102 protein-coding genes and 3 tRNA genes (2 of these 105 only partly in view) are annotated in these 115,343 nt (G+C 32.3%); 61 read left to right on the top strand and 44 right to left on the bottom strand.

Features of this window, described 5'->3' with window-relative positions; translation table 11 throughout:
• The 3 genes from ATE84_RS22305 to ATE84_RS22315 all read right to left on the bottom strand — a co-directional run.
• On the bottom strand, positions 1-712 hold the 5' portion of the coding sequence (locus tag ATE84_RS22305) for a radical SAM protein (RefSeq protein ID WP_101450047.1). Its footprint begins 683 nt before the window's first position; the window shows 712 of its 1,395 coding nt (coding positions 1-712); the start codon lies at positions 710-712; its stop codon lies off the left edge, out of view.
• Positions 702-1,442, bottom strand: a complete 741-nt coding sequence (locus ATE84_RS22310; RefSeq protein ID WP_101450048.1) for a prolipoprotein diacylglyceryl transferase — start codon at positions 1,440-1,442, stop codon at positions 702-704. The genes ATE84_RS22305 and ATE84_RS22310 overlap by 11 nt, the downstream gene beginning before the upstream one ends.
• 77 nt (positions 1,443-1,519) lie before the next feature.
• Positions 1,520-3,361, bottom strand: a complete 1,842-nt coding sequence (locus tag ATE84_RS22315) for a SulP family inorganic anion transporter (RefSeq protein WP_101450049.1) — start codon at positions 3,359-3,361, stop codon at positions 1,520-1,522.
• Between the two features lie 159 nt (positions 3,362-3,520).
• Between ATE84_RS22315 and ATE84_RS22320 the strand changes: the two genes are divergently transcribed.
• Complete coding sequence (locus ATE84_RS22320) at positions 3,521-5,266, top strand: M14 family metallopeptidase (protein WP_101451191.1); 1,746 nt, start codon at positions 3,521-3,523, stop codon at positions 5,264-5,266.
• A 13-nt stretch (positions 5,267-5,279) separates the two neighbouring features.
• On the opposite strand, the gene ATE84_RS22325 is transcribed toward ATE84_RS22320, so the two are convergent.
• The gene (locus ATE84_RS22325; protein ID WP_101450050.1) at positions 5,280-6,521 is read right to left on the bottom strand and encodes a glycosyl hydrolase family 18 protein; all 1,242 of its coding nucleotides are present in this window, start codon (positions 6,519-6,521) and stop codon (positions 5,280-5,282) included.
• 172 nt (positions 6,522-6,693) lie between these two features.
• Positions 6,694-7,302, bottom strand: coding sequence for an NUDIX hydrolase (locus ATE84_RS22330; RefSeq protein WP_101450051.1), 609 nt, complete (start codon positions 7,300-7,302; stop codon positions 6,694-6,696).
• Between the two features lie 8 nt (positions 7,303-7,310).
• On the opposite strand from ATE84_RS22330, the gene pyrE reads away from it, so the two are divergent.
• Both pyrE and ATE84_RS22340 read left to right on the top strand, forming a co-directional pair.
• A complete protein-coding gene (gene pyrE / locus ATE84_RS22335; protein ID WP_101450052.1) occupies positions 7,311-7,952 on the top strand; it encodes an orotate phosphoribosyltransferase in 642 nt (213 codons plus the stop codon).
• Positions 7,953-7,967: 15 nt separating this feature from the next.
• Entirely contained in the window at positions 7,968-8,360 is a 393-nt protein-coding gene (locus ATE84_RS22340) for an orotate phosphoribosyltransferase (protein ID WP_101450053.1), read from the top strand.
• On the opposite strand, the gene ATE84_RS22345 is transcribed toward ATE84_RS22340, so the two are convergent.
• Complete coding sequence (locus ATE84_RS22345) at positions 8,361-9,092, bottom strand: biotin--[acetyl-CoA-carboxylase] ligase (protein ID WP_101450054.1); 732 nt, start codon at positions 9,090-9,092, stop codon at positions 8,361-8,363.
• Between the two features lie 89 nt (positions 9,093-9,181).
• On the opposite strand from ATE84_RS22345, the gene rsfS reads away from it, so the two are divergent.
• The 6 genes from rsfS (at position 9,182) to ATE84_RS22375 (ending at position 13,963) form a co-directional block, all read left to right on the top strand.
• The gene (gene rsfS / locus ATE84_RS22350; RefSeq protein WP_024770761.1) at positions 9,182-9,553 is read left to right on the top strand and encodes a ribosome silencing factor; all 372 of its coding nucleotides are present in this window, start codon (positions 9,182-9,184) and stop codon (positions 9,551-9,553) included.
• Between the two features lie 13 nt (positions 9,554-9,566).
• Positions 9,567-11,519, top strand: coding sequence for an ATP-dependent zinc metalloprotease FtsH (ftsH, locus tag ATE84_RS22355; RefSeq protein WP_101450055.1), 1,953 nt, complete (start codon positions 9,567-9,569; stop codon positions 11,517-11,519).
• 115 nt (positions 11,520-11,634) lie between these two features.
• On the top strand, positions 11,635-12,246 hold the full coding sequence (locus ATE84_RS22360) for an LUD domain-containing protein (protein ID WP_101450056.1): 612 nt from the start codon (positions 11,635-11,637) through the stop codon (positions 12,244-12,246).
• A 1-nt stretch (position 12,247) separates the two neighbouring features.
• Positions 12,248-13,057: a phosphatidate cytidylyltransferase gene (locus ATE84_RS22365; RefSeq protein ID WP_101450057.1), complete on the top strand. Its 810-nt coding sequence runs from the start codon at positions 12,248-12,250 to the stop codon at positions 13,055-13,057.
• Positions 13,047-13,694 carry a phosphatidylserine decarboxylase family protein gene (locus ATE84_RS22370; RefSeq protein WP_101450058.1) on the top strand — a complete coding sequence of 216 codons (648 nt, stop codon included), beginning with the start codon at positions 13,047-13,049 and terminating at the stop codon, positions 13,692-13,694. Before ATE84_RS22365 ends, ATE84_RS22370 begins: the two co-directional genes overlap by 11 nt.
• 2 nt (positions 13,695-13,696) lie before the next feature.
• Complete coding sequence (locus ATE84_RS22375; protein ID WP_101450059.1) at positions 13,697-13,963, top strand: acyl-CoA-binding protein; 267 nt, start codon at positions 13,697-13,699, stop codon at positions 13,961-13,963.
• Positions 13,964-14,027: 64 nt separating this feature from the next.
• Here ATE84_RS22375 and ATE84_RS22380 read toward each other — a convergent pair whose 3' ends face one another.
• The gene (locus ATE84_RS22380; RefSeq protein WP_101450060.1) at positions 14,028-16,661 is read right to left on the bottom strand and encodes a valine--tRNA ligase; all 2,634 of its coding nucleotides are present in this window, start codon (positions 16,659-16,661) and stop codon (positions 14,028-14,030) included.
• Between the two features lie 256 nt (positions 16,662-16,917).
• Here ATE84_RS22380 and ATE84_RS22385 point away from each other — a divergent pair, with 256 nt between their 5' ends.
• Positions 16,918-17,322 (top strand): DUF1573 domain-containing protein, encoded by a 405-nt coding sequence (locus ATE84_RS22385; RefSeq protein WP_101450061.1) that lies wholly within the window; start codon positions 16,918-16,920, stop codon positions 17,320-17,322.
• Between the two features lie 57 nt (positions 17,323-17,379).
• Here ATE84_RS22385 and ATE84_RS22390 read toward each other — a convergent pair whose 3' ends face one another.
• Entirely contained in the window at positions 17,380-18,729 is a 1,350-nt protein-coding gene (locus ATE84_RS22390; RefSeq protein ID WP_101450062.1) for an aspartyl protease family protein, read from the bottom strand.
• Positions 18,730-18,834: 105 nt separating this feature from the next.
• On the opposite strand from ATE84_RS22390, the gene ATE84_RS22395 reads away from it, so the two are divergent.
• The 4 genes from ATE84_RS22395 (at position 18,835) to ATE84_RS22410 (ending at position 22,044) form a co-directional block, all read left to right on the top strand.
• Positions 18,835-20,028, top strand: a complete 1,194-nt coding sequence (locus ATE84_RS22395; RefSeq protein WP_101450063.1) for a pyridoxal phosphate-dependent aminotransferase — start codon at positions 18,835-18,837, stop codon at positions 20,026-20,028.
• Complete coding sequence (gene murB / locus ATE84_RS22400; protein WP_101450064.1) at positions 20,025-21,038, top strand: UDP-N-acetylmuramate dehydrogenase; 1,014 nt, start codon at positions 20,025-20,027, stop codon at positions 21,036-21,038. Before ATE84_RS22395 ends, murB begins: the two co-directional genes overlap by 4 nt.
• Before the next feature lie 188 nt (positions 21,039-21,226).
• Positions 21,227-21,433 carry a membrane or secreted protein gene (locus ATE84_RS22405; protein WP_101450065.1) on the top strand — a complete coding sequence of 69 codons (207 nt, stop codon included), beginning with the start codon at positions 21,227-21,229 and terminating at the stop codon, positions 21,431-21,433.
• Between the two features lie 38 nt (positions 21,434-21,471).
• The gene (locus tag ATE84_RS22410; protein ID WP_233195875.1) at positions 21,472-22,044 is read left to right on the top strand and encodes an RNA polymerase sigma factor; all 573 of its coding nucleotides are present in this window, start codon (positions 21,472-21,474) and stop codon (positions 22,042-22,044) included.
• Between the two features lie 14 nt (positions 22,045-22,058).
• Here ATE84_RS22410 and ATE84_RS22415 read toward each other — a convergent pair whose 3' ends face one another.
• Positions 22,059-22,340 carry a hypothetical protein gene (locus tag ATE84_RS22415; protein ID WP_101450066.1) on the bottom strand — a complete coding sequence of 94 codons (282 nt, stop codon included), beginning with the start codon at positions 22,338-22,340 and terminating at the stop codon, positions 22,059-22,061.
• A gap of 224 nt (positions 22,341-22,564) precedes the next feature.
• Here ATE84_RS22415 and lipA point away from each other — a divergent pair, with 224 nt between their 5' ends.
• The 3 genes from lipA (at position 22,565) to ATE84_RS22430 (ending at position 26,717) form a co-directional block, all read left to right on the top strand.
• The gene (gene lipA / locus ATE84_RS22420; RefSeq protein ID WP_101450067.1) at positions 22,565-23,437 is read left to right on the top strand and encodes a lipoyl synthase; all 873 of its coding nucleotides are present in this window, start codon (positions 22,565-22,567) and stop codon (positions 23,435-23,437) included.
• A gap of 22 nt (positions 23,438-23,459) precedes the next feature.
• The gene (gene gap / locus ATE84_RS22425; protein WP_101450068.1) at positions 23,460-24,464 is read left to right on the top strand and encodes a type I glyceraldehyde-3-phosphate dehydrogenase; all 1,005 of its coding nucleotides are present in this window, start codon (positions 23,460-23,462) and stop codon (positions 24,462-24,464) included.
• Between the two features lie 126 nt (positions 24,465-24,590).
• The gene (locus tag ATE84_RS22430) at positions 24,591-26,717 is read left to right on the top strand and encodes a response regulator (RefSeq protein WP_101451195.1); all 2,127 of its coding nucleotides are present in this window, start codon (positions 24,591-24,593) and stop codon (positions 26,715-26,717) included.
• A gap of 91 nt (positions 26,718-26,808) precedes the next feature.
• Here ATE84_RS22430 and lpxK read toward each other — a convergent pair whose 3' ends face one another.
• The gene (gene lpxK / locus ATE84_RS22435; protein ID WP_101450069.1) at positions 26,809-27,819 is read right to left on the bottom strand and encodes a tetraacyldisaccharide 4'-kinase; all 1,011 of its coding nucleotides are present in this window, start codon (positions 27,817-27,819) and stop codon (positions 26,809-26,811) included.
• Between the two features lie 105 nt (positions 27,820-27,924).
• Here lpxK and ATE84_RS22440 point away from each other — a divergent pair, with 105 nt between their 5' ends.
• The 3 genes from ATE84_RS22440 to ATE84_RS22450 all read left to right on the top strand — a co-directional run bounded on the left by ATE84_RS22440 (position 27,925) and on the right by ATE84_RS22450 (position 31,104).
• Positions 27,925-29,019 (top strand): Nif3-like dinuclear metal center hexameric protein, encoded by a 1,095-nt coding sequence (locus ATE84_RS22440; protein WP_101450070.1) that lies wholly within the window; start codon positions 27,925-27,927, stop codon positions 29,017-29,019.
• 3 nt (positions 29,020-29,022) lie between these two features.
• Positions 29,023-29,799, top strand: a complete 777-nt coding sequence (locus tag ATE84_RS22445) for a zinc ribbon domain-containing protein (RefSeq protein WP_101450071.1) — start codon at positions 29,023-29,025, stop codon at positions 29,797-29,799.
• 63 nt (positions 29,800-29,862) lie between these two features.
• Positions 29,863-31,104: a glycosyltransferase family 4 protein gene (locus tag ATE84_RS22450; RefSeq protein ID WP_101450072.1), complete on the top strand. Its 1,242-nt coding sequence runs from the start codon at positions 29,863-29,865 to the stop codon at positions 31,102-31,104.
• A 126-nt stretch (positions 31,105-31,230) separates the two neighbouring features.
• Here ATE84_RS22450 and rpsT read toward each other — a convergent pair whose 3' ends face one another.
• The 4 genes from rpsT to proS all read right to left on the bottom strand — a co-directional run bounded on the left by rpsT (position 31,231) and on the right by proS (position 33,278).
• Positions 31,231-31,479 (bottom strand): 30S ribosomal protein S20, encoded by a 249-nt coding sequence (rpsT, locus tag ATE84_RS22455; protein WP_101450073.1) that lies wholly within the window; start codon positions 31,477-31,479, stop codon positions 31,231-31,233.
• Positions 31,480-31,513: 34 nt separating this feature from the next.
• Positions 31,514-31,585 (bottom strand) — tRNA-Glu (locus tag ATE84_RS22460).
• A gap of 67 nt (positions 31,586-31,652) precedes the next feature.
• A tRNA-Glu gene (locus ATE84_RS22465) sits at positions 31,653-31,724 on the bottom strand.
• 75 nt (positions 31,725-31,799) lie between these two features.
• A complete protein-coding gene (proS, locus tag ATE84_RS22470) occupies positions 31,800-33,278 on the bottom strand; it encodes a proline--tRNA ligase (protein ID WP_101450074.1) in 1,479 nt (492 codons plus the stop codon).
• A 99-nt stretch (positions 33,279-33,377) separates the two neighbouring features.
• Between proS and ATE84_RS22475 the strand changes: the two genes are divergently transcribed.
• Positions 33,378-34,466, top strand: coding sequence for a hypothetical protein (locus ATE84_RS22475; protein WP_101450075.1), 1,089 nt, complete (start codon positions 33,378-33,380; stop codon positions 34,464-34,466).
• 95 nt (positions 34,467-34,561) lie between these two features.
• A complete protein-coding gene (locus ATE84_RS22480) occupies positions 34,562-36,073 on the top strand; it encodes an OmpP1/FadL family transporter (RefSeq protein ID WP_101450076.1) in 1,512 nt (503 codons plus the stop codon).
• A 77-nt stretch (positions 36,074-36,150) separates the two neighbouring features.
• Here the strand turns inward: ATE84_RS22480 and ATE84_RS22485 are convergent, their stop codons facing one another.
• Both ATE84_RS22485 and ATE84_RS22490 read right to left on the bottom strand, forming a co-directional pair.
• Positions 36,151-38,160, bottom strand: coding sequence for a T9SS type B sorting domain-containing protein (locus ATE84_RS22485; RefSeq protein WP_101450077.1), 2,010 nt, complete (start codon positions 38,158-38,160; stop codon positions 36,151-36,153).
• 91 nt (positions 38,161-38,251) lie between these two features.
• On the bottom strand, positions 38,252-39,739 hold the full coding sequence (locus ATE84_RS22490) for a T9SS type B sorting domain-containing protein (RefSeq protein WP_233195876.1): 1,488 nt from the start codon (positions 39,737-39,739) through the stop codon (positions 38,252-38,254).
• A 298-nt stretch (positions 39,740-40,037) separates the two neighbouring features.
• Between ATE84_RS22490 and folE the strand changes: the two genes are divergently transcribed.
• From folE to lgt, 4 genes are all read left to right on the top strand, one after another.
• Positions 40,038-40,715, top strand: coding sequence for a GTP cyclohydrolase I FolE (gene folE, locus ATE84_RS22495; protein WP_024770787.1), 678 nt, complete (start codon positions 40,038-40,040; stop codon positions 40,713-40,715).
• 38 nt (positions 40,716-40,753) lie between these two features.
• Positions 40,754-42,250 (top strand): cysteine--tRNA ligase, encoded by a 1,497-nt coding sequence (gene cysS, locus ATE84_RS22500; protein WP_101450079.1) that lies wholly within the window; start codon positions 40,754-40,756, stop codon positions 42,248-42,250.
• A 24-nt stretch (positions 42,251-42,274) separates the two neighbouring features.
• Complete coding sequence (gene yidD / locus ATE84_RS22505; RefSeq protein WP_101451197.1) at positions 42,275-42,526, top strand: membrane protein insertion efficiency factor YidD; 252 nt, start codon at positions 42,275-42,277, stop codon at positions 42,524-42,526.
• Positions 42,527-42,645: 119 nt separating this feature from the next.
• The gene (gene lgt / locus ATE84_RS22510; RefSeq protein ID WP_101450080.1) at positions 42,646-43,575 is read left to right on the top strand and encodes a prolipoprotein diacylglyceryl transferase; all 930 of its coding nucleotides are present in this window, start codon (positions 42,646-42,648) and stop codon (positions 43,573-43,575) included.
• 71 nt (positions 43,576-43,646) lie between these two features.
• Here the strand turns inward: lgt and prfA are convergent, their stop codons facing one another.
• Entirely contained in the window at positions 43,647-44,723 is a 1,077-nt protein-coding gene (prfA, locus tag ATE84_RS22515; protein WP_101450081.1) for a peptide chain release factor 1, read from the bottom strand.
• 117 nt (positions 44,724-44,840) lie between these two features.
• On the opposite strand from prfA, the gene ATE84_RS22520 reads away from it, so the two are divergent.
• Together ATE84_RS22520 and ATE84_RS25920 are read left to right on the top strand one after the other, a co-directional pair.
• Positions 44,841-45,239, top strand: a complete 399-nt coding sequence (locus tag ATE84_RS22520) for a hypothetical protein (RefSeq protein ID WP_101450082.1) — start codon at positions 44,841-44,843, stop codon at positions 45,237-45,239.
• A 92-nt stretch (positions 45,240-45,331) separates the two neighbouring features.
• Complete coding sequence (locus ATE84_RS25920; RefSeq protein WP_143273687.1) at positions 45,332-45,526, top strand: hypothetical protein; 195 nt, start codon at positions 45,332-45,334, stop codon at positions 45,524-45,526.
• 122 nt (positions 45,527-45,648) lie between these two features.
• On the opposite strand, the gene ATE84_RS22525 is transcribed toward ATE84_RS25920, so the two are convergent.
• Together ATE84_RS22525 and ATE84_RS22530 are read right to left on the bottom strand one after the other, a co-directional pair.
• Positions 45,649-47,208 (bottom strand): peptide MFS transporter, encoded by a 1,560-nt coding sequence (locus ATE84_RS22525; protein ID WP_101450083.1) that lies wholly within the window; start codon positions 47,206-47,208, stop codon positions 45,649-45,651.
• Positions 47,209-47,344: 136 nt separating this feature from the next.
• Entirely contained in the window at positions 47,345-48,454 is a 1,110-nt protein-coding gene (locus ATE84_RS22530) for a hypothetical protein (protein WP_101450084.1), read from the bottom strand.
• Positions 48,455-48,640: 186 nt separating this feature from the next.
• Between ATE84_RS22530 and ATE84_RS22535 the strand changes: the two genes are divergently transcribed.
• The gene (locus ATE84_RS22535; RefSeq protein ID WP_101450085.1) at positions 48,641-49,138 is read left to right on the top strand and encodes a peptide-methionine (S)-S-oxide reductase; all 498 of its coding nucleotides are present in this window, start codon (positions 48,641-48,643) and stop codon (positions 49,136-49,138) included.
• A 95-nt stretch (positions 49,139-49,233) separates the two neighbouring features.
• Here ATE84_RS22535 and ATE84_RS22540 read toward each other — a convergent pair whose 3' ends face one another.
• From ATE84_RS22540 to ATE84_RS22585, 10 genes are all read right to left on the bottom strand, one after another.
• Positions 49,234-49,557 carry a cupin domain-containing protein gene (locus ATE84_RS22540; protein ID WP_101450086.1) on the bottom strand — a complete coding sequence of 108 codons (324 nt, stop codon included), beginning with the start codon at positions 49,555-49,557 and terminating at the stop codon, positions 49,234-49,236.
• Between the two features lie 79 nt (positions 49,558-49,636).
• Complete coding sequence (locus tag ATE84_RS22545) at positions 49,637-49,969, bottom strand: hypothetical protein (protein ID WP_233195878.1); 333 nt, start codon at positions 49,967-49,969, stop codon at positions 49,637-49,639.
• A gap of 211 nt (positions 49,970-50,180) precedes the next feature.
• Positions 50,181-51,359 carry an AIR synthase related protein gene (locus ATE84_RS22550; protein ID WP_101450087.1) on the bottom strand — a complete coding sequence of 393 codons (1,179 nt, stop codon included), beginning with the start codon at positions 51,357-51,359 and terminating at the stop codon, positions 50,181-50,183.
• Between the two features lie 137 nt (positions 51,360-51,496).
• Complete coding sequence (locus ATE84_RS22555; RefSeq protein ID WP_233195879.1) at positions 51,497-52,984, bottom strand: carboxypeptidase-like regulatory domain-containing protein; 1,488 nt, start codon at positions 52,982-52,984, stop codon at positions 51,497-51,499.
• A gap of 3 nt (positions 52,985-52,987) precedes the next feature.
• Positions 52,988-54,472 (bottom strand): CsgG/HfaB family protein, encoded by a 1,485-nt coding sequence (locus ATE84_RS22560; protein WP_101450088.1) that lies wholly within the window; start codon positions 54,470-54,472, stop codon positions 52,988-52,990.
• Between the two features lie 6 nt (positions 54,473-54,478).
• Positions 54,479-54,883 carry a curli production assembly/transport component CsgF gene (locus tag ATE84_RS22565; RefSeq protein WP_101450089.1) on the bottom strand — a complete coding sequence of 135 codons (405 nt, stop codon included), beginning with the start codon at positions 54,881-54,883 and terminating at the stop codon, positions 54,479-54,481.
• A gap of 10 nt (positions 54,884-54,893) precedes the next feature.
• Positions 54,894-55,622, bottom strand: coding sequence for a CsgE family curli-type amyloid fiber assembly protein (locus ATE84_RS22570; protein WP_101450090.1), 729 nt, complete (start codon positions 55,620-55,622; stop codon positions 54,894-54,896).
• Positions 55,623-55,640: 18 nt separating this feature from the next.
• Positions 55,641-56,162 (bottom strand): hypothetical protein, encoded by a 522-nt coding sequence (locus tag ATE84_RS22575; RefSeq protein ID WP_101450091.1) that lies wholly within the window; start codon positions 56,160-56,162, stop codon positions 55,641-55,643.
• An 89-nt stretch (positions 56,163-56,251) separates the two neighbouring features.
• Positions 56,252-57,775: a hypothetical protein gene (locus tag ATE84_RS22580; RefSeq protein ID WP_101451201.1), complete on the bottom strand. Its 1,524-nt coding sequence runs from the start codon at positions 57,773-57,775 to the stop codon at positions 56,252-56,254.
• Positions 57,776-58,108: 333 nt separating this feature from the next.
• On the bottom strand, positions 58,109-60,295 hold the full coding sequence (locus ATE84_RS22585; RefSeq protein WP_101450092.1) for a glutamine synthetase III: 2,187 nt from the start codon (positions 60,293-60,295) through the stop codon (positions 58,109-58,111).
• Between the two features lie 218 nt (positions 60,296-60,513).
• On the opposite strand from ATE84_RS22585, the gene ATE84_RS22590 reads away from it, so the two are divergent.
• Complete coding sequence (locus ATE84_RS22590; protein WP_101451203.1) at positions 60,514-61,539, top strand: glutamine synthetase beta-grasp domain-containing protein; 1,026 nt, start codon at positions 60,514-60,516, stop codon at positions 61,537-61,539.
• Positions 61,540-61,747: 208 nt separating this feature from the next.
• Here the strand turns inward: ATE84_RS22590 and ATE84_RS22595 are convergent, their stop codons facing one another.
• Both ATE84_RS22595 and ATE84_RS22600 read right to left on the bottom strand, forming a co-directional pair.
• On the bottom strand, positions 61,748-62,701 hold the full coding sequence (locus ATE84_RS22595; protein ID WP_101451205.1) for a calcium/sodium antiporter: 954 nt from the start codon (positions 62,699-62,701) through the stop codon (positions 61,748-61,750).
• A gap of 132 nt (positions 62,702-62,833) precedes the next feature.
• A complete protein-coding gene (locus tag ATE84_RS22600; protein WP_101450093.1) occupies positions 62,834-63,691 on the bottom strand; it encodes a M57 family metalloprotease in 858 nt (285 codons plus the stop codon).
• A gap of 330 nt (positions 63,692-64,021) precedes the next feature.
• Here ATE84_RS22600 and ATE84_RS22605 point away from each other — a divergent pair, with 330 nt between their 5' ends.
• Together ATE84_RS22605 and ATE84_RS22610 are read left to right on the top strand one after the other, a co-directional pair.
• The gene (locus ATE84_RS22605) at positions 64,022-65,896 is read left to right on the top strand and encodes a histidine kinase (RefSeq protein WP_101450094.1); all 1,875 of its coding nucleotides are present in this window, start codon (positions 64,022-64,024) and stop codon (positions 65,894-65,896) included.
• 6 nt (positions 65,897-65,902) lie between these two features.
• Positions 65,903-66,652 (top strand): LytTR family DNA-binding domain-containing protein, encoded by a 750-nt coding sequence (locus tag ATE84_RS22610; RefSeq protein WP_101450095.1) that lies wholly within the window; start codon positions 65,903-65,905, stop codon positions 66,650-66,652.
• 113 nt (positions 66,653-66,765) lie between these two features.
• On the opposite strand, the gene ATE84_RS22615 is transcribed toward ATE84_RS22610, so the two are convergent.
• Positions 66,766-67,626, bottom strand: coding sequence for a M57 family metalloprotease (locus ATE84_RS22615; protein WP_101450096.1), 861 nt, complete (start codon positions 67,624-67,626; stop codon positions 66,766-66,768).
• Positions 67,627-67,876: 250 nt separating this feature from the next.
• Between ATE84_RS22615 and ATE84_RS22620 the strand changes: the two genes are divergently transcribed.
• From ATE84_RS22620 to ATE84_RS22635, 4 genes are all read left to right on the top strand, one after another.
• Positions 67,877-68,233, top strand: coding sequence for a BlaI/MecI/CopY family transcriptional regulator (locus ATE84_RS22620; protein WP_101450097.1), 357 nt, complete (start codon positions 67,877-67,879; stop codon positions 68,231-68,233).
• Positions 68,234-68,236: 3 nt separating this feature from the next.
• Positions 68,237-69,775 carry a M56 family metallopeptidase gene (locus ATE84_RS22625; protein WP_101450098.1) on the top strand — a complete coding sequence of 513 codons (1,539 nt, stop codon included), beginning with the start codon at positions 68,237-68,239 and terminating at the stop codon, positions 69,773-69,775.
• Positions 69,776-69,842: 67 nt separating this feature from the next.
• Positions 69,843-69,995: an SsrA-binding protein gene (locus ATE84_RS22630; RefSeq protein WP_101450099.1), complete on the top strand. Its 153-nt coding sequence runs from the start codon at positions 69,843-69,845 to the stop codon at positions 69,993-69,995.
• Positions 69,996-70,107: 112 nt separating this feature from the next.
• Positions 70,108-70,920 carry a hypothetical protein gene (locus ATE84_RS22635; RefSeq protein WP_101450100.1) on the top strand — a complete coding sequence of 271 codons (813 nt, stop codon included), beginning with the start codon at positions 70,108-70,110 and terminating at the stop codon, positions 70,918-70,920.
• Between the two features lie 72 nt (positions 70,921-70,992).
• Here ATE84_RS22635 and ATE84_RS22640 read toward each other — a convergent pair whose 3' ends face one another.
• A complete protein-coding gene (locus tag ATE84_RS22640) occupies positions 70,993-71,505 on the bottom strand; it encodes an adenine phosphoribosyltransferase (protein WP_101450101.1) in 513 nt (170 codons plus the stop codon).
• Between the two features lie 113 nt (positions 71,506-71,618).
• Here ATE84_RS22640 and ATE84_RS22645 point away from each other — a divergent pair.
• The 10 genes from ATE84_RS22645 to ATE84_RS22685 all read left to right on the top strand — a co-directional run bounded on the left by ATE84_RS22645 (position 71,619) and on the right by ATE84_RS22685 (position 80,537).
• Positions 71,619-71,692, top strand: a tRNA-Arg gene (locus ATE84_RS22645).
• A gap of 19 nt (positions 71,693-71,711) precedes the next feature.
• The gene (locus tag ATE84_RS26365; protein ID WP_158237319.1) at positions 71,712-71,858 is read left to right on the top strand and encodes a hypothetical protein; all 147 of its coding nucleotides are present in this window, start codon (positions 71,712-71,714) and stop codon (positions 71,856-71,858) included.
• Between the two features lie 431 nt (positions 71,859-72,289).
• A complete protein-coding gene (locus ATE84_RS22650; RefSeq protein ID WP_101450102.1) occupies positions 72,290-73,264 on the top strand; it encodes a hypothetical protein in 975 nt (324 codons plus the stop codon).
• Between the two features lie 476 nt (positions 73,265-73,740).
• Positions 73,741-74,922 carry an AAA family ATPase gene (locus ATE84_RS22660; RefSeq protein ID WP_143273688.1) on the top strand — a complete coding sequence of 394 codons (1,182 nt, stop codon included), beginning with the start codon at positions 73,741-73,743 and terminating at the stop codon, positions 74,920-74,922.
• Positions 74,923-74,924: 2 nt separating this feature from the next.
• Entirely contained in the window at positions 74,925-75,914 is a 990-nt protein-coding gene (locus ATE84_RS22665; protein WP_101450105.1) for a hypothetical protein, read from the top strand.
• A 1-nt stretch (position 75,915) separates the two neighbouring features.
• Positions 75,916-77,529 carry a DUF262 domain-containing protein gene (locus ATE84_RS22670; protein WP_101450106.1) on the top strand — a complete coding sequence of 538 codons (1,614 nt, stop codon included), beginning with the start codon at positions 75,916-75,918 and terminating at the stop codon, positions 77,527-77,529.
• 183 nt (positions 77,530-77,712) lie between these two features.
• The gene (locus ATE84_RS22675) at positions 77,713-78,606 is read left to right on the top strand and encodes an HNH endonuclease (RefSeq protein ID WP_101450107.1); all 894 of its coding nucleotides are present in this window, start codon (positions 77,713-77,715) and stop codon (positions 78,604-78,606) included.
• 49 nt (positions 78,607-78,655) lie between these two features.
• Positions 78,656-79,549 (top strand): IS1595 family transposase, encoded by an 894-nt coding sequence (locus tag ATE84_RS22680; protein ID WP_101447696.1) that lies wholly within the window; start codon positions 78,656-78,658, stop codon positions 79,547-79,549.
• 66 nt (positions 79,550-79,615) lie between these two features.
• Positions 79,616-79,792 carry a hypothetical protein gene (locus ATE84_RS26370; RefSeq protein ID WP_158237320.1) on the top strand — a complete coding sequence of 59 codons (177 nt, stop codon included), beginning with the start codon at positions 79,616-79,618 and terminating at the stop codon, positions 79,790-79,792.
• Between the two features lie 229 nt (positions 79,793-80,021).
• A complete protein-coding gene (locus tag ATE84_RS22685) occupies positions 80,022-80,537 on the top strand; it encodes a hypothetical protein (RefSeq protein ID WP_101450108.1) in 516 nt (171 codons plus the stop codon).
• 241 nt (positions 80,538-80,778) lie between these two features.
• Here ATE84_RS22685 and ATE84_RS22690 read toward each other — a convergent pair whose 3' ends face one another.
• Together ATE84_RS22690 and ATE84_RS22695 are read right to left on the bottom strand one after the other, a co-directional pair.
• Positions 80,779-81,540, bottom strand: a complete 762-nt coding sequence (locus ATE84_RS22690; protein WP_101450109.1) for a LytTR family DNA-binding domain-containing protein — start codon at positions 81,538-81,540, stop codon at positions 80,779-80,781.
• Positions 81,541-81,545: 5 nt separating this feature from the next.
• A complete protein-coding gene (locus ATE84_RS22695) occupies positions 81,546-82,463 on the bottom strand; it encodes a sensor histidine kinase (protein WP_158237321.1) in 918 nt (305 codons plus the stop codon).
• 290 nt (positions 82,464-82,753) lie between these two features.
• Between ATE84_RS22695 and ATE84_RS22700 the strand changes: the two genes are divergently transcribed.
• The 14 genes from ATE84_RS22700 to ATE84_RS22770 all read left to right on the top strand — a co-directional run bounded on the left by ATE84_RS22700 (position 82,754) and on the right by ATE84_RS22770 (position 95,525).
• Positions 82,754-83,227 (top strand): hypothetical protein, encoded by a 474-nt coding sequence (locus ATE84_RS22700; RefSeq protein WP_101450111.1) that lies wholly within the window; start codon positions 82,754-82,756, stop codon positions 83,225-83,227.
• Between the two features lie 223 nt (positions 83,228-83,450).
• Complete coding sequence (locus tag ATE84_RS22705) at positions 83,451-84,497, top strand: DUF2911 domain-containing protein (RefSeq protein ID WP_101450112.1); 1,047 nt, start codon at positions 83,451-83,453, stop codon at positions 84,495-84,497.
• A gap of 8 nt (positions 84,498-84,505) precedes the next feature.
• Positions 84,506-85,183, top strand: coding sequence for a hypothetical protein (locus tag ATE84_RS22710; protein WP_143273689.1), 678 nt, complete (start codon positions 84,506-84,508; stop codon positions 85,181-85,183).
• A 39-nt stretch (positions 85,184-85,222) separates the two neighbouring features.
• Positions 85,223-86,116: a DUF5050 domain-containing protein gene (locus ATE84_RS22715; protein ID WP_101450114.1), complete on the top strand. Its 894-nt coding sequence runs from the start codon at positions 85,223-85,225 to the stop codon at positions 86,114-86,116.
• A 22-nt stretch (positions 86,117-86,138) separates the two neighbouring features.
• The gene (locus ATE84_RS22720; RefSeq protein ID WP_101450115.1) at positions 86,139-86,999 is read left to right on the top strand and encodes a DUF5050 domain-containing protein; all 861 of its coding nucleotides are present in this window, start codon (positions 86,139-86,141) and stop codon (positions 86,997-86,999) included.
• Between the two features lie 17 nt (positions 87,000-87,016).
• Positions 87,017-87,463, top strand: coding sequence for a GNAT family N-acetyltransferase (locus ATE84_RS22725; RefSeq protein WP_101450116.1), 447 nt, complete (start codon positions 87,017-87,019; stop codon positions 87,461-87,463).
• Positions 87,464-87,796: 333 nt separating this feature from the next.
• The gene (locus ATE84_RS22735; protein WP_101450117.1) at positions 87,797-88,135 is read left to right on the top strand and encodes a DUF2834 domain-containing protein; all 339 of its coding nucleotides are present in this window, start codon (positions 87,797-87,799) and stop codon (positions 88,133-88,135) included.
• Positions 88,132-89,013, top strand: coding sequence for a DUF5050 domain-containing protein (locus ATE84_RS22740; RefSeq protein WP_101450118.1), 882 nt, complete (start codon positions 88,132-88,134; stop codon positions 89,011-89,013). Before ATE84_RS22735 ends, ATE84_RS22740 begins: the two co-directional genes overlap by 4 nt.
• Positions 89,014-89,300: 287 nt before the next feature.
• Entirely contained in the window at positions 89,301-89,537 is a 237-nt protein-coding gene (locus ATE84_RS22745) for a hypothetical protein (RefSeq protein ID WP_101450119.1), read from the top strand.
• 226 nt (positions 89,538-89,763) lie between these two features.
• Entirely contained in the window at positions 89,764-91,185 is a 1,422-nt protein-coding gene (locus ATE84_RS22750) for a PLP-dependent aminotransferase family protein (protein ID WP_101450120.1), read from the top strand.
• A gap of 243 nt (positions 91,186-91,428) precedes the next feature.
• On the top strand, positions 91,429-92,382 hold the full coding sequence (locus tag ATE84_RS22755) for a hypothetical protein (protein ID WP_143273691.1): 954 nt from the start codon (positions 91,429-91,431) through the stop codon (positions 92,380-92,382).
• A 562-nt stretch (positions 92,383-92,944) separates the two neighbouring features.
• The gene (locus ATE84_RS22760; protein ID WP_101445330.1) at positions 92,945-93,928 is read left to right on the top strand and encodes an IS110 family transposase; all 984 of its coding nucleotides are present in this window, start codon (positions 92,945-92,947) and stop codon (positions 93,926-93,928) included.
• A gap of 102 nt (positions 93,929-94,030) precedes the next feature.
• Positions 94,031-94,741: an AAA family ATPase gene (locus ATE84_RS22765; protein ID WP_101450122.1), complete on the top strand. Its 711-nt coding sequence runs from the start codon at positions 94,031-94,033 to the stop codon at positions 94,739-94,741.
• Between the two features lie 49 nt (positions 94,742-94,790).
• Positions 94,791-95,525 carry a YggS family pyridoxal phosphate-dependent enzyme gene (locus tag ATE84_RS22770; protein ID WP_101450123.1) on the top strand — a complete coding sequence of 245 codons (735 nt, stop codon included), beginning with the start codon at positions 94,791-94,793 and terminating at the stop codon, positions 95,523-95,525.
• A 203-nt stretch (positions 95,526-95,728) separates the two neighbouring features.
• Here the strand turns inward: ATE84_RS22770 and nagB are convergent, their stop codons facing one another.
• From nagB to ATE84_RS22815, 9 genes are all read right to left on the bottom strand, one after another.
• Positions 95,729-97,633 carry a glucosamine-6-phosphate deaminase gene (gene nagB / locus ATE84_RS22775; protein ID WP_101450124.1) on the bottom strand — a complete coding sequence of 635 codons (1,905 nt, stop codon included), beginning with the start codon at positions 97,631-97,633 and terminating at the stop codon, positions 95,729-95,731.
• Positions 97,634-97,674: 41 nt separating this feature from the next.
• The gene (locus tag ATE84_RS22780; RefSeq protein ID WP_101450125.1) at positions 97,675-99,489 is read right to left on the bottom strand and encodes a sodium:solute symporter family protein; all 1,815 of its coding nucleotides are present in this window, start codon (positions 99,487-99,489) and stop codon (positions 97,675-97,677) included.
• Positions 99,490-99,823: 334 nt separating this feature from the next.
• The gene (locus tag ATE84_RS22785) at positions 99,824-100,696 is read right to left on the bottom strand and encodes a sugar phosphate nucleotidyltransferase (protein ID WP_101450126.1); all 873 of its coding nucleotides are present in this window, start codon (positions 100,694-100,696) and stop codon (positions 99,824-99,826) included.
• Positions 100,697-100,724: 28 nt separating this feature from the next.
• The gene (locus ATE84_RS22790) at positions 100,725-101,840 is read right to left on the bottom strand and encodes a mevalonate kinase (protein ID WP_233195880.1); all 1,116 of its coding nucleotides are present in this window, start codon (positions 101,838-101,840) and stop codon (positions 100,725-100,727) included.
• A 185-nt stretch (positions 101,841-102,025) separates the two neighbouring features.
• Positions 102,026-103,381 carry a DUF3472 domain-containing protein gene (locus ATE84_RS22795; protein WP_101450127.1) on the bottom strand — a complete coding sequence of 452 codons (1,356 nt, stop codon included), beginning with the start codon at positions 103,379-103,381 and terminating at the stop codon, positions 102,026-102,028.
• 23 nt (positions 103,382-103,404) lie between these two features.
• Entirely contained in the window at positions 103,405-106,725 is a 3,321-nt protein-coding gene (locus ATE84_RS22800; protein ID WP_101450128.1) for a VCBS repeat-containing protein, read from the bottom strand.
• Positions 106,726-106,798: 73 nt separating this feature from the next.
• On the bottom strand, positions 106,799-108,454 hold the full coding sequence (locus tag ATE84_RS22805) for a RagB/SusD family nutrient uptake outer membrane protein (RefSeq protein WP_101450129.1): 1,656 nt from the start codon (positions 108,452-108,454) through the stop codon (positions 106,799-106,801).
• 23 nt (positions 108,455-108,477) lie between these two features.
• On the bottom strand, positions 108,478-111,426 hold the full coding sequence (locus ATE84_RS22810; protein WP_101450130.1) for a TonB-dependent receptor: 2,949 nt from the start codon (positions 111,424-111,426) through the stop codon (positions 108,478-108,480).
• Positions 111,427-111,444: 18 nt separating this feature from the next.
• The gene (locus ATE84_RS22815; protein WP_101450131.1) at positions 111,445-112,803 is read right to left on the bottom strand and encodes a Gfo/Idh/MocA family protein; all 1,359 of its coding nucleotides are present in this window, start codon (positions 112,801-112,803) and stop codon (positions 111,445-111,447) included.
• Between the two features lie 388 nt (positions 112,804-113,191).
• On the opposite strand from ATE84_RS22815, the gene ATE84_RS22820 reads away from it, so the two are divergent.
• Positions 113,192-115,343: the 5' portion of an ATP-binding protein gene (locus ATE84_RS22820; protein ID WP_158237322.1), read on the top strand. 1,943 nt of this gene lie beyond the right edge of the window; 2,152 of the gene's 4,095 nt are visible here — the first part of the coding sequence; its start codon is at positions 113,192-113,194; its stop codon lies beyond the right edge, outside the window.

Below are 115,343 nucleotides of genomic sequence, written 5' to 3' on the forward strand. Positions count from 1 at the left end.
TTACACTATTAAGGTTCTCGATCGCTTGTTTTCTAATTTTGGTAAGATCCTCTCCTCTTAATTTTTGTAGTACTTCGGCATCCAACGCATCAAACTGAAGATAAATTTCAAAATCGGGCATATAACCAGCCAGTTTTTTGGTAAATTTAATATCCTTAGCAATACGAATTCCATTTGTATTTACCATTAAATGTCGAATAGGTAATTGTTTGGCATAGTCCAGAATTTCAAAAAATTGAGGATGTATCGTGGGCTCTCCTCCACTTATTTGCACCACATCTGGTTCTTTTTCATTTTTGACTATGGTATCCAGCATCTTCTTTATTTCGTCTAATGATCGATGTCTACCGTAATGCGGAGACGAGGAAGCATAACAGGTAGGACAAGTTAAATTACATCGATCTGTTACCTCGATAATCGACAAACATGAATGCTGTTCATGATCAGGGCATAATCCACAATCATAAGGGCATCCATAATCTGTAGCTGTATTAAATTTATAAGGAAACTCAGAAGGCTTATTATAATTTCTAATATTCTTATAATAGGCTATATCATCTGCTATTAAAACTTTAGATCTACCATGCTCCGGACATCGCTTGAGCATAAATACTTTATCTTCTTCAAAAACAATCTTGGCATCAATCCTTTTTAGACAAGTAGGACATAAACTTAGTGTAAAATCGTAATACGTGTAATTTCTAGTGAGCATGAAAAAAATTTCGAATGGTTTTTTGATAATAAATCATGCATAAGATACATAAATACTGAATACTACTAAGGCCTAGTACAAAAAAAGTATTCGGCTTCAAGAATTCTATACAAAATCTAAATAGGAAATAAGAAATCATAAAGTACTTGAACAGCAAACCGCTTTCCTTTTTAATTTCTGTTTGAAAATATCTTAAAACACCCCATAAAACCAATAGAAAAACAACTTCAAATAATGCTATTGGATATCTATACAGACCATCTCCTAAATCCATTCCTAAAAATGAAGTGGTTTGTTTACCGTAAGTAAATTCCTTAACCCCTGCCAAAAAACAACCTGTTCTTCCTATGATAATCCCTAATATTATAGGAAATGTAAATAAATCACCCGAAGAATGCTTTTCTCTGATTATCTTTTTAGCCAACTCTACTCCGAGCAAACCTCCAAAAAGTCCTCCCATAATAGTTTTTGCACTTAATAACTGAACTACATATTCTGGACTAAAAGAAAAGATCGGATTCTCTAAAAAACCAAAAAAACGAGAACCAAGAAAAGCTCCAAATACCGCACCGATGATTATAGATAACCTATTTGATGATGAAATAGAGTCTTGTGAACGTTTTTTAAGATATATATAATACCGAAACCCAATAAAGAAAGCTGCATATTCTAAAATCAAATGGATATTTACTTTATAGCCAAAGACAATAGGTTCAAAAGGGATATCCATGCAGTATTTAATTCAGTTTTACAACGGGAATATACGTTTTTAATTAACCAGTTATTTATTATTTTCAGAAATATGATTTATTCCATCGCTTCTGCCATTACATGATATCTCGGGTCATCAATATCATGCTCTATAACACTGGCTAATCTAGGAGAGGCTTTAATCATAAGAGCTTGACACTCCTCACTAAGGTGTTTAATTTTTACTTTTTTTCCCGCGTCTTCATACTTTCCGACAAGATTAAAAACAGCCTCTAATGCCGAGTGATCACTAACACGTGACTCTATAAAATCAATCTCTACATTTTCGGGATCATTTGCGACATCAAATTTATTATTGAATGCCTGAATACTTCCAAAGAAAAGTGGGCCCCATATTTCATAAACTTTGGTGCCATTTTCGAGAACATGTTTTCTTGCTCGAATACGTCTTGCATTTTCCCAGGCAAATACCAAGGCAGACATAATAACCCCAGCTATTACAGCTATTGCCAAATCAAAGAACACTGTTAATGAAGACACCGCTATCAATACAATAGCATCTGCCAAAGGAATTTTATTAAGGATTCTAAAACTAGACCACGCAAAGGTTCCTATGACTACCATAAACATCACGCCAACCAGTGCTGCGATAGGAACTTGTTCAATTAACCCCGAAGCAAATAAAATAAATAACAGTAATGTTACTGCAGCAACAATACCAGAAAGTCGGGTTCGTCCACCTCCTTTAATATTAATAATCGATTGACCGATCATCGCGCAACCACCCATTCCGCCAAAAAGTCCAGTAATGATATTAGCACCTCCCTGGGCCATACATTCTCTATTTGAACTACCTCTGGTTTCGGTTAATTCATCAATCAGATTTAAAGTCATTAACGATTCTATCAATCCTATTGCTGCAAGAATTACCGAATACGGTGCTATAAAGCGAAATGTCTCCCAGGTAAATGGTATTTTCCTAAAAATATCAATCTGAAACTGTGGCAAACCTCCTTTAAGGCCTTCTCCTCCTCCATCTCTAATAAAACTCCCCACGGTAGCTACATCCAGATTTCCTAAAATCACTATAGCAGAAACTACAATAATAGCTAACAGTGCTTCTGGAAGTTTATTTGTTAATTTGGGTAATCCCCACATGATTAATATCGTAAGCATTACCAGTCCTAACATGAGTAATAATTGATTTGTAGGTAACCAGGATTTTACTTTTCCCTTTTTGGCAATACTATAAATCATATTATCTTCATAATTAAAGACTACTTCTTTGGTATCCAGATCAAAAATCTGCCCCTCATATATTATATATTTTCCTTCTTTAGTATCTATGTCTATCAATCGATTATTATCAAAAGAAAACAGAGCTTTATTTGTTAATACATCATATGCTATGTTATCTTTTCTGATTTCAAATTTTTTATCGAGAGATTCTGTAACATATTTATTATTATTAAATACATCTTTCTCGGCTTCTTTAAACATTCCTAATTGCGAAAGAAAGATCACAATTGCCAAACCATTTACAAACCCCATCATCACAGGATGAGGGATCAAACGTACAAATTTACCAAGCTTAAAAGCTCCTGCCAACATTTGTATAACTCCCATGAGAATAACGGTCGCAAAAAGATAATATAGTCCTAATTCTTCTCCTGGGGCTCCCATTTCATTTCCTTCTGCAACAAGACTAACCATAACAACCGCTAATGCTCCTGTGGCACCAGAGATCATACCTGGTCGACCTCCAAAAACAGAAGTGATCAATCCGATCATAAACGCGGCATATAATCCTACTAATGGATCTACTCCAGCAACAAAGGCAAAAGCAACTGCCTCAGGAACCAAAGCTAATGCTACTGTTAATCCTGATAAAATATCATTTTTAGCATTCGCTACTCTTTTTCTTACAAACTCAGTCATGGTTGTGATATTTTGAAGCTGCAAAAATACAGTTATTTTATAGCCCTACAAGTAAAACAAGCCTCTTATCTTATATCTCATAAAATTGTACTAAATCTTTACATAAAATTTTAAAGCTTGAAATCTTTAGTATATTTAGCCTTCTTATATATAGTACAGATGCGAAAAATCACTCTCATTGTTAGCTTTCTAAGCATTATTTCTTGTAATACCTCTAAAAAACAAAATTCTCAAAATCTTGATTTCACTACTGCTTTTGAAAAAAGTAACGGAACCGAAACTCCTACCTACCCAGAAGTTATTACATATTATAAAAATTTGGCCGAAACCTATCCTTCAATTGATATACAGGAAATTGGAATGACCGATAGCGGAAACCCACTACATATCGTGACATTAAACCCTGATGCCATTTTTGATTTTGAAAAAATAAGACAAACAAAACGCGTGCTTTTAATTAATAATGGGATTCATCCTGGCGAGAGTGATGGTATTGACGCCACAATGCTGTTGTTTAGAGATATTGCTCAAGGTAAAATTAACGCTCCTTCGGCTACAGTTTTGGCAACCATTCCCATATATAATATTGGTGGAGCCTTAAACCGAAATTCAGGAACAAGAACCAACCAGAATGGTCCTAAAGCATACGGTTTTAGAGGCAATGCACGTAATTATGATTTGAATCGGGATTTTATAAAAAATGATACCAAAAATGCGCAGGCCTTTGCTAAAGTATTTCACTTAGCAAAACCTGATGTTTTTATTGATAATCATGTAAGTAATGGCGCAGATTACCAATATACACTTACGCATTTATTTACTCAACATAATAAATTAGGTGGTGAATTAGGTAGTTATTTGCATGAAGAAATGCATCCACAACTAGAGGCATCACTCGAAACCAAAAAATGGGATATCACCCCCTATGTGAATGTATGGGGTACTACTCCCGAAAAAGGCTGGACTCAATTTATGGACTCTCCCCGGTATTCAACAGGATACACAACGCTTTGGAACACTCTGGGGATGATGGTAGAAACACATATGCTAAAACCTTACAAACAAAGAGTTGAAGGTACTTATGAGCTTATGAAATCTATGATTGATATTACGGAAAAAGATGGTGTCAAAATTCGTTCATTACGAGAAAAAACCTTTACCAGACAAGCTAAACAAAAAACATATTCAACTCAATGGAAAGTAGATACTACTAAGGTTACTACTTTTAATTTTAAAGGGTATGAAGGAGAATTTATTGATAGTGAGATCACTGGAGCAAAACGATTAAAATATCACCAGGACAAACCCTATACAAAAGAAGTAACCTATAAAAACTATTTTGCTCCTACTACCAAAATCAGTATTCCAAAAGCGTATGTTATTCCTCAGGGGCAGTGGAGAGTAATTGAATTATTAACGCTTAATCAAGTCGAATTTAAGCACCTGGAAAAAGATTCTATAATTACTGCCGAAGTGTATCATATTAAAGATTATAAAACAAGAACATCACCTTATGAGGGACATTATCTACACTACCGGGTTTCAATTGAAAAGAATACTGAGGAAATCACTTTAAAAAAAGGGGGTATCATTGTTAAAACGGATCAAAAAGCATTTAGGTACCTTATGGAAACTTTGGAACCAGAAGCTCCGGATTCTTTCTTTAATTGGAACTTTTTTGATACTATTTTACAACAGAAAGAAGGGTTTTCTCCTTATGTATGGGAAGACAAAGCTGTAGAATTGCTAAGAAATAATAACGAGTTGCGAGTACAGTTTCAGAATAAGAAAAAAGATACCGCTTTTGCTAATAATTGGTATGCACAACTAGATTGGATACATAAACAATCTAACAATTATGAAAAAGCGCATATGAGATATCCGATATATCGAATTTTGAAATAAGATAAGGGTATAACTATTGTTTTTGTCCAAACTTATCAGCCATAAGCTCCCATAATTCGGTATAACCATGATCATAGCCTAAAGCCCATATTCCTACTCCTGCTAACTTTTTATGTTTAATCCAATCATATTTATAGGATAACGAAAGACTATCATCAAACCAAAGTTGTTTTGTCACTCCTTTTTCTTCATATATACCATACTGTGTAGAACTAATGGTATCAAAATTTATTCTATATTTTTTTGCATCAAGCAATTCTCGTGTTGTATTATACATATCGTGAGAAAGAAATTTTTCTGCTTTGCTTGGTATAGAGGTATTTTCAGTTTTCCATTTATCACCATAATACGGTAACCCCACTATTAGTTTATTTGGTTTAACACTTTCATTTAAATAATAATCTACAGAAGATTCAACACTATGTATCCCCCATATTTTACTGCTTTTTAAAGGAGAAACCGGCCCTGCATGTTTACTAAACCCTCCATAATAATCATACCCCATGAGTGTATAAAAATCGACTGAAGAATCAATAGTTTTTATGTCAAATACTTTATGATAATCAACCGCATATAATGCCACTGAAATCATATAATCAGGATTTATCTTGTGCAATCGATCTGATAGTGTAACAATAAATTGATTAAATTCTCTTTTGTTTTTTGATGAGACTCCTTCAAAATCTATATTTATACCATTTGCTTTTCTTAGATCTAGCAACACACTTAAACTATCTGCAAGAGTTTTCTGAGCTTTTGGATTCTTTAAAAATTGAGCATTTCTTTTTTTACCAAAATTAGATACAGTAAGAAACACCTTACAGTTTTTTACTTTTGCACTATCCACCAAAGCGGTTGTTTTCCATTGATGAATGTTATCATAGCTTCCTGTCTCGGCATTAACCATATACGAAAAATAGGATACTCCCCATAATAACGAGAAATTATAGCTCTTATAAGCAGACCCCTTAGAAAATATATGCCACCCAAAAGTTTTATAGTCTTTATGAATTTTGTATCCAGGCGCAGATTTAAAATGACGAGTTATATCATTTAGACTATCCCATTGTCGCTCTGTTGTAAAATTATAATCAGAAAATTTTGTGTAATGTGAATGATTAGGGCCAATATATACGTTGGTAGAATCAAGATCACTTGATATCTCCTTTTTTCTACTTTTTTTAGTATTACATGCCGTAATAAGAAAAAGAAATAGAAGTACTAATGTATTAATCTTCATTTTGTTATCGATCATCAAATTTTAAAACTAATTACTTCTTATGATAAAAAAAGAGAGATAAACACCTCTCTCTTATATTTTATACTCTATCTGCTTTATATTAAATCACTTCGGGAATTCGTGATGTTTGGCTAAGGTAAATTTTATTAAGGTGTTTGATCATGTTTTTTTTGCTCTAAAAATAACACTATGATAAATAATCATGTGAAAACAAAAGTTTAATATTTGCATATGAATCTTGCAAAGCTTTTTTAGATTTTTTAGTATTCTTCCACTTTACCTTGGTAATTCCTTCATTTTTTTGCGGCACTAACTCCCCCTCATAATTGGTTTTCATCTCGAACCAGTACGTAACTTTTAACCGAAACTCTCCATTTCTTTTAAAGATATGATAGCTTCGATACAAGAATTTAGTAATCTCTAATCCCGAAACTCCTGTCTCTTCTTCTACTTCTCTCATTGCAGCAGTTTCCATATCTTCTTTTTTTTCAACTTTACCCTTTGGAAGATCCCATTTCCCATTCCGACGAATAAACAAGATTTCTTTATCCTTATTATACACCTTTCCTCCTCCGGCAACTACTACTGGCAATTTCGAATATAAATGTTCTATTAGCTTATCTTCTTTTTTATGATAGAGATGGTATTTTGCTTCTTCATGTATTGCTTCCTTATTCAGAATATCTCTTATAATTGTAGGGAAGCTAGCTTCTTTTATTGGGATCATTTCATAATCCTCAATCGACTTTTTTGTAGATAGAATAATAGGAGTATTATTCACAAAAACTTTATACATTTGCAACTATGATTTTTGATAAAGATACAGCAAAAAAAACTGCTGAACTACTACTGCAAATTAATGCAATTAAATTAAAACCACAAGAACCTTTTACTTGGGCATCTGGATGGAAATCTCCTATCTATTGTGATAACCGGATTACGCTTTCTTATCCAGAAATAAGAAACTTCCTAAGTAAACATCTTGCTGAGTTTATAGAAAAAGAATACGGTAAACCCGATGTAATTGCTGGAGTTGCTACAGGTGCTATTGGTATAGGGATTCTCGTTGCAGAACAATTAGACCTTCCATTTATCTATGTACGCCCTGAGGCAAAGAAACATGGCCGAAAAAACCAAATCGAAGGTATCGTTCCAACCCAAAAAAATGTTGTGGTTGTAGAAGATCTAATTAGCACAGGAAAAAGTAGCCTTAATGCTGTAAAAGCATTAAAAGAAGCTGACGCTAACGTAAAAGGTATGGTTGCTATATTTAACTACGGTTTTGATATCGCAGTGCAGAATTTTAAAGAAGCGGCATTGTCTTTGCATACACTGAGCAATTATGAAAATCTTTTAGAACAGGCAGTTGACACTGAATACATTACCAAAGAACAACAACAAACACTACAAAGCTGGAAAACAAACCCTGCTGAGTGGAACATATAATAATTTAATAACATTATGAACTTAGAAAGCCCTACTGTTACTGTAAATAAGACAGCAGAACATGTATTCAAGTTTTTGACTAAAGTTGAAAATTTTGAGCAACTTATGCCAGAAAGTAAGCAAAAATTTGAAAAAATAAATGACTCCAGATTTCTTTTCCAATTAAAAGGAATGCCAGAATTAGTATTAGATCAAAAAGAAAGTACAAGCCCTAGTCAAGTAGTTCTTGGAGCTGCAAGCGACAAGCTTCCTTTTACATTAACTGCTGATATTGTTGATTCTGGGGATGGAAAAAGCACAGCAAAACTCACTTTCGATGGTCAGTTCAATGCTATGATGTCGATGATGATCAAAAGCCCTATCCAGAATTTTATCAATACCCTAATTGAAAATATAAGTAAGCTTTAATTAATAAAGTAGTTTAATTTCTTTGAGATCAAAATCCGAGATAATTTCGTCCTCTATTAAAATTTGAAGTTTACCTTCGTTGGTAATAGTTTGAATAATCCCAACAAAAGATTCGCCCTCTGCATCTAAAAATGTAGAGGGTTTGTTTTTCCTAAATAGTACTGCTTCGTACTCTTTTTTAAGTCTTACAAAATTAGAAATACATAACTCAGAAAATCGTTTTTCTAACTGAACTAATAAGGATTGCAAAATTTCTTCAATATTTAAGTTCTTACCTAAAACCTGTTTTAAAGACCCAGCTTGTGGTAAATTATTAAACTCTGTTTGATTGATATTAATTCCAATCCCGATAATAGCTCCAATCATACTGCCATTCTTAACCACATTTTCTATCAAAATACCACACAATTTCTGTTTATCTGACAGAATGTCGTTAGGCCATTTTATAGATAATTTAGGGACTATAAGATGTTTTAAAGTATCATAAACGGCTAGTGATGTAGCTATGGAAACATAAAACTGGTCCATTAGCGGTAACCCTTCAACAGGCATAAACACACTACATGTAAGGTTTTCTCCTGGATTGCTTTGCCAAGTTGTACCCATCTGTCCCTTACCTGACAGTTGCTTTCTTGCTATTACACAAACTGGAGTTGTAAAATGCTTTTCGCGATTCAGGTCTCTTAGAAAAGTATTTGTAGAGTCAATGGCATCAACTTTGATTATATGCATGTATAAGGTGTAAAAGTTTTACAAATGTCCGACTAATACAGACATTAAAATCATAAAAAGTAATAACTTTACACAAATTAAAAAAATGCATGACTAAAAAAGAAATCGGTAACGATCAATTAATTACTCAAATATTAAAAGGTATTGAAGAAGTAAAAGGTAAGGATATCAATATTTTAGACCTTAGAGATATCGAAAATACAGTATGTAACTACTTTGTAATCTGCAACGGAACTTCTAATACGCAAGTAAATGCAATTGTAAGCTCTATCCAAAAAACGGTAAGTAAAGAACTCAAAGACAAACCATGGCATATAGAAGGTAGTGAAAATGCAGAATGGGTGTTAATTGATTATGTTAATGTTGTTGTGCATGTTTTTCAAAAACACATCAGAGAATTCTATGATATAGAAGGACTTTGGGGAGATGCAAAAACTACAGTTATCGAAACAAATTATTAAAAGAAAACCGTAAATGGCGAAAGAAAATAAAAAAACAGAACCGAATAAAAAACCAAAGTTTAGCGCATATTGGATTTATGCAATTATTATTATTGGTTTTTTAGTATTGAATTTTATGGGTGGAAGCGGATTAGGATCTGCCCCCACTACTTCTCCTTCTGAATTTCAGGATTTTTTAAGTAACGGAGAAGTAGAAAAAGTAGTGATTGTAAATCGCCGAAATGCTAAGGTATTTCTTACCGGCGAAGCTAAATCATTAGATAAGCACCAAAAAAACAAGAGCAAATCTCTATTGCCAGCAAGTCCAAATGATCCTGACTATCAATTTGAATTTGGTGACTTACAGAATTTTGAAAATAAAATTGCCACAATAAAAAAGGAGAATGGTTTAACAACTCAAGTAAATTATGACACCGAAAGTAATGTATGGGGAGAAATTTTTATTACTCTCTTACCATTTGCACTAATAATCGGAGTATGGATATTCATCATGCGAAGAATGAGCGGTGGTTCTGGCGGTGGTGCCGGAGGACAAATATTTAATATTGGAAAATCTAAAGCTAAGCTTTTTGACCAAAATACCGAAGTTAAAGTTTCTTTTGAAAATGTGGCAGGATTAGAAGGCGCCAAAGAAGAAGTGCAAGAAATTGTTGATTTTCTTAAAAATCCAGAAAAATACACCTCATTAGGTGGTAAAATACCTAAAGGAGCTCTACTAGTTGGCCCTCCTGGAACAGGTAAAACCTTATTAGCAAAAGCTGTAGCTGGTGAAGCAAAAGTGCCATTCTTTTCTTTATCAGGATCAGATTTTGTAGAAATGTTTGTGGGTGTTGGAGCTTCTCGTGTTCGGGATTTATTTAAACAAGCAAAAGAAAAATCTCCTGCTATTATTTTTATTGATGAAATTGATGCTGTAGGTAGAGCCAGAGGTAAAAGTAATTTCTCAGGATCTAATGACGAAAGAGAAAACACTCTAAATCAATTACTAACAGAAATGGATGGTTTTGGCACAAACACCAATGTAATTGTCATAGCAGCTACCAACCGTGCAGATGTACTTGATAAAGCATTGTTACGTGCCGGTCGTTTTGATCGTCAGATATATGTAGATCTTCCAGACATTCGTGAACGTAAAGAAATATTTGATGTTCATTTAAAGCCATTAAAGAAAGTTGAAAATGAATTAGATACCGAATTCATGGCAAAACAAACTCCGGGATTCTCTGGTGCTGATATTGCAAATGTATGTAACGAAGCTGCTTTGATTGCTGCAAGAAAAGGAAACAAAGCAGTAGGGAAACAAGATTTTCTTGATGCAGTAGATAGAATTGTTGGAGGGTTAGAGAAAAAGAATAAAATTATTACCCCTGATGAAAAACGAGCTATCGCTTTTCATGAAGCAGGTCATGCAACTGTAAGTTGGATGTTAGAACATGCTGCTCCACTGGTAAAAGTTACTATTGTACCCAGAGGACAATCTTTAGGTGCTGCCTGGTATTTACCAGAAGAAAGGCTAATTGTACGACCAAATCAAATGCTTGATGAAATGTGTGCTGCTTTAGGAGGTCGTGCTGCAGAAAAGGTTATATTTAATGAAATTTCTACAGGCGCTCTAAGTGACTTAGAAAAAGTAACTAAGCAAGCAAGAGCTATGGTTACAGTATATGGATTAAATGAGAAAGTAGGAAACCTTACCTACTATGATTCTTCGGGACAAAGTGAGTATAATTTCACAAAACCATATAGTGAACAAACTAGTGAGCTTATTGATAAAGAAATTTCGAATATAATTGAAGAGCAGTATCAACGTGCAATTAAATTATTAGAAAAGAATAAAGACAAACTAACAGAATTAGCTGAAGTCTTATTAGAAAAAGAAGTGATTTTTAAAGATAACTTAGAGAAAATTTTTGGCGAAAGACCATTCGGCAAAAAAGAAGAAGAAATCATCAAAGAACCTTCTTAAAGATATTATTTTTACTTGTAAATTGAAAAATCTTAACCTAACGGAATATTAGGTTAAGATTTTTTTTATCTTTGGAGGTAATGTAAAACCGTAATTTCCCAATCCTAATCTAAAAATGAGTCTATTTAGAAGAATATTTTCCTCAAAATCTAAATCAGACCAGAAGAGTAAGGAACGTCACTTAGATGATCGCAGTAAATATATGCCAGAAATCGATTTACCGATTGATGAAAGCTTTATGATAAATTTCAAAAGAAACGGTGGTAAGTTTCTTTATTGTGATGATGAAAATGAAGTTTCTGATTCTTTTGACAAGATTCTTTTGGAAAATGATTGGTATGAGAAAGATGTGTGCTGTTTTGATATTGCTTTGGAACATAAATTTTCTGGTTTCAATCTAAATTATGTCAAAAACTTTTCTGCTTCTTTCTTTTTTGCTACTTGTGAATATTTAATTGCAGATAGCGGCTCTATATTAGTATCTTCAAACCAGCTTAGAGAGAAAAAACTCACCGAACTCCCTGACAACTTTGTGATTTTAGCGTCTACAAGTCAACTAGTTAAAAACATTGGTGAAGGATTAAAAGGTATAAAAAATAAAAATAAAAATTCTATCCCCTCTAACATCACTACAATTAAAGATTTTGAACCGCAAAAAGAAAAGGATTTCTTAAGCTATGGAAATAGTTCAAAAAATTTATATTTGCTGCTGCTGGAAGATTTATAATATGAAGGAATTGCTTACAAGATCTTTATCGGGACTTTTATATGTCTCTATTTTACTACTATCCATATGTATCAATAGATACACCTTTATTGGGGTATTTTTGGTTTTTGGAATGATTACTATATATGAATTTCAAAAACTAATTCATCTCAGAAACAAAAGGTTGTATGTAATATTTATTACTCTCTTGGTGGTACTAAACATATTTCAGGATAAGCTTTATTTTTATCTTATTCTTCCTGTTTTGACTCTTACTATTATTACAGAATTATTTTTGGTAAAAGATTTGGTTACGATTCGTATTATTCCAATGTTCGAAAAACGAAAATATCGTACCAGTATTTTTTATCTAATCACATCTATTGTATTTCTAACTCTTGTTCCATATTATACAGAAGAATACCAACCATCCATTATCGCAGGAGCATTTTTAATCACTTGGGTCAATGACACTTTTGCATATTTGGTTGGGAAAAATTTTGGCAAAAACAAACTATTAGAACGAATTTCTCCAAAAAAGACTATAGAAGGATTTATTGGAGGGTTTATGTTCTCATTATTAGCTGGATATTTGATTGCAACATTTTCTGATACTTTATCAATCGGAATTTGGTTGATTATAAGCATAATTATGAGTATTTTTGGAACTTTGGGAGATTTAATACAATCCAAGTTCAAAAGGCAGGCTGGAGTTAAAGACAGCGGCACTATAATGCCTGGTCATGGTGGTATATATGATCGACTAGATAGTATTATATTTGCCAGCCCATTTTTATATGCATTTTTACAAATACTAAATCATGTTTCATAAAGAAGGATATAAAATAATATCAGTAGCACTTGTATTATTTCTAGGCATCAATTTAGCCTCTTACGTAGCTATTCAGATAGATGAATGGCAGATCGCCATATTTTCGGTTACATTAGTGTTTCTGATCTTGATTTTACAATTTTTCAGAAACCCTAAGAGAAACACAACAGTTAATGACAGTACTGTAGTGGCACCCGTTGATGGAAAAGTAGTAGTTATCGAAGAAGTATTCGAAAAAGAGCATTTTAAAGATAAACGTTTACAGGTATCAATTTTCATGTCTCCAGTAAATGTTCATGTAACAAGACACCCTATAAACGGAGAAGTTATTTTTAGCAAGTATCATCCTGGTAAATATCTTGTAGCCTGGCATCCAAAAGCTTCTGAAGAAAATGAAAGAACTACCGTTGTTGTAAAAAACAATAGCATAGAAATATTATATCGACAAATAGCAGGAGCACTTGCAAAAAGAATCGTAAATTATGCTAAAGAAGGAGAAAAGGTAATTCAGGGCTCTGATAGTGGTTTTATTAAATTTGGGTCCAGAGTAGATGTATATTTACCTATAGGAACCGATGTAAGTGTTACTTTAAATCAAAAAGTAAAAGGAGGAGAAAGTGTTATTGCCAATCTTTAATCATGACGGAAGAAGAATTAAATATTGCCTTCGATAATGCATATGAGCGTGCCTGTAATACCAAAATACAATTGCCGCCAGATGTTATGCTTCATTTCTATGCATATTACAAAAGAGCAACGCATACTGAAGGTTTTTTTACCCCATCAGGAGATAGCGAACTTAGAAATGCATTTAAGCTAAATGCCTTTTTTCAAGCAAAAAATCTTACTCCAAAACAAGCCAAAGAAAAATATATAGAATTGGTAAATGAACATATAACCGATTAATTAAAAAAGGCCTTGATTTATATAAATCAAGGCCTTTTTTAATTATTATACTACCTAATTACATCTAATTGCTTAAACTCTTAAGGCTTGACTTTATAGTAGCAATTTTAGCTTCGGCATCAGCTTGTTTCTTCTTTTCGTTAGCAATAACCTGATCTGGTGCATTATTCACAAAACGTTCATTTTGTAATTTTTTCTGAACAGATTTCAAGAAACCTTCTGTATACGATAACTCATCAGTTAATTTCTTAATTTCTTCTTCTACATTGATCGCTCCAGAAATCGGAATAAAATATTCATTAGATTTCACTCTAAAAGAAAGTGCTCCTTCAACCTTAGCATCTACATAATTTAATGTCGACAAGTTTCCGAGCTTGCTAATTACCGTATCAAAAGAGGTACTACTGTTTCCACTGTTTAACACAGATAATTCGATAGTTTCTTTAAACGCTATATTTTTCTCTTTTCGTATAGTTCTAATTCCAGAAACTACTTCTGCTGCAATCTCAAATTCTGCAATCAAATTTTCATTAACTGCTTGTGGTTCTGGCCAACTAGCAATGATCAATGCTTCTTCTGGTGTTCTATCTGCAATCTGTTGCCATATTTCTTCAGAAATAAAGGGAACAAAAGGATGTAAAACTTTTAAATTGTCTTCTAAAATTTTGATGATCTCTTGATATGTTTTACTATCAATAGGACTGCCATAAGCAGGCTTAACCATCTCTAATAACCAACTACAGAAATCATCCCACACCAACTTATATGTTGTCATTAGAGTGTCACTAATACGATATTTTACATAGTTATCTTCGAGCTCTAAGAGTGTTTTCTGAAATTTTGAAGTATACCATGCTATCGCCATAGCCGAAGATTCTGGTTGATCTATAGTATTATCAATCTCCCATCCCAGAATAAGTCTAGAGGCGTTAAATATTTTATTAACAAAAGCACTACCCTGCTTACACAAGTCCTCATCAAACATTAAATCATTCCCTGCAGGAGCACTTAATAAAAGTCCTACTCTCACCCCATCAGCTCCGAATTTATTTATCAAACCTACAGCATCAGGTGAATTACCTAATTGTTTAGACATTTTACGTCTCTGTTTATCTCTTACAATACCCGTAAAATAGACATTAGAAAACGGTTTTTCTCCTCGATAATGATATCCAGAAACAATCATTCTTGCCACCCAAAAGAATATAATATCCGGGCCAGTAACCAAATCATTAGTTGGATAATAGTAATTAATTTCTTTATTATCTGGCTCTAGGATTCCATTAAAAACACTCATAGGCCACAACCAAGAAGAAAACCAGGTATCCAAAGCATCAGGATCCTGAGTAAGATCTGCATTGGTCAACTCGGTATTTCCTGTTTTTTCTTTAGCTAAAACCAAAGCCTCTTCCCTACTTTCTGCTACCACAAAATCTTCTTTACCATCTCCATAGAAATATGCCGGAATTTGATGTCCCCACCATAATTGGCGAGAAATATTCCAATCTCTAACATTTTCCATCCAATATTTATAGGTATTTATAAATTTTTCAGGAACCAGATTCACTTCTTTATCTAAAACAGCATCTAATGCTGGCTGGGCCAAATCTTTCATTTTTAAGAACCACTGATCACTTAACTTTGGTTCGATCACAGCTTTGGTACGCTCACTAGTTCCTACTTTATTAAGATGCGTTTCGGTTTTTACAAGTACTTCAATACGTTCAAGTTCTTTTACAATTTCTTTACGAACTACAAAACGATCTTTTCCTTCATATTGCAATCCATAGGAGTTCAATGTAGCATCATCATTAAAAATATCTATCACTTCCAGATTATGCTTATCTCCTAAAGTCTTATCATTAGGATCGTGAGCAGGTGTTACTTTAAGACACCCGGTACCAAATTCCATATCTACATATTCATCTTCGATTATAGGTATAACACGATTAGCAATAGGCACAATAGCTTTTTTACCTTTAAGATGTGTAAATCGATCATCATTTGGATTAATACAGATTGCAGTATCTCCCATAATTGTTTCTGGACGAGTGGTTGCAATAGTTAGCGTATCTTCTGTACCTTCAATTTTATAGTTTAGGTAATATAAATTCCCTTGTTTTTCTTCATAAATTACTTCTTCGTCAGATAAAGTAGTCTTAGCCTGAGGGTCCCAATTTACCATTCTATAGCCACGATAAATCAATCCTTTATTATACAGGTCTACAAAAACCTTAATAACAGACGAAGACAAGTTGTCATCCATTGTAAAAGCAGTACGTTCCCAATCACAAGAAGCTCCTAATTTTTTTAACTGTTCCAGGATAATCCCTCCATGTTTATGAGTCCACTCCCAAGCATGTTCTAAAAACTCATCTCTGGTAAGGTCATTTTTATCAACCCCCTCTTCTTTTAACTTAGCTACAACTTTAGCTTCTGTTGCTATTGAAGCATGGTCCGTTCCTGGTACCCAACAAGCATTAAAGCCTTTTAAGCGGGCTCTACGGATTAATACGTCCTGAATTGTATTATTAAGCATATGTCCCATATGCAAAACCCCCGTAACATTTGGTGGTGGAATAACAATAGTATATGCTTCTCTTTCATCAACCTCTGAATGAAAATAATTATTTTTCATCCAGTAGGCATACCACTTTTCTTCTATCGATTTTGCATCGTATTTACCTGCTAAAGACATACTTTGGTCTGATTTTTGAATTAAGAAGTGCAAAAGTACTTATTAAAGTATGAAGTACGAAGTTAGAAATATGAAAATTTAAAAAAAACTAAGGAATGAAATTAAATGATGTTACTATAAAAATATAACAGCTTATACCTTGTATAATATCAAAATTTCAAACCTCATACTTTTAACTTTTGATCTCTTACTTTTTGTTATCATTTTGCAGTTGAATAAAAAGTAAGTACTTTTACGTTTAATAAAAACCTACATCATGAAAAAAATAATGATAATTTTATTTATTGGTTTTCTTGGCACAACTTTAAATGCACAAGACACTGATAAAGCGCAAATAAAATTTAAATCCGAAGTTGTTGACTATGGTGAAATCGCCAAAGGCAGTGACGGTATTCGCAAATTTGAATTTACAAATACAGGAAATGCTCCTTTAGTCATTTCCAGAGTATATTCAAGCTGTGGGTGCACCATCCCTAAAAAACCAGAGCAACCAATTGCTCCAGGAGAATCTGGTGTTATCGAAGTTAAATATGATACCAAAAGAGTGGGACCAATTCGTAAAACTATCACAGTAACATCTAATGCGGGAGATACTCCTACGATGGCTATAAAAATTAAAGGAACTGTACTTGATAAAAGTGTTTTAGAAAAGAAAAACTAGAACTCGCACACAATAATATTAACAAAAAAGGGTACTTTAGAGTATCCTTTTTTATTTTTAAATCACCTTTTTAAGAGAAAAATTGCAGCTTATTTCTATCCCTAACCGCTCTACTCGCATCTTAATCTTTCTTCCTTCTTCAAAATAAAACATATCATTTAATTCAGAAAGTTTATATCTATATGCACTTCTACCATTTACCTGCAAAATAACATCCCCCTTTTTTAAACCTGCGATATCAGCTGGTGAATTAGGCCTAACATCTAAAACTTCATATTTAGGTTGAAGAATAAAGTTGTTTGTAAGTTCAATCGTTTTTTGATTTATCAATTTATTTATACCTAAATATACTCTATCTTCTTCTTTATAATTTCTTACTGCTGTATAACCTGTATGTTGAATAGTAAGCCCGCTCATATTATAATGAAAAGGTTTATTAAAAAAGTTATTCTTTTTAAAAGATATTTTCTTTCTAGTGTAATCTAAAATAAGATTAAACCTTCTTAAGACGTTTCCTCCTAGAGACCCTTGCCTATTATTTAAAGATATTCCTTGTATATATATTGAATCTGGAAATGAAGCTGTTACTTCCTTCATTTTAAAATCACCAATATGAAGTTCTTCAATTTTAGTTTTTTGACCGTATATATCTCCGCTAAAACCTTTGCCCAAAAAATCTCTAAAGGAATTTTCACTAGCGTATATCCCTTTTTCTTTGTTCTCGAACAACCATAGAGAAGAACCAGAACCAGAATCTAACAAAAGATTGATATCAATCAACCCATTGTCTGACTGATATTTAGCAGCAATAAATGGTTTTTTCTTTTTTTCTAAAAATTCAATTTTGGTTTGATAGCATTTCCCGCACTTTTTGTATGTATACGATGCTGGATTATGCATTTTTATGTATTGTTTCGCATAATTAATATCTAACACAAAGTTTTTAATAAAATCATGACCTATAATCCCATGTACAGGAAATCCCATTCTGGGAGAAAAATTAATTGACTCATCTAAAACCAGGTAAATTTTATGATTAGAACTAGTAGCGTCACCTATCTTTACTTCGTTATTAACTGATTTTATAGCTTCTACTGGCTCATCATCACCTAGACCTCTAAGATGAATTTTTGAAGCATTTTTAAGTTCTAAAGAGCTTTTATTATCTACACTAAAGATAATAGTTGACCCAACGCCGGTATCTAAAATAAAGGAAAGTTCGACACCATTTACAACAACAGGAATAACAATAAGATTATTTGCCAATTCAAACCTAATCCTATCACTTTTTTTTCCAGTAGGTAGCCGGAAGTCTTCTTGAGCAAAAAGAGCAATATTAAAGATTAAAAATAGTAGTGAAATCTTACTTTTAAGAAAATGGCAAAAATCTAGTGATAAAATCTTCATTAGTCTAAATATAAAAAAATAGTTGAAAAATCACATCAAGTATGCATCAATTTCTTAAAATATTTAAGAAATTTACCGCTATTTTATTTTTTTAAATCAGATCAGATGCCAATAATATCGCATAAAGGTAAAGCTATGCCAGAATCACCAATTCGAAAATTGGTGCCTTTTGCAGAAAAAGCTGCAAAAGAAGGTAAACATATTTACCATCTAAATATCGGTCAACCAGATATAAAAACACCGATTGAAGCTATGGATGCTGTACGAAACCATAAATTAGATATCCTAGCATATAGTCACTCTGCCGGGTTTGAAAGTTTCAGAAATAAATTGGCTGACTATTATGCAAAACATGATATTACTGTATCCTCTGATGATATTTTGATCACTACCGGAGGTAGCGAGGCACTAATTTTTACCATGGGTAGTATTACAGATCCTGGCGATGAGATTATAGTACCAGAACCTTTTTATGCAAATTATTATAGTTTTTCAACGCAATCTACCGTTAAAGTAGTTCCTGTTATTTCTAAAATAGAAACCGGATTCGCTTTACCATCTATTGCAGAGTTCGAGAAATTGATTACAAAAAAAACCAAAGCTATACTCATTTGTAATCCTGGTAATCCTACAGGTTACCTTTACAGCAAAGAAGAAATAAAACAATTAGCTGAGCTTGCTATCAAATATGATTTATTTTTGATTTCTGATGAAGTATATCGAGAATTCGTATACGACAACTCAGAACATTATTCTATATTACAAGAAAAAAAACTTGATGAATACGCCATTATTATAGACTCAGTCTCTAAACGATATAGTATGTGTGGAGCACGTATCGGATGCATGATAAGTAAAAACAAAAGTGTAATGGAAACTGCTATGAAATTTGCACAAGCGAGACTAAGCCCACCAACATTTGCACAAATTGCTAGTGAAGCAGCATTAGAAGCACCAGAGTCATACTATACCGAAACTGTTGCTAAATATAAAGCTAGACGAGATACCCTTGTAGCTGGTCTTAAGGAAATACCAGGAGTAAAAGTAGGGATTCCCAAAGGAGCTTTTTATTGTATTGCTGAATTACCTATTGAGAATGCTGATCATTTTGCACAATGGCTTTTAGATGAATTTGATTTAGATAAACAAACCGTTATGGTGGCACCAGCTTCTGGATTTTACTCTGGCCTTAACAAAGGAAAAAACCAAGTAAGAATAGCATACGTTCTAAATCGAAGAGATCTTAAAAAGGCAATTGAAATATTAAAAATAGCCCTTGAAAAATATAATGATCAATGAAAATTGAATATAACAAATCCTTAAAAAAGTATAACACTTTCGGAATTGATGTCATTGCCTCAGAATTTGCTGCTATTACATCAGAATCCGAACTAGATACTATGCTCGCAAAAAACAATAAAAATCCAATTTTTATTTTGAGCGGCGGAAGCAACATGCTGTTGACAGAAAATCTTGACATGTTGGTGTTACATATTGCCATTAAAGGAATTGCGGTTACAGAAACATCTGAAAAGCATGTATCTGTATCTGTAAATGCTGGAGAAAACTGGCATGATTTTGTACAATATTGCATCAAAAATAACTATGGCGGGGTAGAAAACTTATCTTTAATCCCTGGATATGTTGGTAGTGCTCCTATTCAAAATATTGGGGCTTATGGTGTAGAACTTAAAGATACAATGACGAGTTGCGAAGCAATTCATATTACTACCCGAAAGAAACATATTTTTTTAAATAAAGATTGCAAATTTGGATATCGCAATTCTATTTTTAAAAATGATGCAAAAGGAGAATACATAATCACAAAAGTTACCTTTAGATTAACCAAAAAAGAACATATTCTTAATACAAGTTATGGCGCTATAGAAAACGCTTTGGCCGATCAAGGAATCACAAAACCGACAATTAAAGATGTTTCTGAAGCAGTGATTGCAATACGAAAAAGTAAACTCCCTGACCCCTCGCAAATTGGAAATAGTGGGAGTTTTTTTAAAAACCCCGTTGTTGATATTAATCATTTTACCAAGCTTCAAAAAACATATCCTAACATTCCTTTTTACAAAATAAATGAAGAACATATAAAAATTCCGGCAGGCTGGTTAATCGAAAAATCCGGATTTAAAGGAAAACGCTGGGGTGATGCTGGGGTACATAAAAAACAAGCTTTGGTTTTAGTAAATTATGATAATGCCACAGGGAATGAAATTTTAAATGTTTCCAAAAAGATTTTAACTGAGATAAAAGAAAAATTTGATATTCTTCTGGAAACCGAAGTTAATATCATATGACACAATAATTGAAACACTAAATCTACCTCTAAGCAAAAAAGAAGTATATCCATTATTCTATAAAACAATAGATAGAATAAGACAAATATCTTTCACGGATTAACACATTATTCTTAATTTCTTGTTTAATACCTTCTTAGCCACACATTCTTTGTATCTTTGTCAATAAATTTGATTTTTATATAATTATGAAGCTTTTATTACTTACAATTGGTTTACTACTATTAGCATTTGGTGGTATCGCAATTAAATTATGGGCAAAAAAAGATGGTAAATTTGCTGGAACATGTGCTAGTCAAAGTCCATTTTTAAACAAAGAAGGAGAATCTTGTTCTTTTTGCGGCAAAACTCCTGATCAGTTTTCTAACTGTACTGAAGAAAAACATACTGAATAACTCTCTACCCACTATCAATTCCACTCAAAATCAATGCATTGAAAAAAGAAAATCTTATCCTTTTAGAAGATCATATTAAAAAAGCTAAAGAAGGGAAGCAAACATCTTTTAATTATCTTTTAGATACTTTTTGGAATGATGTTTACAATTTTCAGTTAAAAAAAACTCAAGACGAGTACGAAGCTGAAGACATTACTATACAAAGTTTTTCTCGAGCATTTGATAAAATCAATACATTTAAAGAAGAATATAACTTTAAAACATGGTTGATTCAGATTTCAAAAAATATTCACATAGACCTACTACGAAAAAAAAATGCATCAATCCAATCCAAAACTACAACGCAAGTAGATGATGCTGTATATAAAATCATCGATCATAATCCAACTCCAGAAGACAAACTAATTACTGAGCAAAATTTAGCCCAATTACTCCTTTATATTAAACAATTAAAACCTAATTACCAGAAAGTAATTAACTTAAGATATTTTCAGGAATTGAGTTATAAAGAAATTGCTGATCACCTCAATGAACCTATAAACAATGTCAAAGTAAAGTTATTGAGAGCTAGAAAATTACTTTCTGAAATAATTACGAATGCAAAACATTAATTTGCAAACAAAAACTATCGCAAGGTAAAAGAAGTAAACCTTTTGATAACACTATACAATGGGTCAATCCACTTGTCGTTAATTTTCTTATCGTATTTTACAAACTTTTGTATCAATCCTTTTGGTGCAGAAATCTCTTTTTCTATTGCAGTGATATTAATATATCTCTGGTTATTAAGCAACCATTTTTCTACACGCTTTCGATTGTTTTTTGTTTTTTTAAGACTTACCAATTCTTCGGGCATGATTTTCTCTTTATCAAAAAAGATAACTGTCAAATTCAAAAAAAATTTCACATTAACTTAATTTTAACCTGATGTTAAGACTTTAGCCGAATATGGTTTTTCTGTAAAGATAAATACTTAGAAAACATAGTCTCTTGTTTCCTATACTATGAGGTAGCTTAACAATATACTTCTTCTTTTTAATTAAGACACTTAGCACAATGATGCGTTAACTTTATTCAAAACTTCATTTTAATCTAAGCTTTCTTTGTATTTTTGCTAAAAATATTGCTTGTATGAATAACAATGTTGCTAGCGTAGCACCTCCTAAAGGAAAACCAAAATGGTTACGTGTTAAACTTCCTACGGGAAAGAAGTATACAGAACTTCGAGGATTAGTAGACAAATACAATTTACATACCATCTGTACTTCGGGAAGCTGCCCAAATATGGGAGAATGCTGGAGTGAAGGGACTGCTACTTTTATGATATTAGGCAATATATGTACACGTTCCTGTGGTTTTTGTGGTGTTAAAACCGGAAGACCCGAAACTGTAGATTGGGAAGAACCCGAAAAAGTTGCTCGATCTATAAAATTGATGAATATAAAACATGCTGTTGTTACATCTGTAGATAGAGATGATTTATTAGATGGTGGATCAATTATCTGGGCAGAAACTATTCAGGCTATTCGTAGAATGAACCCAGAAACCACATTAGAAACATTAATCCCTGATTTTCAAGGAAAAACAAAAAACATAGATAGAATTATTGCAGTAAAACCAGAAGTAGTTTCTCATAATATGGAAACTGTAAAGAGGTTAACTCGAGAAGTTCGTATCCAGGCCAAATACGAGCAAAGCTTACAAGTATTAAAATACCTTAAAGAAAATGGTATTAAACGTACAAAAAGTGGCGTTATGTTAGGATTAGGAGAAAAAGAAGAAGAAGTTATACAAACATTAAGTGACCTTAGAACAGTAGGTCTAGACATTGTTACTATAGGACAATATCTACAACCAAGTAAAAAACATCTTCCTGTAAAAGAATTTATAACTCCGGATCAGTTTAAAAAATATGAAGAAATAGGTTTAGAAATGGGATTCAGACACGTAGAAAGTAGCGCTTTGGTTAGATCTTCATATAAGGCACAAAAGCATTTAACTTAATCCAAAAAGCAGTAAGGATTTAATGAATACACCTATTAGAATAGCTATTAACGGTTTTGGAAGAATCGGCCGTAACTTATTCAGGTTACTAATCAATCACCATAATATACAAGTTGTAGCAATAAACGACCTCGCCGACTCAAAAACCTTAAGTCACCTCCTTAAATATGACAGTATACATGGTGTTTTATCTTTTGAAATAGCTCATACCAAAGATCATATTATAGTTCAAGGTACATCAATACCTCTGCTAAATGAAAAGGATCCAGAACGTTGCAACTGGAAAAAATATGATGTAGATATTGTTGTCGAATCAACAGGAAAATTTAAAACCAGACCTGATGCTGAAAAACATTTGAAGGCTGGAGCAAAAAGAGTTATTCTATCTGCTCCTTCTATAGAAGACAGTATAAAAACTATTGTCATGGGTGTAAATGACCACATTCTTGATGGATCAGAAACCATCCTGTCTAATGCTTCTTGCACCACAAACAATGCAGCCCCCATGATCAAGGTTATCAATGACTTATGCGGGATTGAACAAGCCTATATCACTACTGTACACAGTTACACTACCGATCAAAGTTTACATGATCAACCTCATAGAGATTTAAGACGGGCACGAGCTGCAAGTCAATCTATAGTTCCCACAACAACAGGTGCAGCAAAAGCATTAACAAAAATTTTCCCTGAGTTAAGTGAAGTGATAGGAGGATGTGGTATCAGAGTCCCAGTTCCAAATGGATCACTCACAGATATCACCTTTAACGTTAAAAGACAGACTTCTATTCAAGAAATTAACGATGAATTTAAAAGAGCATCTCAAACTAGCCTAAAAGGTATTTTATCATACACAGAAGATCCAATCGTATCTGTTGATATACTTGGCAATCCGTACTCTTGTACATTTGATTCTTTAATGACTTCTGTGATCGGAAAAATGGTAAAAATCATAGGTTGGTACGATAATGAAATAGGGTATAGTAATAGAATAATTGATTTAATTATTAACATTTGTAAGAAATAACTATCTTAGTTGAGATATTTCAGAGGAAAAATGCCAACCCAAATCAAATATTCTATAGCGCGATTTTTACTTATTTGTTGTTTTTTTGGTTCTGCACAGACGACTGAGCTCTCAGAAAACAATCAAATGAGCGACTCTATTGAGAGTTATTTGGTAAATGCTTCACAATCTATTGACCAAACAAGATTAGAACCTGCACTTTCTAATATTATCAACGCAAAGGAGCTTGCTTTACAACAACAAGACAAAACCTATATAGCAAAAACCAATATGGTATTAGCTAAGCTATATCGGGAATTGGGAGATTTAAAAAAAGCTGAAGAACAGATTCTTGATGCTATTGCTTTTCAGGATGAAACCAATGATGAATTCATGCTTGTTTCTTCATATACTATATATGGGTCAATTGCCACAAAGCTTAAAAAATTTAAAACAGCATTAAAATTCCTTGAAGATGCATTTAGAATAGCCAAAAAAAATGATTTCAAAAGCCAGGAAGGACCTATAAAATTAAATCTTGGACTTTTAGCTCTTGCTCAACAAAAGCCCGAGTTAGCTATACAACACTTTAATAGCGGGCTTCCTATCATAAATTCATTTGATCAGTATTATTTTAAAGCAAAACTCTACACCAATAAAGCTAGAGCACAATTACTGATAAACCAACCTGATGAGGCCATGAAAACCAATGATTTGGCCATGCAAATTGGTAAAGATATGGGGTATGAAGAAATACGATCAGAATGCTTTGAACTGTATAGTCAAATCTATGAACGAAAAGAAGATTATCCTGCTTCCCTTGTCAACCTTAGAGCACACGAAAAAATAAAAGACGCTCTTTTCAACACCAACAAAGAAATTATAGCTCAAGAAGCAGGTGCCAAATTAAATCTAAACGAAAACAATGTTCTTATAGAAGAATTAACAGAAGAAAACATACAACAACAAAAATCTCTAAAACTAGGACGACTTACGACGATACTAAGCATTGCTTTAATAACAATACTATCCCTTCTGACTCTTTCTTTATATAAAAACAATAACCTAAGAGCCAGAGCAAACGAATTATTACAAAACAAGAACACAGAGCTTATACTAGCAAAAGAGAATGCCGAAAGAGCCAGCGAGGCCAAAGTTCAATTCCTTTCTACGATAACACACGAGTTAAGAACACCACTATATGCTGTTACAGGATTAACACATCTGTTACTCGAAGAAAGCCCTACCCCCAACCAAAAAGAACATCTTAACTCTCTCAAATTTTCTGGAGAATATCTCTTATCTCTAATTAATAATATTCTGGACCTCAATAAACTTGAAGCTAACAAAGTAGAACTGGAGAGCACATCATTTAATCTAAAAAAACGAATAAATGATGTATTAATAGCCCTAGGCAAATCTGCCAAAGACAGAAAGAATAATTTACATTATGAATTTGACGAATCCATCCCGGCTAAACTTAAAGGAGACCCTCTAAAAGTATCTCAGGTCTTAATCAACCTTATCGGAAATTCTATAAAATTTACACAGAATGGAGATATTTGGATACGGGTAAAACCAATTAATCAGGTTGAAAATAAAATCTTACTTAGTTTTGAAATTGAAGATAATGGAGTAGGAATATCAGAAAAGAAGCAACTTAGTATTTTTGAAAACTTTACTCAAGGTTCTGTACAAATAAACAGAAAATTTGGTGGTACAGGCCTAGGACTATCAATAGTAAAAAATTTATTATCCTTAATGGACAGTGAAATTAAACTAGAAAGCAAATTAGGTAAAGGATCAAAATTTTTATTTAATCTTAAATTTGAGATTTTTGAAGACAAAAGCACCAATTATACTGAAGAAGCTAAAAATATTGATTACAGTGTAATGATCGATAAGCACATACTGGTGGTAGAAGACAATAAAATCAATCAGCTAATTACAAGAAAAATCTTAGAAAAGAACAAAATCAAATGTGATGTTGCTGATAATGGTGATATTGCAGTAAATAAAACAAAAGAAAACGCCTTTGACCTCATTCTTATGGATATTCATATGCCAGGAATCAGTGGAATCGAAGCTACAAAACAAATTAGAAAATTCAATAAAGAAATTCCAATTATAGCATTAACAGCAGTTACTCTTGATGATAACCTGGATGAATTCTATGATAACGGGTTCAATGACATCATACCAAAACCATATAAAACTGAAGAATTTTTTACAAAACTTCATAAAGCATTAGTAGAAAAACAAACCACAGCTTAGTGATTTGGTAAGGTTTTTAAGAAAGATTAACCGAGTTTATAAATTATAGACTCCAGAATCAAGAAATAAGGTTCTATCTCTAAATAAAGTCTTATTTTTTTTCAATAAACTTTACTATTTTATTATCAAAAGAAGCAGTTTCTCCTACAAATCTTACTTCTATTGGCTGATACCATAATTTCTTTTCAGAAATATCCGAAGCCAACCTCACATAATCTTTTTCTGTAGTAATAATAAATTCAAGATCATTTAATTTCTTCAATTCGGCATTGGTAAAATTATGATGATCAGGAAAACCAATATGATCAAATTTTAGTCCTAAAGAAGTATAATGATCCAATAAAGGAGTAGGATTAGCAATACCCGTCACTAAAGTAAAATGAATATTTTGCAAGGATTTGATTGGTTTTGTTTCAGAAATATTCACAATATCACTTCCATAATCAATAGTCGTAAAAAACAACTCCTGATTGCGATTGATCGCAAGTTTATCAGTAATTCTTTTCTTTTCTTCAAAAGATAATGAATCAGGGCATTTTGTAACTACAATAATATCTGCTCGATCAGCTCCCTTTTTTGGCTCTCTTAAGTTTCCTGTAGGTAAGACAATATCATTACAGTAGAGATCATAATATGCAGTAAGCAAAATATAAAATCCTGCTTTTACCTTCCGATGTTGATATGCATCATCCAATAAAATCACATCAGGCTTATTTGTTAATGATCTTAAATTAGAAATTCCATTACGTCGATCTGCATCTACAGCCACAATAACATCTGTAAATTTTCTTTTAAACTGAAGCGGTTCATCCCCTACTTCTTTTGCGGTAGAAGAAGCTGTGACTAACTTAAAACCTTTGGTTTCTCTTTTATACCCTCTACTTAGTGTCGCTAAGGACACCCTATCTTTAAGCAAAGTCACTAAATATTCCACCATCGGTGATTTACCGGTTCCTCCTACACTAAGATTACCCACTACTAGTATTGGAAAATCATATGTCATAGATTTTTTAATCCCAAAATCATACAATTTATTTCTCAACCAAGTAACCAGGTAATAAAAAGGGACAAAAGGTAAAAGTATTTTTCGCAGTAAATTCACACGTTTAAAATTTTCAATATATCACAACAACAAAAGTATAAAACGAAACTTTGATTATTGATAAAAGTTTTTTTACATTCAATTTTTATTCAAAAACATATTATAATGCAAATAAAAGAGGTTATACAGCATCTTGAAACTTTAGCTCCAATAGCATACGCAGAAGATTTTGATAATGTTGGTTTATTGGTGGGTAGTCCCGATACTGTGGTGACAGGAATTCTGGTGACTCTGGATACTCTAGAAAATATAGTAGATGAAGCTATAGAAAACAATTGTAATTTGATTATAAGCTTTCATCCCATTGTATTTAAGGGGCTCAAAAAGTTTAATGGCAGCAACTATGTAGAACGAGTAATAATGAAAGCTATCAAAAATGATATTGCCATTTTTGCCATTCATACTGCGTTAGACAATTCGACATATGGTGTAAACGATATGATATGTGAGCAATTAGGGCTTATGAATCGTAAAATTCTCATTCCGCAAAGCGGAAATATTAAAAAACTGGTCACCTTCGCTCCTATTGCTGAAGCCGAAGTACTACGCAATAAACTATTTGAAGCAGGAGCGGGCTCCATTGGCAATTATGATAATTGTAGTTTTTCATCAGAAGGAACAGGAACATTTAGAGCCTCTGATACTGCAAATCCAACGATTGGTGAAATCGGAAAAACACATCACGAAAAAGAAACTCAGATTCAGGTTACATACCCCAAACATTGTGAAGGCAAAATCCTTAAAACACTTTTTGAGAATCATTCTTATGAAGAAGTCGCCTATGAAATCACTACTCTCGAAAATAAAAATCAAAATATTGGGATGGGCATGATTGGAGAATTACCAAACCCAATAGAAGAGCTAGATTTTTTAAAACACATCAAAAATGTTTTCAAAACCGGGTGTGTAAGACACTCAGAATTGTTAAACAAACCCATCAAAAAAGTAGCAGTTTTGGGAGGTAGCGGTAGTTTTGCTATTGCCAACGCACATCGTGCAGGTGCAGATATTTTTATCACCGCAGATTTAAAATATCATCAATTCTATGAAGCAGAAGGAAGATTAATATTGGCTGATATCGGTCATTATGAGAGCGAACAATACACAAAAAACTTAATTGTTAGTTATCTTAGAAAAAAAATCAGTAATTTTGCAATCATTTTATCGGATAAAAATACCAATCCTATTCAATACATATAAAATATGGCAAAGAAAGAAGTTACTGTTGAGCAAAAATTAAGAGCTTTATATGACTTGCAATTAATAGACTCTAGAGTTGATGAGATCAGAAACGTACGCGGAGAATTACCTTTAGAAGTTGAAGATCTAGAAGATGAAGTAGCCGGATTAAACAAAAGATTAGAAAAGCTAAACAATGATCTTAAGGCTATCGATGAAGGTACTAAGAGCAAGAAAAATCTAATTGAAGAAGCTAAAGCACTGATCAAAAAATACGGAGAACAGCAAAAAAATGTTCGTAATAACCGTGAATACAATTCGTTGAGTAAGGAAATTGAATTTCAAGAATTAGAAATTCAATTAGCAGAAAAACATATCAAAGAACATAAAGTTCAGATTGTTCAAAAAAACGAAATCATCGATCAGACTAAGACAAAACTTAGCGAACGTAACTCACACCTTTCTCATAAAAAAGGAGAGCTTGATGCTATTTTAGCTGAAACTGAAAAAGAAGAGCAAGCTTTAATTTCTAAATCTGAAGATTACCAAAAAGAAATCGAAGATCGCTTAATTAGTGCTTACAAAAGAATACGTAGCAATGTAAAAAATGGACTTGCTGTTGTACCAATTGAACGTGGCGCTTCTGGAGGATCATTCTTTACCATTCCACCTCAAGTACAGATGGAAATTGCTTCTCGCAAGAAAATCATTACAGATGAGCACAGTGGTCGAATTTTAGTTGATCAAGAACTTGCAAAAGAAGAAAAAGAGAAAATGAACGCACTTTTTGCAAAATTATAGCAAAAAGATAGTTAAATAATACACAGCCTCAGTTTTACTGAGGCTTTTTTGATTGCACAAACAATGAATCACATCCTCATTATAGGCTTTGTTTGGCCAGAACCCAATTCTTCTGCAGCAGGAAGCAGAATGATGCAACTTATAGCACTATTTACGGCTCAAAATTGGAAAATTACCTTCGCCAGTCCTGCAGCAGAAACAGAGCACATGATTAGCCTTGAAAACATAAACATCTCTAAAGCTGCAATAGAACTCAACAGCTCCAGTTTTGACGATTTCATCACAGAACAACAACCAGACATAGTGATATTTGATCGATTTATCACAGAAGAACAATTTGGATGGAGAGTTACAAAACATTGTCCCAATGCATTAAAAATACTAAATACAGAAGATCTACATAGCCTTAGAAAAACTCGGCAAGAATCATTTAAAAGCGATACTACTTTTAGTAATGACGATCTTTTACATAATGACATTACAAAACGGGAGATCGCAAGTATCTATCGATGTGACCTTTCTCTAATTATCTCTGATTTTGAAATAAAACTTCTTAAAGAAACCTTTAAAATAGACAAGAATCTATTATTCTACCTACCATTCCTATTTAAACCTATTACTGCAGAGACAAAAAAAAGATGGCCAGAATACAAAAACAGAAAACACTTTGTTACGATAGGAAACTTTCGTCATGAACCCAACTGGAACAGCATATTATACCTTAAAAAGATCATCTGGCCATTAATCAGAAAAGAACTTCCAGAAACAGAACTACATATTTACGGAGCATACCCTCCTCCTAAAGCAACACAACTACACAACCCTAAAGAAGGGTTTTATATCAAGGGGTGGACAAAAAATGCAAAAGAAATAATGTCACAAGCACGTATCTGTCTTGCTCCATTACGATTTGGAGCGGGAATTAAAGGAAAACTTGCAGAAGCTATGCTTTGTGGCACCCCAAGCATAACAACCACTATTGGAGCAGAAGGAATGCTAGATGAGGAATCCGATTGGAGCGGCTTCGTAATTGACGACCCTTCAAAATTTGCCAAAGCAGCCGTAAGGTTATACAACAACGAAAGTCTCTGGCAACAATCACAACAAAACGGAATAGAAATCATAAATACGCGATTTCAGGAAAAAATCTTCTGTAATTCATTCCTGAATCAGGTTTCTAAACTTCAAAAAAACCTGAATAAACATCGTACCGAAAACTTTATAGGCAACTTACTTCAGCATCACACACTACGAAGTACCGAATTCATGTCTCGATGGATAGAAGAAAAAAATAGAAGTAAATAAAATAGTAATCCTTTAACAACAATTAACACACTCACACTACACCTATATTTTGATTTCTATTTAAAAAATAAAAAAGCCTTTCCATATTATGGAAAAGCTTATATATTACATAAAAAAACGTACTACCTAAAGAGCAGCTACGTGTTTTGCTAATTGCGATTTCAAGTTAGCAGCTTTATTCTTATGAATAACATTATTCTTAGCTAACTTATCAAGCATAGAAATAACTGTAGGAAACAAAGTTTCTGCTTCTTTCTTATCAGACTCACGTAATTTCTTTATAGCATTACGTGTCGTTTTATGCTGATATCTATTTCTAAGACGCTTTGTCTCGTTACTTCTAATTCTCTTTAATGCTGACTTATGATTTGCCATCTCTCTTCTATTAAATTTCTTACTATAAAATTTGTAGCCCGTAGGGGAATCGAACCCCTCTTACCAGGATGAAAACCTGGCGTCCTAGCCGATAGACGAACGGGCCATTTTCCCTTTTCAAGGATTGCAAATTTATAGCTTTCACTTTAAATTTGCAATTAATTTCATTATCGTAGCCCGTAGGGGAATCGAACCCCTCTTACCAGGATGAAAACCTGGCGTCCTAGCCGATAGACGAACGGGCCATGTTGTCTAATTGCGGATGCAAAAATACAACTATTTTTTAATGCTGCAAGTGTTATTTTATTTTTTTCTAAAACTTAATATGCCTTAGCAAATAACACCCTGATTTTTGATGGTTTACCACTATACACACAGTCCCCATCTTCTTCTTTTGCATCAAAAGGAATACACCGTATTGTAGCCTTTGTAAGCTCCTTTATCTTTTGTTCTGTTTCTGCAGAACCATCCCAATGCGCCGAAATAAACCCTCCTTTATTTTCCAAAACATCTTTAAATTCATCAAAAGAATTCACTTCTGTAATATGTTCATCTCTATATTGAGTTGCTTTTTGATGCAAACTTTCCTGAATTTCTACAAGTAACGATTCTATAGTTGTTACCACTTCATCTTTAGAAACAAATTGTTTTGTCAATGTATCTCGACGAGCAAGTTCTACAGTTCCTTTTTCTAAGTCTTTAGGCCCAATTGCAATCCTAAGAGGTACTCCTTGTAATTCATATTGAGCAAATTTAGCTCCAGGCCTATGTGTATCTCTATTATCAAACTTAACAGAAACCCCTTTAGATCTTAAATCGGAAACTAGTTTATTAGCAACTTCAGAAATTTGATTTAACTGCTCTTCTCCTTTATATATAGGAACAATCACTACCTGAATAGGAGCCAAATTTGGTGGCAACACCAAACCATTATCATCACTATGAGTCATAATTAGAGCCCCCATCAAACGGGTAGAAACTCCCCACGAAGTCGCCCAAACATAATCCAACTTACCTTCTTTTGAAGTAAATTTCACATCAAAAGCTTTTGCAAAATTCTGCCCTAAGAAGTGTGAAGTACCTGCTTGTAATGCTTTCCCATCCTGCATTAGCGCCTCAATACAATATGTATCTTCTGCTCCTGCAAAACGCTCACTCTCTGTTTTTCTTCCTCTTATTACCGGAATAGCCATAAATTGCTCTGCAAAATCTGCATACACATTATTCATTTGCTCTGTTTCAGCAATTGCCTCTTGTCTTGTCGCATGAGCTGTATGACCTTCTTGCCATAAAAACTCTGCAGTACGGAGAAATAATCTGGTTCGCATCTCCCACCGTACTACATTAGCCCACTGATTAACCAAAAGAGGTAAATCCCTATATGACTGTATCCATCCTTTATACGTATTCCAAATAATAGCTTCAGAAGTTGGGCGTACAATCAACTCTTCTTCTAACTTAGCTTTAGGATCCACAATCAGCTTAGAACTGTCTTCAGGATCAGTTTTTAATCTATAATGAGTAACTACTGCACATTCTTTGGCAAATCCTTCTGCATTCTTTTCTTCTGCTTCAAACAAACTTTTAGGCACAAATAATGGAAAATAAGCATTTTGATGCCCCGTTTCTTTAAATTTCTTGTCCAATTCTGCCTGCATCTTTTCCCAAATAGCATAACCGTACGGCTTAATCACCATACATCCTCTTACTGCCGAATTCTCGGCCAAGTCAGCCTTAACGACTAATTCATTATACCATTTTGAATAATCTTCACTACGCTTTGTTAAATTCTTACTCATAAGCTTCTATTTGGCACAAATGTTGTGGCTATGTTAAATATAGTTTAATTAGCGCAAAACTAACTAAATTTGTAATGTTCAACAATAAAATAAGAAGATATGCGACTTAAAAATTATTTTCAGAGAAGTGGAGCCATCGGTTTTTTACTTTTGGCTGCCATCCTTATGTTGACATCTTGTGGTTCATATGAGTATACTCCTTATAGAGATGGTATTTATGGCAACACAGGAAGCCAAAAAAATCTTGAGACCCAACCCAACAATACAGATGAAAAATCTAATTATTATTCTAGTTATTTTTCTGAAAAATCTTCGCAAATTGACACTGCTATTGAACAGGATGCAATTTTTACTGATATTGATTCTTATTCGAGTGAAGGTTACGATGTAGCAGATACTACTGCTACCGCATTAAATTATGAAGTTGGACAACCTTCTTGGGGAAGTGACTATGATGAAATCAATGTTAATGTAATTAACACTGGCTGGTATGCACGCCCATATTGGGGTATAGGATATGGATGGAACGGATGGAACGGATATGGATGGGGAGGTTACTATAACTCGTATTGGGGAATTGGTTGGAACAATCCTTACTGGTATGGCGGTTACTACTGCCCTCCTTACTATTATGGAGGCTATGCTGGTTATTATGGAGGTTATTATCGCCCTTACTACAATAGGTATCCATATTATGGAAGAAGTAGATACAGAGCCTATAATAGAGGGGCAAGAAATTCATACGCATATTCTACCAGAAGTCGCAGGGCATACAATTCTAATTACAATACCCGATCACGAAAAGCATCAAATTACAACACAAGGAGTCGAGGGTATTCTAACAGAAGAGTTGATGCTGCTAGAAGAACACGGTCTTCAACAAACAATTACTATAACCGATCTAGGTCTTCTAATAACACATATTCTCGTTCACGATCATCATCTGTAGGCAGAAGCAATTCCACAAGATACTCTAACCCTACATCGACTACAAGATCCAGAAGCAGTTCTTCAACCAGAAGTAGAGGGTATTCTCCTTCATCAAACAATTCTTCTAGAAATCGAAGTTCTGGATATTCTAGAAGTAATTCATCACGAAGTAGTGGATATTCTAGATCAGGAAGTAGTAGATCCAGAAGTAGCGGAAGTCGAAGCGGTAGCAGAAGTCGAAGCCGTGGAAGAAACTAAAATTTTTAATTTAAAACCTAAACAATTGTTAGATAACTTTCCTGAATATCTTATTTATCTTTGAGGTATTCTGTAATTCAAAATTTAAAAAATTGATGAAAAAGCTATTCTTATTCATAGGTATATTGTCTATGTCTTCTTTGAGCGCTCAAGATATTACCGATGCATTACGATATTCGCAACAGAACATCCTTGGTACTGCACGCTATAGAGCTATGAGTGGTGCCTTTGGTGCTTTAGGTGGAGATTTATCTGCGTTACAAATTAACCCTGCAGGGTCAGCCATTTTTTTAAACTCTCATGGATCAGTTACTCTTTCTACAAGCCATATTGAAAATGATGTAAATTATTCTAACCGTTTGACTAATCGTGATTCTAGGAATTTAAATTTTAATCAAGTAGGAGCTGTTTTGATTTTCGATCATTATAATGATGAATCAGTCATTAATAAACTTTCTTTAGGATTAGCTTACGATCAAACTGCAAATAACGCAAACGAACTAGCTGCTATTGGAAGGAGCTCTAATTCTATCGATAGCTTTTTCCTTTCTGAAGCACAAGGTATTCCTCTGGATTTGATTTCAAGAAGACCAGGTGAGTCGGTAGATCAGCTTTATAGTTTTCTTGGAGAATCTGAAGGATATGCCACTCAACAAGCTTTCTTAGGACGGGAATCCTTTGTTATAGAAGCAAGCGACGTTAATAACGCTGATAACACTTCTTATTTTTCGAATATTGCACCGGGTGTTTTTGATCAGGAATATTATTATGAAAGCACTGGTTTAAATGGAAAATTCACTTTAAACGGGGGTGCACAAATTCATCAAGATTTTTATGTAGGGTTTAATTTAAATTCACACTTTATTAATTATGATAGAGTAACAGAATTCTTTGAAGGAAATAACAATACCGGAAGCAATGTTAATGAAGTAACATTCACCAACAAGTTATCTACAACTGGCGGAGGGTTTTCTGCTCAAATTGGGGGAATTGCCAAAGTATCAGAAATGATTAGACTAGGAGCTTCTTTTGAGTCTCCTACCTGGTATTATATCGAAGAAGAGACCACGCAACGTATAGAAACATTGAGTGATACCGATGGAAGAGCTATCGTAGATCCTGATGTTATAAATATTTTTCCTGAATACAAATTACGCACACCTGCAAAAGCAACAGGTAGTATTGCGATATTATTCAAACAACACGGATTAATAAGTCTTGATTATTCTTACAAAGATTACTCTACAACAAAAATAAGCTCTGATGAAAACATTAACTTTTCTAATCTTAATAGAGAAATTAATAACAATTTACAGGGTGCTTCAACGATAAGAGTTGGTACAGAATGGAGAGTTAAAAACTGGAGTATTAGAGGGGGATATCGTTTTGAAGAGAGCCCATATAAAAATGATAAGATTCTTGGAGAAAAAACAGGGTTTTCTGTCGGAACAGGATATTCTTTTGGAAAATTTAAAATTGATGTTGCTTATAATTATAGTGAACAAGAACGTACCGAGCAATTTTATCCTAATTCTGGTTTTACTAATGCCGCTCTTGTAGATAGTCAAATAGAAAATCTCACATTTACTTTTGGCATGAATTTCTAAAACAAAAAATCTGCATTACATATCAAAAAACCAGAATATATATACACTATTCTGGTTTTCTTGTTTATAGAAGTATTTCACCGTATCAATGAAAAATTACCAGTAAAAACCCTCCTGCTCATATTCGGATCTCTGGGTTCATTAAACTCTACTCTAAACCAATAATCTGAAGAAGGCATATTTTTTCCGTTATAAGTCCCATCCCATCCTGGACCACCAGCTCTTAGCTGTTTTAACAATTTACCATACCTATCATATATATAGATTTGCGCTGTAGGTTGATCTTCGATATTAATCAGGCTCCAAGTATCATGAAAACCATCACCATTTGGTGTGAAATATTTAGGGTATCCTAAAATCATGATAACATCGGATAATACTTCTTCGCCAGCAGGGCAATTTGCATATCTAGCCGTGACTAAATAATCCCCTGGGGGAACATTAGAAAATACAGGTGAAGATTGAAAAGATCGATATTCTAAAAACCCATTCCCAATATCTCTATCAAGTCTATATTCAAAATCAGACAGCCTCCCTACAGAAAGCTCTGGAATCACAGTAATAGTAAATTCTTTAGAAAATGCTGATTCTGTTACCTCATAATCTAATTTCGCAGGAGAAGCCACTGGACGTAACATAATCTGGTAAACTTCTCCAGAAACCGGATCAACCCTATTAGTACAATCTAATCCAGTTCCTGATGAATTAACTTTTGTTATAGACAATGTATACACTTGATCGTCTAACAATCTATCTATTACAAAAAGTGCATCTTCATTACCGTCTCCATCTAAATCTTGATTATCCGGAGTCCAATCATACCTATATACCTGCCCATCAATACTACCAATGTCTTCACCTAATATTGTAGAGGTTTGCACTCTCCCATCCCGAAAAACACATATTTCCTTTTCCCCCATCACTGTCTCCGAATTATTTAAAAAAGGTAAGGATTCCACTAATAAATCAAGGCGAGCTGTAAATGCCGACTCACAATCTGTATTCATATCTACAACAGAAGCAAATATAGTTTGAGGATTACTAGTATTTTTAAAAGAACTGATTCCTGAATCCGGTATTGCGTTTTTTGCATCAAAATCTTCTTTGCTTGCATAATATACAACTCTAAGATTTGCAGAAGCCACAAGAGGTACATTTGGGTTATTATTGGTTAAATTAAAGATAGCTGTGTTTTGATCTAAAACAGAAGATGCACATTCAACATGCCTTAATGCATTTGATGTAACCAGAGGCAATTCATTAAATGTAATTACAATTTCATCTGTTTCTGTGTCCCCATCTATATCCTCCACTAATAGTTGATACCTTCCTGAGACCGAAACTGTAAGCAAAGGAGTCGTCTCTCCTGCAATAACATCAAAAACCATTGTCGTTTCATTAAAAACCGACCATTCATAACGTACTGCTTCTTGAGTTGTTCCATCAATTTGAATAGGATCTGTACCGCATATATTCTGATTAGGACCTAGTACAGCTTCAAGAATAGAACAATCCGTAGCTCCTGATCCACTAACCTGCTGAAAACTAATAAAACCTGCTTCTCCTGAATAATTTGTAATTAAAACCAGGTAAAACTCTCCTACTTGGGCATTACTTATAGTCATAAATTCATTAAAGGATGGGCTAAAGCTACAATCTATTATATTTCCAGCATTTAACTCTGAAACACAAGGAGCTATCGGGTCTGCAAAAGGACCATAACAGATATAATCTACATCTAGCGGTACTCCTGTTCCATCTTCATTTTGAGTTTGTACGATATTAAATCGCAAATTTCCTGCATCCTCTATCTGTAAAAAATACCAAGCGGGAAATGGCTGAGTTGTTAAACAACCATAATTTGGCCCAAACTCTGCACTTCCCACACAACTACTATTCAATAAATTACAATTTGGAAACACAACTCCTGTTGTACTGCAAAAAGGGTCTGCCCCATTTCCTCCAACAGGATCAGCGCATACAGAACCCTGCGCAGAGACTATACCCGTACACAAAAAAAGAGTTACAAATAGTATAACATGAAGATTGTTTATTTGTTTTTTATTCTTAGAAGCGTAATAAGTCATAAATTTTAAGAAAAATTAGGGTTACTATACTTCTAAGACTAGTTTTTTGTAAAAAAACCCTTACAAATTAAACTTAAAATAATTAGATTTTTTATCTAATTAATGAAAAATTACCAGCAAAAACTCTACGACGCATATTGGGATCTCTTGGTTCATTAAATTCTACTCGAAACCAATAGTCTGAAGAAGGCATATTTTTTCCGTTATAAGTACCATCCCATCCTGAATCTCCGACTCTTAGTTGTTTTAACAATTTACCGTATCTATCAAATATATAGATCTGTGCTGCCGGCTGACCTTCAATATTAATCAGACTCCAAGTATCATGAAAACCATCACCATTTGGTGTAAAATATTTTGGATATCCTAGAATCATAATAACATCAGATATTTCCTCACTGGCAGGGCAGTTTGCATATCTGGCGGTAACAAAATAATCACCGGGAGGAACATTAGAAAACACAGGTGAAGATTGAAAAGATCTGTATTCTAAAAATCCATTTCCTATATCTCTATCAAGTCTATATTCAAAATCATCAAATCCTGCGGCTTCTACTTCAGGAGTAGCTACAACTTCTGCTGTAATAGTATACCATCCTGCAAAAGATTCTTCTGCAATAGAATATCCTACCGAGACAACAGCATCTGAAACATCCAGTACGACTAAATCATCTGGAGAATCTGGAACTTCGGTTCCTGTTTCATCAAAACCTCTCAATTGATACACTCCTTCTGTAGTAACTTCTAAAAATGGTATTACTCCCGGAGGACCAGGAACATTAACAAAATTAGTAGTTCCTACATCTGCTCTAGCCCATTGATAGGTTACAGCTCTAGGAAACCTTCCTTCTATAGTAACTGGAAATTCACCACATGTAGCAATATCTGGTCCTACACCTGGTTCTAAAATACTACAATCTGTAGTTCCTGCATTATCTTCATTAAGATTGGTCTGCTGAAGTTGAATAACTCCTGCCTCATCTGCAAAATTAGTAATTAGAATAATGTAGTACTCATCAGATTGAGCATTAGGTATCGTTAGTGTTTCTATATAAATATCATCGTCTGGTGTTCTTGCATAACTACAATCTACAATATTAGTATTATCCATGTTATTAATATAATAATCAGGATCATCTACATTATTTACGCATTCTGCAGGACGTATGTTATCTCCATCTCCATTATTATCACATCCTTGAGAAAGAATATCACAATTCACAAATGAAGTGGTAAAAGGTCCCCAGGCAACAAAATCCACATCAAGTTGTCTTTCTCCTCTATCTAAATTACTATTATCATTATTATCAACCCACTGCTGGATATCAAAAATCAATTCTCCGGGTTGATCAATACGAATAAAATACCATGCTGGGTTAGGAGTAGTATTTAAACACCCTATTTCACCTAGGCCATCCATATCGCCGGTTATATTGGGGAAAGTCAATTCTAAAGAAGCATCAGAACAAAAAGGCTGAGCAGCTCTACAAGCTACATCAAAGTCCTGAGCATAAAAAAAAGTACTTTTAAAGACAAGAATGCTAAAAAGTAACAAAATTCGGAGTAATCCTTTTGCCATTTTCATATAACGTTAAAACTTTATTTTTCGTGTATTACAGTTCAATTTGGGACTTAAATATACAGAACTTCTCCAAGAAAACTAATATCTAAATTGTTTAACATAGCTTTTACTAAGTAAAACAACAAAATCGTATCTTTGCAAACCATAATAAAGAAGGTATTCATTAATACCATTCTAATTATGTTACAAAAAAAACAATAAAGTAAGAATTGACAAAGAAATACTCATACATTATGACTCTTTTTGTTTTACTGCTTTTTTGTAAGAATTTTGATAAATTATAAAATTTTGAAGTGTGAAAATTGACAAGGCCCTCGAAGCTATTGAAGCGCTAGGTGATAATCATGTAGCCACTAGCGCTACCACTCCTCTTAGAGAAGATGCCTTTAAACTTAGTGATACCGAAAAAATTGCTTTGATTAAAGAAGATGTAAAACATATTATGGAAACTTTAGGACTAGATCTAACTGATGATAGTCTTAAAGGTACTCCTCAACGTGTAGCAAAAATGTTTGTGAATGAAATTTTTTCGGGTCTTCATCCTCAAAGAAAACCTGATGCTTCTACATTTGACAATCATTACAAATATGGAGAGATGCTGGTAGAAAAAAATATTACTGTATATTCTACTTGCGAACATCACTTGCTCCCAATAGTTGGTCGTGCTCATGTGGCATATATTTCTAATGGCACTGTAGTTGGGTTATCCAAAATGAATCGTATTGTTGACTATTATGCAAAACGTCCACAAGTACAGGAACGCCTGACCATGCAAATTGTTCAAGATTTACAAGTCGTTCTAGGAACAAAGGATGTGGCTTGTGTTATCGATGCAAAGCATTTATGTGTAAATTCGCGAGGAATTAGAGACATAGAAAGCAGTACCGTTACTAGTGAGTTTGGTGGTAAATTTAAAGAGCAATCTGTGAAAAGAGAATTTTTAGATTATATCAAATTAGACACTACCTTTTAATTTTATTTTCAACAAAATCATAAGCATCATTATATATTATGGCAGCAACTTCGTTGTATAAAACTCAGGAATTAAAAATTTATAATTCTATTTCAGGTCAAAAAGAAACATTTAAATCTATTACAGAAGGTAATATCGGAATGTACGTATGCGGCCCTACAGTTTATAGCAATGTACATTTAGGAAACTGTCGTACATTTATTTCTTTTGACCTAGTATTTAGATATTTAAAACATCTGGAATATAAAGTTCGTTATGTTAGAAATATTACGGATGCTGGTCATCTTGAAAATGATGCAGATGAAGGTGAAGACAAAGTAGCTAAAAAAGCACGATTAGAACAGTTAGAACCCATGGAAATCGTACAGCGATATACACTAGATTTTCATCATGTTATGTCTAAATTTAATGCAATACCGCCGAGTATAGAACCTACAGCTACAGGTCATATCGTAGAACAAATTGAAATTATCAAAACCATTATTGATAATGGTTTTGCCTATGAATCCAATGGCTCTGTATATTTTGATGTTCAGAAATTCAATGAAACTAACCATTACGGAAAGTTAAGTGGTCGTAATCTCGAAGATATGATCGCAAATACTCGTGAGTTATCTGCTCAAAGTGATAAAAAAAATCCTCAGGATTTTGCGCTTTGGAAAAAAGCAGAACCTCAACACATTATGCGTTGGCCATCACCATGGAGTGATGGTTTTCCAGGCTGGCATCTGGAATGTACTGTAATGAGCACCAAATATCTAGGTGAACGATTCGACATTCATGGAGGAGGAATGGATTTAAAATTTCCTCATCACGAATGTGAAATTGCACAGGGAGAAGCCGCTTGTGGTCAAACTCCTGTAAATTATTGGATGCATGCTAACATGCTCACTCTTAATGGCAAAAAAATGTCTAAATCAACTGGAAACACTATCTCCCCGGGAGAGTTGTTTTCGGGAAACAATGATTTTTTAAATAAATCATTCGACCCTACTATTGTTCGGTTTTTTATGCTTCAGGCACATTACAGAAGTATCTTGGACTTTTCTAATGATGCATTAGAAGCTTCAGAAAAAGGGTTTTATAGATTAATAGATGCAATACAAGCTATTGATGCACTACCAGTTAGTCCAACTACCGAAGGGTTTAATGCGCAAACCTGGAGACAAGAGTGCTATGATGCGATGAACGATGATTTTAACAGCCCTATCCTAATCGCTAAGTTATTTGATGCCGTTAAGTTTGTTAACACCGTTAAAGAGCAAAAGGCTACAATTTCTGCAGCAGATCTTGAATTATTGCGTAGAACCATACATGGTTTTGCATTTGATGTTCTTGGATTAGTGAATATAAACGAAACTGCATCAGATATAAGTGATAAACTTTCGGGAACTGTAGAATTATTGATTAATCTAAGAGCAGAAGCAAGAGCAAATAAAGATTTTGCTACTAGTGATAAGATTAGGGATGAACTTATAGAAATTGGTATCAAACTTAAGGATGGCCGGGATGGTACAAGTTTTTCATTAAATTAAATTGTTTTGGCTTTTAAGACAACCATAAAACAAATTTTAATATTTCCATTTGTGGTATTGGTTAAGTTATATCAAAACCTGATATCCCCATTAACTCCGGCTACCTGTCGTTATCAACCTACTTGTTCGCATTATACTCTCGAAGCATTGCAAAAACATGGGCTTTTTAAAGGAGGGATGCTTTCAATTAAACGTATTTTTAGCTGTCACCCTTGGGGAGGCAGTGGCTATGATCCGGTTCCTGATGTTGAGAACGAATCAATTAAAGATGAATAAAAAAATACATTCATAATGATTGTATTCATAAAACGTTAGGTCATTTTCTCAATATATAAATGTGTAATACGTTTCTCATATAAATACTTATATTTACTTTTAAAAAATAAAATTCACGCATGATATTTACAAAAATTACCTGGAATCCAGTTGAAGGAATAGATCTCGGCTTTTTTGTTATTCGTTTTTACAGCTTAATGTTTGTAATTGCCTTTACATTAGGCTGGTATCTAATGAAGAAAATCTATATCCGAGAGAATGTCTCTATGGAAAAGCTAGATTCTGTATTTATATATGCTGTTATTGGTACATTATTAGGCGCCCGATTAGGACATGTGTTTTTTTATGACTGGGATTATTATAAGAACAATCTTTTAGAAATTCTTTTACCTTTCAGGTTTAAACCGGCATTTGAATTTATAGGTTTTCAAGGTTTAGCGAGTCATGGGGCTGCAATTGCTTTTATAATTGCAATGTATTATTATTCTAAAAAAATCTTACATAAACATCCGCTTTGGATTCTGGACAGAGTTACTATTCCGGCAGCTTTTGGAGGTATTTTTGTTCGATTAGGTAATTTTTTTAACTCTGAGATTATTGGAAAAGAATCCGGGGATTCTTTTTTTGGAGTAAAGTTTATACGTGATGGTTTAAGTAAAAGAGAAGCTTTGAAAGAGACGGGAATGGATAGCGTTAACAAAGCGTATTCTGCAATCGTAGAAAACCCTAAATTCTCTAATCTACTAGAAGCCATCCCTTATCGTCACCCAGCTCAACTGTATGAAGCTTTTGGGTATATATTTGTATCCATTATATTATGGTTAATTTACTGGAAAACAGATAAACGCAATAATAGTGGATTTCTTTTCGGAATGTATTTAATTCTAATATTTACCGTACGCTTTATTGTAGAATATGTTAAATCAAGTCAAGGAGGTTTTGAAAGTGCCTTAGGTTTACTATCAACAGGTCAATGGCTAAGTATTCCTTTTATTCTTGTTGGTTTGTATTTTGTAATACAGTCAGGAAAAAGAACCGGAATTAATTAAACAGATGAAATAACATAAAAAAAAGCCGATGTAAAATACATCAGCTTTTTTTTATACATTCAATTTTATTTTTAAAAAATCTCGTTAGATTCTTTTAGTTTTTCTGTATTCGCTACCAACTGAAGTTCATCAATAATTTTCTGAATATCTCCATCTATAATATTACCTAAATCATATAGCGTTAAACCAATACGGTGTTCTGTCACTCTACCCTGCGGATAGTTATAGGTTCTAATTTTTGCAGAACGATCCCCAGAAGAAACCATACTTTTACGTTTCTCAGAATCTGCTGCTTGCTTCTTCTCTAATTCCATATCATACAATCGAGAACGCAGTACTTTTAATGCTTTTTCGAGATTTTTATGTGATGATTTTTGATCCTGGCAACTTACAATCATTCCTGTTGGCTCATGATGTAACTTAATTGCAGAATAAGTAGTATTTACAGATTGTCCTCCTGGTCCTGTAGAGGTCGTTCTTTCTATCCTTACTTCTGTCATATCTAACTCTACATCAAACTCTTCAGCTTCAGGTAAAACCATTACGGTTGCAGCACTAGTATGCACTCGACCTTGTGTTTCGGTTTGAGGAACCCGTTGTACACGATGCACACCTGCTTCAAATTTCAAAGTCCCGTACACATCTTCACCATTGACTTCAAAAATAATTTCTTTATAACCACCACTGGTTCCTTCATTAAGATCAACCACACTTGTGCTCCACCCTCTGCCTTCACAGTATTTGGTATACATTCTAAATAAATCTCCTGCAAAAATACTAGCTTCATCCCCTCCTGCACCTGCGCGAATTTCTACCACACAGTTCTTAGCATCTTCCGGATCTTTTGGCACAAGCATAAAACGAATTTTTTCTTCCAAATCAGGTAATTCTTCTTTGGCTTCTTCTAGTTGCATTTTAGCCATTTCTACCATCTCTGCATCACTACCATCAGCAATAATTTCCTCAGCCTCTTTTAGATTATCAGTAAGTTCAATATAAGAATCTCGCACATCCATAAGTGCTTTAAGATCTTTGTATTCTTTATTAAGTTGTACGTATCTTTTTTGATCTGCAATGATATCCGGCTGAATGATTAAATCAGTCACTTCTTCAAACCGTTGCTTTACAATATTTAATTTATCAATCATAGTGTATTCTTCCTAATCTGTAGAATTTACAAAAGTAAGCTTTTTTGTTCAAAACCCATATCAACGTTTAAGAATCTGAAGCTCAATTTCTTTAAAAAAATGTATTTTTGCTATAGTATGAAAGAATACACATCTATATATTACAAGTTCCCTATTTTAAAGTGGTTTTTTGTTTTTACTACTTTACTCAGTTTTGGAGGGTATTCTAATTACACGCAGCCTGTTGATTTTAAAGATACTATTGAATTACTGGTTTCACCAGAAGAGTCTGCTTCGCCTAAAAACAGTATTCTTTTTAGCGATGTTATTGATCAAGGAAAAAGCAGTGATTCTCCATATATCGAACACAAATACTTGGTTCTATTATCGTTAAACCACACTAAGCTTAGCAGGGTCTTCAAAAAAAATCAATCTTTTTTTATTTGTTTGTTTCACAAACATAAAATAATCAACATTCAATACAATTCTTCTTACAATGATAAAGAAGAGTCTTTTCATTTCAATTTTATAGGATAACACCTTATCCGTTTATCAGTTTACAAATAATCTGCTAACAACTTGTTTATTTCTTACAAAAAGAAACAAATAGGTATTATTAATTCCCAGAAATGAAAAAGTTCAAAAAAACGATGAGGCACTTAGCCTTGGTCTTACTTATTATAATGGCTTCTTTACTTCCTGTTCCTGTATTCTTTCAGAAAAAAGATGGAAAATTTGATGATGATCATATCATTGAACTTGTAGATGCAAAAGAAGATGATACAGAGGCCGAAACAAAAATCACCACCAAATTTAAATCATAATGACTTCTGTTTCTATAATGAAACAGGCCTTCAGGATCATGATCCTGAAGGCCTTTCTATTTCCAACACAATAACTTCTGCAAATTTTATTTTAAAAATTCAACTTTAATCCGGTTTATGTATTAGTGTATACCTACCATTAATTTTTTAATAAGTGGTGAGATCATAATTGCTATCACTCCTATCCCTATCGTAATAACACCAAAATTGGCATATACAGACACATAAGAATACAACTGTTGAAAAGCTTCGGTATTATTATTCTCTACCAGCGTATTGGACAACCCCGTAACAGCTTCACTTATGGTGCCGGTGAGGCCTTCTGAAAAAACACTAGCTTCCCCTTCTTTTACAGTGGTAAGCTTTGCTATTTTTCCTGCAAAAAAATGTCCATAGAAATTTGCTGAAAACCAAACCCCCATAATAAAAGTAACATATTTTACCGGTGATAATTCGGTTATTTTAGAAAGCCCTATAGGTGATAAAAATAATTCTCCAACGGTTAGCACAAGGTATCCAAAAATCAAATAAAACATTGGTGTTCTTGCGTATTCATCAACTTCTTGAGCAGACATCCCAAAAATTAAAAAGCCTAATCCCAAAAACAACATTCCTAAACCAAATTTAAAAGCTGAATTAGGGTTTGCCTTTTTCTTACTCAAAAATGTCCATAGTAGTGCAAAAGGAATTGCCAATACTACTATCCAGGTAGAGTTTATACTATTAGTTTGTGCCGCATTAATACCAATAAGATTTACATTTCTGTCTGCAAATAATGTAAGTGAGCTACCGGCTTGTTCAAATACTGCTGCAAACAAAGCATACAGACTTGTAAAATATACTGCAACCAATAATCTCTTTCGTTCTTTGATTGATACTTTTGTTAAGATATAGGTTATATATCCTATCAAAAAGAAAGTTGCAACCCAGACCAGATAATGCTCAAATTCATTAAATCTAACGATTAATGCAAATACCGGAACCGATAACCACGCCAAAATCCATACTCGGTCTCCTTTATTAAGCCCGTATACTTTCTTTTCATAATTCTTGATATCAGGTACCAGCCCCTTATCTCCAAAAACAGCTAATTGTGTTCCTCGTTTAAAAACTATAAGTCCAACCAACATTCCTATTCCTGCTAATAGAAACCCATAATGCCATCCATATAACTCGGCAAGCCAGGCACACATTAATGGAGCTATTGCTCCTCCCAGGTTAATTCCCAGATAAAAAATCGTAAATCCAGAATCTCTTCTTCCATCTCCTTCTTTATACAATGTACCCACCATTGTTGAAATATTGGGTTTAAAAAAACCATTCCCAACAATTATTAAGGCCAATGAACCGTAGAAAAACACAGGAGTCTCAATAGTTAGGAAAAAATGCCCTGCCGCCATCAAAACTCCTCCAAGTATGATCGATTTTCTATATCCAATATATCTATCTGCAATAATACCACCAATCATAGGGGTGACATATACTAATGACATATATGCTGCCATTACTCCAAATGATTTGTCATCAGAATATAAAAGATGTTTGGTCATGTACAACACCAAAAGTGCTTTCATACCATAAAAAGAAAATCGTTCCCATAGCTCTGCAAAAAACAGATACAATAATCCTTTGGGGTGTCCGAATACTTCCTGCCTATTTACTTCAGTTTGATCTGAGTTCATATAATGTGTTTAAAATTATTCTAAACACAAAGCATCAACATTTCATAAATAACTAAAAGGAAAGTTCTAAAAAATAGTAATTTATATCAAATTGTTATTCTCTTACAAGTAGTTACAAATAATTACAATCTATGTTTCATGAAGTTTTATTGAACTCTTCTAATAGGGTTTCATCAATAACAATATTTTCTGGAATAACCCGAAGTCTATATTTTCCCTGCCCCATAAAAGTGAATAAATCTTTTCTTTCTAATTGTGATATGGACTGTAATTGAAGTATTGTATTGATGTTTTCTATAATTCTACTCAAATAAGTTTGACTCTTTATTTCTCCGCCAGAATTTACCAGTAAATACTGTCCGTCTCCTGTTTCATATTTTCGTTTCACGGCAAACCTTAATAAATTTTTGTATTGGGTTGTTTTAGAACCAAAATCTATGGTTTCATCATAAATTTCTTTAGATGGAATTGTTATTTTCACCAATGACCAATCCAAAAACTTAATTGTCATTTCACTAGGCTTAGGTGTCAATGCTAATTGAATAACCCAGCTTGTTGCTAAGACCAGGAAAACTGATATAAATGTTGTTTTAGCAATGATTTTCACCAAATGCCCATACAACTCATTACTCATCACCACAAAAACATCTGGCATTTGTGATACCAACATCAAAAAAAAGGCTACTACCGAAATCACTGCTACTAATTTTAACCCTCGATTCATAAATGTTCTATAGAAAGAAACAATAAGTAACCAAGTGAGTAAACAAGAAAACATCAAATCTGGCACACCACTAATTCGTATTCCATTGACTACAGGAGTATCCTTAAACTTTTGAATTAAAACAAAAGTTACAATAGACACTATGACTGCTATACTAATAAGAATAAGGGTATTCCTTTTATTTTTTGACAAAAACTGAGGTGCAAAATCAAAGTAAAACAATGCCATTATTAAAACCAGAGTATTCAGCACCGAAAAAAAACTATATCCTATATCATAGATAATGGTATCTGTAAATAAGAAGAGGTTTCCCATATAAATCCAACCTCCAGAAAACACCCATACAAAAAGCGCTAAACTTAGATACAACAAGCCTTTATCTATTCTTTTTTGAGAATCGTCTTCTTCTAAAAATTGCCTGAAACGTTTTCTAATGTTATACCATATGGCTAATAACAATATCCCTCCTATCGAGGCGATGCATATATGCGCCAGGCTGTAAAACTTAGTAATATCTGACATATGGTTGTCTCTAATTATCCTCGACCAATTTACATATATCTTTAAAAAGAAGCACATTCAAATTTTGAAATCTTATCGGGTCATAAAAACCGGTACTAGCGCATCACTATTTAGTTTTTCCATTTAAAGAATAAATAGTATAAGTTTTTGATGTATGTGTTTGACTATTTTTACGACTTTTATTAAGTGATTACAAATTTTCAAAAAATAGGATTAGGTGGTGGTTGTCATTGGTGTACCGAAGCAATTTTTCAATCTTTAAAGGGAGTAGTAAAAGTTGAGCAGGGATACATTAGAGGCAATAAAGAAAATGCTTATTTTTCTGAAGCAGTATTAGTACATTTTGATCCAGAACTAATTCTACTTAATGATCTTATCGAAATTCATATATATACTCACAAAAGCACGTCTAACCATAGTTTTAGAGAAAAATACAGAAGTGCTGTATATTATTTTGAAGAAAATGAAAAGGAAATCATATATTCTATCCTTAGTACACTTCAGAAAGAATTTAATAATGTGATCATTACTCAAGCTATAGCGTTTCAGGAATTTAAATCTTCCCGGGTTGAGCTTCTCGATTATTATTCACGTAATCCCCAAAAGCCTTTTTGCAAAAAATATATTCATCCAAAATTGGAGGTATTACGAAAAAAATATACAGAATTAACAACTCTTACTTAATGACTAAATTTATAGCATTTGAAATATTATTTCTAAAATGCCTCTTCGAATACTTCGATCAGACTCGATGTCTGCTTAATTGAAAGCAATTATGTTTAAACAAAATTTTTATAATCTTCCCTTACCGGACTAAAAGTATCCAAGACTCTGCAATCTGTCAACGCAATCCCACTATGAACTACGTTTGGAGGTATCACGGCAACAAATCCATTTTCATAGATATTTGTTTCTTCGCCTATAGTTAGCTCTAATTTGCCTTCCAAAACCTGGGTTGTCTGTTCGTGGATATGAGAGTGTAATGGTAAAACTGCTCCTTTCTTTATTTCCCAAAAGGCAAGGGTTGTATGTTCGGTGTGAATAAATTTACCTTTAAAACCTTCCATTATCTTTTTTCCTTCAATTTTTGAAATGTCTATCATAGGCAAAGCATTTTAGTTTATAATAGCTCAAATAAGCGCCTATTTTGAAGGCGTCTATTTTTTGTTCATAGTTGTTTTTCTATATATTTTTCTTCCTGTTTTTTATCAGTTTTTTTATTAGCAAAACTTGCCCTAGATGATAATAGGTATGTTCAATGATTACATCTATATTTCTGTGGTAATTCCCATACTTTTCATCAACAAAGTTTTTAAATAATTCTTTGTCGGTCATCTTTGCTACAATATAGATAAACTTTTCTGAGTCAGAACAAAACTTATTCACTAAGTTTTTCCAATCCTCATTGGATCTAACGGGTGAGTAATCAAAACTATATTTGTCTTTGATTTCAAGGGAGCCACCTTCAAGTACTTTTGCTACGCCAGCAATATAATAACTAACATGAAATGTCAAATCTGCAATAGAATTTAAAGAATCTACTTTTTGAATTGCTTCTTTCCAGTCTAATCTATAATTTGTTCTTTAAAATTAGTTCCTGTAACCCATTCCCCTTCAACAAGAACCTCTTTTAAGCGATTGGCAAGTGATTCTGCTAATTTCATTTTATAAAGATTTAAACAAATTTTTATTTATCTCTCTAATTAGCTGAATTGCCATAAATAATTTAATAGACATAAGTTCCAAACTCACTTTTGATGGTAAGTTTCTTCTCTTCAGAGGCCTCGACACGACCAACTATTTGAGCATCCACATTAAAACTTTTTGAAATTGATATGATTTCTTCTGCTATTTCCGGAGAAACATATAGCTCCATACGATGTCCCATATTAAACACCTGGTACATTTCTTTCCAATCTGTTCCAGAATTTTCCTGAATTAATTTGAATAGCGGAGGAACATCAAATAAGTTATCTTTTACAATATGCAGATTGTCTATAAAATGCAGAATCTTGGTTTGAGCACCACCACTGCAATGTACCATTCCGTGAATGGTTTCTTTATCAAATTTTGCTAATATCTTTTTAATAATAGGAGCATATGTTCTGGTAGGTGACAACACTAATTTACCGGCATCAATCGGTGCATTTTCAACAGCATCTGTTAAATTTGTTTTACCAGAGTACACCAAGTCTGAAGGTACAGAGGGATCGAAGCTTTCTGGATATTTTTCTGCAAGAGTTTTACTAAACACGTCATGGCGGGCAGATGTTAAACCATTACTCCCCATACCACCATTATATTCTTTTTCGTAACTGGCCTGCCCAAAAGAAGCCAACCCTACAATTACATCACCTGCCTTTATATTTGCATTATCAATTACATCTTTACGCTTCATTCGGGCAGTTACTGTAGAATCCACAATAATCGTTCGTACCAGATCTCCAACATCGGCAGTTTCTCCGCCTGTAGAATGGATTTCAACTCCAAAACCCTTAAGTTCTTTAAGTAATTCTTCGGTTCCGTTAATGATTGCAGATATCACTTCGCCCGGGATCAGGTTTTTATTTCTTCCAATAGTAGAAGACAACATTATATTATCGGTTGCCCCCACACATAATAAATCATCAATATTCATGATTAGTGCATCTTGAGCAATTCCTTTCCATACGGATACGTCCCCGGTTTCTTTCCAATACATATATGCCAGAGAAGATTTGGTTCCTGCTCCATCGGCATGCATAATCAAACAATAATCTTGATCACCGGTTAAATGATCTGGTACAATTTTGCAAAATGCCTTTGGAAAAAGTCCTTTATCAATGTTTTTAATCGCACTATGTACATCTTCTTTGGACGCAGAAACTCCACGTTGCGCATAGCGTTTACTTACTTCTTGACTCATTATATTAGAAATTAAAGCGCAAAGATAATTTAATTAATTACGAATTGCGAATTACGATGCACGAATTATAATGTCTAAATTACGAAACCGAACATCATACAAGCATCTTAATTTATAATCAAAAAATCGTAAATAAGTTATTCCCAATCTGGCATTGCCGCTTTTTGTATTACAGTAGTTCTTCCATCTAAATCAGCAATGGGGACAGTCAGGATATTTTCTTCAGAAATACCATCATTCGAGGTGTTTACAAAAATTATACTGGCTTCGTTTGGTGAAAAACGGGCATCCAGATCATTAGTCCCAGCTGTTTTATCTGTAGACAGATCTGTACTTACCGTAGTACCAAAATCATAGATGAACACACGAGAATCTAATTGACGATAATTGGGGTTTTCTGCTCCAGACATATCTCTGCTGTATAACAATTTAGTGCCGTCTACAGACAAATTGATACTACCGGCAGCACCATTTTGGCCTGTGAGCACCGTATTTTGAACCACTCCTGCTCCATCAATGGTAAAAATTTGCACTCCGTATCCATCTAAATTATTCGTTTTTATAGCAGTTATCCCTGTACTTTCATTTTTATCTACTTCGGTAATCAAATCACCCGTAGTTTGATATATTAAACTCAAACCGCTTCCATCTATATTAATGGAATATAATTTATTCTGATTAGGAAATAACAATTTCGCACCGTTAGCATCCCATGAAAAATCTATTTCTTCAAGGTTAAATCCAGAAACTCCAACGGTAGAGGTAATTTGTTTTATTTGTGAACCATCCTGGTTCATTATAAACAAATGAGTTTGAGAGCCAACTGATTGTAAAAAAGCAATTTTTTGAGTAGTAGCATTTCTTCTAGGTCTAAAACTATTTTTTGATTCAGAAGTAAGCACTATTTCTGTTCCTCCACTCTCATCTGCTGAATAAATAACACTGTTACCGCCAACTAGTTTTGTATACACAATCCTATTGTTTGGTGGCCCTGTAGTTGTAAAAGCAAAGGTTGTACTATTAACCGGATCATTAATATCATCATTAGAACTTACTTGCCAGAAATATTTTGTACTAAAAGAAAGTCCAGATACGGTATATGTTGTGTCTGTAATATTTTCAAAAACTTCTACATTAGAATTTTCTTCATTCCTTAAACTTACTTTGTAGGTAAGTTTATCTTGATCAGGATCTTTGGCACTCCATACCAATTTAACTTCTAATGGCTGGTCGACAGCATTATCTATAGGTGTTACTAAAGTTGCAGCTTCGGGTGGGCGATTAGTAGCTGTTGCTATATCCATTTCGAGAACTACTTCAAGCTCTTTATCTGTTAATATTGTAATCGCTTCGAAAACTGCTAGTAGTCCATCTCGTTGACCAGAAAGAGAATAATCTCCTGAGGGCACATTCTTTAAATGATAGACTCCTTCTTTATCTGTAAAAACAGTACTTGACCCAGGGTTTGTTGATATTTTTACATTTTCTAAAGGCTCGTTAGTTCCTTTTTTAACTACTTTTCCTTTAACAGATCCTAAACCTTCAGAATCAATAGTATCTTCACTACAAGAAGCTGTAGCCAAAATTACAAAAACACTTATTATTCTTATGATAATTTTTTTCACAACCTATTTGTTTTTATCTTCTAGGATTATACCTTCTTTTCTAATTTCTCTATTTCTTTTTCTTAACTCACGTAATTCTACATTTCTCTCTTGTTTTTGTAATCTTGATTTTCTATTCGCCTTTACAGGGCTTCCAAAATACCAATTTAATCCAAAAGAAAAATTAAAATATTGATCGTCTCGTTTTCCTTGAACTACACCATCTAATTCATCACTAAGAACCAAGTTATGAGTAGCTCCAACAGAAATACCTATTTTATCAGAAATTAAATATTCTACTCCACCTCCGTATTGAAATTTAAATAATGTAGTATCAAAATCATCATTATTCACAACTCCCACTCCTCCGAATAAGAAAGGAGACAATTTATCAAAAGGCAAAAGACTTAATTCTGTATTAAGATCAAAAGCATTAAACCCTTTAGAGAATGCGTTTTGATTAGTAAGTTCAAATTTATTAATACTTGCATTAACATTAAGATATGGATTAAAATACCATCTAGCTCCAATCTTTGCAGAATAGGTAAGCTCTGGGTTATTATAATCTCCACTCACTAAAGCGGTTCCTCCTTTTAAAAACGCAGAGATCTTAGCTCTTCTTTCTTTAAAATATCGATCATACAAGGCCGTATTTTGTGCTTCATATTTTTCTGCTTTGTATTTTTCTATTAGCGTATTTACAGCGTCTGATTCTGCATTAACGGCCCATAATTTATCTTCAATTCCTTCTACAATTAAAGATTCTACTGCTTTCTCTATTGCTTCTGACACTGCCATTTGAGCAGGTTCATTCTTAGTAAAACCAGTTTCGGCTTCAAGCAATCTTTTAAATTTTATATACCTAAAGAAATTTGCATCTAATGCTTGCGACAGAATAGTTTTAGACACATATACTGTTTTTAAGATTTTACCACTAGAAGTAGAAACAGCTCTTAGGTAAATTGTAATTCTATCTTGTCGATATTGAGTAGAAGCTCCTACACCAAAATATCTTGCCCCTAATCCACCTGTAATGATATTAGAATCATAAGATACAATACCTCCTTCGAGGATAATCCCTGCATATAATAATGGTGGTAATTGTGGTTCGTTAGTGTTTTTGGTTTTTCTATATTCTTTTCTTGTAGAACGTATAATATTACGTTCATTAAGTAAGTTGCTTAGATTTTCTCTTTCGATAGGCACAAACCACTTAGAATCTTCGAGTGCTTTGATCAAAATTGTTGTTGCTCCTTGAGTAACAGCTGTACTAAAAGTGCTTCCATTCTCTGTGGGCTTATACTGCCCTGTCTGATCTCTAAATTTATATACCCCAACAACAACAGGCTCTACTGGTGGTGGGAAATCTCGTAATGTTTTTGTTACCTCTGTATCCTCACCTATTCTGGCATTTTCGATAGTTATAGGTTGATTAAAATACGTCCCACATCCATGTAATAAAAATGCGCAAGAAATTACTACGATTACTTTATAAAATTTATGATACATTAAAAATTAGTTAGGAATTATTACTTGGGATTGGTCTCCAGTGCTTGTATCCAAAATATTGATTACTAACCCTTCTCCAGAAGGGAAAATTTCTATAAATAATGATCCAAAACTATATGTTCCTTCAGTAAGACCACCTTCTCCAAATTGTTCAGTAAATAGTGTTCTTGATATTTGGCTTAATAACTGATTATTCAGGTTCTCTGTGAATCTTTCTACATCAGACCTTTGATCTCTTGAATCAGTAGGGTCTGTGAATTTATTCTGAGCTTCAGCAGAACTAAGGAGCCATTGATAATTAAATGTATCTCCTCCAAAAGCAGGATTTACAGGCTTATACACTAAATCTTGCCCAAAAGAAAAGTTATACATCGAAAAAACAAGAAAAAGCGTTATTAAAGTTGATTTCATCTTAACTGTTTTAATACTGAAAAATATCGTTCTTCTGTTTTTTTAAATCCTTAAAATATTTATATACTTTTCGAATTGCAATTTTCGACATTTGTTCTAAATATTCCAAATCTGGTTTTCCTATAAATTCGTGAATGACATTATCCTCTATTTTTACTTGAATAATAGTACTACGACCAAAGCTTAATTTTTCATACACTCCTACAACCTTATTACCATTTATTTGATTTAATGTATATGAAGCATAGAAAAATTCATAGAAATCTCTTCCGGGCTTGGTTTTAGTTTCTTCTATTACTATTCCTTTTAACTCTATTCCATCATCAGATGAGATATCTTCTTCCGCTTTTTTAGGCTCCTGATTATTTTTTTCATTAAATGCTAATCTATCTTTGCCTATAATCTTATCTTCTTCATAGATTAATAAGAGCAATACTATTTTATCACTCTCATCGACACTAATCGACCCTCGTGAGAGCTCTTTATTTTCATTCGCTTCTAGAGTAAATCTTCCTTCTTGATTAGTTTTAGATATATTATTATCTACATCTGTTCTAAAAACAGAAATAGTGTATTGCAAACTTTTGTGTACTTCTGTAGTATTAGTAGCGGTAGCAACCACAGAAATCACATCATCAATAGTCACTGTTTTTATTTTGGCAACTACATCAGTATTTGTGAATTGTGCAATTGAAACCTGAAAAAATAAAGTTGCAAGTATGACAAGTTTAAGCTTCATACTCTTATATGTCTGTTATTAAAAACTTCTAACAATTATAGTTCTGGCATCGCCAGACATTTTAAATTTTAAATTCTTTGACAGTTCATTACTTCCAAATCTTTCAAAAATCAGATTGTTACCTTCTTGCAAAAGCTCTAAATTAGTTGATATATCAGGATTAAAAGAAAAATCAGTTACAGAATTATTATTTCCTGTTTGTATAATCGATTTTTCTATTTCTCTGGAAAATTCATTTATCTCAACTAAATTTTGATCTCCTCTCTGTATTATTTTAATATCTGAAGATTCTGCAATAATAGTAGAAAGTACAGCATTACTTGTTCCTATTTGCTGAATAAAAACTGCATTTACTCCATTAGAAAGAGATGACGATTCTGATCCTACAGATAACGCATTATTAACTTGAGACAGCGTAATAAACTTATCTTGATCAGTAATCGAAAGCTGACTTTCTTCCTTTAAATTTTGGGCATACCCATTAGAAAAAGTAAAGAAAATAAAAAACACCAATGCCTGTATAAGAATGGTTTTGTTCATCTTTTTCAGAATTTAAAAAAATCAAGATAAGAGTTATACTTAAATGAAGTATAACTCTTATAATGATATTCAAGTTTAGTCAAATCTAATTAATTCGAACCATTTTGAGTTACGGTAGCCGCATTGTTCACTCCAGTTTGAAGAATCACACTAGTGTTCATATCCCCTAACTGAGTTACAAAAGTATCGTTACCTGCTCCAACCTGAATATCTTCTGCAATATTCATGTCTCCTAATTGTAAGATATCACTTGTGTTATTTGCTCCATTTTGAGTTGATGTAACCTTATTTTCATTACCAAATTGAATTTGGCTAATAAGGTTATTTTCTCCAGCTAAATTGAAATCCGAACTTCCTTCTTGAGAAGCTTCGGCAACGTTACCACTTCCTAGTTGAAGCTGTCTTGTAGTATTTTCTCCCCCAAAGTTTATAAGATTCTGGGTAGCAGATGCGTTATTTCTATCTCCAAACTGAGTTTGCACTACAACGTTATTATCTTCTTCGTGTCTAGCAAATGCTTCATTACCATTACCATTTTGGAATTGACTTACAAGACCTCCTCTAGAAGTAAAGAACAATCCTCCTTGTATTGAAGTTGCATTATTACCAACTCCTGATTGACTTTGAACAGCTATATTATTTGATCCTGATTGTGTTGTTGAAGCAACATTTTCATCACCAGATTGTGATTGATCAGAAATATTAGTACTTCCATTTTGAGTTGCAGTAGCAGTATTACCATTACCTTCTTGTACTTGTATAGCTAAGTTATTACCTCCGAAAGAACCTAAATTTTGCTTTGCACTTGCATCATTAGAATCTCCTGTCTGACTTTGAAGAATTGTATTATCATCTTCTTCATGATTAGCAAATGCATTATTTTCATTACCGGCTTGTACTTGTTCTACTCTTCCTCCTGTAGAATCAAAAAGACTACTACCTTGTATAGAATTTGCAGTGTTACCTCCACCTTCTTGGTCTTGACTCACAGCATTATTATTCCCCCATTGACCTGCGGTAGCGATATTAGCTTCTCCTATTTGTGATTGCGAAGAAAGATTATTATTTCCTACTTGCGTGATAGATGCTACATTAAAGCCTCCTTCTTGATTAAGCTCACTAAAATTATCTATCCCTTCTTGACTAGAAGATGCAGAATTACCATTTCCGAATTGAACCTGAATAGCGGTATTGGTTATTCCTTCTTGAGATACTGTAGCCTCGTTTCTATCTCCTTCCTGAAGTTGATTAGCTACATTACCTCCTCCTTCAAATGCTAAGTTTTGAGTAGCTCGAGCAGAATTACCATTACCTACCTGTACTTGATACACTTCATTATCAGCTTCCTCATGATGAGCAAATGCCGAGTTCTTATCTCCTGTTTGAGATTGTTTTACAACTCCATTACTTGAACTAAATGCAGTTGTACCTTGTATGGCTTCTGCATTATTAGCTCTTCCTTCCTGATTTGTTAAAGAAGAATTAGTTGCCCCTACCTGAGAAATATTAGCAATATTATCGTCTCCGGTTTGTGTGATATTACTGTCATTTGATTGTGCGACCATTGCCGTAGCGCTTAATAAAGCTGCTAGGCTAAAAATTATTTTTTTCATAAGTAATATAAATTAAAGTGATTAAATCGAGTTATTTTCTTTAAAATTTTACAGCGCATGAACAACAGGATCAGAAAATCTAATCTCTATCTTAATTCATTAAAAAAACATATTTTGGGATCTGATGGGGTATAATCAAAATTATGACGAACATTTTGATATTATCAAATTTAGGAAAATATTAAAGCTCTTATTATCAATTTTCCAACTATTCGATGAAATACATGTAAAAAAACCATAGAAAAATAAACTTCTATGGTTTTTAAAGGGATTGTAAATTATCAATTTCTTATTAAAATTTCTTTGAAAAAAAAATAGTAGGTTAATTCTTACTTACCTAGTAAAAAGCAGTTCTCTGTATTTTGTTAACGGCCATAATTCATCATCTACAAGTAATTCTAATTTATCACAGCTATATCTGATTTCATCAAATAGAGGTTTTACTTTATCACAATAACTAGAAGCTTTTTTCTCTAAATCCTCAAGCTTATTTGCTTTTTTACGTGCCTCGGTCATTTCATTAACCTTGGTATTGATTTTTCCTATATGTCCCGAAATCTCTTCTATGATCTCCATTTGTTCCTTAGCATACTTTTTAAAATCTTTACCGTATAACTCTTTTAACCCAGATACATTATTGATTAACATATTTTGATATCGTATCGCAGTAGGAATTACATGGTTTCGAGCGATATCTCCAAGTACTCTACCTTCGATTTGAATTCTTAACACATATTCTTCAACCTCAATTTCGTAACGAGCCTCGGCTTCTACTTTATTCATTACACCCATTTCCTCAAAAAGCTCCAGGTTTTTCTTAGAGACCTTGGCTTTTAATGCTTCGGGAGTAGTTTTATTATTACTTAACCCTCTCTTCTTAGCTTCTTTTTCCCATTCCTGGCCATACCCATTTCCTTCAAAAAGGATATTTTTGGACTGTTTTATATACTCTCTCAAGACATTAAATATTGCTTCGTCTTTTTTGAGTTCTTTTTTATCAATCAATGCATCAACCTCTTTCTTAAAATCTACTAGTTGCTTTGCCACAATAGTATTAAGAATTGTCATTGGATTTGCACAATTTGCTTTGGACCCTACAGCTCTAAACTCAAATTTATTCCCTGTAAAGGCAAAAGGAGAGGTTCTATTTCGATCCGTATTGTCTAGCAAAATTTCTGGTATTTTCCCTACCACATTTAATTTAAGGTCTGTTTTTTCTTGTGGCGACAATTTCCCATTAGTAACTCCTTCTAATTCTTTAAGTACAGCGGTTAATTGTTCTCCTATAAATACAGACATAATAGCTGGTGGCGCTTCATTAGCACCAAGACGATGATCATTACTAGCAGAAGCAATACCTGCTCTCATCAATTCTTCATTTTCATTAATAGCTTTAATAGTATTGATAAAAAACGTTAAAAACTGAAGATTACTCATTGGTGTTTTTCCAGGGCCTAATAAATTTACGCCGGTATTTGTTGCCAAAGACCAATTATTATGCTTTCCAGAACCATTTACTCCTGCAAACGGTTTCTCATGCAATAATACTTTAAAGCTATGTCTTGCTGCCACTTTATCCATAACATCCATTAATAAAGAATTATGATCAACAGCTAGGTTTGTTTCTTCATATATTGGAGCTAACTCAAATTGATTAGGAGCTACCTCATTATGACGTGTTTTAACAGGAATACCGAGCAACATACATTCTGTTTCTAAATCCCTGATATAATCCAAAGCTCTGGTAGGGATACTTCCAAAATAGTGATCGTCTAATTGTTGTCCTTTTGCAGAAGAATGACCAAGAAGTGTTCTACCCGTCATAACAATATCAGGTCTGGAGAAAGCCAATGCACTATCAATCAAGAAATACTCTTGTTCCCAACCCAAAGAAGCATTTACTTTCTTTACATTCTTGTCGAAATATTTAGCAACTCCTGTCGCTGCATGATCTACTGCTTGCAAAGCTCTTAACAATGGCGTTTTATAATCCAGAGCTTCTCCTGTATAAGCAACAAAAACAGTAGGGATACATAATGTAGTGCCGTAAATAAAAGCAGGAGAAGTAGGATCCCATGCGGTATATCCTCTAGCTTCAAAGGTATTGCGAATACCTCCATTAGGGAAAGAAGATGCATCTGGCTCTTGTTGTACCAGTTGTCCTCCTCCAAATTTTTCAATTGCTTGCCCATTCCCTATGGTTTCAAAAAAGGCATCATGTTTTTCTGCTGTTGCCCCTGTTAATGGCTGAAACCAATGCGTATAATGTGTTACACCTTTGGAAAGTGCCCATTCTTTCATCGCCGATGAAATTTGATCAGCAATTTTACGATCAATCTTAGAACCATGATCTATAGCATCTGTTACGCTACTATATGCATCTTTGGTAAGATACTGAAGCATTGTTGCTTGATTAAATACATTGCTACCAAATAATACAGATCGACGTTCTGTTTCTGTAACTATAACAGGTTTACGATGTAAGGTCTCTTTTAAAGCTTGAAATCTGAGTGTTGACATAATTAAGTAAGTTTTAGACAAAGATAAAAGAAGTTTCTATTGATAATATAAAAAATATTTTCTTTTAAAATTATTAATTACCCAAAACACCCCCTAAAAAAACAGGGTATCAATAAAATTTGAACAAAAAACAGTCATATACCCCCTATTTTTTTGGTAATACGGAAATAAAAATTAATTTTGATCCCTGTAACAGTTCAATTTATAAAGTATTAATTATGAGTAAAGCTAAATTAGAATACATTTGGCTAGATGGTTATAAACCAACTGCTAACTTAAGAAGTAAAACAAAAGTTGAAGAAAACTTTAGCGGAAATCTTAAAGATTGCCCAATGTGGTCTTTTGATGGTAGTTCTACAAGACAAGCAGAAGGCGGTTCTTCTGATTGCTTATTAAAGCCTGTTGCTATATATCCTGATCCTGCAAGAAAAAATGGATATCTGGTAATGACAGAAGTTTTAAATTCTGATGGAACCCCTCACGAATCTAATGCAAGAGCAACAATCGATGACGATGACAATGATTTTTGGTTTGGTTTTGAGCAAGAATACTTTATTATGGATTCTAAAACACAACTGCCATTAGGGTTTCCTGTTGGTGGTTACCCTGGTCCACAAGGAATGTATTATTGTTCTGTAGGAGGTAGAAATACACATGGAAGAGATTTTGTTGAAGAGCACGCTGATCTATGTATTGCTGCCGGGCTTAATTTTGAAGGAATTAATCAGGAAGTTGCAAGTGGACAATGGGAGTTTCAATTGTTTGCAAAAGGTGCTAAAAAAGCCGGAGATGAAATATGGGTAGCTCGATATTTATTAGATCGCCTTACCGAACATCACGGATATTATATTGAGTACCATCCAAAACCTATTAAAGGTGATTGGAATGGTTCTGGTATGCACGCAAACTTTTCTAACGAAGTATTAAGAACGTGTGGTTCTAAAGAAGTTTATGAAACTATTTGTGAGGCATTCAGACCTGTTACTAAAGAACATATTGCTGTGTATGGTGAGTTTAATGATCAGCGATTAACAGGAGAGCATGAAACACAATCTATACATGAATTCTCTTATGGAATATCAGACAGAGGAGCGTCTATAAGAATTCCTATTATTACTGTAGAAAAAGGATGGAAAGGATGGCTAGAAGATCGTCGACCTGCTTCTAACGGTGATCCATATAAAATTGCTGCTAGAATTGTAACTACAGTTAAAACGGCAGATATCGCAGCTGTAATGGCATAACGATTTATTGTATGTAACTTAACTAACTAAGTTGGTTAAACACCGAAACACCTTTAGAAAATTCCTAAAGGTGTTTTTTTGTACTATTTAACATCTACTCTTATCGAACAAAATTTACGTCAAACAGATTGCTCTGACGCAATCAATTTGACCACTTTTTAAAATTAAAACTTTATATCGAACTCAGAATACTAAATAGAATTTAAATTTATTCTATAAAGACTAAAGCGATAAAAATACAGTATGCTGCAAAAATCAGTAATCCTTTAGGACGCCCTAAGATCATTTTTTTTGGTATAAAAGCCAATGGAAGTAAGATCATAGCAAAACCTAACATCCAGTAAATATTTACACTCATTAGTGTTTCATCCTTTACTGCAATAGGCTGAATTAATGAAGTTATTCCTAATACTGAAGCAATATTAAAAATATTAGAACCTATAAGGTTTCCAAGCGAGATTGCCTTTTCTTGCTTAAGCGCTGCAATAACAGAAGCTGCTAGCTCTGGCACACTAGTTCCAACTGCAATAAGAGTAACCGCTATTACACCTTCACTGACCCCCATCTTTTTAGCAATAGTTTCTGCTCCGCTCACCAATAATTCAGAACCAAAATATAATGCGGCTCCACCTATAAGCAACCAAATTATGATTTTAAAATTGGATGTTTTCTGAAGAGAATCATCTACCTCTTCTGCCATAGCATCAGAAGATTTTCTGGCTCTTCGAATCAACAAGAATAGATATACTAATAAAGACAATAACAATATAAGTCCTTCAAACTTGGTTAAAGTTGCATCATTTTGTAAAAAGAGGTACAGAATAAAAGATAATAGCACCATTACCGGCCAATTGAATTTATAAAAATCCTTATCAATAGCCAAAGGACCAATTATTGCAGTAATCCCCAACACCAAGCCAATATTAGCAATATTTGATCCAACCACATTACCTAAAGATATATCTGACAATCCGTCTAGTGCGGCCTGAATACTCACTAGTAATTCTGGAGCAGAGGTAGCAAAAGAAACTACAGTTAACCCAATAACCATACGCGATAATTTAAGCCTGAAAGATAAGGCAACAGAGGATCTTACTAAAAACTCCCCTCCAATTACAAGAAGTATAAGCCCTATAATAACGTATAATATACTGGCAATCATAAATTCTAATTTTGTCTGCGAAGATACTATTATATAGAAACTTTTCTCAAAAAAAATAGCACCCGTATTATTGGGTGCTATTCGCTTTATCTGTAACAAATAAGAGAGGGGATTCTTACTTACAGTACCTTTTTAATAAAGATATTCTAAAGCTACTTTATCATATTGACCAAATTCCCCTTCATTATAAGGGAAACAAGCATTCATGATAGATGATGAATCTTGACTAGCTCCAGGGGTTCCTGGTATGTGAGTAGCTCCTGTAGAACCAGCCGATTCACCGCTTTGACCACAAGATTGTCTCGTATTCCAATCCGTATGTCTTAGTCCAAAACAATGACCTAATTCGTGGGTAAACAAACCTTCTAACAGTTGATCGTCATTATTTGTATTAGCCCCACCGTTAATTTTTACACGCTTAAACGGCTCTCCTCCTGAAGGAAAACCAGCCACTCCACGAACTCCATCCTGAAGTATAACAGAAGCAGTAGTCTCGGTATAAACAAGTATATCACTAGAATTAAAACTAGTAGAAAAAACTAAATTAAGTTGAATATCTATATTTAAAGCATTGTAATTTGCTATTGCATATTGTAAACCTCTCTGAGCCACTGAGCTAAGACCAAATCTATTGTTTCCATTATACCCAACAACACGAATTGTTTTTGGAGTATTTACAAGGTTATTACTTCTATACTGCTTACTTTGTACTCCTTCTCCTATATTCATTTTCATGATCTGATCATAAGACATTTTAATATCGCCTTCTAATGTATACATCATTTTTTGACTTCCATCAATATCTCTTACCATTCCTTTTTCTATTCCGTTTGGATTGAAATGTAATTCTGTTACCTTGTTTAAAACATCTTTTGAGATTTCTTGTGAAGAATGATCTACTACATCTTCTGAAGATTCTTTTTCACAAGATGTAAAGACTGATAATGTTGCCGCAGTGAACACTACAGCAAGGGTTTTAAAGTTTTTCATTGAGTTTGTATTTTATGTTAAAACTTTGACAATATATCGTTAAAACATTCTAAAAATTAACCATATTACACAAACCGTCAACTTCTTTACACAAACCGTCAATTTTCAACCATAAACGGTAGCAAATCCATACTTCTTGTGTGTTAAAAACACAACAACACTTTAATAAGCTCAATTTAATCTAGTGATCATTACGTAAACGCCAAGGCTTATTTCACCAATAACAGCCTTTTATACAAATCATAATTTATTTTTATCAAACAACAAAATCCCAACATATACTGCATAACTTTATTAGTTTAGTAATTTTATCCAACATATATTACAGGTATGACAACAAATAGATATATTATCGTATTGTTTTTTCTATTCGAATTATCCACTATTGTATCGATTTCTGCAAGAGATACATTTTTTTTTCATTCAAAAAAAGGGTATCAGGATTCAATACTTATGAATCTTAAACAAAAACAACAAAAGGCCAGGCAATCAAGTCATAAAGATAGTATTATCAAAAGTGACCTAAACTTATTAAAGTTTTACGCTTATAATCAACCAAAAAATACAGATACCGATGAGCTATTTAATTTGCTAGATTATTGCACAGAAAATAACAACATCAATTGTCTTGTAGAAGTATATGCCATGCTTGCCTGGCAAATGCAAAAAAAAGATCAGTATACGGAAGCTTTAGAGCATTACAATAAAGCTATTGAGCTTTCTAATGATACTGAAGAAAAAAGTTCAAAATGGCTCGTTTTAATCAATCAAGGAACACTATTTAATGAATTGTTAGAACCAGAGCTCGCCAGAAAAAACTTCAAGGCTTCCTTCAAATATATTAAACCGAATGAGGATTACAGAATGGCTATTTCGCTATTAAATATTTCTTCTACATTCGGAAAAACTGATCATGATTCGATCGCCTATTTTTCTAATAAAGCCATAAGTTTTTTTGAAAAAAATCCAGGTCAAAACAACGGCCTTGAAATAGCTGCAAATAATGTTGCTTATAGTTATATCAAACAAAACAAACTAAAAGAAGCCTCAAGAATTATTGATAAATATATTGATCTAAATAATATTGCAGACAGTAAAAAAGGATGGTTTGGATCATTTTTCTATAACACTCTAGGAGAATTAAATTACAAACTAGGTCATCTAGATAAGGCTATTGATTACTACAAAAAATCCATAAGTTATACAGAGAACAATAACTCATCTTCTAATCTAATGAGTTTAAATGATCTGGCTGAGATTTATGAAAGCAAAGGTGAATTTAAAAAAACTATTCAATATTTAAAAGCTAAAGAAAAACACCTCCAAAAATTTAATGAACATAATCTTAAAAAAGAGATTGCCCGATCAAAATATAATAAAATACTAGCCGAAAAAAATAAGCTCATCACTAATCTGGAAAAGAAAAATCAAAAAACAAATAGACAAGTATACAATAGTAAAATTATCGCTCTTAGCTCGGGAGTTCTCACAATAATATGCATCTTGTTTTTTTTAACTATTTATCAAAAAAGTAGATTAAAAATATCACAGCTCAATGAAGAAATAAGTTTAGCAAGGCTAAAATCACTACGATCAATAATGAACCCTCACTTCTTATTTAATTCATTCAATACATTACAAAGTTTTATTCTTCAAAAAGATAAATTCGAGGCCAGCGAGCATATGAGGGAACTTTCTCAATTGATTCGGAAAATATTATCCAACTCAGACAGTTTATATATTAGCTTTAAAGAAGAATTAGAAATTATCAAGACCTACATTACTCTAGAAAACAAAAGATTTGATGGTCAATTTGAAATGAGCTTAACAATTGATGAAAATTTAATCGAACTTAACCCAAAAATACCTTCGATGATTATTCAACCGCATCTTGAAAATGCTGTTATACATGGATTAGGTTCAAAAAATAAAAAAGCACTGAAGCTATCTTTTCAAAAAAAGAAAAATAGCATAAAATGTATTATAGAAGATAATGGTATTGGAAGAAGAAAATCGGCAGAGTTAAATAAGAAATCAAAAAACACTTCAAATTTATCGATTGCATCTGGAAATACCGCTGAAAGAATAAAACTTCTGAAAAAAGTAGGATATAAAAAAACATCTATGAAAATTACAGATTTATTGGATGATAATAAAAAACCAAAAGGCACAAGAGTTATCGTTAATCTACCAATTATAAATTAATAGCTTATGAGTACATCACTTAAATCTATCATTATCGATGATGAAAAAATGGCTAGAAATAGTTTAAAATTGTTGCTACAAACATACTGTCCAGAAATAGAAGTGATTGGTGAGGGTTGGGACAAATCATCAATGAGAAAACTATTCAAAGAATTTAATCCAGATATCGTGTTTTTGGATATTCAGTTAGGAAACAGTACCATTTTTGACATACTCCCTAATCAGGGACTCATGAATTTCAAAATAATTTTTATATCTGCACACGATGAATATGCATTAAAAGGATACAAGTATGATGCTATTGACTATCTTTTAAAGCCTCTAGATCCAATAAAGCTTAAAGAAGCTGTTATCAAAGCAACTCAATATATAAATAAAGAAGTTGCTTCTAAAAGCAGTATAGAAGAAAATATGAGGAATTTGTATAATTTAAGAGAATCACCACAGATTATACTATCAGATACCAGAGGGCTGCACGTTATCAAAATTGAAGATATTATGTATTGCATTGCCGAGGGCAACTACACTGCTATAATTCTTAATAATCAGCCACAGATGGTAGTGTCAAAAAACCTTAAGTTTTTTGAAGAAAAGCTGATACAACCCAATTTTTTCAGGATACATAAATCTAATCTTATAAACATTCAGTACCTCAAATTATTAAGCAATGATGATGGAGGGCATATTGTAATGAGTGACGGAAAAACACTATCGATTTCTAGAGATAAGAAACGTGAACTTCTAAAACGTATCTAAAATTTCTTTTTGTTTTGGATCTATATCCATGTTACTTCTATCATAAAAAAAGACCACCAAAAGGTAGCCTTTTACACCTATTAATATACACTTAATTTATTACCAATAGCTAATTAGTATAAGTAGTTTAATGCTACTCTATCCAGATCACTCCATTCTCCATCTGTATTAGCAGGATAACAAGCGTTCATTATAGATTTTGGATCACCTCCTGCACCAGCGGTACCTGGTATATACACAAGACCATCATTACCTACTCTCTCGTTACTATTTTCACCACAAGTTTTTCGGGTATCCCAATCAGTGTGTCTAAACCCTATACAATGACCAATTTCGTGAGCTAATAAGTGCTCTAATTGTTGATTTGTTTGTGTTAAATTAGCTCCGTTATTAATTCTGACTCTTGTAAAAGGATATCCATTACTAGGAAAACCTGCAATCCCTGCAGCTCTATTCGGGTCTGGGTTTATACTATTATCAACATACACTAATATGTCATTAGGTCTCCACCTTATTCCAAAAGATAGTTGAAATCTAATTCTAAGGTTTTCATTATTATAATTATTAACCGCATATTGAAGACCAGTCTTCGCAGTTGCACTCAATCCATGTTGATTATTACCCGTATACCCCACTACACGGATAACATTAGTTGCTGTTACTAAATTATTAGTCCTATACTGCTTGTTTTGAATCCCCCCATGAAGTCCCATATCCATTATTTGAGATTTTGATAACATGATATCATCTTCAATACGGTACATTGCTTTTTTGGTACCGTCAATATCACTTATCATTACTTTTTCTATCCTGTTTGGATTAAAATGTAATGCTGAGATTTTGTTTAAAACATCTTTTTCAACAATTAAAGATGGTTCTTCTATAGGATTATTGGCCCGGTCTTTATCGCAAGACAACAACGTTAGTGCAGAAGCCATTGCAGTGGCTATCACTAAAAAATTGATTCTTTTCATTTTAAATAAAAGTTGAGTTTGTGTTATTTTGTTGTGATAAACTTAACACTTCATTTATGTATTACAAAAAATTCTTATTAACAAACAAATGTTAAACCATACTCTAAATACTGTAAAACAGCTTTATTCATGAAGCGAAAACACAGACATTCTACACTTGCAAAACTATATAAATAGTTAAATAACTATAAAAATAGTTGTGAAACTAAAATTATAGTTATAGATTTAACCACTCATAATACATTCTCTAATGGAAAAACTAACAAACAAGGAAGAAGAGATCATGCAGGCATTATGGAAGCTAAAAAAAGCTTTTGCAAAAGAGGTTCAGGCCGAACTAAACAATGCCGTACATTACAACACTGTATCTACAATCATACGTAATCTCGAGGATAAAAAGTACGTAGGCCATCAAGCTTATGGAAAAACACATCAGTACTTCCCTATAATTACAAAAGAAGAATACCGTAGCAATTTTGTGAGTACCGCCATGAAACAATATTTTAATGATTCTTATAAAAATATGGTTTCTTTTTTTGCTAAAGAAGAGAAGATAACCGCAGATGAATTAAGAGAAATTTTAAAAGTAATAGAACAAGAAAAATAAACTATGGAAACCTTCTTAATTTATCTTTTTAAAGCTAGTGTATTACTTTCGATATTTTACGGAGTTTATTTTTTACTGCTTAGAAAAGACACTTTTTTCACCATAAACAGGCATTTTCTATTGATTGGTATTATCACTTCGTTACTATTGCCATTCATAGAGTTTACAACTATTAAGTTTATTGAAAGTCCAGATTTTTATATAACAGGAGCACATCAATCCCCTTCTAAAAACATGATTCCCGAAACTATAAACTGGTGGGTAATTGGATCTGTTCTTTATGGTTTGGGAGCTCTTATATTTTTATCTCGTTTTTGCCTTCAATTATTATCCTTAAAAAAATTACTAACCCATAACCAAAGTAGGAAAGAAGAAGGATTCAACCTTATTGAAGTTACTCAAGACATTGCTCCTTTTTCTTTTTTTAATACGATCGTATACAATCCGGTATTACATTCCAGAGGAGAATTAGATATGATTTTGAAACATGAAAAAGTACATGTTCAACAATTACACACTCTTGATTTAATACTAATGAATCTTCTTCTCATATTTCTATGGGTAAATCCCTTTGCCTGGTTATACAAAAAAAACCTGGAACAAAACCTAGAATACATCGCTGATCGTGAGGCTATAAACCAAATGGCATCCAGAAAAGAATATCAATTAACTTTACTAAAAGTATCATCAAATAATTATTCTACCATTACTAATAATTTTTATCAATCATTAATCAAAAAACGAATCGTTATGTTAAACAAACAAAATTCTCAAAGTAAGAAGTTATGGAAGATCACTGTTATTCTCCCTCTGTTAAGTCTATTTCTATGGAGTTTTAATACCCAAGAAGTTATTAAAATCAAACAGGACACAAAAATTGATCAAAAAGCTTCAGACAATATTATCTTTCAGAAAAAAGGGAAAAAGATTATTGAATTTATAGTCGATAAAAGCTCTTCAAAAAAAGATCTGAATAAAGTTAAAAACACTTTAAAAAATGACTACAGTCTTGAGGTTAAGTTCTCTGGCATTAAACGAAATGATGCCAATGAAATCATAAGCATTAAAGTAGATATATCTTCTAAAAAAGGAACTACCAATTACGCTATATCAAATGACACTCCTATCAATTCTTTTGCTATTATATACAATAGCGAAACCGGTAAAATCGAAATAGGCCAATCTGGAAACAGTTCAAATTATATATGGCTGGTTGATAAGGATGGTAAACACAAAAAAGGGAGTACTATGAAAATCCATACCGGAGATAAAAAACATGAACTCATTTTCACTACTGGAAATCACAAGGATACTTATGAGATCCACACCGATGACCATAAAACCTTTGCATACTTTACCGGTGATACGGACGGTGAGCCATTAATTTATATAGATGGAAAAAAATCGACCAAAAAAGAAATGGAAAAACTAGATTCTGACACTATAGAGCAGATGAATGTCCTTAAAGGAAAATCGGCCATAAAAAAATATGGTGATAAGGCAAAAAATGGAGTGATCGAAATTATTACCAAAAAGAACTAATTCTATTATAATATATAAACCTATAGAAACTCACTTCTTTCAAGTGAGTTTTTTTGTATTTTTAACCATGCAAAAATATTTCTTTTCGGTTATCGCCAAACTTAACAAAGTAATTCTACCTAGTTTTACCAAAAAACGCCTGGATCTTGCAAAAGCATCCAAATTACAACTCCTCATATTTGGCTGGCGGTTATATGTTACTAAAAGAGCTTTGGATTAACACTACAGCATATCTTTTTCTATAAAATATACTTCTTTTTGCAACACTAGTAACTCTTTTTCGTAATTAAAGAAGAAGCAATAACATCTATAAATAACCAAAAATATGTAGTATGAAAAAATGGATCATTATGGGAGTCAGCATGCTAGGTATGCTTTCCTTAACCTCATTTACAACAACCTCTGACAAGGATTTGATAATTGATAACATTCAGCCTAACGAAATAACAGCGGTAATAAACAAGGACACCTCAGAAAAAGAATTAGAAGATTTAAAAGCATTCTTTTTAGAAAATGGTATTGAATTACTGATCAAGAAAATAGAATTTAACGATAAAAAAGAGATTACCAGTCTTAGTATTATTCTTAAAAAAGGAAATTCTAAAAGCCAGTACTCTTCTTCTTCTCAGGCTCCTATTTCTAAAATAGAATTAGGATACAAAGATGGCAACTTGTATATCTCAAACTCTGGTAAGTTTGACATTGCTGCCTGGAAAAATCAGTCTGGGTTTAGTCATGGACAAATCGATATGGACAGCATTATGAAGAAACATAATTTTGTTTTCGATTTTGATAAAGAGAATGATTCTGTGTTTTTCAACAGTAATTTTGACGTACATAAGCTAAAGGATCAGATCATGAAGTCTTTCACCTTTGAAGAAGATGAAGACGGAAACTTCTTTTTTAACGGTCAGCAAATGCCGCATTTTCAAAATTTCAAATCCAAAAAATTTAATTTTGTAGACAATCCCGATATCGAAAAACTAATTATTGTTGACGGAAAGGAAGCTGATTTTAACACTCTGGATACTCTTGCAAAGTCAGACAAGTTAGCAGAAGTAGATTTTCTTAAACCAGAAACCGCTATTAGTATTTATGGTGATAAGGCAAAAGATGGTGCTATAATAGCCACTACAAAAAAATAAAAATCCTGCAAAAAATAGTATAGGCCTTCATCTTTTTGAAGGCTTTTTTTATTGAAGTGATTTAAACTTTTTTCAATATTTTAAAAGAGCAGATTTAGGAACATCTAGTTTATCTTTTCCGTTAAGGAATTCCAGCTCCATAATAAAATTACATTGTACTACTACTCCACCTAGTTCTTTAACCAAATCGCATACCGCTTTTGCTGTTCCCCCGGTAGCGAGTACATCATCATGAATCAGAACATTTTCTCCCGCTTTGATAGCATCGATATGTATTTCTAATGTATCTTCTCCGTATTCTAAATCATAATTCTTTGATTTCACATCATAGGGTAGCTTTCCTTTTTTCCGAATAGGTATAAATCCAGCTTGTAAACGTTCTGCAATCATACTTCCTATAATAAAACCTCTGGCCTCTATACCAATCACCTTATCTATCTTAATATCACTTGGACATAAACCAGCTAATTGATCTGCACAACTTACCAGAGCTTGGTGATTTGCTAATAAAGGAGTAATATCTTTAAATAAAATTCCAGGTTTAGGAAAGTCAGCAATATCCCTAACATAATCTTGTATATTCATTCGTCGAAAATAATGAAAATAAAAAAAAGAAGGTAAAATATATAATGCTTAGAAAAAATCAATATAAATTTTGCTAGCAATATAAAAAACAACTATATTTGCACCCGCAAAAAGGCCTCGTAGCATAACTGAATAGTGCACTTGATTACGGCTCAAGAGGTTGCAAGTTTGAATCTTGCCGAGGTCACGAATAAATCACAAGAAATGTGAATTACAAAGCGAGTTTCAGAAATGAAGCTCGCTTCTTTTTTGGAACAAATCCAGGTGATTCTTTTTGTGATTCTCAAAGCGGAGCTTTGTCAGGAAAGGTTATAACCAATCCTGCTGAGGTCACAACAAGCACAAAACCCTAAGAAATAAGTTTTAAGGCTACGGAAATCACTTCAAATCAAATTACTATAAAATGTTAATGAAAAATTAAATAAATCCTGAAACTTATTTTTTTTTGTACTTTCAGACAAAATTACCTCACAATCCATATTCAACAGAATACTGATGTGAGGTTTTTTATTTTTAACATAGTTATCATTTACAATTTTAGATGGTAATTAACCCCTTCCTATTTTTTTAAAGACTTAAAATACTCCACGTAAATCATAATAAGAATATGTATTAGAAAAACATATTGATACTTTATATAATCATTATACACTAATGGCGAAAACACAAAACATGAAAGAGTTTGAAATTATAATTGAAGAGTAAATGTTTAACAACATGATTAAAGAGCATTATTTCTCCTTTACACTTAAAATAACATCAATGTTTAAATATCCAGAGTGAAATGAAATTTTTAATAAAAAATATAAAATGGATCAACATCCTTGCTTTTTGGGGGATTTTAAATGCTATCCTTGAAATTATCTGGTTGTATTATGAAACTGGAAATTATTTTAAAAGCAATCACTACATCTTTCTATTAGTAAGTGTAATTACTGCAGTTGCTGTGTATGTGATTATTGAAATAATCAGGCAAAAAAGTATTAAAAACAAATTCACTTATGAAATTAGAAATACATTACATGAACTTGAAAGTTTAGTAAGATCTTTTGACAAGAAAAATGCTTATTTCCCATTACTATTGATTAATTGGAGACTAAAGATTGAATTGAGTAAGGTTAATAAAATAAAAGGTGGAGAATGGAACCTGAATGCACTTAAAACATATGAGTATCTGAGGAACGTTTTTGGTAGTATAATCAGCTTACTAAATAAAGGTGATGAGTACATAACTCTTTCTAATTTAGATTTTTGGTCTGAAGACAGATATGGTGCTACTGATTTTGTAACTTCTAATCTCGACGCAGCAAAAAAAGGAGTAATAATTAAGAGGATCATAATAATTGATGAAAAAATAATTGAAACCCCTCAATCATATCCAGATGAGCTTTCTTCTTTATTAAAAATCATCAAAGAATTAAAAAGAAAAATTGGAAACCGAAGAGAAGATGCTCGGAATATGCAAACATATTTTTACTTATCAAAAAACTATGATGATGATGCCAGACCTCCAGTTCCTTTTGCAATAATATATGACAAAACTGAAGATAGATACATATCAATGTTACCATCTAATCTAATAACAAAAAAAGAAAACCCATATGTATCAATAAAACTTAAAGACCCTCAGAATGACCACGATGTTAGGGCTAGCAAAGATAGATTTCATGATATTTATTCTAAGACTACTGAGCTTATGTCAATAGATGCTATTGAGAGTAAGGTTCTTGAAGCTCAAAAATCGCTTAAAACCAATTAATCTGATTCATTTAATATAGATGTAATTGATAAAAAAGAAGATAACAAAACCACTACCGTTGATCGAGATAATTCTTTTGGGTTTTGGTTGTTTCTTGCTTTTGGCATGGTTGTTTTAGTATTGATTAATCGTGTTAGAATATTTCGATTTTTCAAAAAAATCAAATCACTGATTACTAACAGCTTAATATAATCACCTTTATAGGTATTCGCAGTCAAAAACATAGTTTATAGAATTTCATATGTTAAACCCAACAAATAATTTGAAATCTATTGAATACCCACTAGATTTGTATGTGACATAAGAGAAGTATGCCTAATTGGGTATATTCAATTGTTCTACACAAGCTCAAAAAAAGTGCAAACTACACATTCAAGCACATTTAATTTTGATCGTGTCTCACAAAATCAAAAGAGCTTTCCTCAAACCGATATAATTATCTAACTTTGACTTACAACAAAAATTCTGTAAAAAAAATGATTAATAAAATATCATTCAAAAATTATAAATCATTTAAGGATGAACAAATCATAGAAATAAAACCTTTAACGGTAATAATAGGAAAAAATAGTTCAGGTAAAAGTGCTATTGTTAAACTACCTACGCTTATCGAGGGTTCTCTTTCAGGTAATTTCGAAGATCCAATTTTAACTGTAAACAATGGAGTTGAATTAGGCGCTGAATTCAGAGATTTAATTTATGGTAGAGAAGTTGGAACACTAAACTTAATCTTGGAACAAGACGCAAATAAATTAAGTATAGAAATTGCGTCTGGTTTAAAAGAATCTGATTTACCCAAAATAAGAAAGTGGAATTTTAATAATGAAGTCGATCTAATTTACATGGGCATAGAAAACACCTATTACGACAACATTAGTAAAGCAAAAATGAACATTAATTTTAATGGTTTTGGTATAAATTCAATTGAAAATTCTACAAAAAGTGATTTAAAAGGTAGGAAATTTACTTTAAACACAAATTATATTGGCCCATTTAGAGATGTTCCAAATAGAACTTATAGCAGTCGAGGAAATACTAAAAGTTCAAAGAATGGAATTAGAGGAGAATTGACATATCAGCTGCTACTACGCGATTATTTATACAATGAAAGCAAACTTATCAATCAAGTTAACGATTGGTACAAAAAGAATTTTGATGGTTGGGGATTACAAATTAATTCTATTTCTAAGCCAGACTACAAAATAGAATTAACAAGAAGCAATCCTGAATTTAGTATAAACCTCAGAGATGTTGGCGAAGGTATGAGTCAGGTCTTACCGTTGGTCGTTAGTGCATTCATGGAAAATGACAATGAGGTTCTTACAATATTAGAGCAACCGGAATTGCATTTACATCCAGCTGCGCATGGCAATTTAGCAGAACTATTTGCCGAATCGGCTAAGAAAAATAAATTCCTAATTGAAACTCATTCAAATAATTTTGTTTTAAGATTAAGAAGATTAATTGCTCAAGGCGACTTGGACAATAACGATGTAGCATTGTATTCAGTTGAATACAATGTTGAAAACAATACAAGTTCATTAAAAAAAATAGATATTCTAGCTAATGGAGATGTCTCATATTGGCCAACAAATGTCTTTAGTGAAGCTCTTGACGAAACAATAGCAATTCGAACTGCTCAACTAGATCAAAAATAAATATGTTTATTAAATTTGATTCCGAATTATTTCATCAAGACATTTATATAAAAGATGTGTCTTTTTTATTAGCAATATTTTCTGATAATTACAGGCACGATTTCTTAGTTGAATTGACAGAAGTTTTAGATTCAAAGTTATTTAATCAACTTTCATTAATTGATCAAAACCTTTTAAAAGAATATTTTAGTAGATATATTAGAGAGCCAAAAAGAGAAGTGGATTATAGAGTTTCACTAAAAAATGAGACAGAAAAAGATTTGAATTTTGAAGAAGCTAAAAGGTTTTTCAATCAGCCATACCTTTTAATATTAGAAAACAATCTCAATGACGGATATTTCGTTGATGCAATAATTAAAAATTTTAAATCAAGAGCTAAAAAAATTAATATATCTATAAAAAATGATTGGTTCATCTATTCTAATGGTGGTGGCTGTAGTAACATTGCAAACACAATAGAAGCAAATAAAAAAAGATATGAACTATTGCCTAAAGCCAATCATAAATATTTAAGATGCTTCGTTCTTCTTGATAGTGATAAAAAATATCCAAATGAGCCTAATACACAAGCAAGACAAAATCTATTTGATTATTTAGAGAAAAATGATATAAAATATCATCAATTATATAAACGTGAGATTGAAAATTATTTACCATACGACTTACTAAAAAAAGTTGAAGGAAATGAAGAATTCATTAAAGTCTATGAAAGATTGCCAGTTGATGTTAAAGATTTTATTGATTTAGAGAATGGCTTTCCAGATAAAAATCGCGAATCATTAACCGAAGAACTGGCTGATTTTTACCAGGAAATATCTGATAATGATTTTAATTTCTTAAGAAAAAATAGCCTAAAAATTCCTGATTATAAATCGGAGTTTCCAAAACTATTTTTAAATTCGGACAGAGAATCACTTAAAGATAGAATTAAACATCAAAAAGATTCAGATGAATTTGAGAATTTACTAAGTAAATTAACAACCGGACTTTAAAATGAGTAAGCAGATACAAGTAAAACCAGACGTACATAGAATTCTAAAATTTCTTTCTTTAATTGAAGATGGTAAATTTAAAATTCCAACTTTTCAAAGAGATTTCGTTTGGGGAGATAAAGAAAAGACAGAATTATTTGATAGTATTAGCAAAGAATACCCAATAGGCTCAATTTTATTATGGCAACCAAAAAATAATTTTGCAAATAAATCTGATATTGGTCCATATAAAATCAAGCATTACAGTGATTCGAATTATTTCTATATTTTAGACGGTTTTCAAAGATTATCTACACTCTTTGGCTGCTTAACCAATCCGAATAAAACTGAATTAAAAGTAGACCAAAATAAGCTAGAAAAAGAATTCACTATGTTTTATGATTTAGAAGACGAAGAGTTCAAAATGAAAAAAAGATCATCTATTATTGATATTCCGGTTTATCAACTTGTAGATACATTTGAGTTTTTAAATTATATCGATACTTTAAGGAGCGAAAATATAGAACAAGATAAAGTTAGCATTTACATAGAAAGAGCTAAAAAACTTTCATCAACTTTAATCGATTATCAAATACCGTCAATTGAAATTTATGGAGGAAGTATCAAAGATGCTGTTGATATATTTTCTAGAGTTAATTCAAAAGGAATAGATATCTCTTCTGATTGGATGTTATCTGCTTTAACATCGAATGAAGATAGTGGATTTAACTTAGGAGAGTTATTTGAAGAATTATTAATTGATTTACAAGAATATAATTTTCATAATATTAAACGAGAAATCTTAGTGCAATGCATCCAAAGTTCTTTCGGGAAAATATATTTTGACCAGCCAATTGAAAGTCTTGTAAGTCTGAACTCTTTTAGGAGTACTTCTCTTAAATCAATATCAAGTATAGAAAAAGCAGTTAAATTTTTATTTGAAGAATTATTAGTCGTAAACAAAAGATTATTACCTTATAATTATCAATTAATATTTTTGACTTATTTTTTCAATAGAGTTGACGTTCCAAATCCAAATCAAATAAAGAAATTAAAAGATTGGTTTTGGACAACATCCTACTCAAATTATTTTACAATTTTTTCATTAAGCAAAATAAGACTGGCATTTGAACAATTTCAAAATTTCACAAATGACGAATCTATAAATCCAGTGTATTATGAAAAAAACCATCAGTTTTTTTTCACTGCAGATTTACCTAATTCAGTATCTGCAAAAAGTGTTCGTTCAAAAACATTTGAATTATTTTTATTAAATTATTCTAATGATTTCAATAATGTTAATTCCTTTGATATTGATAACTTTAAATTAGTATCGTTATTTAAAGGAGATAGAAGTCATTCTGCAATTGTTCCTTTGCTAATTTATTCAAAAAACTCAAATTCAAGTTTACCATTTGAGCATAATAAGCAAAAAGATTTATCATACATTCTAGACAATTATAATATAGATAGTGATTTAGAAAAATTCTTTATTTTTCCAGAGTTTCGAGAGTATAATGAAAACCTAAATAAAGAAAGAATACTTGATTTAAGATTAGATGCTATTCAGGAAAAGGAAAAAGCTTTTGTTGAAAGATTAGGTTTAGAATATCTAATGATTAGTTTACCATTCTAACATTCAAAACAAGCACATTTATATTTTTTCGTACCTCAAAAATTTAAAAGAGCTTTCACGCTAACGGCTAATTTTGAACTAAAAGAATATTAGAAAAATAAGCTTGACAAAAATGTACAACAATGTGTACCCTACGGGATGCTACAGTACCATACACGGAACATTATACACTATTAGAAAAAAATGAAAGAAAGATGTTATAAATGTGAAGTAGAATTGACAAAAGAAAATTTTTCAACTGAACATGTAATATTAAATGCCTGTGGCGGGAAATTAAAATCTGATTCACTTCTTTGTAAAAAATGTAATTCAAGTTTTGGAGATAGTTTTGACAAAGAACTTGCTAAAACAATTACTCCATTAGCTAACTTACTTCGTATAAAAAGAGATAGAGGTAATCCACCAAAAATAAATGGTTTAGACACCTTAAATAACACCGAATATACTTTAGATCATAATGGAGCTATTAATCATAAAAAACCATCGATACAGAAAATAGGTTTTGATAATCCTGATATTTCTAAAAGAAAATTTCAGATAAAAGTTCCTAATCAAAAGATGTTAAAGCAAGTGTTAAATGGTTTAAAAAGAAAACATCCTGATTTAGATATTGAAAAGGCTTTGGAGGAATTTAATTACACTGAAGAACCATTTGATAAAGAATTAGAAATAAAGATGTCATTTGGAGGAACAGAGACATTTAAATCAATTACAAAAACAGCTATAAATTTTTATATTTTAAATGGAGGTGAGCGTAATGAAATTAAACATCTTTTTGAATTTCTTGATGGAAATAAAGAAATGAATAACGTTTGGTTTCACTATCCAGACAAAGACGTATATAACTACAAAGAGGGAGAAATAACACATATAATAAAGCTTAAAGGAAGTAAAACTGAAAGAATATTATATGCATATATAGAACTATTTAACAGTCATTGTTTTATCATTAAATTAAATAAAAATTATACGGGAAAGGATTTAAATTTAGACTACATTTTCAATATACATAATCATAAAATAATAGATGAATCAATTAACTTGAATCTAAAAAGACAAGAATTATTAGATTTATAGAGGTCAGTATATAAATACTTAACTTGGAGATCAATAAATATATAGTTTTATGAATGTTTTTAAGGGTCAAAATCTTCTAGAGTTCTCTGATCGGTTCAAAACCGATGAAGATTGCAAGGAATACCTAGCTTCAATGAAGTCAGAAATGGATTATAAGTGTTTGAGATGTAATCATACAGCTTGCCAAGTTCGTAAGGATTTTTCGAGGCAATGTAACATATGTGGTCACATCGAATCGGCTACTGCTAATACACTTTTCCATAAGGTAAAGTTTGGAGTAAGAAAAGCATTTTTTATTTGCTTTGAGATGTCCACGACCACTAAAAGTTTATCTGCAAGCTATATGGGTGTGCGCTATGGCGTAACAGAAAAGACAGCCAGACTTTTTATGTTGAAAGTTAGGGAGGCTATGGGTTCAGGTGGGAATAATCCAATGGATGGTGATGTTCACGTTGACGAATTTGTTTTGGGTGGTAGAGATCAAGGCAAAACAGGCAGAAGCTATGACGGTAAGAAAAAGAAGGCTGTAACAGCGGTTCAGCTTACAGAAGACGGTAAAGTTAAGAGGATGTACGCTATGAAAATAAATGATTTTTCAGCGCAATCACTACAATACATATTTGTTAATCATATTAGCCGAGAGGCTAATGTCACAACTGACCAATGGAGAGGATATAGACCTATTTCAAAGGCATACAATATAACTCAACTACCCAGTAATAGGGGATTGAATTTTAAAGCACTTCATACGATGATACACCAAGTTAAATCTTGGATTAGGACAACCTATTCTTGGGTAAGTGATGAGAATCTCAATAGATATTTTAATGAGTTTTGTTTTAGGATAAACAGATCTCAAAGTAAAGCTACGATCTTCAATAACTTAATAACAAAAATGGTACAAGGAGATAAAATATATCACAAAGAATTAATAAGTAACTAACTACTGACCTCTATAGATTTATTTATAAATAGAAATACTAGCTTTACCTCGAAAGTTCAAGAAAAATTGAATAGAATACTGCAAATATCTAAAAGAAATGATTTAAAAAATGAAATTTCTAAATCTGTAAATAGAATATTTAATAAAAACATAGGAAAGAAAGTAAATGATGATATTCTAAAAGAATTAGAAAATGAGTTTTTTAAGATAATAAAACCGCATATTAATTATAAAACAAAATAAAAAAATTTGGCTAAGTGCTTAATTGAAAGTTCATTACTTTTAATTCTCGTACTAACCATAGTCGAAACGTCAGACTGTGCATTAACCTGTTTTGATTACTAGAGTATTCGGGTAGGTGTCTATGAAAAATTATAAATATGTGATTCTCAGGGATCAGATTTAAGTTAATACACAGACTCACGTTATATGCAATATAAAATAATCATCATTAAACTTTTCTAAAACAATTATGAATCCTTTAGCTGAAATGGTTTACATTAGTGAGATAGTATTACAATCACAAATTGCTGAACGAGCAGCTAATCGTTTGCCAATCGACCCTGCAGGTTTTGATCATATTGAAGTTTGGTGTTCAATTCAATCGATTCTAGTAGCAGCTGGAAATGTTTCTAAAATTCTTTGGTCTCGATCTAATAACAAGAGTAAAGCTCGTAGTAAAAAATTACGGAAAATGTTGAATATTGAAGATGATAGTATTCTTTCAGACCGAAAATTCCGTAACCACTTTGAACATTATGATGAGCGTATTCAGACTTGGTTTGATAGTCAATCAAGTGGAGCTTATGTTGATCTTGCTTTCAATCCATTTAAACCAACTCCATGGGGAATATCAAAATTTTATCACAGAGCTTATAATCAAGTCGACAGAATATTGTCATTTCGAGACGAAACTCTTGACCTGAAAGAAGTACTGAATGCTCTTGAAGAGATAAAACTTAAGTGCAAACCATATACTCTAATGTGAATTATTAAAGTACAGCATAAGGGATTAAGTCTATCAGGTAAATCTTAAATTTTATCCAAGACAAATTCTATAGGTCAAGTTTATTTTATTTACGAAAAGTTTACGTTTTTCTATTTCTAAATTAGTTTTTTTGAAAAATAGCTAGTCAGGTTCATAATCCAAAGTTTACTGGTTCGAGTCCAGTTCCCACTGCTACTCAGAACCTTCAACTTTTTAGTTATAGGTTTTATATTTATAATTACTAATTAGATAAATATTCAGAAACTTGAGAGCTAAAAGATCTTGAAGATAAGAACTCAATATCATTTTTTAATTTAAATTTATAAACGTTGTTGTTTATATAAGTACAACTTTTAATATAAATTTTGTTCAAAATTAATGTTCTGTGAATCCTTAAAAATTGATTTAAATCTAATTTATCGTATAAAGAACTCATGGTTTTTCTGTACAAATAAGATTTTTCACTAGTTACTATTTGAATGTAATTCCCATCACTTTTAAAATAAATAATATCATCAATTCTAATAACTTGTTCTCTACCGTTTGTTGATAATGAGATTTGATTCAAAAACTGAGTAGATTCTTTCTCTGTATTTTGCTCTATAAGTTGTTTTATTTTTTCTTCCAACAATGATGCTTTCTTTGTTCTCTTAATATCCAAAATTCGCTTTACAGCTATAGCTAGGCGTTCTTCATCAAACGGTTTTAATAAATAATCTACAGCATTAATTTCAAAAGCATTTAAAGCATACGTATCATAAGCTGTTGTAAAAATAACATAGGGTTTTCTCTGAAGTTTTTCATAAACAGTAAAACCATCCATATCAGGCATTTGGATGTCTAAAAAAATTAAGTCAGGCTCTTTTATTTGTATTTTTTCTAAAGCATCCTTGCCATTTTTACAATCTCCAACAATTAGAATAGACAGAAACGGCTCTAACAGTTTTCGCAAGCGTTGTCTTGCTAAAAATTCATCATCTATAATAAGGCATCTTAAGGTCATTATTGCTATTTAATAATTGGTAAAGCCATTTTCGCATTATACAATTCAGGAGTTTCAAAATCAGAATTAAATAAAAAATTGTTGTTGTAAAATTGCTGAAGTCGTTTTTTTATATTTTGTAAACCTGTTCCTGTACCTACAGGTTTTTTATAGTAGTCACTTTGTTGATTATTATAAGTATTCGAAATTTGAAGTACCAAAACATCATCATTCAATACATCATTATGTTCTAATTTGATATCTATTTTAATTTCACCATTTTCAACAGTTGGCAATATGCCATATTTAACAGCATTTTCAACCAAGGGCTGAAATATCATACAAGGAATTTTCAAATTCTTAGTTTCTTCGGCTACATTATAAGTAATTGTAACACGGTCGTGATAACGAACTTGTTCTAAGTCTAAATAATCTTTTATAAAATTAAGTTCGTCTTTTACAGTAATCATTTGTTCAGCATCGTGTTCTAAAATGTTCCTTAATAAAGCACCTAATTTGCTCAACATTTTTTGAGCATTCTTGGTATCAATATCTATCATTGATGCTATAGAATGCAATGTATTAAACAAAAAATGAGGTTGTAATTGCATTCGTAATGCATTTAATTGTGATGCAATTAATGTTTTTTGATTTTCTATAAATTTCTTTTGATAATCAAAAGCAAGAAAAACAGAAACAATAACTAAAAGTTCAATAAAACTTGAAAAACTACCAATTACAAGAGCAACCATACTATTATGTCCTAAAAAAGATTTTAGATAACCACTATTTATATAATTGATAAAATCATCTAATCGAGATACAATCAATTGATGAAAAATTGCAAGAAGAACACAACCGAATAGAAATTGAAAAACTTTCCGAAATTTTAATGCCCCTACGAACTGAATAAATTTTGTTAACGCATAAATTATTGGTGCCAAAATAACCCAAAGTAAATACGAGATGCATATTTTTAATGTAGTTAATAACCAACTAAAGTTGTAGTTATATTCATTTATTAAATGGTTTGTGTACGCTTTTAAAATAAAAAACAAACTAATCAACAGACAGGCAATTATTAGCCTATTAACAGGTATAGGCAAGCTATTGTAATATGACTGAAGTTTTTTTTGCATTACAGTTACTAATTCAATTCTAAATAATTTATTTTTAAATTTTTTAATTCTAACTTTTAGATTTTTTATAAGTTAGCATAATTAAATTATTTTTTATGAAATCACATAATCTTTATCTGTTCCTTTTTTTAGCAATTTTATGTTTTAACTGTAAAAATAATAAGGCAAATTCTGATAAAACAGATTCAAATATAATAGATACCAATATAAAAGATATAAGCGAATTATCTTATATTGAAATTTATCGAGCACTTTTTGTTGATAACAATGGAGGTTTTGATGCACACGGTGATTTATATGGTCAAGATGCGGTTTCATATTTATCTTTTTCAGAAGAATCTGGTTCTTGTGGAAATGCTATATATTTATCGAGTACATCTAATGATAGTATAGTGCTGGCATTAAAATCAAGTTTTAATTTTCCGGGCAATCCAGAAAACGAAATGCTAAGAGCTTATATATTGCCGCCTAAAGAAAAAATTTCTGTTGGTAGCTCTAAATTCTGTTACAACGGTAAAGAATATAACATAAAAAAAGAAATTATTTCTGCAGGTTTTGGCAAAAACTAAACTCATCACAAAATTATAAAGACTCCGTTTTTCTGTGAAATAGAATGTGCTGTTTCGTTTATTTTGTGATAAGTGGTTAGACTCTTATTATTTTTCATCTTTTTATAACAATTTTAAACGAGTTGTAAACCACTTATCACAAACCGAACGACCTAACACTTTTTCATTTTTAGAAAGGTTAATCGTGTCTAAATTTGTCTCATAATTTTAAATCAATTAAGAGATGAACACGCTAAAATCAAGAATAACACTACAGTTATTTATGTTATTATTGTCTGCGATAACTTTTGCGCAGAACATTACACTACCTAACGTAAGTCAAAAATCTGTGATCACTCAAAGATTAGGGCTTTCAGACGTTACCATTACATATCATAGTCCAAGTGTACAAGGGCGACAAGTTTTTGGAGGTATAGTACCTTATGATCAAATATGGAGAGCTGGAGCAAATGAAAATACAACTATTACATTTACACACAATGCTACTGTAGAAGGGAAAAAGATTCCTGCAGGAACTTACGGGTTTTATATCATGCCTAAAGAGGAAAGTGCTATACTATTATTTTCTAAGTTTAATAAATCATGGGGAACTAACGCGCCAGATGAAAAGGATTTAGCTTTAATAGTAACAGTAAAAACAGAAGCAATCGATTTTCAAGAATGGTTAAGTTATGATTTTACCAATAGAGGAGCTTCTAATCTTACAGCAGTTTTACAATGGGAAAAAACAAAAATTCCATTTAAAATTGAATTCGATACTAAAAAAATTGTGGTCGATAATGCTCGGGCAGAATTAAAAGGCATTGCCGGATTTGGCTGGAGAGGCCATATGCAAGCTGCTAGGTATTGTGCGCAAAACAATTACAATTTGGAAGAAGCAATGGTATGGATAGAGAAGTCTATTGCAAGCAGTAAAAGTTTTAGCAATCTTGCTGTTAAAGCACAATTATTGGTTAACAAAGGACAAGTTGCAGAGGCTCAAAAAATAATGGATGAAGCCATTCCAACTGGTACACCGAATCAAATAAACCAATATGGTTATCAACTACTTGCGTTGAATAGAACAAAAAAAGCAATAGAAATTTTTACATACAATGTTAAGAATAATCAGGATGATCCATTTATCTGGGGGTTTACAGATAGTTTAGGAGAAGCATATTTAAAAGCAGGAGACAAAAAGAAAGCATTAAAATATTATAAAATTGCAAAATCCAAAGCTCCTCAAAACCAACAAGCATATCTTGATGGTGTGATTGCTGGAATCAAATAATAATAATCATGAAAAAGTTACACAATTCAATGTTACTAATTGTACTCGTTACATTTTCTCTTAGTTGTATGCACCTATCGGGTCAACAGAAATTGAAAACGTTTAATTACAACGGAAAAAATTTAAATTATACGATTCTATTACCATTAGATTTTGATTCCAGTAAAACATATCCTCTTATAGTAGGGCCTTCAGAAACTGATTCAGCAAATGACCAAAGTTTTTATTGGAGAGGAACTACAGATAGTCGGGGTTGGATACTTGTTGGGTATAAAGTATATAATGCTACAAATAGAATAGAAGAAGTAAAGGCATTATTCGAACACTTAAAATCGAAGTATAATATAGAGGGAAATAAATTCCATACTGTATGTTTTAGCGCTAATAGCGCCAGTATTTTTGATTTAGTTATGGAAATGCCGGAATATTTTGCAGGAATAACAGGTATGGCTGGAAACCCTAGCAATAGCAATACAGAAAAAATGAAACAACTAAAAGGTATTAAAGTACAATTTATTGTTGGAGATCGCGATCGTTATTGGATGAATTCTGCTAAAAAAAGTCATCAAATATTACAAAGTATTGAGGTAGAAAGTTCCATTGAAGTCATAAAAAATGGCGAACATGTATTAAAACCCTTAATAGGAAAGGGATTTCTGGATAGAGCAAAGCGATTGAGAGACTAATCCATTAATGAGCATAATCTGAAAACACAAAAATGAAAAATGAAAACAGTATGTATTTTACTAGCATTAGTCTCGTATATTTTTTCAGGTAACGATACTAAAAATCAAAGCAATAAATATATCTATTTCACTACAGAAGAAGGTTCCGAAGGTCGGGATATTGTACGAATAAGTACAGATGGAAATTCAAGAAAACGGTTGACCTCTGATAATGGCTCTAATCATTATCCACATCATAATAGCCCTAAATTATCACCAGATGGAGCAAAAATAGTATATCATAGTGATACCGATAGACATGATAGATATTCGATTTGGACTATGAATATAGATGGAAGCGACAAAACTAGAATTACTTTAAAAGAAGGCTTGTTTGCTAATTGGAGTCCAGATGGAAAGCGCATCATTTTTAGTGGAAGACGAAATGGTATATGGGAAATTTTAAGCGTAGCAAGTGATGGAAGTGATGAAAAAAATATTTCTGAAAACTTCAAAAAAGTAAAACAACCTACTTGGGGAGCCGTTTGCGATTATCACCCCAATGGCAAATCAGTTGTATTTTCATATATCAGAGAAAAAAAATTGTATTCAATGGATTTACAAACAAAAAAGATAACTCAAATATCGCCATCCAATCACTCTTATACGCAATCAGCTTTTTCAAAATATGGAAAGCAAATTGCAGTTAATAGGAAAATAAAAGAAAAGGAAGGGTATGATTTAATTATAATATCTACAGTTGATAATACCATAGAAACAATCGCTAAAAATGTGATTTCTTATTCGGCACCATCTTGGTCAAAATCAGGAGAAGAAATATTATTTGCAGGTGTAATTAATGGTAATCAAGAGATATTCAAAATTAATTTAAAAGATAAAACAGAAACTCAATTAACCAAAAATTCAGATTTCGATGCAATGCCAACATGGTAATAATTAATCAAAAATGAAAAACATGATTCCTATAAAAAAGATTGTATTAGAACTTGCCTTAATATTTACAATCCAATCATACACGCAATCAAAAGAAAGAATAATTTTCACAAAAAACAGAGAAATTCATTGTATGAATATTGATGGTACAGGATTAAAACAATTAACAGATTTTAAAATGCCAGGACATACACCTATCAGTTTGTCTGCCTCTACAACCAAAAAAGGCAAAATTGCGTTTATCTATGACCCTGTTAATCATGGTTATATGTCAACTTATATAATGAATGCAAATGGAACTAATATTAAAAGGATTTCTAAAGAACCTAAGTCAGGTAAATCAAGTACTTGGGGGACAACCGTTTCTCCCGATGGAAAATATTATGTATTTGAGTCAAAATGGTCTAATAATGTTGAGATTTATAGAATGAATGCAGACGGGAGTAATGTTATTAATATAAGTAAAAGTATTAAAGATGATGCTTTTCCCAAATGGTCGCCAGATAGCCAACAAATTATTTATACTACTAAAAACACTAAAAGTGGTTGGGATATTATTGCAACTGATTTAGCAGGAAACAAAAAGAAAGTTTTAATACATTCTAAAGAAGAAATAAGAAATGTAGCTTATTCAAAAGATGGAAAATTAATTGCTTATTGTGTGGCAAAATCTAATTCATCAGATTTAATGTTAGCAGATGCTAATGGCTCAAATATTAGAAAATTAAAAACAATTGCACAGTATTCAAACGTGTCATTTTCTCCAAACAATAAGAGCATCACATTCGTCTCAAAGAATAATAAAATAACAATAATGAAATTAGAGGGAACCGGTTATAAGGAACTAACAACAGGAAGAAGACCCGTTTGGTCATTTAATTAAAAAGATTTAAGGCAATTATGATTAGAAAGTACAAGGAAGTAGATTTAGAAATACTTATGAAAATTTGGGGAGAAGCTTCAGTTTTAGCACATCCATTTTTAGAAGATGAGTTTGTTCAAAAAGTAACCCAAGATATGAGGCAAATATACCTACCAAACCCTGAAGCCAATACCTATGTTTATAAAGAAAATGAAAATATCGTAGGTTTTATTTCAATGATAGAAAATGAAATAGCAGGTTTATTTGTCAATCCAAAAAATTGTTCAAAAGGGATAGGCTCAGCTTTAGTAAATTATGTACAGGAAAAAGGGTATGATATTCTTGAAGTTGAAGTATTTAAAAACAATGAGATTGGTCGTGCTTTTTATGATAAATATGGGTTTAAAAAAATCAATGAATACTTTTTTGAAGCAGCTAATCAAAACGTGCTAAGAATGAGATATGTCAAAAAAAACATTAAATAAAAGTTAGCATTGCATCAATAGAACTAAAATCTCCTTTGCATTTTTTAAGCTGTCTATTTTTGCCTTACACATTACTAATAAGCTAAAAACTTCTAATTACATAGGGTTTAAGAAAAAGGATTCTGGACAAAACACTATACCATGACACTTTGGAAGAACCATGAAGATATGAAAGCATTTGCTTATAACAGTGACCATTTAGAAGCTATTCATAAATCAAAATTGATTACCAAAGAAATTTAAACAGTTGTAATTGATGTGAATAACATTCCTAATTAGAAAGAAGTCAAAAGCCTATTGAAAAGCAAAGGCAAAAAATATAAATTTTAATAGATGAAAAGAGTTTATTTAATAGCAGCAATCATTGGCTTTATTGTGCCAACATTTTTTGTAGTAATCGAATCGATAGCTACGGGAAATATTTTACTCTATACAAACCCTCTTGCAACTTTTAATGGAATGTTTGCAAATAGAATATCTTCCATTTTTGCCATTGATCTTCTTTTTACAGTTTTAGTGTTTTTTATATGGTCTTATAAGCAATCTAAAAAACATAAAATCAAACCTGTGTATGTTGTTTGGTTACTTACACTACTTTTTGGTTTAGCAGGAGGTTTCCCTTTATTCTTATATCTAAGAGAAAAAACAATAAAAAATCATTTGAAGTTATGAAAATCACAAATAAAACGAAGGTATTCTTCTTCTTGGTGCTATTATATATCACAAATACCACAGCACAATCGTATGAAGTTTTGTATACTAAGCAAATTAACAATTCAGATAACATCTTCGTTATTAATGAACATGGGAAGTCAAAACAAATCACAAATCATCCAAGGAAGGATAGTAGTCCAATGATGTCCCCAGATGGTAATTTCATTGTCTTTACTTCTGAGCGAGTTGGTTGGTGGAAGATTTGGTTTTTAGATGTCAAAAAGAACGAGTATAGACAACTAACAAACTCTAGTACGGCAGAACATAGTCCGTCTTGGTCTGCAGATGGAAATCATATTCTTTTTGTCTCTTCGAGAACTGGTAATAATGAAATTTTTTTAATGGATAAGAACGGAGAAAACTTAAAAAACCTCACTAATAATGGTAAATCGGATGTAATGCCGTTTTGGGGAAAAGATAATATGATATACTATTCATCAGAAATTAATGGCGTTTATCAAATTATGCGAATGCATTCTGATGGTTCTCAAAAAGAAAAGTTGACAAAGAATAAAGGAGATAAATTAATGCCACAACTATCTAATGACGTTAAAAGAATACTCTATTATGGAAATGCTGACGGGAATATGGAAGTATATATAATGACTATAAATGGTAATAAACATAAGAAAATTACTAATCACCCCTTAATAGACATGAGACCAAAGTGGTCGTCAGACGATAAAAAAATAGTGTTTGAACGTGGAAATAAGAGAGATAATCATCATATATATATAATGGATGCAAATGGAGAAAATGTGAAGCAACTTACATTTTCAAATTATAATTATGCAGCATCTTTTATTTCAAACAATGTAAAATTATTAAAGAAATAGTACTCATACCCTCTTAGGGTGGTGACATAAAATTTTTGTCCATAAATACTAAATGAATTTATTTAGAAGTTTTCAAAATGGTTAAACATATATCAAAATCAATTGATCTGAAGATATTAAAAGAAAAAGTTAATGACGCTATAAAAAAAGGGTTAAAATCATTGAGATTATATTTTTCATAAACAATAATTAAGAACTAAATCATTTAAATAAAGTATTGATTTTAACTATATCACAATTAATTAGCCTTCTCAAACGTTTTATACATTTAGTAAAAAAATAATAAAATGAAACTTGAAAGTATAAAAACGGAAATATATAATAAATTGAAAAACAAACTCAATCAACTTAAAGTCACTACTGATGAAGATATAAGGAGTTTTGTTATTACCGTATGGTGGGATAAGGTAAATTATGAAGCTCCAAATGTTTATGAAAATGAAAAGACATTTAGAGGCAAAAAAAAAGAATTAGCTACAATTTATAATAATCAAATAACACCCTTTATAGAACAAAATTTATAAAACACCCTTTGATTATATCAATCCATCTTTACAATTCTCTTAACCTGCTCCTAGTTAAGAGTTTCCTTTTTTATGTTTAGCGCACATAATATTTAAGCTTTTATTCTTACTCACAAAAAGGAACTAATTTTCAATAACTTCTTTTGATACTCAATGAATAATCAAAAAAGAAGATTAAATTTGGACTATACAATTGATGCATTTTTAACATAATTAAATAGTCCAGATGTTACGTCCTTGGAAACTTCAAATCAAAATAGACTTTAAGGTTGAAACCCCTATTTATATACAAATAGTCAATGCAATAATCGAAGCCATAAAATCGGGGAAATTACAATACGGCACTGCACTGCCAGGAAGTAGAAAACTTGCTGAATTACTAAATGTAAATCGCAATACTGTTGTTAAGGCATTGGGTATTTTGACCGTTGAAGGTTGGTTGATATCTAAGCAACGTAAAGGAGTTTTTGTAGCAAGTGACATTCCTGAAATAGGTAGTAAAACTAAGGTTTTAAACCCCTCCAAATACTATAAAAAAGAGCAGACACCTCTTGAAATTATTTTTGACGATGGTATCCCTGATAGTAAAATGGCACCAATGGAAGAATTATCCCGAGCCTATAGAAGGGTTTTTAATCAAAAATCCAAATGGAAATTAATGGGGTATTACAATGAATTAGGGACATTGGAATTTCGGGAAGCCATTGCACAAATGTTGAGCTTTAAACGAGGGTTGAATATAGCTACAGATCATGTTGCTATTACTCGTGGAAGCCAAATGGCAATGTACCTTGCTGCACAGGTGCTCTTTAGTAAAGGTGATGCCGTAATTGTAGAAAATCCGGGATATATTCCTGCTTGGAAAGTTTTTGAAAAAGCAGGTGCTACCGTAATTCCTGTACAAACTGATAACGAGGGTATCCGAATAGATGAAATAGAAACTATCTTAAATAACAACCTGAATGTAAAGGCGGTTTTCGTAACACCACATCACCAATACCCAACTACAGTAACCATGAGTTTAGTACGTAGACTGAAACTAATCGATCTTTCTAACACATTTGGTTTTACTATAATAGAAGATGATTATGACCACGAATTTCATTTCGAACAACGTCCAGTATTACCTATTTCGAGCCATAAAGAAATACAAAACTATATCTATATTGGCTCTATGAGTAAAGTGGTGACTCCTGCATTACGTATGGGGTATTTGGTAAGTAATACTGATTTTATAAATAAAATTAGTGATTTACGAAAAATAATAGATGTTCAAGGAGATATTATCATGGAACTTGCTGTATTAGATTTGATACGTTCTGGTGATATTAGAAGGCATTTAAAAAGAGCCACTTCACATTATAGGAAAAAACGAGCCTATTTTAAACAGTTATTAGAAACACACTTAGCAGATAAAGTTACTTTTGAAGTGCCCAAAGGTGGGCTCGCATTTTGGATAAAACCCAATAAAAAAGTGAATAATAAAAAATTTCATGAAAGCCTTTTGAAAAGAAATGTTGATATTATAACCACTAATAACTTCGGTAATAAAAGTAATAAGAATATTAGTGGTCTACGTATAGGGTATGCCTCTTTATCTTCTGAAAAACTTAAAAAAGGTTTGATCGAAATAGGTAAACTCTTATAAAACTGATTAATGTTTTAGTCTTTTCAAAGTTGGATTCTGATTACTCTGGCAATCTTATGATTGGGTAAATTATCTAAAAGATTAAAACCCTTCAATTTCTTCACTGGTCTACTCCTTATTAAAAAAACTGGATCACTTCGATAGAATGAAACCAATCTATATTTGTCACCGAATGAAATCATTACTATTAATAACCCTTACAAACTATTATCCAAAATAGAAGTAAAAAAAACTTTTCAAAAAATGAAAAAAGTTATAAAATCAGTTCTTGGAACTCTCATTTGCATTACAATGTTATGTACAAGTTGTAGCTCAGACGAAAAACTTCCAATACAACCTGAAACAATAGTCCCCGAGACTCCAGAAACACCTGAGACTCCAGAAACAACAGAAACACAAATTATTAATATCCAAATGGGATCTTCTAATGAAATAATAGGAGATATGGATATCCAAGGAAAGTTCTTGTATTTTGCAACAGTCGAGAATATTTATAAATTAGACCTTACTGTTTCTCCAAGTATTCCAGAATTAATAACTAAAGTTGAAGATCCACCGATAGCAGTAACTGCAATCAACAATACATTGTTTTATATTCCTTTCTGGATGTACGAACTTAGATCTATAAACATTAGTAAACCAAATGATAAGCATGTTACAAACAACATCCAGGGCGTAATAGAATCTTCGATAACAAAAAACAAAGATGAACTGTTTTACGTATCAGGAAGATCTACAATGGACCATAAAGCTAGTTTTTATCGAAGAAAAATAAAAAAAGATAGCCCATCTACTCTAATTACAACAATAGAATATGTTATCCCCAAGAATTTGGTCGTTGAAGGCGATTACCTATATTTTACAAATGAAAGGGAAATACTAAAAATAAATCTTACAGAACCTTCACCAAAACCAACGCTTTTATATACAATGTCTGAAGTTAGTGGTTTTTCAGGTATTGATCATATTGATGGGTTAGCTATACATAAAGAGCACCTATACTTCAGTCAAGGATGGAACAAAAATCTTTATCGTTTAAACTTGAAAAACAGTTCTCTTGCTCCAGAAATAATTCTTTCTGATGAAAACTGTTGTGATGATGGTTATGCTAATGGCTATGAGGAGTTAATAGTTAGAGAAAATAAACTGTATATGAGACAAACCAATAGATACAGTTTACTGGTTTTAGATTTATAGTATAACTAGGCACCTAGGAACAGAAAAAGCTTCTGATTTTCATGTATTGTATAAGATGTGTGTCAAAGCCTTAATAAATGATTTAAAATTCTCTTATGTATAGTCATTTTTAAAATTACAGATGGCTACAAAATTTCTAATTACAAAAAAATTAGAAACTTTCATCCCTAATAAAAAAGGATGGATATATGTTTTATAATGATAACCCGTTGTGCATTTGTGAAAAACATTGTAAAAAAAGCGTCAATTCGAGTGGTTTTTCGAAATAGAATGAAGAAAAATTGTATCGAGAATAGCTTTTTTAATTCAAAATTCTATTCTCGATACACATCTTCCTTCGGTCGAAGCACTCCTTTAGACTTGCATAATTATATTTATTGAAATAAAAAAGAGCAGAACTTAAGTACACTAATAACACTCAGAAGGGTAAACTTCATAGTTCGATTTAGACTTAAGTTCTTTCTTTCATCAACAATCTCTAATAGAAATTCGGGATTTTAAGCCCATTATCAAGGAGTCGAGTTATGATGAAAATGCTCTTTTCATTCAGAGAGGTAAAATTATGAAAAGTATTTATTTAGGAATTGACATTAGTAAAAAAACATTAGATATTTGTTTAGTTGATCAGAAATCAGAAGCATTCTTTAAGATTGAAAATAAAATCAAAGCGATTAAAAAACTCTTTAAGCAGATAACTACTTTAGATGCTGAGATCTTTATTGCAATGGAAAATACTGGTCTTTATAATTATAATTTATATGAAGTTTTGAAGGATTATTCATTTAATGTTTATGTGATCGATCCTAAGCACATTAAACGAAGCATCGGTTTAGTTCGTGGTAAGAATGATAAAGTTGATGCTAAGCGCATTGCTACTTTTATTGAAAGGAACTATCAAGATTTTGATTGCTGGAAGCCCACAAGTGAGGCTGTACAAAATATAAAAATACTGATGAGCCAACGTAGACATAAGGTAAAAACTAGACAGGCTATTAAACAACAAAATAAGGAGCTTAAAACAGTTAAAAGGACTAAAATAATAAGTTCCTCAATGAAAATCAATTTAAAAGAAATTGAGCAGATTAATAAACATATAGCGGCTATAGAAAAATTGATTAAAGAGGAGATAGCTAATGATTCTGTTTTGGAAAAGGACATAGAACGTATCAGAACTATACCAGGAATAGGATCAGTTACAGCTTGGACTTTAGCTGTGAAAACTGATGGTTTTGTGCGATTGACTAATCCGAGAAAACTAGCTTGTTTTGCTGGCGTTGTTCCATTCGAACAACAAAGTGGAACAAGTCTAAAGACAAAACCAAGAGTATCAAAAATGGCGGATATGCAACTTAAATCCGTGCTCCAAATGGCAGCTATGAGAGCAGTAAGAATGGATAACGATCTTAAACACTTTTACTTGAGAAAAGTAGAAGAAGGTAAGAACAAAATGAGTGTACTCAATGCTGTTAGAAACAAACTAATACATATCGCAATGGCATTAATAAAAAACAAATCTTTTTATGAAAACCGTTTGGTATTGTCATAGAAATCGAATTGACGAATTTCGAATTAAAAAATCTCAAATGCACAACGGGTTAATGATAATATAATTTTATATATTCTCTCATTATAAAAAATAAAAAGAGGAATGGCTATACATGAGTTAACACTAAATACAACAGAAACATCTATTGAATTAGATAAAATACATTTAAGTGCAAGTAACAAAGAAAAGCTAAACCAGCTACTAAAAGAATTTAGTCATGCGGAAGTATTAAAAAAATATAAGTTAGCTGTAGATCATAAATTACTATTATACGGAGACACAGGTTGCGGAAAAACAACAACCGCTAAAGCCATAGCGCAATCACTCAACAAAAAAATATTAATTCTCAATTTGGGAGGTGTTATAGATTCTCGATTAGGACAAACTGCAAAAAACATTGCAGAAGTTTTTAAAAAAGCGTCACGAGAAAACGCAGTTCTATTTTTAGATGAATTTGATTATATCGGTAAAATTCGAGATTATGACACTAAAGATTCTGGAGAAATGAAAAGACTTGTCAATACTGTGATTCAATTAATTGACCAATTACCTAATAATACATTATTGATTGCAGCTACTAACCATTCTAGTATCATCGATAATGCATTATTAAGACGATTTCAACTCAAACTTGAGTTTGAAATGCCTACTAATAGCGAATTAGATATTTATTATGACACTTTATTAATGCAGTTCCCTAAAGAGTTTAGAGGTTTAGATCGCCAGTATAACTTATCTTATGCAGAAGCAAAAGACATTGCGTTAAGAGCTATTAAGAATAATATCATAGAAGCCGAGGAAGCAAATAATTGATTCACTAAAAAAACAAAACCGTTTAAAATATGATAATGAACTAAAATTTATGGAACATATCGTTAATAATTTAGAAATCATCCATAAAAGAATAAAACATGCCTGTAAAAAAGCAAATAGAACCTCAGAAAATGTTCGTCTATTATTGGCAACAAAAACGGTAGATACCAATAAAATAAAGTTTGCTTTACAACAAGGAGAATCACTTATTGGAGAAAATAAAGTACAAGAATTAAAACAGAAATCTAACGCCTTAAAAGACATACACCCAGAAGTTCATTTCATTGGGCATTTGCAATCCAATAAAATCAAGGAAGTTATTAAGTGGGCTAGTTGTATAGAGTCTATTGATAGGCTTTCTGTCGCTCAAAAACTACAGCAACGCTTAGCTCTAGAAGAAAAAGAAATAGATATCTATATTCAAGTAAACACTTCTTTTGAAGATAGTAAATTTGGGGTTTCCCCAGACCAAACAATTGAATTAACAAAAGAAGTTGCTAAACTTAAAAATATTCATATCAAAGGCTTAATGACCATTGGCTTGCTAAGTTCTGAATCTACCGAAATACGAAAATGCTTTCAGTGTTTAAAACAACTTCAACAAAAAATTAAAACATTACATATTCCGAATGTGGAAATGAATGAATTATCAATGGGAATGAGCGGTGATTTAGAAATTGCTATTGAGGAAGGTGCTACCATTGTTCGAGTAGGAACTGCTATTTTTGGTGAACGAATTTATCCTGATAGTTATTACTGGAATGAAACAAAAAGTGACATTTAACGGCATATAATCCGCAACCAAATTTGCGTCTTTATAGAAGACGGAATACTAAACTGAAATCGCCGTTGAGTTATAACAGAATCGCTTCCGAGTTTCGGAAATTATCAGTTTTTCAGGAAAAATCTAACACCGCATATTTTCTATAATAGAAACATGATTCCAATCTACACCTCTAGCCTATTTATATTTTCACCACACACAGTTCAAAACTCATACCTCACAAAAGCCTCTATGGCAGCATAATCGGCTAACCCTAAGGCATTGTATTTCTGAGCGGTATCCCTATTTCGCTCTTCTGCCCGCATCCAGAATTCTCTTGAATCTTCTCCTTGAAACATTACTCCATCTTTTTGTGATTGATGGCAAAAAATGGCATGTCGTTTTTTTAGCACTTGATCCGGACTCATGGGCACAGCCATTTCAATTTCATGAATACCCCATTCGTGCCATGCACCTCGGTATAACCAAACCCAACAATCTTTCATATACGGCTCTGTTTTTAACTGCTCTAAAGCTGCAAATAAAGCATCTAAACATACTTTATGCGTTCCGTGTGGGTCTGCCAAATCACCTGCCGCATAAATCTGATGTGGTTGTATTTCTTTTATTAGCTTACACATAATGGCAATATCTACTTCTGATAGTTTGTCTTTTTTTATTTTACCTGTTTCATAAAATGGTAAATCTAAAAAATGAACATTACTATCGTTTAATCCCAAATAGCGTGTTGCCGCAAATGATTCACTTCTTCTGATTAGTCCCTTTAATTGTCGTATTTCTATAGTATCGACAATATATTCATTTGCAGTAGACAACGTATCAATAATTTTTTGAGTTACTGTTGAGTCTGAATTCAATTTTTGACTTACTTCTGCAAATTTTAAAGCTTCTTGATTTGATACAGCTATATTGCCTGATGTTTGATAAGCCACATGAACTTCGTGACCTTGCTCAACTAATCTATCAAAAGTTCCTCCCATAGAAATCACATCATCATCGGGATGTGGACTAAAAATAATGACTCTCTTTTTGGCTGGATTTGCTCTCTCGGGCCTATTAGTATCATCTGCATTAGGCTTACCTCCAGGCCATCCCGTAATAGTGTGCTGTAATTTATTAAACATTGTAATATTCAAATCATAAGCAGAACCTTCTTGCGCTAATAACCCAGACATACCATTATCGTTATAATCTTTATCTGTTAAGCTTAATATGCTTTTTTGGGTTAATTCGCATAGCCAGATAATTGCTTTATTCTTTAATGCTTCTGTCCATGCTAATGAACTAACCAACCAAGGTGTTTTATTTCTGGTTAATTCTGATCCTGCCTCGGTATCTAATATAAAAGTTGTGTTTTGGTGGTTTTGAAGGTATGTTGCAGGTACATGAGAAGAAACATCTCCTTCTATAGTTTCTTTGATAATTGTTGCTTTGTGCTGCCCCCATCCTAACAATACAATACGTTTTGCTGCTCTTACTGTAGCAATTCCCATAGTTATAGCTTTTCTAGGAACATTTTCTATACCTAAAAAAGAAGGAGCTGCATCCACCCGGGTGATATGATCCAATGTTATCATTCGTGTACCAGAATTATAATGAGATCCTGGTTCATTAAAACCTATATGACCTGTTCTTCCTATACCTAATAACTGAAAATCTAATCCACCTGCTTCTTTAATTTTCATTTCATAATCAATACAATATTGATAGAGATCATCATTATTTATTTTTCCATCGGGGATATGAACATTTTCGGGAGATATATCAATATGATCAAATAGATGTTCATACATGAAGTAATAATAACTCTGTATATTTTCTATATCCATTGGATAATATTCATCTAAATTGAAGGTTATCACATTTTTAAAACTTAAACCTTCTTCATGATGCATTCTCACTAATTCTTCATATACCTTAATCGGAGAAGAACCAGTAGCTAATCCTAAAACGCATTGTTCATTTTTTTTCGATTTTTCTTTTATAAGATTTGCTATTTCTGTAGCCACTACTACAGAAGCTTCATTCGAATTTTTAAAAATTACGTTATGTATTTTCTCAAATCTTGTTTCTTCAAATTGACCTGCCGGTTTATAATTAATATTCATTTTTCTTCTAATTATTTCAACAATCTTTTTTAAATTCTATTTTATAATATATTAGCTTTAATCTTACCCCATATTTTTATAAGTAAGTACCCCGAAACAATAGCTATTTCAGTCAATATCAGAGCGTAAGTTGTGTATCCATATATCCAATATCCTGTGGCAAACATGATGCTATATATTAATACGCACCCCAATAACATTGCAAGAATACCGAAAGGTACACTCCATCCTTTTGAGGTATTTTTTAAGATAATTTTCTCTTCTTTTGCTTGATCAACTATGTGATTCCACCCAGGACCTCCTGGTTGTGTCTTTTTATAAAAATCACGTAACACTTCTTTACTTTCTGGCTGAGTTACATAAGTAGCTATCAACCAAATAGTAGTGGTTAGAAAAACGACTATCGGAAATTCTGACCAATCTGGAAACACTCCATTTTCTGCATCAAAAAAATAGACACCTGCTGGTGTTAATTTCAATACTAAAGAAATGATTCCTGAAGCAAACATCGCTGTAATTTCACTCCAAGCATTAATACGCCACCAAAACCAACGTAAAATAAATATTAAGCCTGTTCCTGCTCCAAAAACTAATAGTACTTCAAACAACTGTAACGCATTTTGTAAAAGTAATGCTAAAAGTGCACTAAATACCATCAATATTACTGTTGCAATTCTACCTACTGCCACCAATCGTTTCTCTGAAGCATTTGGGTTAATTTGTTGTTTATAGAAATCATAAACAATATAAGAAGACCCCCAATTTAATTGCGTAGAAATGGTACTCATATATGCGGCCACCAAAGAGGCTAATACTAAACCTAATAATCCACTTGGTAATTTGGTTAGCATGGCAGAATAGGCCAAATCATGACCTAGTTTATCTGTTGTTATATTTGGAAAAGCTTCTTGTATACTTGCCAGGTCTGGAAATATCACTAAAGATGCCAACGCTACAATAATCCATGGCCATGGACGTAATGCATAATGAATTATATTAAAAAAGAAGGTTGCTCCTATAGCATGATTTTCATTTTTGGCAGCCAACATTCGTTGTGCGATATAGCCACCGCCACCAGGTTCTGCTCCAGGATACCATGAACTCCACCATTGTACAGCTAATGGTATTATTAGTAAGGTGATTATAGCATGTTTATCATTAAAATCAGGAAGTATCGATAGCTTATCTACCACATGTTCATTTGTAATTAAAGATTTTATACCTCCCACTTCTGGCAAATTAACCAAATAATATGCAGCACCAATGGCACCCCCCATAGCAACAAAAAACAATATAAAATCGGTATAAACCACACCTTTAAAACCACCAATTGCACTAAATGTAACCGTTATCAACCCTGCACTAATTACTGTTTGCCAAGGTTCTAAACCTAACATGATACCTCCTATTTTAATAGCAGCCAAAGTTACCGAAGACATGGTAATAACATTAAAAATAACACCAAGATATATGGCTCTGAATTTTCGTAAAAACTTTGCTGGTTTACCACTATAGCGCAATTCATAAAACTCTAAATCTGTGCTTACATTTGATTTTCTCCACAATTTGGCATAAACAAATACAGTTAACAAACCTGTGATCAAAAATGCCCACCAAACCCAATTACCAGATACTCCGTTTGTTCTTACAATATCAGTTACCAAATTGGGAGTGTCGGTAGAAAATGTCGTAGCAACCATAGATAAACCAAGTAACCACCATGGCATATTTCTTCCTGATAAAAAAAACTCTGATGAATTTTTCCCTGATTTTTTAGACACCCAAATACCAACAAATAAAGTGATCACAAAAAATGCAATTATTAATACATAGTCAAAAGTACTTAGTGATATCATTATGTCTTTTTAAATTTATAATTTATTGTAATATTCTAAAGCTTTTTATTAAATGGTCATAGCTGTTGCGCATTTTTACATTTTTTAATCTAAAATTCGTCAATTCTAGTGCTTCGACCGTAGGAAGAAGTATATCGAGCCCTTCGACACGCTCAGGATGACAAGAATTTTGGGTCAAAAAAGCTATTTTCGATACACTTTTTCTCCATTTTATTACGAAAAACCACTCGAATTGACGCTTTTTCCTACAATTAATCAAAATGCACAACGAATTAATCATATGTAATTCTTAACGGCTTATAGATCATTAATGCTTCCTATAGGTTGCATTTTATTAATCCCAGCTTAATTTAGAATAATGTTTGCTTAAATACTTCTTTACTGCAACTATATCATCTTTTGCCGTTAAATCTGGTACATGTTCAGAAAAAGGTATTCCTATGGCTTCTTTCGGATGTTCTTTTAACATGTTTAAAAGAACTGTTGGTAGTTCTTTTTCATTTCTTTCTGGATGAACAGGACAGTTTTTTAAATAAGGATAAATAGTAGTTCCACTAAATTTAAAAGCATTCATACTAACTCGTAATTTACCTTCTTTATCTTTATAGTTATTTACCTCTGCTTGAGGTGGTTTTTCAATAATATCTAACAAATGATTTGTTTCATCTAGTTTTGCAAGTGCGAAACGTGAAATTCGTTCTGAAGAAAACTCCATCGTATCTCTATCATAACTAATAAAAGCATTTTGGCTTGATGTAGCTCTTAATGCATATAACGCATCTGAGGAATATAAGTTATCACTATTACACACTGTATAATAACCTTTGTTCAATTCGGGGTATTGCTCAACAGCCTGAAATAATGCATCTGCTGTACCAAATGGTTTTACTCTTCCTTCAGGAATATATTGAATCGCAAAAGATATGCTAAGACCGTGAAAGTCATTATCCTTATCATTATCGCCATAAAACTTTTTAAATAATTCACCTTGTTCACTTATGATGATATAAATCTTTTTATAGCCTGCAAGTTTTGCATTATATAGCAGATAATCCATGAGAGGGCGTCCATTTGGACCAACACCAATAAGGCCTTTACTTCTTTTATTTGCTTGTTCAATTTCTTCATCGCTTAAGTCTTGGAGTGAAGTTTGTTTCTTCATTCGGGATGAAGCACCACCCGCTAAAATTATTAGGTTTCTATGCATTCGATAATTTATTTTTTGTTTACAATTTTTAGAGTATTCTTGCTCCAGGATCAACCTCAACCAGGTAAGCATCTTTTCCTCCTGCTTTTATAATTTCATCAATAACTTGTTGTTCTTTACCTTCTGGAGCAATAGCAACAATACTACCTCCTCTACCAGAGCCAACAATCTTTGCTCCATAAGCACCAACTTTTAATGCTCCTTCGATCATATGATCAATTTTGGGTAGTGTTATTTTTAGAAGATCCCTTAAAATAGTATGATGTTGATTCATTAATACACCTATTTTTTCTATATCTAAATGATCTTTTTTAAATTCTGTAAGTGCTTTTTTGGTTATATCATGATTTGATACAGCTGCATAAAAGAAAGGTTCTAATCTATCTGGCAGATGATGAGATAATTTTTTTATATCTTTTTTTTCGACATTTTCTATATTAAAATTTTCATGATACATCGCCAATGTATGTATAGCTTGCCAAGCATTTTCTTTTAATTCATTTAAAACACCAATTGTTTCTTTTGGGATACCAGATTCTCCTATAATTAGTCCAGGTATTGGGCGATCAAATAACTCATATGAATTATTCTCTCCAGTTTCCAAATACATGATATTCCCCAGGCCAATACTATATTGATCCATTTTTCCTCCAGGGTTTCCGTGTTCTAAAACTTCGGCTTCATATGCAATTTGTGAAATAAACTCTGGTGTGATTTTATGGTCAGCTCCAAAAGCTTCTAATAAAAACTGAACCCAGGACACTACTACTGCCGAAGAACTAGAGGTACCAGCATTTATTGGTAGATTTCCAGAAATTGTGATATCATATCCAACATTAGGAATGCAATCGTATCTTCTCAACACTTTTAGTGCTGATAATAAGTGATCTCCTTTTTCAACAAATCTAATTTCATCACAAACATTGATACTTCTTTTTTTACCAATATCCGGTGTATTGATATTAAAGGTTCTTTCTTTATTTTTAAAAGCAGTTAATTTAATATGTCTGTTTATGGCACATGCTATTACTGGCAGACCCAGATAATCTTGATGGTCTCCAAATAGGCATGTTCTCCCTGGGGCAAATGAAATCAATTTATTTTTCCTGTTAACTTTATTCAAAATCATGTTATTATAATCCATACATTTTATCTCCTTTAGCAAAATAAAGCCTCTGAATAATATTTAATCATCAAAGGCTTTTCAAATCAGCTAACTCAACAAATATTTTAAAGTTTTAGTTTGGTTAAAGTGATGTCATATGTTTTATATATTTTGTTTTTATAATATTCTATATCCCACCTCAACCTTTATAATTTTAATTATCGTTACTTATTTTTTAATGCCCCTAAACCAGGTAGTTGTGAAAAATCTACATCTGGTTTTACACCATTTGCTGTTCGAGAAAACTCAGTATTCATAGTTGTATTATCATCAAAAAATCCGCAGTTTTTCAAGTAAAATGAGTTTCCATCTACACCACCTGCATAATCAAGTCTAGCCTCTTTCCTAGCGGTTGCATCAGCAGTAAACTTGGCATTCGTTAATTCGTGCCATTGCCCCTGGGTATCATATACCCATTGATTTGCGTATTTTCCTTTTCTTGAAATAAAGCCTGTATGTGTTCTGAAATTTTCTAAAAATGAATAAAACCCTTTTAAATATGTATTTGTATGTGGTCTTCTAAAACTTGCAATTAATTTCCACTCACCTTCTTCTGGGGCATAGAAATATGCTGTGTAATCTGTAGAATTATTGACTGAGGGTTCTCCTTTTAATAAAAATTTATATGTATTTTCAGGTTTCCAATCAAACACCTTATAGCTCTGTCCTCCAGAACCTTCTCCTCCAAAACTTCCACCTGTCACTCCTTCACCTTTACCTAAAAGAATTATTTTATAGTCATCTGGAATTGTACTTGGATCATCAGTAACAAATGGGCTCCATACAGAAAATAATATTCTCCTTTCGGTATCCGAATTAACTTGAATTCCAAAATATCCTTCTCCAAAACCATTTGCCATAAAATAGGACCCAACCACATCTTCTCCTTTAGGTATTGTAACCTCGTTATAGAAATATATAACATCCTTATTTTCTGGCATTTTATAAGTTAAATGAACAGAAGGTCCTCTTCTTCCAAAATGAAAGCTAAAGTCATTCGGCACAAATGAAACACCACTAGTTGTTGCCGGTCCACCGATAAAAACTTTGTTGATATCTCCTATGTATTCGCCTGTTTTTTGAAGTCCTTGAATTTCAATAAAATTATATCCCGATTTAGTTATATCAAACATCCCTATTTCAACATTTTTATAAGTTGTATTATCAATAACTATATCTTTTGTTGTATTACCTACTGTTACTCTAATAGTTGATGGCCCTGTTTCTGATTTAATATTTAAACCAAGATGTAATTCACCTGTTAATTTTGTATGAAAATAAACACGAATAACATCATCTAATGATGTCCAATTATGAATACCAGAATCATGGATTAAAACAGCATCCTGCTCTGTACTATTAACTACCCAACTATTAGCTCCTGGAGGAATAGTTATTGATAGGTCTAATTGATTATTACTTTCGGGGTTAACAGATTTTTTATCCGAACTACATGCCAATATGCAAATGCACATCAATAAAAACAAGATTTTATAAATTGATTTTTTATACTTTTTCATTATTTTATACTCTTCATAATTAGTTAGTTAACTTCATATCGTTGATGCTTACCATTATTATTTACCACAATAACAGCTTTCCTTTTTTGAGAGGTTATTAGCAGCATATTTCTCACATCTTTATCTGCGTAAAATCCAGTTTCAGAGTTTTTTACAGGCTGAAATTCTCCTTTTGAGAGTCCTTTTAGATAAACACCTATACCTGCATCTGCACGAGTGGTTTCTACCTCTGTATGATAATTATTTCCTGCCATTAGTAAATCTTTAATATGATCCCCATCAAAATCTTCATAAAGAATACTATTAATCGGGGTCATTTGAGCTTCTACAGGAAATGGGGTGAATTCAAAACCAGCGTTATAATTTATAAAAACACCAGACCTAAATTCTGTAGCTTGATAATGAATAGCTGATTGAAAAGTTTCTCCTATTATTTCCTGAATATCACTATTGGCAAAATCGCTGTACGTTTTTATCCTTTCTTTTAAGTACGGTATTTGTTCTGCTGTACAATGCTTACCTCTCACAGGAACTTGCTTCGATTTATAATATTTGGCCAACATAATATCTTCTGTACCATTATTATCAAAATCATTTGTATATACGTGAAAGGGTTTTTCTTTTGATGCTTCATGTTTGAAGTTTAATCCTAAATTTCCAGCTATTATATCTTTGTCTCCATCCTTATCGATATCAACGATCAAAACTTTATTCCACCACCCCTTGGTTGACGATAAATCATTATACATTTCTTTTCTAGAAAGCCCTTTTTTATCATTAATAAAAACTTCAATACCCATCCATTCTCCGGTAACGATTAGATCCAAATCATTATCGTTATCTATATCATTCCATTCTGCACTAGTCACCATACCAATCTTTTTTAGATCTGGTGCCAAATCATCTGTTTTATCTATAAATTTTCCATTTTCATTAATTAACAAGTAACTTGTTGGTGCATATGGGTATTTTCCTGGGATTACACGACTTCCTATAAATAGGTCAACATCTCCATCTTGATCAAAATCTGAAGCTTTTACAATAGAACCAGCAGTATTAATAGGTGGTAATTTCAATTCTGATCGATTAAAATTATAATCTCCTTCATTGATATATAATCTGTCTTGTAATAGTGGTGAGTCTGGATCAAACTCGTAACTTCCGCTTACTACATATAAATCTTTATCTCCATCATTATCCGCATCAAAAAAACTAGCACTTACATCTTCATACAAACTATCTTTTATAAAATCCTGCACAGGTACATTTTTGAAATTCCCTTCTTGTGAAGCTATTAATAGTTGTGCAGTTTGGTTATGTGCTCCTCCTATAAAAAGATCTTCTAATCCGTCGTTATTAAGATCTGTTTTTGCTATTGCAGGTCCTGTTTGTGATAGTTTATGTGGTAATAATAATTGTTTATCAAAATCATTGAAAGAGATTTCAGTATGCTCGAAATCTACCATAGATTCTGTAAAAATTGTATTAGATTCTGTATTGGTACTTTGTCTTGCTGTTTTAACACTTTTGACGTAATCAATACTTAATGATTGGTTTGCTTTTATATTCGTAAGATGTTGCTTATTCCCATCAGACCAAATGATCTCAATTTTGGGAACTATATCATCTTTTCCTATCCCAAAATGCAATGTATTCGACATAGAAGAAAGATATCCTCTGGAGTTTATGAGTTGTCGAGTTAGTACTTTCCCATCATTCATATACATTTTTACGGTTGTTCCAACTCCGAATACATTTTTCTGTAATCCTTTAAAGGTGAATTGTAAAAAATTATTATCATTGATTCCTCTTGCATTATTTCTAAGTATCGTTGCATTTTCATCTAAATTATTAGTAACTATATCCAGATCGCCATCATTGTCTAAATCAACATACACCGCACCGTTTGAGAATGTCGGTTTTTCATCTGACCAGTCTTTAGTTATATTATCAAATTTTAGATTTCCTTTATTTTTAAATAAATAGTTAGTTAATTTTTGTTGGGGTAATTTTTGGGTGAATTCGTAAAAATCTTTTTCTTTTAGGGTATTTCTTTTTTTGTTGATGGTGTTATTAATTTCAATGTTCATATCACGATCAACAACATCTCTATAAATACCATTGGTGACATAAATATCGTTTAATCCATCCAAATCAAAGTCCGCAAAAAGCACAGACCAACTCCAGTCTGTTTGCGCAAGGCCAGACATCTGAGCAATCTCACTAAAAGTACCATTTCCATTATTTAGTTGCATTACATTATGCATGTACTGATAATGATAATCTTTTTTTACCATTTCATTAAATCGATCAATAGACATCATAGACATGGTTGTTTTGGATCGAACATGATCTTCTGGGCTCATATCTAAAACCATTAAATCATTAAATCCATCGTTATTAATATCTCCAATATCGCTTCCCATGCTATAATATGAGATGTGCTTAAAAAGTGTGTTCTTTTTGTCTGAGAAGGTTCCGTTTTTATTATTTATATAGGCGAAATCAGGTCCGATAAAATCATTAGACACATAAATATCTAGCCAACCGTCATTATTAAGATCTCCTACCTGTGCATTAAGCCCGAAGCCTAAATCTGGTAGAATTCCTGCTTGTTCTGAAACATCTGTAAAGTTTCCCTTTCCGTCATTATTATATAACTTATCACTACTTCTAAAAGATTGTGTTTCTTTACTATTCTGAATTTTATCTATATCTAGTATTTTACCTGATAAATCAAACTCGGCTGGAGCATTAGCTATATAAACATCCAGATCTCCATCTTTATCATAATCAAAGAATGTAGATGCGATCGATCGATTAGTATCTGCTAATCCATGTTGTTTTGCTTGTTCTGTAAAGGTGAGATCTCCATTGTTTACATATAGCATATTGGCAAGTTTCTGATCTCCTTCATACCAACCTGCTCTATTAATATAGATATCTAAAAAACCATCATTATTGATATCGACAACAGATACTGCGGTATCAAAACCAGCTCTTTTTTTTATTCCTGCTTTTATGGTAATATCTTCGAATTGAAAATTTCCTTTATTTAAAAAAAGTTTATTATGATAGATATTAGAGGTAAAGAAAAGATCTTCTAATCCATCATTATTGAAATCGGCTGCGGCTACCCCTCCACCGATATAGATGTATAAATATTTATAATAATGTAGTTGTTCTGATTCTAATATTTTGTTCTCGAAAGTTACTCCTGTAATCTCTGTTGGTATTTTTGTAAATAATTTCTCTGATGATAATTTATCTATCGGATTCTTACAAGAATACAAAAAGGTAAACATCAAAAATACAATCCAAATTTTATATATATAAATCCGCATGTTTATGATATAAGGATACTTTATTAAATAGTAAAATAGCATAGACTTCAAAAGAAGTCTATGCTACTATATATTAATCATTTTGAATTAATGATGGCTGTAAAATGATCTGTTGTTCTGGGATGAATTCTACAACTCTTGGATGTGTAGATGGTATTTCAAGAAAAGCATTTGTTCCATTTAAATGCGTACCTGGGTATTTTCTATTCATTGTACGACCATTTCTATATACATCATATCTTCTATGCCCTTCATATGCCAATTCTAATCTACGCTCTTCTAAAACAACATCTAATATGGTTTTTCCTATTGGAACATTAGCTAATGTATATGTAGGAATACCAGCTCTTTCTCTAATGATGTTTATATTATCCAAGGCTAACTGATCCGCACCTCTTTTTGCTAAGGATTCAGCTTTGTTTAAATACATTTCTGCTAGACGGGATACCATTGGAGACCAAAGATGTATATCATTCTCTTGCAATGATGCTTTCAGAATATAGAATTTTGGGTGTCCATTACGTTTTTTAAGATCAACACCTTTAATAACATCCTGTCTACCACCAGTACCATTAAAATAATATACGGTTTTGCCATCTACAATTTCAGATTCTACGGTATATGTATTTCCATTATCTTCAAACGTAGTTATTCCTCCGCTTTCAGTTGTTCTTCTAAATTCATATGCATATGCATCATTTACCCAATACACAGCAGGGAATTCATTTTGATCACTATCTTTTTCAGGCTGTGGCTCTATAAATGATTTTCTTGCATCGTCAGGGTTTTTTTCTATTAAATCCAAATATGTTCTCGAAGCATACATCTCACCCCAACCTTTACCTTCGACATTGGCATAAAAAGATCCTATGGTATACCAGTCATCTGAGCCTCCTAAAAGATCTGTAGCAGAGCTTAATGTTACTGCAAAAATAGCTTCTTTATTTTGATCAGGTATTAATGTATTCATTTTAGAAAATTGATCTGTTGAGAGTAAAGCATAATTCCCAGATGCAATAACCTTATCGGCATATTCTTCTGCTCTTATATTATCTTCCTTATATAAATATACTCTGGATAATAATGCTTGTGCAGCTTCTTTTGAAGCAAAAGATGCTCCTTTGTTTACTGTCATCAAAGCTTCTGCTTTTTCTAAATCATTAATGACTTGAGCATACACTTGCTCTATGGTCTGTCTGTCTGGTCTATCTGTAATATCTGATGTTAACTTAAGTGGTATAGATAGGTTAGAGGCTCCTTGATTATAAGGTCTTCCAAATACGTTACCCATTTGAAAATATGTAAGCGCTCTTAGATAGTAATTTTCTCCTAATAATTGATCAGTTTCGACCGATTCTCCTTCTACAATTTTTTCAATAATTACATTACATCCCACCGCAATTTTATAAGAATTACGCCAAAATCTTTCTACTCTAGAATTGGTTTTTATGGATTGATAGTTATATAAAAAGAATAAATGATCGGTTGTACCTCCACTAAGGCTTACATTATCTCCGGCATACTCTGATATTCTGTGTAGATCATCTACCCAACCGTCAAAACCTTTATCACCTTTTAACAAAGCGTAATTACCAATTGTAGCTGTTTCAATTGATTCTGGATCAGAAAACAATTCATCTACCGAAATCTGCTCATAAGGATTCTTTTCTAACTCGCAGGAATGTAGTATAAATGCGATAGCAGGTAGTAGTATTATTAATTTTTTCATACTATTTATTTTTAAATGTTTTTTTAAAATGATACGTTAACACCTAATGCATAGCGTTTTGGTATTGGATACGTTAACCCGGGACTTCCTGATAAACCAATATTATTAGGATCATCATTATCTGGATTACCTGTAACTGCTGGGTCAACACCGCTATACTTTGTAAATGTTAATAAATTATCTCCAGATACATATACACTGAAGTTGCTTATCCCTACTTTACTTAGCACATTCTGCGGTAAATTATAAGATAATGTAACATTTGTCATTCTTAAATAACTAGCATCTTCTAAATAACGAGACGAACGCTTATTAGAATTGTTATTACCGCCTTCAACAGCTAAAGGGTGTGTTGCTATATCTCCCGGCTTTTCCCACCTGTTCCAATCATCTGCTAATACTTGCTGATTAAAGGTAGTGTAGACTCCGTCTGAGTCAAACAATTCTCTAGCACCATTGTATAGTTTACCTCCTTTAGAGAAATTAAAATTGGTAGAAAGTGATACATTTTTATAGCTTAGTCTAGAATCAAATCCTCCTATAAAATCTGGTGAGGATGCATCAACAACTTGTAGAGTAGCATCATTCCAATTACTAGTTTCAGTTCGTTCTCCAGTATCAGGATCAACAACTTCCCATAGTGGATTTCCATTGTCGGGATCAACACCTAACCATTTTCTTATATACCATGAACTAGAGTCTTCTCCGATTTTAAATATTTTGGATCCTCTAGGGATTTCTGTTTGTCCATCGAACAACTCTGTAATTTCATTTTTGTTAAACCCAATGTTAAATCCTAGATTCCATTCAAAATTTTTATTTTGTATAACATCGACCGAAATCGCAGCTTCATATCCAGTATTGGTAAGCCCTCCTACATTCTCCCAAAATCCGCTATATCCAGTAACATCAGGCAAATTCACGAAGTACAACAGATCAGACGTGTCTTTGTTATAATATTCAAACGTTGCGCTTACCTTATCAAACAATCTAGTGTCGATCGCAATATTTGCTTCATACGATTTTTCCCAACTTAAATCTGGATTTCCTAATTGATCTAATACTGCTCCCGGAGTACCAATATATTGTGTATTTAACCTATATGTTCCTTGGTATGGGTATAAAGATGATGGTCTGTTTCCTACAGATCCATAACTCGCGCGTAATTTAAGTTCATTAATAACATTTCTATTAAAAAAAGCTTCATTATGTATGTTCCATCCTGCTCCTATTGAAAAGAAATTACCGTATTGGTCATCTAATCCAAAATTTGAAGCTCCATCTCTACGTATAGAAGCTTTTAGATAATATCGATTGCTAAACCCATAATTAGCAGATAGAAAAAATGATTGTAAAGCATAATCGTTCTTGAATCCACTTATCTCTCCAGTTTCACTTGCTACATTTAAAACTTCTGTTCCTGCAACAATACCATTACCCGTTACATCTACATTTTCATATTTATAATCATTATACTCATATCCTCCTAAAGCAGTTATAGAATGCTCTTCGAACACATTTGAATATTGTAATGTCTGGGTTGTTAATTTGGTAAATCGCTCGTCTATCCTATCACTTATGCTACCACCAGTGGCTAATCCAGAAATTGATCTGGGATCTGTGTATGCTTTTGATTTATAGCGATAATATGTAAAATTATTTACTGATTTAAAAACCAGGTTGGGAACAACTTGATACTCAAAATCAAAATTAGAACTTAGGTTAAATGTATTATTAGAGAAGTAGTTCCATTGCTGATCATGTAAATAATTTCTTTGGTCTCTACCTAACCAATCAGAAGCTTCTTGTGCATTAATTGGTTTACCTTCTGCATCATAAGGATTATCCCAAGGTAGGTTTAGATACAATTCGTATAAGGGAGCCTCTGCAATTTTGTCTCTGTTATCAAAGCTAAATGACAGTTTAGGGCTTATTTTTAAACGTTTCGTAATATCATAATCTAAATTCATTCGATATGTATACCTATCCAATTCATTCCCTCGCAAGGTTCCTGTTTCATTGTAATATCCTCCATTGATAAATAGTTTCAGTTTTTCGGTTCCCGAAGTAAATGATACATTTACATCCTTAACAAAACCATCTTGAGTTCCGTTTTCGATCCAATCATAATTTCGATCTAATAATTCTGGAGCAAACCAAGGTTGAGAATTTGAGAATTGTGTATGATACTCATATAATTGTCGCGAGTCCATAACTTCAAATTTCCCAGTATTAAATGTGTTTATAGCTACTCTTGAACTTACACTAATTTCTGACTTACCTGAAGTTCCTCGTTTTGTAGTAACGATAACTACACCATTTGCACCACGAGATCCATAAAGTGATGTCGCAGAAGCATCTTTAAGTACGGATATAGATTGAACATCATTTGGGTTAATTATAGGTATACTATGTTGTATTACACCATCAACCACCCACAATGGAGTTACTCTACCTCCTAGAGACGAAGAGCCTCGTATTAATATATTTGGCACAGATCCCGGGCTACCACTAGAAGCTCCTAAACGTACTCCCGCAACTTTTCCTTGTAACATCGTAGTCACATCGGGAGTTGTAACATCTTTTAGTTCTTCTGATTTGATACTCACTATCGATGAGGTGATTGTTTCTTTCTTTTGTGTACCATAGGCTACAACAATGATTTCTTCTAATTGGCTAACATCTTCTTGTAGGGAAACATCTATTTTTGTTTGATCATTTACCACTATTTCTTGTGTAATAAATCCTACATAAGATATTTCAAGAACATCTTTTTCTTTCGTGTTTATGGTATAATTTCCATCAAAATCTGACGTAGTTCCTTTTGTAGTGTTTTTAATTATAACAGAAGCTCCTACAACAGGTCTGCCTGATGTGTCATAAACTGTTCCCGTTATCGTTTTTTCTTGAGCTAATATGTTACTTGTAAGAGTACATATAAGGATCAATAGGGTAATCTTTAATTTTTCCATATATTATGATTTAGTGATTTAATATTTACTTTTTATCCAATTATAAGGTTTACGTTTTACCCACATACCTCTTGTGAAATCGGGAAAATCTTGTGGTTCTCCATTATTTTCTATAGATAATTCTGATAGCGGTGTAATTGAGCTCCAAGCTGCTGCATCATAAACATCAAGAGGTGGTGCAATATTTTCTTTTGCCGATTCTACAAACGCGTTTAGAACAAAGAAATCCATTCCTCCATGCCCTGCTCCTGTAGCTAATTCGCCATATTTTTGCCATAAGGGATGATCATATTTTTTGAGCCATTGATCTGCATCATCCCATTGATGTGGTTTTGATTGTCCTTCGATATACATTCGACTACCATCAACTTCCCATAATCCATTAGCTCCTTGTACTCTAAACCCTAATGAATAAGGTCTTGGCAAATTACAATCATGTGTTACAATGATCGTTTCTCCTTTAGCGGTTTCGATTGTTGTTGTAATAACATCTCCTTGCTTAAATTTCACTTTTGCATTTGGATGCTCTTTCCCACCATGTTTTACGATATAGTTATGTAATCCAATAGCTTTTGTTGCATTAGAGCTTAATGAAGTAAAACGATTACCTCTATTAATATCACACATTGTAGCAATCGGTCCTACACCATGAGTAGGATACACATCTCCATTTCTTAGCACAGAATGCTGAGTTCTCCATTTGGATTCTGATATTCCTTTCTCTCCAAACTCAACGCCTTTACCATAGGCAGATTTTCCATCATTTAATTTTACAAAGCGTAAGTCATGCTGATAACCACATCTAAAATGGAGCAATTCTCCAAAAACATTTTGCTTCACCATATTTAGAACAGCAAGGACGTCTCTACGATAGTTTACATTTTCTAAGATCATTAAATGTGACCCAGTTGCTTCATGTGTATTCACCAAATCCCAACATTCTTCAATAGTATTAGCCGCAGAAACTTCTAAACCAGTATATTTCCCTGCTTTCATAGCATCTACAGCCATTTTAGTGTGCCATAACCATGGTGTAGATATTATCACTGCATCTACATCCTCTAATTCTAGTAAATTTCTGTAGTCGTGATCACTGTTTCCAAAAACTTTTGGTTTTGAAAAATTAGCTTCATCAATTTTCTTTAAAGCTATTTTTATTCGTTCAGGATCTATATCACAGATAGCAGTTATATCTATATCTTTTCTATTAAGAGCATTGTTAAAATGATTCATCCCTCTTAATCCAACTCCAATAAAAGCTAACCTAAGCTTCTTATCAGTTAAGTTAGTCATCGCTCCAAAAGACAAGTTGGGTAGTAGTGATACACCTGCACTGGCAAGTGCTGTTTTTTTAACAAAATTTCGTCTAGAATTCATTTAAGTTATTTTATTGTTAAACTATTAGAATTCAAATATGACGGATACATTCCTTATTCAAGATGATATTTTAAGCATTTAGGAGTATTATTTAAGATCTAATGATGACAATGCATATTTTATCCTCCTTTTTGACGAATTAGACTACTTTAGAGGGTGCTCTTCGAGTCTTCAAAAATCATTTTTAGTGATTTTTATTAATACCTTTAACATTACTTTAAAAGATAGTTGATTATAATTGTTAAAAAATTATAATTAAAATACAAACCATAATTATTTAGGAGGCACCTCATATATGTAGTTTTCATATTAATACAATTTATGAGGTATTGTATTATCAAATAATTAAAGTACGGCACTAAAAAGTATGTTATTAAAAAGGTATGTTATGTTTGGATTAAGAGGCTATTCTTTGTTAGGTATTTTTATATGGTGTGTCTCTTTCTTACACGGTCAAAATCATACAAGTTTTAGACATCTCTCACCTATAAACGATAACAAATTTGTTATCCCCACTAAAACGGCACAGGGTTCATTTGATAATATTTGGATGTTATGTGCCGATGGAATATTGGTCTATAATGGTTATGATTATAAACTCATTAAAAACAAGATGATTTTTCCGAATATTGATCATAATGATTTTATAAAGAATATGCTTGTTGATCACAACAAAAATATATGGGTAACCTCTCAATTTGGATTGATATCAAGATATGTAGCTATAACTAATCAATTTGAAGATATAACTCCTTTGTTACCTAAAAATGATGGCATAAGTTCAATTGTTACAAAAAAGGAAAGTATCTGGTTGGCTTCTAAACTTGGTAATATTTACCAATATATTGATTCTAAAATGAACTTTATCGCTACAATTTCCCATAAGGGTTCTGAAGTCAAGAACATTATAGACATTGATGTATTAAATTCTTCAGAAGTATATGTCGGTACTAACAGTGGTACAATTTATAGTTATTCTCTAAAAACAGAACAGGTAACTGAATTAATTGGGCCATTTACTAACTATCCCGGAAATATTATCCTTGCCGCAGATCTTAATAATAAACTTTGGGTAGGAACCGAAACTTATGGATTATTTGTCTATGACCCTATTAGTAAACAGTTTATAGAAGATTCTTTTTTTGAGCAAGAGAAGTTTAATATCAATAAAGAGATGTTCTTGTCATTGTTTTGCAGTAAAGATGGATATATGTGGGGAGGAACAGATGGAGGTGGATTATACAAAGTAAATATAAACAGCGGAGAGGTTGATTTGTTTACACGGCAATATTCCAATGAATTTTCTTTAAGTAGTAATACCATTTTGGACATCAATGAAGATAACCACAGAAATATGTGGATTACTACAAACTATGGTAAACTTAATATTCTTCCTAACAGAAATAATAATATTAGATACCACGAAGGCTCTGTTAATAACACACCTCTTAGAGTATTAAGCATTTTAAAAAGCTCTAAAGATGTTTTATGGATAGGGACAGATGGATCTGGATTAACAAAAGTAACCTATACTACTGACGGAACTACAAAAGAGAAGAGCTACTTTAGTGACATATCCTTAAATAGAGGATTTTATATTCAATCTATAACAGAAGATAACCTATCAAATGTTTGGTTTGGAACTTATAAGAATGGTTTATGGCATCACAATACAAGTAACAATACTTTTCAAAAGATAAGTGTTTATAATTCGAATAAACAGGAAGCAACTGATATAAGAACCGTTTTTTCTGATTCTAAAGGGCGGATCTGGATAGGATCAAACCTTTCGATTAACATTTACTCTCCTGATTTGAAACTCATAGCAGTTTTCGACAATAATTCTAAAGGACTAAAAGGCCCTAACACAGAAAGTATTCTAGAAGATAGAAATGGTATAATTTGGTTAGGACTTTATAATGGGGGATTATTTCAATTTAATGAACATCATACTAATATAAGTAACTCTACATTTATTGATTATTCACAAAAAAACAAAAACTACAAAGATGAAATTCGCGCTGTAAAATCTATGGTTCTTGGCAACCCTGGAGAAATTTGGTTAATTAACAGATTAGGTAAATTATTAAAATTTAATACTAAAGATAAGACCTATACTACATTTGAACATATAGAATCTATTGGAGAAAAAAGTTTTATAGCAATTCTTAAAGATAATAATGATGATTTATGGATGAGCTCTAAAAATAATGGTATAAGTCATTTAGATGTTAAGAATCTTGTTCTAAAAACGTATTACGATACTGATGGACTTCAAGACAATGTTTTTCTACAGAGAAGTAATTTTAAGGATGAACAAGGTCTTTTGTACTTTGGAGGTGTCAAAGGATTAAATAGCTTTGACCCAAAACATCTAAATAAAAAAGCATCGAATACCAGATTATATATAAATAGCATAGAAATACTTAACCAACCCGTTTATTCATTATTACCTAATAAAACTACTACTGGAATAGCTAATACTGAATCTCTAAAACTAAAACATAATCAATCTCATTTTTCATTTAGGTTTTATGCAA

Source organism: Aquimarina sp. MAR_2010_214, from assembly GCF_002846555.1.
In the GTDB taxonomy this organism is placed as follows: domain Bacteria; phylum Bacteroidota; class Bacteroidia; order Flavobacteriales; family Flavobacteriaceae; genus Aquimarina.

Excerpts from the sequence above, each read along its gene's own strand:
- ATE84_RS22310 (WP_101450048.1), bottom strand. The coding sequence starts at position 1,442 with ATGGATATCCCTTTTGAACCTATTGTCTTTGGCTATAAAGTAAATATC.
- ATE84_RS22315 (WP_101450049.1), bottom strand. The coding sequence starts at position 3,361 with ATGACTGAGTTTGTAAGAAAAAGAGTAGCGAATGCTAAAAATGATATT.
- ATE84_RS22320 (WP_101451191.1), top strand. The coding sequence starts at position 3,521 with ATGCGAAAAATCACTCTCATTGTTAGCTTTCTAAGCATTATTTCTTGT.
- ATE84_RS22325 (WP_101450050.1), bottom strand. The coding sequence starts at position 6,521 with ATGATCGATAACAAAATGAAGATTAATACATTAGTACTTCTATTTCTT.
- ATE84_RS22330 (WP_101450051.1), bottom strand. The coding sequence starts at position 7,302 with ATGTATAAAGTTTTTGTGAATAATACTCCTATTATTCTATCTACAAAA.
- pyrE (WP_101450052.1), top strand. The coding sequence starts at position 7,311 with ATGATTTTTGATAAAGATACAGCAAAAAAAACTGCTGAACTACTACTG.
- ATE84_RS22340 (WP_101450053.1), top strand. The coding sequence starts at position 7,968 with ATGAACTTAGAAAGCCCTACTGTTACTGTAAATAAGACAGCAGAACAT.
- ATE84_RS22345 (WP_101450054.1), bottom strand. The coding sequence starts at position 9,092 with ATGCATATAATCAAAGTTGATGCCATTGACTCTACAAATACTTTTCTA.
- rsfS (WP_024770761.1), top strand. The coding sequence starts at position 9,182 with ATGACTAAAAAAGAAATCGGTAACGATCAATTAATTACTCAAATATTA.
- ftsH (WP_101450055.1), top strand. The coding sequence starts at position 9,567 with ATGGCGAAAGAAAATAAAAAAACAGAACCGAATAAAAAACCAAAGTTT.
- ATE84_RS22360 (WP_101450056.1), top strand. The coding sequence starts at position 11,635 with ATGAGTCTATTTAGAAGAATATTTTCCTCAAAATCTAAATCAGACCAG.
- ATE84_RS22365 (WP_101450057.1), top strand. The coding sequence starts at position 12,248 with ATGAAGGAATTGCTTACAAGATCTTTATCGGGACTTTTATATGTCTCT.
- ATE84_RS22370 (WP_101450058.1), top strand. The coding sequence starts at position 13,047 with ATGTTTCATAAAGAAGGATATAAAATAATATCAGTAGCACTTGTATTA.
- ATE84_RS22375 (WP_101450059.1), top strand. The coding sequence starts at position 13,697 with ATGACGGAAGAAGAATTAAATATTGCCTTCGATAATGCATATGAGCGT.
- ATE84_RS22380 (WP_101450060.1), bottom strand. The coding sequence starts at position 16,661 with ATGTCTTTAGCAGGTAAATACGATGCAAAATCGATAGAAGAAAAGTGG.
- ATE84_RS22385 (WP_101450061.1), top strand. The coding sequence starts at position 16,918 with ATGAAAAAAATAATGATAATTTTATTTATTGGTTTTCTTGGCACAACT.
- ATE84_RS22390 (WP_101450062.1), bottom strand. The coding sequence starts at position 18,729 with ATGAAGATTTTATCACTAGATTTTTGCCATTTTCTTAAAAGTAAGATT.
- ATE84_RS22395 (WP_101450063.1), top strand. The coding sequence starts at position 18,835 with ATGCCAATAATATCGCATAAAGGTAAAGCTATGCCAGAATCACCAATT.
- murB (WP_101450064.1), top strand. The coding sequence starts at position 20,025 with ATGAAAATTGAATATAACAAATCCTTAAAAAAGTATAACACTTTCGGA.
- ATE84_RS22405 (WP_101450065.1), top strand. The coding sequence starts at position 21,227 with ATGAAGCTTTTATTACTTACAATTGGTTTACTACTATTAGCATTTGGT.
- lipA (WP_101450067.1), top strand. The coding sequence starts at position 22,565 with ATGAATAACAATGTTGCTAGCGTAGCACCTCCTAAAGGAAAACCAAAA.
- gap (WP_101450068.1), top strand. The coding sequence starts at position 23,460 with ATGAATACACCTATTAGAATAGCTATTAACGGTTTTGGAAGAATCGGC.
- ATE84_RS22430 (WP_101451195.1), top strand. The coding sequence starts at position 24,591 with ATGAGCGACTCTATTGAGAGTTATTTGGTAAATGCTTCACAATCTATT.
- ATE84_RS22440 (WP_101450070.1), top strand. The coding sequence starts at position 27,925 with ATGCAAATAAAAGAGGTTATACAGCATCTTGAAACTTTAGCTCCAATA.
- ATE84_RS22445 (WP_101450071.1), top strand. The coding sequence starts at position 29,023 with ATGGCAAAGAAAGAAGTTACTGTTGAGCAAAAATTAAGAGCTTTATAT.
- ATE84_RS22450 (WP_101450072.1), top strand. The coding sequence starts at position 29,863 with ATGAATCACATCCTCATTATAGGCTTTGTTTGGCCAGAACCCAATTCT.
- rpsT (WP_101450073.1), bottom strand. The coding sequence starts at position 31,479 with ATGGCAAATCATAAGTCAGCATTAAAGAGAATTAGAAGTAACGAGACA.
- proS (WP_101450074.1), bottom strand. The coding sequence starts at position 33,278 with ATGAGTAAGAATTTAACAAAGCGTAGTGAAGATTATTCAAAATGGTAT.
- ATE84_RS22475 (WP_101450075.1), top strand. The coding sequence starts at position 33,378 with ATGCGACTTAAAAATTATTTTCAGAGAAGTGGAGCCATCGGTTTTTTA.
- ATE84_RS22480 (WP_101450076.1), top strand. The coding sequence starts at position 34,562 with ATGAAAAAGCTATTCTTATTCATAGGTATATTGTCTATGTCTTCTTTG.
- ATE84_RS22485 (WP_101450077.1), bottom strand. The coding sequence starts at position 38,160 with ATGACTTATTACGCTTCTAAGAATAAAAAACAAATAAACAATCTTCAT.
- ATE84_RS22490 (WP_233195876.1), bottom strand. The coding sequence starts at position 39,739 with ATGGCAAAAGGATTACTCCGAATTTTGTTACTTTTTAGCATTCTTGTC.
- cysS (WP_101450079.1), top strand. The coding sequence starts at position 40,754 with ATGGCAGCAACTTCGTTGTATAAAACTCAGGAATTAAAAATTTATAAT.
- lgt (WP_101450080.1), top strand. The coding sequence starts at position 42,646 with ATGATATTTACAAAAATTACCTGGAATCCAGTTGAAGGAATAGATCTC.
- prfA (WP_101450081.1), bottom strand. The coding sequence starts at position 44,723 with ATGATTGATAAATTAAATATTGTAAAGCAACGGTTTGAAGAAGTGACT.
- ATE84_RS22520 (WP_101450082.1), top strand. The coding sequence starts at position 44,841 with ATGAAAGAATACACATCTATATATTACAAGTTCCCTATTTTAAAGTGG.
- ATE84_RS25920 (WP_143273687.1), top strand. The coding sequence starts at position 45,332 with ATGAAAAAGTTCAAAAAAACGATGAGGCACTTAGCCTTGGTCTTACTT.
- ATE84_RS22525 (WP_101450083.1), bottom strand. The coding sequence starts at position 47,208 with ATGAACTCAGATCAAACTGAAGTAAATAGGCAGGAAGTATTCGGACAC.
- ATE84_RS22530 (WP_101450084.1), bottom strand. The coding sequence starts at position 48,454 with ATGTCAGATATTACTAAGTTTTACAGCCTGGCGCATATATGCATCGCC.
- ATE84_RS22540 (WP_101450086.1), bottom strand. The coding sequence starts at position 49,557 with ATGATAGACATTTCAAAAATTGAAGGAAAAAAGATAATGGAAGGTTTT.
- ATE84_RS22550 (WP_101450087.1), bottom strand. The coding sequence starts at position 51,359 with ATGAGTCAAGAAGTAAGTAAACGCTATGCGCAACGTGGAGTTTCTGCG.
- ATE84_RS22560 (WP_101450088.1), bottom strand. The coding sequence starts at position 54,472 with ATGTATCATAAATTTTATAAAGTAATCGTAGTAATTTCTTGCGCATTT.
- ATE84_RS22565 (WP_101450089.1), bottom strand. The coding sequence starts at position 54,883 with ATGAAATCAACTTTAATAACGCTTTTTCTTGTTTTTTCGATGTATAAC.
- ATE84_RS22570 (WP_101450090.1), bottom strand. The coding sequence starts at position 55,622 with ATGAAGCTTAAACTTGTCATACTTGCAACTTTATTTTTTCAGGTTTCA.
- ATE84_RS22575 (WP_101450091.1), bottom strand. The coding sequence starts at position 56,162 with ATGAACAAAACCATTCTTATACAGGCATTGGTGTTTTTTATTTTCTTT.
- ATE84_RS22580 (WP_101451201.1), bottom strand. The coding sequence starts at position 57,775 with ATGAAAAAAATAATTTTTAGCCTAGCAGCTTTATTAAGCGCTACGGCA.
- ATE84_RS22585 (WP_101450092.1), bottom strand. The coding sequence starts at position 60,295 with ATGTCAACACTCAGATTTCAAGCTTTAAAAGAGACCTTACATCGTAAA.
- ATE84_RS22590 (WP_101451203.1), top strand. The coding sequence starts at position 60,514 with ATGAGTAAAGCTAAATTAGAATACATTTGGCTAGATGGTTATAAACCA.
- ATE84_RS22595 (WP_101451205.1), bottom strand. The coding sequence starts at position 62,701 with ATGATTGCCAGTATATTATACGTTATTATAGGGCTTATACTTCTTGTA.
- ATE84_RS22600 (WP_101450093.1), bottom strand. The coding sequence starts at position 63,691 with ATGAAAAACTTTAAAACCCTTGCTGTAGTGTTCACTGCGGCAACATTA.
- ATE84_RS22605 (WP_101450094.1), top strand. The coding sequence starts at position 64,022 with ATGACAACAAATAGATATATTATCGTATTGTTTTTTCTATTCGAATTA.
- ATE84_RS22610 (WP_101450095.1), top strand. The coding sequence starts at position 65,903 with ATGAGTACATCACTTAAATCTATCATTATCGATGATGAAAAAATGGCT.
- ATE84_RS22615 (WP_101450096.1), bottom strand. The coding sequence starts at position 67,626 with ATGAAAAGAATCAATTTTTTAGTGATAGCCACTGCAATGGCTTCTGCA.
- ATE84_RS22620 (WP_101450097.1), top strand. The coding sequence starts at position 67,877 with ATGGAAAAACTAACAAACAAGGAAGAAGAGATCATGCAGGCATTATGG.
- ATE84_RS22625 (WP_101450098.1), top strand. The coding sequence starts at position 68,237 with ATGGAAACCTTCTTAATTTATCTTTTTAAAGCTAGTGTATTACTTTCG.
- ATE84_RS22630 (WP_101450099.1), top strand. The coding sequence starts at position 69,843 with ATGCAAAAATATTTCTTTTCGGTTATCGCCAAACTTAACAAAGTAATT.
- ATE84_RS22635 (WP_101450100.1), top strand. The coding sequence starts at position 70,108 with ATGAAAAAATGGATCATTATGGGAGTCAGCATGCTAGGTATGCTTTCC.
- ATE84_RS22640 (WP_101450101.1), bottom strand. The coding sequence starts at position 71,505 with ATGAATATACAAGATTATGTTAGGGATATTGCTGACTTTCCTAAACCT.
- ATE84_RS22650 (WP_101450102.1), top strand. The coding sequence starts at position 72,290 with ATGAAATTTTTAATAAAAAATATAAAATGGATCAACATCCTTGCTTTT.
- ATE84_RS22660 (WP_143273688.1), top strand. The coding sequence starts at position 73,741 with ATGATTAATAAAATATCATTCAAAAATTATAAATCATTTAAGGATGAA.
- ATE84_RS22665 (WP_101450105.1), top strand. The coding sequence starts at position 74,925 with ATGTTTATTAAATTTGATTCCGAATTATTTCATCAAGACATTTATATA.
- ATE84_RS22670 (WP_101450106.1), top strand. The coding sequence starts at position 75,916 with ATGAGTAAGCAGATACAAGTAAAACCAGACGTACATAGAATTCTAAAA.
- ATE84_RS22675 (WP_101450107.1), top strand. The coding sequence starts at position 77,713 with ATGAAAGAAAGATGTTATAAATGTGAAGTAGAATTGACAAAAGAAAAT.
- ATE84_RS22680 (WP_101447696.1), top strand. The coding sequence starts at position 78,656 with ATGAATGTTTTTAAGGGTCAAAATCTTCTAGAGTTCTCTGATCGGTTC.
- ATE84_RS22685 (WP_101450108.1), top strand. The coding sequence starts at position 80,022 with ATGAATCCTTTAGCTGAAATGGTTTACATTAGTGAGATAGTATTACAA.
- ATE84_RS22690 (WP_101450109.1), bottom strand. The coding sequence starts at position 81,540 with ATGACCTTAAGATGCCTTATTATAGATGATGAATTTTTAGCAAGACAA.
- ATE84_RS22700 (WP_101450111.1), top strand. The coding sequence starts at position 82,754 with ATGAAATCACATAATCTTTATCTGTTCCTTTTTTTAGCAATTTTATGT.
- ATE84_RS22705 (WP_101450112.1), top strand. The coding sequence starts at position 83,451 with ATGAACACGCTAAAATCAAGAATAACACTACAGTTATTTATGTTATTA.
- ATE84_RS22710 (WP_143273689.1), top strand. The coding sequence starts at position 84,506 with ATGAAAAAGTTACACAATTCAATGTTACTAATTGTACTCGTTACATTT.
- ATE84_RS22715 (WP_101450114.1), top strand. The coding sequence starts at position 85,223 with ATGAAAACAGTATGTATTTTACTAGCATTAGTCTCGTATATTTTTTCA.
- ATE84_RS22720 (WP_101450115.1), top strand. The coding sequence starts at position 86,139 with ATGATTCCTATAAAAAAGATTGTATTAGAACTTGCCTTAATATTTACA.
- ATE84_RS22725 (WP_101450116.1), top strand. The coding sequence starts at position 87,017 with ATGATTAGAAAGTACAAGGAAGTAGATTTAGAAATACTTATGAAAATT.
- ATE84_RS22735 (WP_101450117.1), top strand. The coding sequence starts at position 87,797 with ATGAAAAGAGTTTATTTAATAGCAGCAATCATTGGCTTTATTGTGCCA.
- ATE84_RS22740 (WP_101450118.1), top strand. The coding sequence starts at position 88,132 with ATGAAAATCACAAATAAAACGAAGGTATTCTTCTTCTTGGTGCTATTA.
- ATE84_RS22745 (WP_101450119.1), top strand. The coding sequence starts at position 89,301 with ATGAAACTTGAAAGTATAAAAACGGAAATATATAATAAATTGAAAAAC.
- ATE84_RS22750 (WP_101450120.1), top strand. The coding sequence starts at position 89,764 with ATGTTACGTCCTTGGAAACTTCAAATCAAAATAGACTTTAAGGTTGAA.
- ATE84_RS22755 (WP_143273691.1), top strand. The coding sequence starts at position 91,429 with ATGAAAAAAGTTATAAAATCAGTTCTTGGAACTCTCATTTGCATTACA.
- ATE84_RS22760 (WP_101445330.1), top strand. The coding sequence starts at position 92,945 with ATGAAAAGTATTTATTTAGGAATTGACATTAGTAAAAAAACATTAGAT.
- ATE84_RS22765 (WP_101450122.1), top strand. The coding sequence starts at position 94,031 with ATGGCTATACATGAGTTAACACTAAATACAACAGAAACATCTATTGAA.
- ATE84_RS22770 (WP_101450123.1), top strand. The coding sequence starts at position 94,791 with ATGGAACATATCGTTAATAATTTAGAAATCATCCATAAAAGAATAAAA.
- nagB (WP_101450124.1), bottom strand. The coding sequence starts at position 97,633 with ATGAATATTAATTATAAACCGGCAGGTCAATTTGAAGAAACAAGATTT.
- ATE84_RS22780 (WP_101450125.1), bottom strand. The coding sequence starts at position 99,489 with ATGATATCACTAAGTACTTTTGACTATGTATTAATAATTGCATTTTTT.
- ATE84_RS22785 (WP_101450126.1), bottom strand. The coding sequence starts at position 100,696 with ATGCATAGAAACCTAATAATTTTAGCGGGTGGTGCTTCATCCCGAATG.
- ATE84_RS22790 (WP_233195880.1), bottom strand. The coding sequence starts at position 101,840 with ATGGATTATAATAACATGATTTTGAATAAAGTTAACAGGAAAAATAAA.
- ATE84_RS22795 (WP_101450127.1), bottom strand. The coding sequence starts at position 103,381 with ATGAAAAAGTATAAAAAATCAATTTATAAAATCTTGTTTTTATTGATG.
- ATE84_RS22800 (WP_101450128.1), bottom strand. The coding sequence starts at position 106,725 with ATGCGGATTTATATATATAAAATTTGGATTGTATTTTTGATGTTTACC.
- ATE84_RS22805 (WP_101450129.1), bottom strand. The coding sequence starts at position 108,454 with ATGAAAAAATTAATAATACTACTACCTGCTATCGCATTTATACTACAT.
- ATE84_RS22810 (WP_101450130.1), bottom strand. The coding sequence starts at position 111,426 with ATGGAAAAATTAAAGATTACCCTATTGATCCTTATATGTACTCTTACA.
- ATE84_RS22815 (WP_101450131.1), bottom strand. The coding sequence starts at position 112,803 with ATGAATTCTAGACGAAATTTTGTTAAAAAAACAGCACTTGCCAGTGCA.